The organism is Halomonas sp. ISL-56 (genome assembly GCF_018612805.1).
In the GTDB taxonomy this organism is placed as follows: domain Bacteria; phylum Pseudomonadota; class Gammaproteobacteria; order Pseudomonadales; family Halomonadaceae; genus Vreelandella.
Genome location: NZ_JAGGRO010000022.1, coordinates 57,672 through 146,133, shown reverse-complemented (window position 1 = coordinate 146,133; position 88,462 = coordinate 57,672). Strand labels below are relative to the sequence as shown.

Below are 88,462 nucleotides of genomic sequence, written 5' to 3'. Positions count from 1 at the left end.
GCCGCCCCTTGGCTGGCCGGTAATTGCTGTGGAGGCCGCAATAACGACCCCACCGCAGGAGGTCTTACTGCCGTGAATAGCTGCAGCGGCACCTTCAATGGGGTACCAGTCATGGCCGGTGACGATAGTGGCACCACAGGAGCTGCGGTCACCAACACGGGCGACGGGCAGGCCGTCAACAAAGGTGGTGGAGGCCGCACTAACGATGCGGTGAGGGCCTCCGTTACAGGGGCAGGCAACCTGGTCGCCCAGTTTTGCTTGTTCCATGGCGGTATAATCGTCCTAATTAAACCCATTGAAGGAAGCTGGCTTAACTGCTTGCCAGCTTCAATAGACTCAGTCCGTCTAAATTGGACTGATTGTCATTCAAAATATCAGGATGGGCTTGTGCAGTAAATATTGATGTTAATAAAACTGAGGCTGCGTAAATGCGAGTGATTGTGAAGAGACGGATATAAAGTTACATCGCTTACTGCGCTGGCATTGGGTAACGCCGGGACGATTTCCCGGCTTTGACTACCTGCCCCGGTACCTCGTGCCCGATAAGGTCGGGGAGGGTGGCGGCAATCTCAAGCAGGGCGTCCAAGTCGACGCCGGTATCCACGCCCATGGCGTCAAACATATGTACTAAGTCCTCGGTACACACATTGCCGCTCGCGCCGGGAGCGAAAGGGCAGCCGCCTAGCCCGCCTAGCGAAGCATCGAAGCGGGTAATGCCCGCCTGCCACGCCGCTAGTGCATTTGCCAAGCCCATCCCGCGGGTGTTGTGGAAGTGCAGCGTGAACGGCGTTTCAGGCCAGCGCTCAAGCACTGCCTCACACAGCTGTTTAACCTGGACGGGGTTGGCCATGCCAGTGGTGTCGCAGAGCGTGATGCCCTGAATGCCAAGGCCGATAAGTTGATCAACCAGTTCCAGCACGCGCGCCTCGGGGACGTCGCCTTCAAAGGGGCAACCAAAGGCCGTCGACAGAGAGGCGTTGATAAACACGCCGCTTCCCTGGGTTACTGCCAAGATCGCCGCGAACTGCTCAAGGGATTGCTCTGGCGTCATGCGCAGATTGGCCAGCCCATGGCTATTGCTGGCGGACATCACCAGGTTGATTTCATCCACCTGGCAGGCAAGCGCCCGTTCGGTGCCTTTTACGTTGGGCACTAGCACCGTGATATCGACGCCTTCCCGACGCTGAATGCCGGTCACCACGTCAGCGGCATCGCGCAGATTGGGGATCGCCTTGGGTGAGGTGAACGAGGTCGCCTCGATGCGGCGTAGGCCTGTGATGGAGAGTGCGTCTATCCAGCGAATTTTCTCTTCCGTAGGCACAAAGCGTGCCTCGATCTGCAGGCCGTCCCGCGGGGCGACTTCGTTGAGCTCGATCTTAGTGGGGCATGGGCCTGGCTGGTTCATGATGCGTTCCTTAAATAATGCCCGCTTGGCGGAGCTTGGCGCGGGTTTCGTGGTCAATGCCCAGCTCATCAAGCACTTCGTCGGTGTGCTGACCTAGCGTTGGGCCGCCGTCGCCGAGTCGCCCAGGGGTAGCGCTAAGCTTAGGCAGTACGCCGGGTACTTTGAGCGGTTTACCGTTGGGGCGAGTGAATGTTTGAATCATTTCCCTCGCCAGGTAGTGAGGGTCAAAGGCAATATCTTCAGCGGTATAGGGATAGCCTGCGGGTACGCGAGCGTCGTCGAGCGCTTGCAAGATAGCATCGCGCGGGCGCTCTTCCGTCCAGGCCTGAATGGCTGCATCAATCATCTCGGCTTGCTGGCTGCGCCCATCGTTATGGGCTAGTGCCGGGTCGTTGGCTAAATCTTCACGACCAATAACGCCCATTAAGCGCTTGAAGATGCTGTCGCCGTTACCGGCAATCAGCACGTAATCGCCGCCCTGACAGCGGTAGGCGTTGGAAGGGGTAATGCCGGGCAGGGCGCTGCCGCTGGGTTCGCGAACCTGGCCGCTGGCATCGAACTCTGGCAGCAGGCTCTCCATCATCGCAAACACCGATTCATACAGCGCGACGTCGATCTCTTGGCCCAGGCCGCTGCGGTTACGTTCCTGAAGCGCTAGTAGTGTGCCAATCACCGCGTAGAGCGCGGAAAGCGAGTCGCCAATGCTCACGCCCACCCGCACCGACGGCTCACCCGGCTGGCCGGTGAGGTAACGCAGCCCACCCATAGCTTCGCCAATCACCCCAAAACCGGGCTTGTCGCGGTAAGGCCCAGTTTGCCCGTAGCCGGAAATATGCACCATGATCAACCGTGGGTTAAGGCTGGAGAGCGCCTCCCAACCCAGCCCCCAGTTGTCTAAGGTGCCGGGACGGAAGTTTTCCACCACCACATCGGCCTCGGCAGCGAGTTGGCGCACCAGGTCTTGACCTTCTTCGCTGCGCAAATCCAGCGCCACCGAGCGCTTGTTACGGGTCTGGACGTGCCACCACAGCGAGGTGCCGTCTTCAATCATTCGCCATTTACGAAGTGGATCACCGGTGCCGGGCGGTTCGATTTTAATCACGTCGGCACCGAATTCGCCCAGTAACTTGGTGGCGAAAGGCCCCGCAATCAGTTGGCCCAGCTCTAGAACTTTTAAGCCCTGTAGCGGAAGCTGGCGTGCTTCGGAAGCATTCATTAAGGCGCTCTCTTATCATTGGTGTATCACTGTTTCCCAGCATGCGTGAGCTAACCTGGGGCGACAATTAGGCAATCGGTAACAAAGGGTTCGTCGGTGACGAAGGTGTGCGCTAGCATAAACAGGTTGCCTTCAAGGAGTCCGTTGTATGCGCCGCTTCGATTTTGTCACTCTTAAACTGTTTATCTCCGTGGCAGATGAGGGCCGTTTGACGGCGGCGGCCGAGCGCGAACACTTAGCGCTTGCCGCGGTGAGCAAACGTATAAGCGACCTGGAAGCGCTGGTGGGCACTACACTGCTTTATCGTCGCCCGCGAGGGGTGGAGCTGACGCCTGCAGGCCAGGCGTTTTTGCATCATGCCCGGCGTATTATGGATAATATTGAACGCCTTAACGCAGAGCTTAGCGAATATGGTGAGGGCGTGCGGGGCCATGTGCGCATTCACTCCAACACCTCGGCAATTATTGCCTTTCTACCCCAGGATCTCAGCGCTTTTTCGCGCCTTTACCCGGAGATTAAGATCGATCTCCAGGAGCGAGTGAGCAGTGAAATCATCACCGCGGTGCGCGATGGGCTGACCGATATCGGTATTTTTGCCGGGCATGTCGCGGCACCGGAGCTCCAGCAGCTCTCCTACCGGCATGATCGACTGGTATTGATGACGCCCATCGACCACCCCTTAGCCGGGCGTGAAAGCATCGCCTTTAACGAAGCACTGGCGTTTGATTTTATCGGCTTGCAACAGGATGCTTCGCTGCAATCGCTATTGAATGAACAAGCTAACTTAGCCGGTAAAGCGCTGCGTATGCGTATTCAGGTACGCAGCTTTGATGCCATTTGCCGGATGATTCACCACGGTATGGGCGTGGGCGTACTGCCGGAGCAAACCATCTACCGTGATCTGGGCGATTTACAGTTGAAAAGCATTCCGCTCAGCGACCCATGGGCCCAGCGGGAATTGGTGATTGGTATGCGCCGCTACGCCACACTTCCGGCCACTGCCCGGCATTTAGTCGACCACCTCACCCAGCATCATCAGAATGAAGACACACTCTATAGGCTAGAGGCGAGCCATCGTATTTGACGAAGCCAGCCTTCTTGAACGTCGATTTGAGACCCTTGGCGGCTTGTTTCAAGATCGAAGCAGCACCACACCCAATAACGACAACCGTAGAGAGTCCTCCCATGCGGAAACAACTACTTGCCACGCTGGCTACCCTAGGCATGCTAACGGCGGCGCCGTTCGTCTTGGCTAACCCAATCGAAATTCAAGTCAACAACACTATGAGCGAAGGCGGTTCGGAAAGCGCTGCGGTGGAGCGCTTTGCGGAGTATTTAGAAGAACAGGCGCCTGGCCGCTTCGAAGTGCGTCCTTTTTTAGCCGGTTCTCTGGGCGGTGAGAACGCCGTGCTGGAACTGCTCAACCTGGGCCAAACCCAGCTCTCCATTACCGGTGGCAACTGGCGCCAACAGTACGCGCCTGAATATGATGCCATTACGGTTCCCTTTGTGTTCACCACCTGGGATGAAGTGGACGCCTACATGGAGAGCCCGTCCGGCCAGGCGCTGGTTGAGAAAGCAGAAAACCAGGGCGGCCTGAAGTATTTTGGTTTGCAGCATCGCGGGCCTCGCCACATGACCGCTAACAAGGAAATACACTCGCCGGCTGATCTGGAGGGTTTCCGTCTGCGCCTGCCTTCGCTGCCGGTCTGGCTGGAAGTGTGGGGAGAGATCGGCGCCCAGGTAGTCAACGTGCCTGCGCCAGAGATTTATCTCGCCATGCAGACCGGCCAAGTCGACGGCCACGAGAACTCGCTCTCCTCACCCTATACCCGTCGCCTATGGGAAGTGCAGGACTACCTGATTATGACCAGCCACGTGCAGTTCCCGTGGAGCTGGGTGGCCAGTTCGCGATGGTGGGATGGCTTAGAAGAGGAAGATCAAGCGCTGATCGAAGAAGCCATTGAGGTGGCCCGTCAGTACGGGTCAGAGCGCGAGCGCGAACTTGACGAATTCTATCTGGAAGCCCTTCAGGAAGAAGGCATGACCGTTATTGAGCCGGATGTTGCTCCTTTCCGCGAAGCGGCGTTACCGGCGATTGATCGTGTAATGGCCGACATGGCCGAGGGTGTTCGTGAAGATGCGCTGGGTAACCAGAGCGAGTAACACCCCTTGGGCAGAAACCGCGGCGTGCCCCAGGGCAGTCGCGGTTTTTCATGACAAGTTAATTTTCAAGACAAGTAAGTTTTCATAACCGATAAAAAAAGACGTCAGGGTAAGGAGTTCTGCTGTGGAAGACGCGGTAGCGCCCAATAACGGGCCGGATCGAATTGCTTTCTATGCGCTGCGCGGCGTCACCCGCCTGTGCGATGGGATTGGCGTTGCGTTAATGGCGGCCATTCTGTTCCTGATCGTGGCGGCGGTTATTGCCCGCGACCTGTTGGGGCTGGGGATGCCCTGGACGGAAGAGGTGGCGTCCATGCTGGCAATTTACGCGATTGGCTTTGGCTCGTTGTCGGCGTGGGTACGCAGCGAGCACTTGGTGGTGGATCTGTTCAGCCACAAGCTGTCAGGGCTGGGTAAAAATATCCAGTATCGGCTCACTGCGCTGATTTCCTGCGGTTTTTTCCTGCTCGCTGCCTGGGGCTCGTGGATAATGTCGGATATGAGTGCCAACAATAAAACCGTCTCGTTAAGTATCAGTTTTAGCTATCTCTACTATGGTGTTTTCTTCAGTTTCGCGGGCATGGCACTGATTGCCCTGTGGCAAACCCTGCGCGGCCCGGTGGTGTGGTTGGAAACCTCCCATGAACAGGAGGCCTCGCAGCCATGACCGAACTACTGATTTTTGTCGGCGGCCTGTTAGTGCTAATGGCGATTGGCTTGCCGGTGGTCGTCGCTATTGGCGTCACCTCGTTTATCGCCTTGGTATTTACCGGGACTGGCGGCTTGCCTGTCGAGCTTTTGCCGCTACGTATGGTGCAAACGCTCAATAACTTTACCCTGTTGGCGATTCCGCTGTTTATTCTGGCCGCCAATATTATGAATATCGGCTCGACGACCACGCGGATTTTTGACTTTGCCACCGCCTTGGTGGGCTTTACCAAGGGCGGTCTTGGTCACGCTAACGTAGTGGCCAGCTCCATCTTTGCCACCATGTCGGGCACTGCGGTGGCCGATGCGGCGGGGCTGGGTAGCATTGAAATCAAGGCCATGAAAGAGCGTGGTTACGCGCTGGATTACTCTACCGGCATTACCGCTGCTTCCAGCGTTATCGGGCCGATTCTGCCGCCCAGCATCGCCTTGGTCGTTTACGGCTGGCTGGCCAATGTGAGTATTGGCGGGCTGTTTATGGCGGGGCTGCTGCCGGGTATTTTGATGGCGCTGCTGCTAATGGGTATGACCGTACTGCTGGCCACCACTGGCAGGGTGGTGATGCCCAAACCCACGCCCTTTGATGCCTGTGAAGTCGCCCGTACCGGTAAGCGCGCCATCCTGCCGTTGATGATGCCTGCGATTATTGTTGGCGGTATTTGGGGCGGCTTTTTCACGCCGACTGAAGCCGGTGCGATTGCCTCGCTCTACGCGGTCATTCTGGGTGGGCTGATCTATCGGGATTTGAACTGGCGAGATCTCTACAGCGCCTTCCGCCGCACCCTGATGTTCAGTGCGGTGATCCTGCTGATTATTGCGGTCTCCAGCTTTTACGGCTGGATTCTGGTGCGCATGGGCATTCCCCAAGCGTTGGCGGGCCAGGTGGCTAGCATCGATATGCCCATGTTTGCACTGCTGCTCTGCTTTGCGCTGTTCTTCCTGTTAATCGGCTGCTTTATGTCGGTGATCGAAAGCATCCTGATTTTCACCCCGATTGTGGTGCCTGCTGCGCTAAGTGCCGGATTAGACCCCGTTCACTTTGGCATCGTGATGGTGATCACGCTCTCGGTGGGGGTGATTACGCCGCCCTTTGGCACCGTGCTGTTTTTGATGGTAGGCATTACCCGGCTGCGCTACGGCCAGGTCGTGACGGCGATCATGCCGTTCCTGATGCCAATTATTGCTACCATTTTGTTGCTGATCGCCGTGCCGGGGCTGGCCACTTGGCTGCCAGACGTGATGGGTTATTAGTGGAGAAGGGAGCCGCTGGATGAAAATGCCGCAAAACACTTTTAAAAAGCAGCTGCTGGCGGGCCATCCGCAAACGGGGATTTGGCTTGGGTTGGCGAGTGCTTATTCGGCTGAGATCGCGGCGACCGCTGGCTTTGACTGGCTGCTGCTTGACGCCGAACATGCCCCCAATGACGTGTCTAGTCTGCTCACTCAGCTGCAGGCGTTGGCTCCCTATGCAAGTCACCCGGTAGTGCGGCCGCCCACCGGCGATGCGGTGATGATCAAACGCTACCTGGATATTGGTGTGCAGAACCTGCTAATACCGATGGTGGAAACCGCCGAACAAGCCGCCGAGCTGGTGGCGGCCACGCGCTACCCGCCCCGGGGCACCCGCGGGGTGGGACATGTGCTGGCGCGGGCCTCGCGCTGGGGGCAGGTAGACGATTACCTCTCCCGTGCCGATGACGAGATTTGCCTCATGCTGCAGGTGGAAAGCCCCCAGGCACTTGCCAATCTGGAGGTGATTGCGGCGGTAGAAGGTGTCGATGGGGTATTTATTGGCCCGGCGGATTTGTCGGCATCGATGGGGCACCTTGGCAACGCCAGCCACCCGGAAGTAACCGCGGCAATTAGCGATGCTATCACCAAAATTCGTGCCGCAGGCAAGGCGGCGGGTATCGTCACGGTGGATGAGCAGGCAGCCCGCGGCTATTTAGCAGCGGGCTGTACCTTCGTGGGTGTAGGGATTGATGCGCTGCTTTATGCTAATGCGTTGCGCGGGCTGGCAGAGCGTTTTAAAAACACGCTTTAACCAAAATAGTGACTAACCAAGCAGGGGATTACTCCCCAGCAGGCAAAATCCTTCCTGGATTCATCAGCCCTTTAGGGTCAAACAGTGCTTTAACGCCGCTGATCAATTCCCGCTCAAGTGGCGATAACCGCGCTAAGTAAGCCGCTTGCTTGGTGCGGCCAATACCGTGTTCAGCGCTGATGCTACCGTGAAAATCATCAAGCACCCCAAACAGCTGTTCCTCCAAGCCATGCAGATGGGCTTTCTTATCTGCGTTAGCCATTGCTGATGGCGGTAGAATATTGAAGTGCAGGTTGCCGTCGCCTACATGGCCGTAGGCAATGATTTCGCACTCGGGGGAGGCGGCCATCACAACCTCGCTGGCACGGGTGACGAAGTCGGGAATTGCTGAGATAGGCACCGAGATATCAGTACGCAGATGCTCGCCGCGCCGCCGCTGGCCTTCCAGCATACTTTCGCGGAACTGCCACAGCTGGGCGGATTGGGTGTCGCTGGAGGCCAGCGCGCCATCCAGCACCAGCTCGCGCTCCATGCCAGTTTCCAACAGTTGCTCCAGCATCGAACCTAGATCTACCGGCCCGGTGGCCGCGACTTCCATTAGCACATACCAGGGGTAAGCACTCTCCATCGGGTCGCGTAGCTCAGGCGTTGCTTCAATGGCCAGCTCAATACAGCGGCGGGGGATCAGCTCGAAAGCGGTCAACAGATCGCAGCAGTCGCGTCGCGCCAAACCGTACAGATCAATCACTGCCTGAACAGAGGGCAGGCCAAGCAGCGCGGTACGGTTTTGGGTTGGGCGCGGTGAAAGTTTGAGTACCGCGCCGGTCACAATGCCCAGAGTACCTTCACTGCCTAGTAACAGTTGCTGAAGGTCGTAGCCGCGGTTGTCCTTATGCAGCGCGTTCAGGCTCTCCCAGACTCGCCCGTCGGGAAGTACCACCTCAAGCCCCAGCACCAGCTCGCGCATCATGCCGTAGCGCAGCACGTTAAGCCCGCCTGCGTTGGTGGCGATATTGCCGCCAATCTGACAACTGCCTTGGGCACCTAGTGATAGCGGGAAGTCGCAGTCATGCTCAGCCGCCGCTAGCTTAACGTTCTCAAGAATGCAGCCCGCGTCTACCGTGATGGTGAAGTTAACCGGGTCTATGGCGCGCACGCTGTTTAAGCGCTCCAGACTGATCACCAGCTCCTGACCGTTGGCAGCAGGCAAGGCGCCTGCCACCAAACCGCTATGGCCACCTTGGGGCGTCATAACGACGCCCTTCTCATAGCAGCGCTTCACTACTTCGGCGACTTCCAAAGTATTGGCTGGGCGCGCCACGGCTAGCGGCATGCCCAGGGTATCGCCCGCCCAGTCGCTGACATAACGGGCCATGGCGTCCGGCTCACGCAGCAGACCCCGCTCGCCAAGCAGGCGGGTTAGGTCATCTAAAAAGGGTGTGGTGTCCGTCATTAACGCTCTTCCTGCCAGGCCGCCCCTTCCGGAAAGCGGTGCTGTGCTTGGGACTCTGCATACATGGCAACACTGTAACCCGGCGCTTCGGGTACTTGGTAGCGGCCCCGGTTGATGACCACCGGGTCGATAAAGTGCTCGTGGAGATGGTCCACGTACTCAAGCACGCGGCCCTCTAGGCTGCCGGACACCGCGATGTAGTCGAACAGTGAGATATGTTGGGTATATTCGCAAAGCCCAACGCCACCGCCGTGAGGGCAAATCGGTACGCCGAATTTAGCGGCCATTAACACTACTAGAATGACTTCGTTGAGCCCACCCAGGCGCGCCGCATCAAGCTGGCAGTAGTCGATGGCGTCGGCCTGGAAGAACTGCTTAAACATCACTTTGTTATGGCAGTGTTCGCCGGTGGCAACACCAATTGGCGCGACGCGATGGCGGATCTCGGCATGGCCGAGAATATCGTCAGGGCTGGTGGGCTCTTCGATCCACAGCGGGTCAAACTCGGCCAGGCGGCGCATTTTGGTGACCGTTTCGTCGACTTCCCACACCTGGTTGGCGTCCATCATTAGCACGTTGTCCCAGCCGATCTCCTCGCGCAGCAGCGCTGCGCGGCGGGCATCCTCTTCGGTATCACCGCCAATCTTCTGCTTAAAGTGGGTCCAGCCTTCCGCCAGCGCTTCCCGTGCCAAGCCGCGTACTTTATCGTCGCTGTAGCCCAGCCAGCCCGCCGAGGTGGTGTAGGCGGGGTAGCCATCGCCGCGCATTTCGGCTTCACGGGCCGCTTTTCCAGGGGCCTGGCGGCGCAGCAAGCAGATGGCTTCTTCGGGCGTTAGCGCATCGGTGACAAAGCGGAAGTCGAGACAGCGCACCAGCTGTTCGGGCGTCATATCCACCAGCAGTTTCCACACCGGCTTGCCCTCATTTTTCGCCCACATATCCCACACGGCGTTGACGATGGCGGCAGTGGCGAGATGAATCGCACCTTTATCGGGGCCAATCCAGCGTAGTTGGCTGTCGCCAGTGATCTCCCGCCAAAACGTACCCATGTTGTCGGTAATCGACGCAAGTGTTCGCCCTTCAATCAGCGGTGACAGTGACTGCAAGGCGGTCACCACGATCTCGTTGCCGCGGCCAATGGTGAAGGTTAACCCGTGCCCCTCGGGGCTGCCGTCATCGGTATGCAGGATGACGTAAGCGGCGGAGTAGTCCGGCGCGGCGTTCATGGCATCGGAGCCATCCAGCGAGCGTGAAGTGGGAAAGCGGATATCCTGAATCTCGACGCGGGTAATGGTTGTCATTGTGCTCTCCTTGGCGTTGAGGTGGGTGGTGTATTGATTGAAAGGAGCAGTATTAACGGCGTGCTAAGTGGCGCATCAGCTCGCGAATGCCGTAGGTCCAGGGCGGTAGTTGGTCGCTTCTGCCGACTTTGTTGACCAAGGCGCCTAAAGCCGGGGTGGCAATGGTGACTCGGTCATTCATATGATGCGTGAAGCCCTGACCTTTACCGTCGCGGTCTTGAATCGGCGAGAACATGGTGCCGAGAAACAGCATAAAGCCATCCGGGTATTGATGGTGAGCACCGATGGTTTGGCTGACCAGATCCAGCGGGTCGCGGCTGATTTCGCGCATATCGCTCTCACCCTGGAGCAGGAAGTCGTCGTCTTCGCCCTCAATGCGCAGCGATACCTGGCAGTTGCGCACGCTGTCGATATCAAAGTGGTCATCGAATAGACGAATGAAGGGGCCAATGGAGCAGGAGGCGTTGTTGTCTTTCGCCTTACCGAGCAGCAGCGCACTACGGCCCTCAACGTCTCGCAGATTGACGTCGTTGCCCAGAGTTGCGCCGCGCACCTGGCCGCGGCTGTCCACCGCCAGGACAATTTCCGGCTCGGGGTTATTCCATTGCGATGAAGGGTGCAGCCCCACCGGGGTGCCAAAACCCACCGAGGAGAGCGGCTGCGCTTTGGTAAACACTTCGGCATCGGGGCCGATGCCGACTTCCATATATTGCGACCAGCCTCCGCGGGCTTGAAGCGCTTTTTTAAGTGCCATCGCCTCTTCAGAGCCCGGCTTAATCTTGGAAAGGTCGCTGCCGATCAGCGCCTGTAAGTCGTCACGCAACTCGTCAGCACGGGTGGGATCGCCGCCCGCCTGCTCTTCAATCACTCGCTCCATCAGGCTGACCGCAAAAGTGACACCGCACGCTTTAACCGCCTGCACATCGCAAGGTGCGAGCAGGTAGGGTGCTTGCGCCGGCGATGCCTGGGAGTTCGCTAGTAGCGTCTCCAAACTGCCTAACGATTGACCTTTTGCACGCTTTACTACCTCCAGCAGGTCGTCGCGTTCAAGCAGGTCGGCCATGGTCGGGCCAAATTCGGTGATATCGATGACTTGACCATCTTGCACGGTCACCAGTGTCGGGCCATCCAGACATACGCGGCCAACCAGCAGCGCTTTGTCCAGGTCATTGGGAACGGCGTCGGTCACGGAAAGTGGGTTCATGCGTGCCTCCTGTAGTAATAGTGGAACAGTAATAATGGAACAGTCATAAATGCGTCTTTAAAAATGCTGTGCGACTGGCGGTTGGTGCGCCATCGCCTATCCTGTTATGGATGTCGTGTTGTATGACAGGTATGCCAGTTCATGCCCTACTCTAGCGCACCGCTCCATTTCGGGTCGATAGGTAAATCTGTCTAGATGAATACAATTTCGCTAAGCACGGCATTCAACAATAAAAGTAAAAAGCGTTAAGGAGAATTTCATGTTAGACGAGTGGAAGGGCAAGCGAGTATTAATCACGGGTGCCAGCCGAGGAATCGGCGCCGCGGTTGCTAAACAGTTTGGGGCGTTAGGGGCTCACGTGGCGGTGCACTATCACAGTAGTGAAGGGCCCGCCGAAGCGGTGGCCCAGGCTATTCGCGATGCCGGTGGAGATGCCTTTACCCTTAAAGCGGATGTTAGCCACAGCAGTGAAACCCAAAAACTCGTCGACGAGGCCGCCGAGCGTCTGGGCGGTTTAGACCTACTGATTAACAACGCTGGCGATATGCTGGGCCGTGTTGGCTTGGAAGAGATGGACGATGACCAGTATGAACGAGTCATGGATCTCAACGTGCGCTCGGTGCTGATGGCCAGCCGTGCGGCACTGCCACATTTTCGCCGCGCTGGGGGCGGGAATATTATTCATACCACCTCGATTGCCGCGCGCAACGGCGGTGGGAGTGGCGGGGGACTATATGCTTCAGCAAAAGGCTTTGTGAGTACCATTACGCGCAATATGGCCAAAGAGCTGGCCGGGGATAATATCCGCGTTAACGCTGTCGCTCCTGGCACCATCGCAACCGATTTTCATGAGCGCCACTCCAGCGAAGGGCATTTGTCCGCAGCCCGGGCCTCAATACCCATGGGGCGTTTGGGAACCGCGGAAGAGTGCGTGGGCGCCTATCTATTTTTGGGAACCGACACATTAAGCGGCTATGTCACAGGCCAGATTATTGAGGTCAACGGCGGGCAGCTAATGCCATGAAGACTACAGCGACCGATTATGCATCTAAGCAGCGTTATGAAATCGCTATCACCATGGGCGACCCTGCAGGGATCGGCCCGGAGATCATTTGTCGTGCGTTGAGCGCGATGTCCTCCGCCGAACGCGCCACGGCCATGGTGATCGGTGACCCGGTTATTTTTCGTCGTGCGGCAGCCAGCGTCGGGGTTGAACTCGACTTTGTGCCGCTGGAGCAGATAGAGAGCGGTCAGGACAGTGTGGCCGTTGGGGGGGTCGAGGTGCCTGAAGGAGCAGAGATTCCCGATGGCCAAATCAGTGCCGGTGCTGGCGATATGGCGTTTCGCTGTGTCCAGAAAGCGGTTGAGCTGGTGCAGGCGGGTCGAGTGCAGGTGATCGTGACAGCACCACTGAACAAGGCAGCGCTGCACGAAGCGGGGCACTTTTACGATGGCCACACTGGCATGTTGGCCTCGCTAACCGGTGCGCCTTCGTCATTTATGCTGCTGGCATCAGAGTCGCTCTCGACGCTGCATGTCTCCACTCATGTGTCGCTGCGGGACGCGATTGACCGTGTCACCCCCGAGCGCATCATCGCCACCGTCGAGGCGGGGCAGGCGCACTTGGTAGCGCTGGGCATGCGTGCTCCACGTATCGCCGTGGCCGGACTCAACCCCCACTGCGGCGAAGGGGGTATCTTCGGCGATGAAGACAGCCGCTGTATTGCCCCTGCGGTGGCGCGCTTGCGCGAGCGCGGCTTTGATGTGAGCGGGCCGATCTCCGCGGATACGGTGTTTTATCGTGCCTCTAAAGGCGAGTTCGACCTGGTCATTGCCCAGTATCACGACCAAGGGCATATCCCCGTCAAGCTGATCGCTTTTGATACCACGGTGAACGTCAGCCTAGGTTTGCCGCTTCAGCGCACCTCGGTAGATCACGGCACCGCCTTCGACATTGCTTGGCAGGGAAAAGCTGATGCCACCAATATGGGCTCGGCGATTGCCTATGCCCGGCGGCTAGCCAGTGGCGCTAAAGCATGAGCGGCTGCCGATTGGCGATCATTGCCGACGATCTATCCGGGGCGCTGGACACCGCGGCACCGTTTGCCGCTCGGGGTGCGGACTCTCGCGTGGTAATCAGCCTGGAGGCGTTAGCGGCGACGCTGGAAGCGTGGCAAGATCAATGGCCAGACGTTATCGCTGTGAACACCGAATCCCGTCACTTACCAGCTGAGCAAGCAGCGTTGCGGGTGAGTGAGGCGGTTCGATTATTAACGCGTGCTACCCCAGAACAGTGGTTTAAAAAGGTCGACTCGACCATGCGGGGGCAGGTGGTTGCAGAGTGTTCAGCAGTGAGAGAAGCGCTTGGAATTCCTTTGCTGCTGGCGCCTGCCGTTCCAGCGCAGGGGCGAACAGTACGCGATGCCCAGGTGTGGGTAGAGGGGATTCCTCTTGCCGACACGGCCTATCAGCAGGATGCGCGCTCGGCGCCGCTGGTTGGCCCGCTTGATCAAGCGTTTGCCGCCAGCGGCCTGCCGCTTCAGCGCTATCGGCCTGGACAAGAAACGCCTTTTCCCAGTGCGGACGGCATCGCTGATAGCGAGAGCGACGAAGACCTCTCAGTCCTTTACAGCCTAATAATGGCCGCTGACGACAAGCGGGCCCTGGCAGGCGCTGCAGGATTGGCAACGGCGCTAGCCCAATACTGTTTTGGGCCTACAAAAACGCATTTTAGCGCTCTGCATCAGGTTGTTTCGGTGCTATATGCTGTGGGGTCTAGAAGCCCTCGTGCAGGCGAACAGCTCGACCAACTGTGCAAACAGTGGCCCGATTTAGCCGTTATAAACGCGTGCCAAGAACCCGGTGATGCTTCCTATACAGCCCAAGCTCTTCACTCGTGTGTGGTAGTGCCAGGTTGCAAGGAGGGTGTTCTCACGGCGAGCGAGGTAGCCAAAGCGATGGCTGTCCAGGTAGCGAGTATTGCCTCAAAGCAGGACGCAGTTGATAGCCTGCTGTTTTTAACCGGCGGTGATGTCGCCATGGCCGTGCTCACTCAGTTGGGTGCGAGTTATATCTCCGTTGAGACGGAGTGGTCGCCGGGCGTGGCGTTGGGTTACATGGATGGAAATCTCGCTCGTAGAGTGATGACCAAGGCAGGCGGCTTTGGTGAACAGCAGCTGCTGGTACGCTTACACCGGCAACTCAGTCAGCGGCTGGCGTCACCACCGGTATGACTAAAATTGTTATCTGGATAGTTGCGCGATTGCAGGCGACCAACTAGGTTTGAAGCTGGTGGTATGATACGTATACAGCACTATGGTCAGTTACGTTGATTGTCGCCGATTAAATAATAACCAATAAATCACAATAAACAGCAGCACATCACAATAACCAACAACAAATCTAATGGTTGTGAGGAGTAGACGATGAGTCACAAAAGCCAGCAGCATCTCCGTATGTCCCGCCTGCTAACCGCCACGCTGATCGCCGCGGGCATTGGCTTTACCGGTGCCGTTCAAGCCGCTGAAAATCTCCGTTTTGCCCATGTTTATGAAACATCTGAACCGTTCCATAAATGGGCGCTATGGGCCGCCGATGAGATCGAAGAGCGTACCGAAGGGCGCTATACCATGCAGGTGCATCCCGCCTCTTCGTTAGGCAAAGAGGAAGATATTAACGAAGGGCTTGAACTCGGCACGGTGGACGTTATTTATACCGGCTCTCAGTTTGCTGGCCGAGCGTACGGCCCCATCGGCATTGCCGGCGCTGCCTATATGTTCCGAGACTTTGATCACTGGCAGGCATACGCCGATAGTGACCTGTTCCAAGAGATCGCTCAGGGGTACCAGGATCAAACCGGCAATGTGCCGCTGGCGCTCAACTATTACGGCGAGCGTCATGTGACCTCGAATATTCCCATCAATGAACCAGCGGATATGCAGGGCCTGAAAATACGGGTACCCAACGCCCCGATGTACATGATGATGCCCCGTGCCGTGGACGCTAACCCCACTCCCATCGCCTTTGACGAGGTCTATCTGGCGCTTCAGCAAGGCGTAGTGGACGCCCAGGAAAACCCGCTACCGACCATTCGTGCCAAGGCATTCCATGAGGTGCAGGACTACATCAACCTGACCGGCCACATTACCGATTCGTTAATCACTATTGTGGGTGGGCCACGCTGGAACCAACTTTCTGAAGAGGATCGTGAAATATTCCGCGAGGTTTTCCAAGAGGCTGCCGAGAACAACACTAAGGATATCCAGCAGGCTGAAGAGGAGCTGGTGGCCTGGTTTGAGGAGCAGGGCAATACCATTAACGAAGTGGATCGCGCCGCCTTTCGTGAAGCCGTAGTGCCCGCCCATAACGGCGATGCAGCCACCTGGGATGAGGAAACCTACGAACGTCTCCAGGCTATCGGCCAATAATCCAACCCTTTGATAACACTCCGCTCCTTTGAGCGGAGTGTTTGGAGTGTTGTGCCATGAATGACACACGAGAAGACGCCCCGCCTGCCGTCGATCCAAGGGTCGATTTTGAATCCGCCTTTGACGATACCCCGTTCAGGCTGAGTGATTACCGGATTGAAGATTTGGCGACTCTGATACTGTTCTGGGCGCTGATTTTAGTGGTATTTGCCCAGTTCTTTAGTCGCTATGTAATGGGTGACTCGATCGGCTGGACGGAAGAGATCGCCCGCTACCTGCTGATTGGGGTGGGGTTTATGGGCAGTGTCATGGCCGCCCGCAACGGTAGCCATATTATGGTGGAGTTCTTCTACCACTACATGCCTGCGTGGCAAGCGCTTTTGCTGGAACGTTTAGTAAACCTCATAAGCCTTACCTTCTATATAGCGATGGCATGGGTGACCTATCAACTGGCATCGCGTACTAGCAGTTTGATGGTGTCTATTGATCTGCCCAAAAGCATTATCTATTTCACGGTATGCGCGGCGTTTGTATTGATGGCGATGCGAACCGTTCAACGGCTCTATCTCAAGTATCAACACCGCAACGATGATGTTTAAAGAGTGCTTTTCACCCCGCCATTTTTATTAAGAGGCCTGCTATGTCTCGATTAACTGTGATGCGCTGGCAAACGCCGCTCGTGTCGCCGCTGTTGGCGGCCCTTGCGGTGCTTGGCTGCGTGATCTTGCCGCTGATGGGCTACCATCTCGCTTTTCTGTTTTTCGCGCTGTTTACCATGCTAGTCCTCGGCGTGCCCATCGCTATTAGTCTGGCGGGCTCCTGTTTAATGTTTGTGCTGATCACCGGACAAGTGCCCAATATTGTCGTGGCTCACCGTATGATTAATGGCATCGACAGCTTTCCGCTGCTGGCGATTCCCTTTTTTATCTTTGCCGGGAGTTTGATGAACAACGGCGGGATTACCGAGCGGATATTCAATTTCGCCAAGGCCTTAATGGGCTGGATGCGCGGCGGGCTAGGGCACGTTAACGTCGGGGCCAGCATCGTATTTTCCGGGATGTCCGGGGCGGCGGTGGCGGATGCCGGTGGCCTTGGCATGATCGAAGTCAAAGCCATGAAAGACGCCGGTTATGATGAGGAGTTCGCGGTGGGCATTACCGCTGCTTCCTCGACAATCGGGCCGATTATACCGCCGAGCCTGCCGATGGTGATTTACGGCGTGATGGCCTCTGCCTCGGTGGGCCAGCTGTTTGCTGCGGGATTGATTCCCGGGCTGCTGATGGGCGCCATGCTGATGCTGATGATCTTTGTTATCTCCCGTCGGCGGGGCTATCAGCGCGATGCGGTGTTCTCGATGCGGGTGCTCGGTCATACCTTTAAGCGGGCGTTCTTATCGCTACTAACCCCGGTCATTATCGTTGGCGGTATTATTAGCGGTGCCTTTACACCCACCGAGGCGGCAGTGGCTGCGGTGTTCTATGCGCTGCTACTGGGTGTGGTGGTTTATCGGACGCTAACCTGGCGCAAGCTGCTCAAAGTCAGCATGGATACCATTGAGACCACTGCGGTTATTCTGTTTATTGTGTCTTCCGCGTCGATTTTCGCCTGGATCCTCACCAGTAATCAGGTCACCCAGAACGTGATAGCCTTAATGGGCCCCTTTGCCGACAGCAAGCTCGCCGTGCTGATGATGGCGAACATTGTGCTGATTATCGTCGGCTGCTTTATGGAAACCATTGCCGCGATCACTATTTTAGTCCCGGTTCTGCTGCCCATGGCGGTTGCAGTGGGCGTAGACCCGGTTCATTTCGGGGTGATTATGGTGCTCAACCTGATGATTGGCTTGCTGACTCCGCCGGTGGGCATGGTGCTCTACGTGCTTTCCAGGGTGTCCAACGTCAGCTTTGAGCGCTGCATGCGCGGCACCATGCCGTTTCTTATCCCCTTGGTGATCTGCCTACTCTTGGTCACCTTTATTCCGGCAATCTCTATGTGGCTACCCACGCTGATTTATCGTTAAGCACTGTCTTTAAGCACTGTCTTTAAGCACTGTCTTTAAGGACTGTCTTTAAGAACTGTCTCGTTAAGAACTGTCGGTAACGGGTTAATATTAAGATCAGGAGTATGTGAGTCATGACTGATGCGTCGCCAGGTATGTCGCCAGAATTTCGCGTTGCCCGTGAAGACCTTAGCCGTTTTATGCAAGCCGCGCTTGCGGCTGCGGGCGCTGACAACGCATCTGCAGAGGCAGTAACCTGCGCTCTGGTGACGGCCTCGCGAATGGGCACCGACAGCCACGGCTTACGCCTGCTGCCCCACTATTTACAGGCGCTTAAAGGCGGGCGCATTAACGGTGCGCCTAACATGCAGTTTCACCAGCGTTTGGCCGCCACGGGGTTCTTGGATGCGGACGATGGGTTAGGGCACTTGGCGGGCTATACCGCGATGAAGCGCGCCATGGATATGGCGGAAAAGGTTGGAATGGGCGCTGTCGCGGTGGGTAACTCTTCGCACTTTGGGGCGGCGGGCTGTTATGCCTTAGCGGCGGCTGAGCGCGGTTATCTGGGAATGGCGCTCTGCAACTCAGACCCCTTCGTGCTATTGCATGAGGGCGCCAAGCCTTTTCACGGTACTAACCCTATCGCCTTTGCAGCGCCGGTGACGGGAGAGCTGCCGTATCTGCTGGATATGGCGACCAGCTCGGTGCCCTGGAACCGGGTACAGCAGTACGGCGCGATTGGCCGTGAGCTGCCGGATCAGGTCGCTGCCGATGCCACTGGAAAGGTAAGCCGCGACCCAAGCGAAATTGCCGCGCTGTTGCCATTAGGCGGCAATGGGTTTGGTTTTAAGGGCGCCGGGCTGGGCGGTATGGTGGAGATACTTAGTTCAGCCTTATCGGGTATGCAGCACGGCTTTAAACTTCTCCCCATGGGCGGGCCGGATATGTCGACCCCGCGTGGCGTTGGGCATTTTTTCCTGGCCATGAACCCCGTTGCGTTTGTAGATGAAGGCACTTTCGCACGCGGACTAGCCGAGTACTTGGCTGACCTGCGTACCCAGCCTGCCGCCGAGGGTGCAGAAGTGCTAGCCCCGGGCGATCGCGAATGGCGCTGCCGAGCGCAGCGTGATGCGCTTGGCATTCCTCTCGATTCTGCTAATCAATTGGCCTATGCCGAGATTGCTGAACAGTACCGAATAGCGCCGCTCATTCAACTCGATTGAAGGCTGGTTTAAGAACAGGTTTGAGGACAAGCTTGAATGACGGGTTTAAAAGACAGGTTTAAAAGACAGCGACGAGAAATGCAGTAAAATAGCGCAAAATTCCAGGTTAACCAGGGGTGACTGCCTATGAGCAGATACCGGATCGAGCGAAAAACGCTGTCCGAACAGGTCGCTGAGCAGCTCGAGGCGGAGATCCTTGAAGGGCGGCTAAGTGAAAATGATCAACTGCCTTCAGAGCGGGAGTTGATGGAGCAGTTTGGGGTTGGCAGGCCAGCGGTGCGCGAAGCGCTGTTCCATCTCCAGCAGCTTGGTTTAATTGCTATCAATAGTGGCACGCGCGCCAGGGTGATTCGGCCCACCGCAGAGGCGGTGATGGCCAGGCTTTCCGGGGTGACCCGGCAACTGCTTTCCAAGCCCGATGGCCAGCAATATTTTCAAGAAGCGCGGGCCATGTTTGAAATTTCATTGGCTCGCTATGCGGCGCGTAACGCCAGCGAAGAAGATTTGGCGCGGCTACGCGAGGCGTTGGCCGATAATCGAGATGCGATAGGCGATGAAGCACGCTTTAAGCGCTCTGATAACGACTTTCATGGTGTATTGGCCAGCATCGGCCGTAACCCGATCTTTGATGCTATCCATGTGGCGCTCTCTGAGTGGCTAGATGATCGCCGGGCGCTGGTGCTGCAGAAAAAAGACGAAGATAAAGCCGCCACTGCGGCCCATACCGAAATCATCGAAGCCATTGAGTCCCGCGATCCGGATAAGGCCGAGGCAGCTATGCGGCGCCACCTTGACCGTCACTACGGCACCTATATGCAGCTTAAAAAGCGTCTTTCGGATGCCCCATAGCGCAGGCGATCGAATAAATCCTGCCGCCGGATTCGTTCGGCGGCAGGAGTGACATTACTCAGTCATAGACGATTCAGCAATGCGTTGGAATTCCGCCACTAGATCTTCACCAATGCGCGGTGCCCACTCTTCGTAAACCGGCTGTACGGCTTCCTGGAAAGCGGCAATCTGCTCGTCATCAAGGCGGGTGATTTGCATACCGCGCTCTTCAAGCTGATCCCGCGCCCAGTCATCGTACTCGCTGGAAAGCTGGATTTCGTAATCGGCTGCCTGCAGCGCGGCTTCCTGAATTAGCTCCTGATACTCGGGGTCGAGGCGATCCCAGGTACGCTGAGAGATCATCTTGATGAAGGGGGTGTAGACGTGGCGGGTTTCGGAGCCATAGTCCTGCACTTCATGGAAGTTGGAAGTCAGGATGGTGCTCCAGGGGTTTTCCTGGCCATCGACAACGCCTTGTTCCATGGCGGAAAACAGCTCACCAAAGGCCATGGGAGTCGGGTTAGCGCCCAACGCTTGCCAAATAGCCAGGTGCACCGGGTTTTCCATGGTGCGAATTGAAAGGCCACGAACGTCAAGGCCTGCTACGTCCTCAGGTGAAGCGACTTCTCGGGCGCTATTGGAGAGCTGGCGGAAGCCGTTTTCAGAGAACGCCAGGGCTTTCAGGCCGGTACCATCGAAGGCGTCGAGCATCTCCTGCGCGGCATCACTTCGCATCGCCTTAATCGCTGCTTCCCGGGTGGGAAGCAAGAAGGGGAGGTCAAAGACCGCCAGCTCTTCAACATAGCCGGTGGCGGGGGAAGATGATGGGTAAGTCATATCCAGCGTACCGGTCTGCAGCATTTCCATCATCTGCACGTCGTCGCCAAGCTGACTGTTGGGGAAGATATTGACGCTGATGCGTCCTTCACTGCGCTGGTCAAGAATATCTGCGAAATACTGGCTGGAGATGTACTGAGGCGAGCTTTCCGCCAGGCCAAGCCCCATGCGCAGGGTGACGTTGCCGTGGTCACCCACGGTGGCGCCATCAATTTCGGGCGGGTCGGAAAGATCGGGCGTTTGCGCGTAAGCCATACCTGAGCTGAGTAGCGTGGCGCCGGTCAATAATAGGGTACGTTTCCAAAGATGGTGCATAGTCGTCACTCTCCTGGCGTGCTGCAGGCCGCTCCGCTAAGGGCGTCTTCTAAGCGAGCTGCAGCGTGGTTAATTGTTGTTGTGTGTCAGCGGTACTCACGTATAGCGATGTAAGCGCCGCAACCCTTAGGTGAATGTCTAACGTTTTTCCTATATGTTCAACATATACTTTTGTATGTATCGACGCCGAGAGGAAGAAAGCGTACCTTCATGGCGACTCTCCCCTATAGTTAAGGGAGCTTACTTAATCGATTATGTTGGTGGGGCGGTTGAGTGCCTAAAGCGCGACGACTGACTTTTTATATTTACTTTAGGCGTGGAGAGACACCATGGCCAATTTTCAACGTATAACGCCTGAACAATTGCGTTCACGCTACTGGTTCGATAACCCCGAGCACCCCGGTACTACGGCGCTGTGCATCGAGCGTTATCTGAATTACGGGATTACTCTGGATGAGCTGACCAGCGGTAAGCCGATTATTGGTATTTGTCAGTCAGGTTCTGACTTAACCCCGTGTAACCGTCATCACATTGACTTGGTCAAACGGGTAAAAGACGGTATTCGCGCGGCGGGCGGGGTGCCGTTCGAGTTCCCCATGCACCCTATTCACGAAAATGTGCGGCGGCCCACCGCTGCGCTGGATCGTAATCTTGCTTACTTAGGCATCGTGGAAGTGCTGCATGGCTACCCGTTAGACGGCGTGGTGCTGACCACCGGCTGCGATAAAACCACGCCCGCGGCGCTAATGGCGGCGGCAACGGTGAATATTCCAGCTATTGTGCTTTCTGGCGGGCCGATGCTCAACGGCTGGCGCGGTGCCGAGCGGGTAGGTTCAGGGACGATCATCTGGGAGCTTCGCAAGCGCCTTGCGGCAGGGGATATCGACTACGCGGAGTTTCTCTCACGCGCTAGCGACTCGGCCCCCTCGATTGGCCACTGCAACACCATGGGTACTGCCTCCACCATGAACTCCATGGCCGAAGTGTTGGGCATGAGCCTGCCGGGCTCGGCGGTCATACCCGCGCCCTATAAAGAGCGCGCGATGGTGGCCTACGACACCGGCACGCGGATTGTCGATATGGTCTGGGAAGATCTACGCCCGCTGGATATTCTGACCCGTGAAGCGTTTGAAAACGCCATCGTGGCGTGTTCGGCGTTGGGCGGTTCTTCAAACGCGCCGGTGCATATCAATGCCATCGCTCGTCATGCAGGTATTGAGGTAAATAATGATGATTGGCAACGCCTGGGCCATGAAATTCCGCTGCTGGCTAACGTGATGCCCGCCGGTGCCTTCCTGTGTGAAGAGTTTTACCGCGCTGGGGGCGTTCCGGCGATCCTCCATGAGCTACACAGCGCAGGTAAGCTGCATGGCGATGCGCTGACGGTGAATGGTCGCTCCATTGGCGATAACCTGCACGGCCGCGAAACCCAGGATGCCGATGTGATTTGTCGCTATAACGACCCACTAGTGGATCATGCAGGTTTCCTCAATCTCAAGGGTAATCTATTCGACTCGGCGCTGATGAAAACCAGCGTGATCTCCCGGGACTTCCGTGAACGCTTCCTGAATGATCCTAACGACCCCGAGGCCTTCGAGGGCAAGGTGGTGGTATTCGATGGCTCCGAAGATTATCACGCCCGTATTGATGACCCGGCGCTCAACATCGACGCGCGCACTATTCTGGTCATGCGCGGCGCGGGCCCCGTCGGCCACCCTGGCGGTGCCGAGGTCGTCAATATGCAGCCGCCGGAGGCGCTGATCAAGCAAGGCATCGAATCACTGCCGTGCCTGGGCGATGGTCGCCAGTCGGGCACTTCTGGCTCGCCGTCGATTCTCAACGCCTCCCCAGAAGCCGCTACCGGCGGTGGTCTGGCGCTACTTGAAAGCGGCGACCGGCTGCGGGTCGATCTCAAATGCGGCGAAGTACAATTGCTGATTGACGACAGTGAACTGGCAGCGCGCCGCGCGCGTCTGGAACAGCAGGGCGGCTACCGCTACCCCGGCCACCAGACGCCTTGGCAGGAGATTCAGCGCAGCATGGTCGAGCCGCTGGATCGCGGGATGACCCTGGAGCCTGCTACCAAATATCGCGATGTCGCTCGCCAGCATCCGCCCAGGGATAATCACTGAGGGGGCGAGCACTTAGATGAGTCTATTGAGTAACTTGTCCCATCGTCAGCAGGGTCTGCTACTGACGGGCGGTGGAGCGCTGATCATGGCGCCAGATGCCCTGCTAATCAAGGTCGCCGACCTGCCCGATGCCGAGATACTGATGTGGCGTGGCTTTCTTTCTGGCTTAGGCTTTCTACTGATCGCCCTGCTGCGCTATGGGCGTGGCACCCTGGCGGCCTACCGTCGCTGTGGCTGGACAGGGATCGCCGTGGCGCTGCTGTTCAGCCTCACCACCTGTGGCTTCGTGCTGGGCAACCAGTACACCAAGGCGGGCAACGTACTGATGATACTGGCCAGCTCGCCGCTTATCGCTGCCGTGCTCTCCTGGATCATCCTCAAGGAGCGTCTGCCCAGGCGCACCTGGCTGGCGATAGTGCTGTGTATGGCGGGTGTCGCCATGATTGCCCTCGATGATGCGGGCGCAGGTTCTTGGATCGGTAACGCTTTTGCCTTGATGGCGGCAACCACCCTGGCGATTAACTTCACTCTTTGTCGCACACGACCCGGGGTGGATATGAGCCCCATGCTGGTATTCAACGGCCTTGTTGTGGGTAGCACTGCGGGGCTGTTTTGGCTTGCAGGGAGCGAACCGAGCCTGCCTGCAGCTAACCAACTTGCCGTGGTGATCCTGCTCTGCCTGATTATTGTGCCCTGCGGCGTGACGCTGCTGCAGCGTGGGCCTCTGTATCTGCCCTCCGCCGAAGTGGGCCTGCTGATACTGCTGGAAGTGGTCATAGGCACGCTGTTGGCCTGGTGGATTCTGGCCGAACAACCCGCGCCAATGGCTATGGTCGGCGGCGTCCTGGTGCTGGGCACGCTGGGTGCTAAAGGCCTCTATGAGCGGCGGTTAGAGCTGAAACAGCGGGCAAGGCTGGATGCTACGCTGTCGATAACAGTCGACCGGTCAAGTACGGTATGATTGACAGGAATTGAAATAGGGTCTTATCGCAGTGACGTCATCTCTCAGTAAGCCAGCAGCTCGCCCTAGTATTGCCGAACATCTCGCCGAGGAGATCTTTGGTGGGCGCTATCACCCCGGTGACTTAGTGCCCCGGGAAATGGATCTATGCGAACGCTTTGCGATCAATCGCTCAGCGGTGCGCAGCGATCTTCGCCAACTGGTCGATGCGGGGATTATTGAGCGGATTTCCGGTCATGGTTCCAAGGTGCGGGAATACTCCGAGTGGCATATTCTCGATGCCCAGGTGACCGACTGGTTAACCCGCTACGCAGCGCCCAACCCAGACATTCAGCGTGAAATCCTCGCCTTCCGGCTGGACGTTGAACCCTATGTGGCGATGACCGCCGCCAAGCGCGCCAAAGCGCGTGATTTGGTTGCTATAGAAGAGGCCTTTGAAGGGCTGGGACAGAATCTGCGCAATGCCACCTGTGAAGAGGAACGACGGCTGCACAGCGAGTGCGATGTCGCCTTTCATGAAGCCATTTTTAAGGCGACCCACAATATCGTCTGGGCGCAGCTATCGCATATCCTGCGACCTTCCATCTACATGCTGATCTCCATGTCCAATGAGAATGCCGTGGATCCTGAAGAGAGCCTGGAGCGCCACCGTCAACTGATGGAAAGCATCCGGCTGCGCCGCCCCCGGGAGGCCTTTCTAGCGTCCCAAGCGGTGTTGGCAGGCACTGCCGCGGCGTTGGGGCTTGAGCACAGCTTTAGCTCATTAGGGCGCAGCGTTGAGCTACCCCACACCGCTCCCTAAGTTCTTTTTTCAATGGCAAAAACAAAGGCAAACATATGTCTGATTCCAACTCTGGCTTTACACTTGGCCTGGTGGGCGTGGGCAAAATTGTCCGCGACCAGCACCTCCCGGCGATCGCCGCCACCCCGAACTGCCAGCTTATTGCCACGGCGGATCCTTATGCGTCGCTACCTGATGTGCCGGGTTACCAAGGTCTGGAAGCAATGCTCGATGCTCATCCAGATATCGACACCGTCTCGATCTGCACGCCAACCCACCTGCGCTACTCCCAGGCGCGGGCAGCGCTTCTGAGCGGCAAGCACGTGCTGCTGGAAAAGCCCCCGGGGGCGACGCTAAGCGAAGTAGAGGATTTGATTGCCACCGCTTCCAGGCAGGGCTTTAGCCTGTTTGCCGCTTGGCACTCGCGGTTTGCCCCCGGCGTGGCTCACGCACAGCAGTGGTTGAGTGAGCGTCAAGTGCAGCGGGTGGAGATCGTGTGGAAGGAGGACGTGCGGGTATGGCATCCAGGTCAGGCGTGGATCTGGCAGCCCGGTGGCATGGGCGTATTTGATCCGGGTATTAACGCGCTGTCGATTGCCACCGCTATTTTACCGCAGCCATTTTTCCTGCAAAAAGCACGGCTGCAGGTACCCAGTAACGCGCAAACCCCCATTGCAGCGGAACTCTCCTTCACCGACCCAGAAGGCGCGACCATTGAGGCTGATTTTGACTTTCGTCAACCCGGCCCGCCTACCTGGGATATGCACATTGACAGCGACGGAAGCCGCCTGAGCCTTACCCAGGGCGGCTGTCGTTTAGTGATTGACGATGCCGTTGTCATCGACGCTGAAGAGCGCGAATATCAAGGTCTCTACGCGCGTTTTGGCGAGTTGATCGCAAACAAACGCAGCGAGGTGGATGTTGCCCCGCTGCGCCAGGTCGCCGATGCGTTTCTATACGGTCATCGTGAAACCACCGACGCCTTTATCGAGTAACGTCTCAAGTGACGCTCGTTTATTCACGCTTGCCATCGACCAAACGGGATACCCCATAGGGGTTACCGTCGCGAATCGCTTCGGGCAGTAACCCTTCCGGCAGCGCCTGGTAGCACACCGGGCGCAGGAAGCGGAAAATCGCCGCGCTGCCCACGGAGGTCGTGCGGGAGTCCGACGTCGCCGGATAAGGCCCGCCATGCACCATGGCGTGGCACACTTCTACACCGGTTGGCCAGCCGTTAGCCAGGATCCGCCCCGCCTTGCGCTCCAGGGTGGGCAGCAGTTGCTTGGCGGTCGCCAGGTCGCCGTCATCCATCTGTAGCGTAATGGTGAGCTGACCTTCGAGCTGGGCGGCGACCTTCGCCACTTCCTGGGTGTCAGCACAGGCAATCACCAATGAAGTCGAACCAAACACCTCTTCCTGGAGGGCGGGTTCGTTGAGGAAGGCCTCGGCCTGGGTAACGAACAGTCCCGCTTGGCAGGGGTTCGCCGTCTCGCCTGCCTGGCCACGAGCCACTTCGGTGACCTTGGCGTGGTTGGCGAGTCGATCAACGCCCTGCTGGTAGGCGTCGTGAATGCCCGGTGTGAGCATGGTTTGGGCGGCGCTGCCTTTGACCCCTTCACCGGCCGCTTCAACAAAGGCGTCCAGCTCTGGGCCCTGAACCGCAATCACCAGCCCTGGGTTGGTGCAGAACTGCCCGGCGCCCATATTGAGCGAGCCAACAAACCCTTCGGCAATCGCTTTGCCGCGCGCTTTGAGCGCTTCCGGCAGCAGAAATACCGGGTTGATGGAGCTCATCTCGGCGTAAACCGGGATCGGCTGCGGCCGCGCTTGGGCGGTGGCCATTAGCGCCGTGCCGCCGCCGCGTGAACCGGTAAAGCCCACTGCCTGGATGCGCGGATCGGCGACCAGCGCCTGGCCGATCTCTTTGCCCGAACCAAACAGCAGTGAGAAAACGCCTTCAGGCAGATTGCACTTGGCAACGGCGCGCTGAATGGCGCGTCCCACCAGCTCGGAAGTGCCGGGGTGGGCAGAGTGACCCTTGACCACGACCGGGCAACCCGCGGCCAGCGCCGAAGCGGTATCGCCACCGGCCACGCTAAAGGCCAGCGGGAAGTTGCTGGCGCCAAATACCGCTACCGGGCCCAGGCCGATATGCCGCTGGCGTAGATCGACACGCGGCATCGGTTCACGATCGGGTAGGGCGGGATCGATGCGCACATCGAGCCACTCGCCGGCCCGAACCACATTGGCGAACAAGCGTAGCTGACCGCAGGTGCGGCCACGTTCGCCCTGCAGGCGCGCTTCGGGGAGGCCGGTTTCGGCGACCCCACGCTCAGTCAGTTCTTCGCCGATCGCCTCGATCTCGCTGGCGATGGTTTCCAGGAACACGGCCCGCTCTTCAAGCGAGGTTTCGCGGTAAGTGGCGTACGCCGCTTCGGCAAGTTCACACGCCTGCTCGACTTCCGCTTTGCCGCCGCCGGGGTAGACGGGTGCCAAGGTTTCGCCAGTGGCGGGATTGACGGCTTGAATATCCGCCTGTTGGCCGCTGATGGCCTGCTGGCCAATAAGTAGTTTGCCTTCCAGAGTCATACAACCTCCTGTGGGTGGTAAAAGTTCAGGTGTAAAAATTAAGGTGTTAAAGCGCTTTCACGCTGATGGCCGGTGCGTCTGCTTCCACCTGTAGCGGGTTGCGCAGAGCGCGGCCAAATTCATGGATATTGATCTCAAAGCGATCGCCTTCGCGCACCTTAATGCCGTCGGCGAAGCTGAGTGTTGCGGTACCGAAAAAGTGCACATGCACATCGCCGGGACGGCGGAAGCCTGGGTATTTAAAGTGGTGATATTCCAGATTAGCCAGGCTATGGGCCATATTGGCCTCGCCGGTTAAAAAGGGTTTTTCCCAGACTGTTTCGCCACCGCGCTGTATACGGCTGGTGCCTTCCAAATGAGCTGGCAGTTCGCCGATAAACAGTTCGGGCCCAAAGCTGCAGGCGCGTAGCTTGGAGTGGGCCAGCCACAGGTAGTTGAAGCGCTCGGTGACGTGGTCAGAGAACTCGTTACCCAACGCGTAGCCGACCCGCCAGGGTTGGCCATCGTTGCCAATCACATAAAGACCAGCCAGCTCGGGCTCCTCGCCCGCATCTTCAGCAAAGGCGGGGGAGGGGATTGCGGCTTCCGGCGCTACCACGCACTGGCCATCGCCCTTGTAGAACCACTCCGGCTGCGCGCCTAGTTGGCCTGCTTCGGGCTTGCCGCCTTCCACCCCTAGCTTGAACATGCGCATGGAGTCGGTCATGTCTTCTTCCGCAGCTTGAGCTTTCGCGTGCATCGCCGAGCGGGTATCGGCACTGCCCAAGTGGGTAAGGCCAGTGCCGGTCACCAGGCAGTGGGCCGGGTCGGTATGTGTCAGCGGGGGTAACAGACGTTTGGCATCGACCAGCGCTTGGTAATCCAGGCGGGTGTCGGTCAGCGCTTCTGTCACTATCTCGCTAAGTGGCTTACCGGCGCTAATCGCCCGGTTGGCCAACGTGTAGGTGTCGCAGTCGAGCAGTTGAACCTGCTCTTCGCTCTCGACCAGGGCGGCGCGAACCTGGCCCTGGTGGTCACACTGAATCAGTCGCATGGCGACCTCCTTATGCAGAGTGTCAGTCAATAGTGTAGCGGTCATCATAGTGGCCAAATGGCCAGTTGCGGCCACATCAATAGCGCCGCAAGGACACACAGCTGAATGGCCATAAAGGGAAGCACGGAAAGATAGATATCCTTCAGGCTGATATCCGGCGGTGCCACGCTTTTAAGGTAGAAGGCGGCGGGCCCAAAGGGTGGTGACAGAAACGATACCTGCATGTTCACGGCGAACAGAATACCGAACCAGATCGGGTCGAAGCCGAGCTGAATAACGATGGGCAAAAAGATCGGCAGGGCCAGCATCGCGATCCCGATCCAATCTAGGAATAGCCCCAGCACCAGCATGATCGCCATCATAACCAGAATGATCACAATCGGCGCGACGTCGAGTCCGAGAATCAAGCTCGACACAAAGCGGTTGCCGCCCATCAGGTTATAGACGCCCACCAGGGCGGCGGCGCCAATGCCGATCCAGATGATCATGCCGCAGGTATTTAAGGTCTGGCCCAGGCTATGGTGCAGCATGCCGGGGGTGAATTCGCCGCGCACAATGGTGGCGAGCAGTACGCCGAAGACGCCCATGGCCGCTGCTTCGGTGACCGAGGCGACACCGCCGTAGATAGTACCCAAGACTAAAAAGGCAATCAGTCCCGGCAGCAAAATGGCTTTGACCGCATCTAGCTTGGTGGCAAAGGGGTTATCTTGCGCATTTTTATCCAGCGGTGGCCCTAGTGCGGGGTTCCTCAGGCAGCGTACCAGCACATATGCAATGTAGGAGCCCATCAAAATTACCGCTGGGGTAACGGCCGCGGCGAACAGGTCGGCAATCGATACGCTGGCGATCAGGCCGTAGATAATCAGCACGATAGAGGGCGGCATCATGGTGCCCAGGGCGCCACCGGCGCACACCACCCCAATGGAGAGGTATTTATCGTAGCCGAGGCGGAGCATTTGCGGCAGTGCCAGAATCCCTAGCAGGACGATCTCCCCGCCAATGATGCCTGAGAGGGCGGCCAGGAAGAACGCTACTACGATGGTCTGCACCGCTACACCACCTGGCAAGCGGCCAGCGAAAACGCGCATGGCGTTGAATAGATCCTTGGCGATGCCGGATCGATCCAACAGAGATGCCATCAACACAAACATCGGCACCGCCACCAGCGAATACTCGGTGATAAACCCATAGACACGGCTGGTGACCAGCGGCAGTGCCGCCTCACCGAACCAGCCGAAGGTGAAGGCCATGGCCACCAAGCCGGTGATAAACGCCAGCGGCAGACCGGTGACCAGCAGCGCGAAAATCGCCCCTACCATGAGGATCGTTGCGGTTGAAATATCCATCAGCGCGTCTCCTCGGTGCCGTTACGGGGCTTCGCCTTAAGCGACTGCCATAAATGCAGTAAGGCCTGCAGTGTCATCAGCGCCAAAGCAAACAGAATCATGCCCTTGACCATGGCGGGAAAGGGCGGATTCCAAGAGGTACCGGAGCGCTCCAGCGACCACTCGCCAAGCGGGTTATGCGACGCTCCCCAGAACATATGGAAAGCGGCATAACTCATCGACAAGCAAAAAATCAGCGTGAGCAGGTCGTTGAAGCGATCCATCCAGCACTTCAGTGTTGGCCCGGCGCTGTCGTAAAGCACCTTGACGCGAATATGGCTATTGCGTGCCATGGCCGCTGGGCCGCCAAGCACAAAGATAACCGCGATCAGAAACACCACAGTTTCGTGTACCCAGGAGGTCGGGTTATTGAAACCGTAGCGCATAAAGACCTCAACGACACTGATACCCATTGCCACCAGCACCAACCAGGAAACGGCCCGGCCGCCCCGGGCAATCAAGCGGTCTAAGGCATTGCGTTCAGGCGCTATCTCCTCAACCGTTTCGAGAATCTCGGGAAGGTCATGGGTGGGAGGAGAGCGGTATTGCTTGTCAGGAGTTTTCTGAGACATGGCGCGACTCTACGCGCATCGCTCGGGGAGTCCCGAGCGATGCGTTGGTTAGGTTAATGAAGCCGAGTTGAGAGCAGAGAGCAAACAGTTAGAGCAGATTGCGCGAGCGCAAAAAGGCGGTCGCCGAGTCATAGATCTTCTGGGTCATCTCGTTTTCACCGGCCCACTCTTGCCACTCTTGCTCAGCTGCGGCGCGGAACTTACGGCGTTCCTCTGCAGGAAGGTCGAAGGGGTGAACGTCAGGGTCTTCCTGAAGCCGCTGCAGGGTCTCAATATCCTGCTCTTTGAGACGGGCAATCAGGTCATAGGCCATGCCGTCGAAGGCGATGTTTAGCGTCGACTGTAGCTCTTCGGGTAGGCCATCCCAGATGTCCTTATTGATCGATACGGCGATCATGGGCATGGAGTGGAAGCCTGGGTAGAGCGGATAAGGAGCGAAGGCGTGTAGGCCCATGGCGTCGTTATTCGAGAGCACCGTGGAGTCCGCGGCGTCAATCACGCCTTTTTCCAGCCCGGTATACACCTCAGAACCCGGCAGGTTAACCGGCGTGGCGCCGATGCGCTCGAAGATGTTGTACACCATGCCTTGAGGAGCACGGATTTTTAGCCCTTCAAAGTCGGCGATGGATTCGATGGGCACCGTGGAGGGGACTGACTCCAACGGAAAGGTCGCTGCGCTGATCAAATGCGCGCCATAAGGTTCGACCAGTTCGTTGTAGAGCTCTTCACCGCCGCCGTACTTCATGTACTCAAGGAAGTCGTAGGGGTTCTGCCAAGCGCCGACAAGGTTGCCGAGCATGCCGAAAGCGGGATCCTGGCCGGAGAAGTAGCTGGGGTCGGTCATATGTCCCTGCAAAATCCCTGCACTAACCGCGGTCAGCGTTTCGGTGGGGCCAACCACGGAGTTGATCGGCATTACCTCAATCTCGACGCGGCCATCGGTCATTGCCGTGATCTTCTCTGCCCACTCTTGTTTGATCTTAAAGCTGGGTTCGCCCGAGGTTTCTGACGCCTGAAATTTCCATTCGTATTCGGCCGCCTGAGCCGTCGAAAGGCCTAGCAGCAGTGCTGAGCCAGTGAGTAGCAAGCTGTATTTCGATTTGAGCATGGCACTATTCCTCAAGGTTCTTGTTGTCAAAATCGTTGTGGAGAACACGGTGGTTAACGCTGTGATGCAACGGGTAAATGACCCATGCGGGAGGGTAATGTTGAACATTAAGAGCAATTGTTCAACATATACTTTTGTATGGTCGACTAGATGGGCGGGGTAGTTTAGTGTCTTGCGCATTCGACGCAGACATCACGCCTACCGCCAGATCGTCAGCAGTCTTCGACCTAAAACAAGGAGTTAACTTCATGGGCCAACGTCAACGTCCGTTGCGTAGTGCTGAATGGTTCGGCACCGCCGATAAGAACGGTTTTATGTACCGCAGCTGGATGAAAAATCAGGGGATCCCCGACCATGAGTTCCAGGGCAAGCCGATTATCGGTATCTGCAATACCTGGTCGGAGCTGACCCCCTGCAATGCCCACTTCCGCAAGCTGGCGGAGCACGTGAAGCAGGGCGTGCTGGAAGCAGGCGGCTACCCGGTCGAGTTTCCGGTGTTCTCCAACGGTGAATCCAACCTGCGCCCCACCGCCATGTTCACCCGTAACCTGGCCAGCATGGATGTGGAAGAAGCCATTCGCGGCAACCCTATCGACGCGGTGGTGCTGCTGGTGGGCTGTGACAAAACCACCCCGGCACTGCTGATGGGCGCGGCAAGCTGTGATATTCCCACTATCGTGGTTACCGGTGGGCCGATGCTCAACGGCAAGCACAAGGGCAAGGACATTGGTTCCGGCACCGTGGTGTGGAAACTCTCCGAACAGGTCAAGGCGGGGGAAATATCCCTCCACGACTTTATGGCCGCCGAGGCGGGTATGTCTCGTTCGGCGGGTACCTGCAACACCATGGGCACCGCCTCCACCATGGCCTGTATGGCTGAATCCTTAGGCACCTCGCTGCCCCACAACGCCGCGATTCCTGCGGTGGATTCCCGCCGCTACGTACTGGCGCATCTTTCCGGCAACCGCATCGTTGAGATGGTCGACGAAGATCTGCGGCTCTCCAAAATCCTCACCAAGGAAGCCTTCGACAACGCCATTCGCACCAATGCGGCGATTGGCGGCTCCACTAACGCGGTGATTCACCTCAAGGCGATTGCCGGTCGCATTGGCGTTGATCTCACTTTGGATGACTGGAGTCGGGTAGGGCGCGGTACCCCCACAGTGGTGGATCTGCAGCCCTCTGGGCGCTTTCTGATGGAAGAGTTCTACTACGCTGGTGGTCTACCTGCGGTGCTTAAACGCCTGGGCGAAGCCGACCGGCTGCCCTTCAAGGATGCCTTAACCGTCAACGGCAAAACACTTTGGGAGAACGTCAAGGACGCGCCGCTGTATAACGACGAGGTGATCCGGCCCCTGGATAATCCGCTCACCGCGGATGGTGGCATTTGCGTGGTGCGTGGCAACCTGGCCCCCAACGGCGCGGTGCTCAAGCCCTCGGCGGCGACCGCCGAGCTGATGCAGCACCGCGGCCGCGCGGTAGTGTTCGAAGATTTTGACGACTACAAGGCGCGTATCAACGACCCGGATTTGGACGTTGAAGCCAACGACATCCTGGTCATGAAACACTGCGGCCCGCGGGGCTATCACGGCATGGCGGAAGTCGGCAATATGGGCCTGCCGCCCAAGATCCTCGCCCAGGGGATTACCGATATGGTGCGCATCTCTGATGCCCGCATGAGCGGCACTGCGTATGGCACGGTGGTGCTGCACGTGGCCCCGGAAGCCGCCGCGGGTGGCCCACTGGCCGCCGTTCGCAACGGTGACTGGATTGAACTCGACTGCGAAAGTGGTCGACTGCACCTGGAGATCAGCGACGAAGAGCTGGCCTCGCGGCTAGCCGAGAGCGACCCCACTGCCGCATCGACGCTGATCGCCAGCCAGGGCGGCTACCGCCAGCTGTATATCGAGCGCGTGCTGCAAGCCGATGAGGGCTGTGATTTTGACTTTCTGGTTGGCTGTCGGGGCTCTGATGTGCCGCGCCACTCGCATTAATTGGATTGACCAATAATCTCCCGCAGGGTGCTCATTAACGCGGCGGCACCCGGGGAGAGCCGCTGGTGGCGTAAGCTCACCAGCCCGTAGGGCTGAACGCTGAGCGTCTCGCTGAAGGGCAGCAGGTGAAAACGTTGCGGTGGGCAGAGCAGGTCAGCGGCTTCCCGGGTAGTTACCGTGATGGTATCGGATTTATCCACCAGCGCCAGTGAGAGCAGTAGATCGGCGGTATCGACGATCTGTCGCGGTGGCGTGACCTGATGGTGCAGAAACAGACTATCCACCCGCTGACGCATCAACGCGCCTGGGGGCTGTAGGGACCAAGGATAGCCCGCCATATCAGCCAGACTCAGCGGTTGTTTACCGGCTAACGGATGACCCTGGCGGCATACGAAGCAGAGCTCTTCCTCACCAATTTCCTCAAATACGAAGCGCTCGGCATCGACGCCTGCAGGAATACGGGTTATCGCGAAATCCAGCTCGCCTTCGAGCAGGCGCGGTACCAACACCTTGCTGACATCCACATCCACGCTGATCTTGAGCCCTGGCCGGTCACGGTGCACCCGCTCAATGGCACTGGTCAGTAGCGTGACCGCCGGAGCCATGACGGTGCCTACCGCTACCGTGCCTGCGCTGCCTTCGCCAAGGGCATTCAACTCCTCGCCGGTATGGCGTAGCGCGGAGAGCATGCTGTGGGCGTGACGAATCATAATCTCGCCATACCAGTTCGGCGTTAGCCCGCGGGGGTGGCGATCAAACAGTCGAATACCCAGGTTGGCCTCGAGGTCACTGAGTAGCTTTGAGGCGGCGGGTTGGCTCATGTTGAGCTGATCCGCTGCACGGTGCAGATTGCGCTGCTCATCCAGCGCTAAAAAAAGCTGAAAATGGCGCAACTTTAGTCGCACGTCCAGAAACCAGTTCTCGCCGAGAACGCCCATGGAATAAGCCTTGAGTTATTATTGATACTTAGAAGTATATCGATAATAAGGTGTTTGTATATTGGTTGGTTATGCAAGACGTGGCTACTGTAGTGACTGAATCGGCCTTCCAATAACAACAACGATCTTCCATAGGAGGAAAATCATGCCACTCATCACTGCTCAGGCTAGCAATGCTCAGGTAAGCGCTCAGAGACATAGCGTTGGATCAACGCTGCTGTTCAGCGCCGGTATCGCCCTGCTAATGACTAGCGCGGCTCAAGCACAAAGCGAGACGCAAATGGAAGCTGGAAATGGCGCCGGAAATGGCGTTGAGAAATCGGTGTTTGGTCACTTGCCAGGCGGCCGCCAGGTCGATGTTTATCAATTTACCAACGCCAACGGTATCGAGCTGCGGGTGACCAACTATGGCGGCATCATCCTGTCGCTGAAAACACCCAATGTGGATGGCGAATTCGACGATATCGCGCTGGGCTTCGACTCCCTGGAAGCGTACCTTTCCGATGAGTACCGCCAGGCCAACCCCTATTTCGGTGCCCTCATCGGGCGTTACGGCAACCGCATCGCGGACGGCCAATTTTCCCTTGATGGAGAAAGCTATTCATTAGCCACCAACGATGGCAATAATCATCTGCACGGCGGTGATCAGGGCTTCGACAAAGTGCTCTGGCAGGCTGAACCGTTTGAAAGCGAAGCAGGCACGGGTTTGGTGTTGCGCTATACCAGCGAAGATGGCGAAGAGGGCTACCCCGGTAGGTTGGAGAGCGAAGTTACCTACACGCTGACCGATGACGACGAACTGATGGTGGATTATCGAGCGGTGACTGACAAAGCCACCCCGATCAACCTCACCCAGCACAGCTACTTCAACTTAAAAGGCGAGGGTAGCGACAGCATTCTCGATCATCAGCTAATGATCAACGCCTCTGAGTTTACCCCGGTCGACGACACCCTGATCCCCACTGGCGAGCTCCGCTCGGTAGACGGTACGCCGTTTGATTTTACCCAGTTGACCCCCATCGGCGAACGCATTGAGCAGGAGAATGAACAGCTCGCCTTCGGCGGCGGCTATGACCACAACTTTGTGCTGGATCGCGATAATGCGGCAGCGGATGAGCTGGTGCTGGCTGCCAAGGTGTGGGAGCCCGAGAGCGGCCGCATGGTGGAGATTACCACCACCGAACCCGCGATCCAATTCTACTCAGGTAACTTTCTTAACGGTGACCTGACCGGTAAACAGGGCCAAGCCTACGGGCATCGCTCCGGCTTTGCGCTGGAAACCCAGCACTACCCTGACTCCCCCAATCAGGAGGCATTTCCCAGCACAATCTTAGAGCCCGGCGATACTTACCGCTCACGTACGGTATACCGCTTTTCGGCCCAGCCGAATATTGATTCATAGCCGCCAATGGTTTGCTAATAAAAAGATGGAAACATCAACAAAAACAACGCTTAAAATCGCAGGAGTATGACAATGAAATTGACGACAACGTTTGCCCGGTTAGCCCTCGGTAGCGCGATTATGCTGGCTTCGCTGGGATCAGTGCAGGCCCAGGAAGACGAGGTGAAGATTGGCTTTATCGTTAAAAAACCCGAGCAGGCATGGTTTATTAACGAACAGAAGGCCGCCACCGAAGTTGGCGAAGAGTTCGGCTTCGACGTGGTACGCCTGGGCGGGGAGGATGGCCAGGAGGTGCTCAGCGCGATTGATAACCTCTATGCCCAGGGCGCACAAGGGTTTGTGATCTGCCCGCCGGACGTGCGTTTGGGGCCAGCCATCATGAACCGTGCTAATCAATACGGCATGAAAGTAGTCACCGTCGACGATCAGTTTGTTAATACCAGCGGTGAGCCGATGGAAGGCGTGCCGCATTTGGGTATGTCAGGCACCAAAATTGGTCGGCAGGTGGGTGAAGCGATTACCGCCGAGATGGAAGCCCGCGGCTGGAACCCCGAAGAGGTGGCCGCGCTGCGCATCACCAATAACGAGCTTCCCACGGCGGTAGAACGTACCGATGGCGCCACCGAGGCGCTGCTTGCCGCGGGCTTCCCGGAAGCCAATATTTTCGATGCGCCCCAGCAGAATAGCGATACCGCCAGTGCCTTCTCCGCGGCCTCGCCGGTACTTTCTCAGTATGGCGATTATGAACATTGGATTATCTACGCCCTTAATGAAGAGAGTGTGCTTGGCGGGGTCAGGGCCACCGAGCAATACGGTATGGCAGCAGAAGACGTGATCGGGGTAGGCATTAACGGCTCAGGCGCTGCGTTTGCGGAGTTTTCCCGCGATAACCCCACTGGCTTTCACGGTACCGTGGCGGTGAGCTCCACCATGCATGGCCGTCAGACCGCAGAAGACCTCTACCGCTGGATTAGCGAGGATCAAGAGCCACCGGCCAATACCGAAACCTCTGGCACGTTAATGACCCGTGACAACTGGCAGGAAGTGCGTGCAGCGCTGGGTCTGTAAAGAACAGAACCGGTAACAAGCGATTAGCAGGAGTGCTCACGTATGTCTGATGCTTATCTACGTTTCGATGCGATCAGCGTTGTCTTCCCCGGCGTGCGTGCGTTGGATGGGGTGAGCTTTTCCGCTCACGCTGGGGAAGTGCATGCCCTAATGGGCGAGAACGGTGCAGGTAAATCCACCCTGCTCAAGGTGCTGAGCGGCGTTAATCGCGTGGAGGAAGGCGCGCTATGGCTCGATGGTCAGCGCCATGTGTTCAGTAATGCCAGGGAGGCGCTGCGCGAAGGGATCGCGATTATCTACCAGGAGTTAACGCTCTCACCCAATATGTCGGTGGCCGAAAACCTGCTGCTAGGTCAGCTACCGTCGCGGCGAGGCTTTATTAACCGTCGCCAGTTGAAAGAAAAAGCCATGGCGATTCTGGCCGATCTCGGTGAGGGCGACATCCATCCCTCGACCAAGGTGCGCGAGCTCTCCATCGGCCAGCAGCAGATGATTGAAATTGGTCGGGCGCTGCTGAGGGACGCCAAGGTGATCGCCTTTGATGAACCTACCAGTAGCCTTTCGATTCAGGAGACCCGCCAACTCAAGCGCATCGTTCAACGGCTGCGCGATGAAGGGCGAGTCGTGCTCTACGTGACCCATCGCATGGAGGAGGTGTTTGAGATGTGCGATGCGGTCACCATCTTCCGCGATGGCAAGCATATTCGCACCCACGAGGATATGTCGACGCTGAATAACGACCTGTTGGTGAGTGAAATGGTAGGCCGCGATATCAACGACGTATACGGCTATCGCGCTCGGGAACATGGCGAGGTGGTGTTGAACGTGGAAGGCATCGAGGGACGTGGCTTAAAGGCGCCGGTGAGTTTTTCCGTCAAGCGTGGCGAAGTATTTGGGCTGTTTGGTTTGGTGGGTGCCGGGCGCAGCGAGCTGCTGCGGCTGGTGTGCGGGGTCGAGTCGCCCAAAGCGGGCAGCGTGACGTTTAACGGTGAGTCGCGGCGTTTCAAAAGCCCCGGCGAGGCAATTCGTGCCGGGATTGCCATGTGCCCGGAGGATCGCAAGTCCCAGGGCATCTTCCCGGTGGCCAGCGTCGCCGACAACCTTAATATCAGCTGTCGGCGCTTTTTTAAACGCTGGGGGCTTTTCCGTCACCCCGGCCGTGAACGGCGCAACGCCGAATCCTATATCCAGCAGCTCAGCATCAAAACCCCGGGCCCGCGATCACCCATCGGCAAACTCTCGGGGGGCAATCAGCAGAAGGTGATTCTGGCCCGCTGGCTTGCCGAAGAGATTGATCTGTTCGTTATGGACGAACCGACCCGAGGGATCGATGTGGGCGCGCGGCGGGATATTTACTCGCTGCTTTACGACCTGGCCGATCAGGGCAAAAGCGTGGTGGTGATCTCCAGCGATATTGCCGAAGTCAGCTCCATTTGCGACCGCATCGCCGTGATGCGCGACGGCGAGCTGGTGGATGTGGTGCCGCGGGAGTCGGCCACCCCGGAACGCCTGCTGGGGCTGGCGCTGCCTGCCTAATTTTTTTGCTGCGATAAGTTCTTTAGAACACACGTTCAGGACACATGTTCAGGAAAAACATCATGACAACTAACAATGTAACCCAAGGGGATGCACCTGCACGCCCCAAGGGGCGCCAGGGGCTTGCCAAACCGCTGCGTACCCTACTCGATACGTCAGGCATGATTGCAATTTTTTTGCTGCTGTTTATCGCCCTGGCGATATTTATTCCCGGGTTTCTGACCGGGCGCAATATGGTCGGGCTACTGCTCTCGATCACCCTGATTGGCAGTCTCGCCGCCACCATGATGCTGGTATTGGCGCTGGGCGAGGTGGATCTCTCAGTGGCCTCTACGGTGGCTTTTGCGGGTGTGGTCGCCGCGGTGGTGACCTCCAGCACGGGTAGCGTGTTTATCGGCGTAATCGGTGGGATTGTTGCCGGGGGCGCTGTAGGTGTTTTCAATGGAATAGTGATTGCTAGGTTCGGGATTAACGCGCTAATCGCGACCCTGGCGGCCATGGAGTTTGTTCGCGGGTTGGCCTATATCACCTCCGGCGGCGATGCGGTGATGATTACCGTGCCGGGCTTCTTTGAGCTGGGCAGCGCCTCCTTTCTGGGCTTGACGCTGCCGGTATGGACCATGCTGGCCTGCTTTGTGATCTTTGGCGTAATCCTCAACATGACCGCCTTTGGCCGCAATGTGCTGGCCACCGGCGGTAACGCCGAAGCCGCCGCGCTGGCGGGGGTTAACGTCCGCCGCCTGAAAATTATTGTCTTCGGCCTCCAGGGCGTCGTCGCGGGTGTGGTCGGTGTGTTGCTGGCATCGCGCATGGGGCTGGGCGATCCCAATACTTCCATGGGCCTGGAGCTGGCGGTTATTTCCGCCTGTGTGCTGGGCGGCGTGGCGCTTTCCGGCGGTGTCGCCACGATTACCGGCGTCGTGGTCGGCGTGTTGATTATGGGCTGTGTGCAGAACGCCATGGGGCTGCTTAACGTGCCTACCTTCTATCAGTACCTGGTGCGCGGCGCGATTCTGCTATTGGCGGTGATGTTTGACCGCTGGAAGCATACCCGCCGTCAGCGGGCCTGACGCCTAAACCGTTACTCCCTTTATTGGTTTGTTACTTCTTCCCGGTTTGTACGGAGGCTTTGTTATGTCCGATCGTCAGCGCTCATTACGCTCTGCCCAGTGGTTCGGCACCGCCGATAAGAACGGTTTTATGTACCGCAGCTGGATGAAAAACCAAGGCATCCCCGACCATGAGTTCCAGGGCAAGCCGATTATCGGTATCTGCAATACCTGGTCGGAGCTGACCCCCTGTAATGCCCACTTTCGTAAGCTGGCGGAGCACGTGAAGCAGGGCGTACTGGAAGCAGGGGGCTACCCGGTGGAGTTTCCGGTGTTCTCCAACGGCGAATCCAACCTGCGCCCCACGGCGATGTTTACCCGCAATCTGGCGAGCATGGACGTGGAAGAAGCCATTCGTGGCAACCCGATTGATGCGGTAGTGCTGCTGGTAGGCTGCGACAAAACCACCCCGGCGCTGCTGATGGGCGCGGCGAGCTGCGATATTCCCACCATCGTGGTCACCGGCGGGCCAATGCTCAACGGCAAGCACAAGGGCAAGGATATAGGTTCCGGCACCGTAGTGTGGAAACTCTCCGAACAGGTCAAAGCCGGTGAGATATCCCTCCACGACTTTATGGCCGCGGAAGCCGGCATGTCCCGCTCGGCGGGTACCTGCAACACAATGGGCACCGCCTCCACCATGGCCTGCATGGCCGAATCCCTGGGCACCTCTCTGCCGCATAACGCCGCGATTCCGGCGGTGGATTCCCGCCGCTACGTACTGGCGCATCTTTCTGGCAACCGGATTGTCGAGATGGTCGACGAAGACCTGCGGCTCTCCAAAATCCTCACCAAGGAAGCCTTTGACAACGCCATCCGCACCAACGCCGCCATTGGCGGCTCCACCAACGCGGTGATTCACCTCAAGGCGATTGCCGGTCGCATCGGTGTGGATCTCACCCTGGACGACTGGAGCAGGGTCGGGCGCGGCACCCCCACGGTGGTCGACCTGCAGCCTTCCGGGCGCTTTCTGATGGAGGAGTTCTACTACGCCGGGGGATTGCCTGCAGTGCTTAAGCGTCTGGGTGAGGCGGATCGTCTGCCATTCAAAAATGCCTTAACCGTCAACGGCAAAACCCTGTGGGAGAACGTTAAAGACGCCCCGCTGTATAACGACGAGGTCATTCGCCCGCTGGACAACCCGCTCACCGCGGATGGCGGTATCTGCGTGGTGCGCGGCAACCTGGCCCCCAACGGCGCGGTGCTCAAGCCCTCGGCGGCGACCGCCGAACTGATGCAGCACCGCGGCCGCGCGGTGGTGTTTGAAGACTTTGACGACTATAAAGCGCGTATCAACGACCCGGATCTGGACGTGGAAGCCAACGATATTCTTGTCATGAAACACTGCGGCCCGCGGGGTTATCACGGCATGGCGGAAGTCGGCAATATGGGCCTACCGCCCAAGATCCTCGCCCAGGGGATTACCGATATGGTGCGTATTTCTGACGCCCGCATGAGCGGCACCGCCTACGGCACCGTGGTGCTGCACGTGGCCCCGGAAGCCGCTGCGGGCGGCCCGCTTGCCGCGGTACGCAACGGCGACTGGATCGAACTCGACTGCGAAAGTGGTCGACTGCATCTGGAGATCAGCGATGAAGAGCTGGCCTCACGCCTGGCCGAAAGCGACCCCACCGCCGCCTCGACGCTGATCGCCAGCCAGGGCGGCTACCGTCAGCTGTATATCGAGCGCGTGCTGCAAGCCGATGAGGGCTGTGATTTTGACTTTCTGGTTGGCTGTCGAGGCGCTGATGTGCCGCGTCATTCGCACTGATTAAGTGTAAAGGAGGCGCGATGACCGCCAGACTGGCTGACAAGCATATCCTGGTGACCGGCGCCGCCACCGGTATTGGCCGTGCCATTGCCGAAGCCTGCGTTCGTGAGGGTGCCAAGGTTGCCTTGCTGGATAGAGAAGGCGATAGCGTTGAACAGCTGGCGGCACAGCTACGTGGAGAGGGTCATCAGGCGCAAGCGGTAGTGGCTGACATTGCTGACCGATATGCGGTGGAAGCCGCCGTAGCAAGGGCTCGTAAGCTCTCCGGGCCCTTAACTACCCTGATCAATAACGCCGGGATGAATGTTTTCTATGAGCCACTTGCCATGCCGGATGAGGCTTGGCAGCGTTGCCTATCTGTGGATTTGGAAGGCGCCTGGTACTGCAGCCGGGCGGTAATGCCTGATTTGCTGGAGCAGGGCGGTGGTGCCATTGTTAATATTGCCTCCACCCACAGCTTCTCAATTATTCCCGGCTGTTTTCCCTACCCGGTCGCTAAGCACGGCTTGATCGGTTTGACCCGGGCACTCGGTATCGAATATGCCTCTCGCGGCGTGCGGGTTAATGCCATCGCGCCAGGCTATATTTCCACCCCGGCGGTAGAGGCGCATTGGCAGACCTTCGATGACCCCACAGCGGCAAAGGCCCGCATCGAAGCACTGCTGCCGCCTGGTCGGTTAGGCAAACCCGAGGAAGTGGCCATGACCGCCGTCTTTCTTGCTTCAGATGAGGCGCCCTTTATCAACGCCAGCTGCATAACGATTGATGGGGGGCGCAGCGTGGTTTATCACGATTGACGATGCGATGCTTAACTGCTTGAACACCCTGCCAGGCCTCCGCTGCTATTAATCGGCTGGCCTAGGCTTCTTGGACGGTTTGGCTATTTAACAGTGTCTCGCCATCGGTAGCATTCAGCGCCATGGCGATACCGCCCATGCAGGTCATGTCGCGATCCCAGGCACAGCTTTCGATGCGGGTGGTGCCCTTCAGTTCAGCCACCAAAGCTTCATCAAGGGTGCTGTACATGGCACCCCGTATGGCGTCAAAGCCGCGCACGCCGGAGCCGGTAATCAGCACCAGGTCGGGGTTGAACAACGCCAGCACATTGGCGATACCGACGCCCAAGGCGCGACCCGCCTCGGCGTAGATTCCCTGAGCTACCGGGTCGCCTTGTAACGCCAGCTGGGTTAGCGCTTGCATCTGCTGCTCGGAGGGGTGTGCGCTGTCGCCGGAGGGGAGCTCTAGATGGTTGGCGGCGGCGCGATAGAGTGCGTAGTCGCTGGCGTAGGCTTCGATACAACCCCGCCGCCCGCAGGCGCAAAGGGCGCCATCGGGCTGATATTTGCTATGCCCAAACTCGGCCGCGGAGCCATTGGCGCCGAGATAAGGCACGCCGTTAATCAACACCGACATGCCGATGCCGTAGCCCAACATAATGACCACCAGATTGGGGCAGTCAGCGTAGGCGGGCTGTGCTGCGAGTACGCTGGCAATACAGTTGGCATCGTTCTCGAGCAGCACGCTGCAGTGAAATCGTTCCGCTAATCGCGCCGATATCGGTGCGTTACGAAAGCTCAACGCGGGAGACCAGATAATCGTACCGCTTTGCGACGACACCACCCCCTGCACCGCCAAACAGATCCCCGCCAGGCGTTGAAACCCCGTCAACTGTTGAGTGCAAATAGCGCTGATCTTCTCTTCCAGCAGTATTTCCAGGTCGTTGGCACTCAACGCCAAGGTGGGCACCGTATGGTGCTCGCTGTGGCGTACCTGCCCCGAAAAATCGCCCACCACCAGCTGGATCTCATTGATCGACAGCTTGATGCACACCACACAGGCGGCGTTGGGGTCGAGTTCGATCAAGGTTTTTGGTCGACCACGTCCGGTAGGGCGGGGCGCTTCGGGTGGTCGTTCACTGATTAACCCCTGCTGGAGTAGCTCGGCGCTGATCGAGGTGACGGTGGCAGAGCTAATGCCGTTGAGTGTGCCTAAATCGATGCGAGCAACCGGCCCTTGGTCACGCAGGGTGCGGATCACCGCCAAGGTATTGTCGAGGCGGCTGGTATCAGTCGACGGAAGGGCCATAGGGTCGCCGTTAAGGTTGGTGGAGAAAATTGCAGTGATTCAAACTATCTCGCTAGCGCCCTCATCGTGGGGCGTTAGCGAGATTGTCAAAATACGACCTAAGTTGCATATGCAAGTATTTATTTTAGCGCCTAAAGTAAATCAAGCATCATGCTAACGCAATCGATGCTGATAAGCCCCCAACACAATAACAACAGACATTATCAGGTGGCCCCATGCTGTTATCAGCGCGCAAGCTGTGCCGCTCGTTTGGCGAAAACCAAGTGCTATTCGACGTTGATCTCGACCTGCAGGCGGGGGAAGTACACGCTCTGCTGGGTGAGAACGGCGCCGGTAAATCGACCCTGGTTAAAATCCTTGCTGGTTATCTTCGTCCTACCTCTGGCGAGGTGTTACTCGACGGTAAGCAACAGCGCTACCGCTCCAGCGGCGAGGCAGAGGCCGACGGTGTGGTCATGATTCACCAGGAACTGGCGTTGGCAGAACAACTGAGTGCGGAAGAGAACATCTTCTTGGGCCGCGAACTGCGCCGTGGGCCGTTTTTGGATCGACGCGCCATGCGGGAACAAAGCCGGGCGGCGCTGGAGGAGCTTGAAACCCACGTTGACCCACGCGCAAGAGTGAAGGACTTAAGCACCTCTGATCAGCAGATGGTGGAAATTGCCAAGGCGATTACCCGCGATGTGCGCGTGCTGATCATGGATGAGCCCACCGCCACCCTGACCGAAAACGAAGTAAAGGTACTGTTCGAGCTGATTGCCCGCCTGCGTCAGCGGGGCGTGGCGATTCTGTATATCTCCCACAAGCTGCGCGAAATTGAGCAGATCGCCGACCGCGTGACGGTACTGCGCGACGGCCACTTGGTAGACAGCGGCCCAATGGCCGGGCGTAGCAAAGAGGAGCTGGCACGGCTGATGGTGGGCCGGGAAATTCACGAGATGTACCCGCCGCGTACGCATTTGGCGGCCAATGCGCCGGTGGTGCTGGAAGCGCGGGACATGGTGGTGCCTGGCGCGGTCAAGCAGGCCAGCTTTACCCTGCGCCGGGGCGAAGTATTGGGGTTTGGCGGCATCGTGGGCGCCGGTCGCACTGCGCTGATCGAAGCAGTGCTGGGTCTCCGGGGTAAAAGTGCAGGTCAAGTGCTACGCAACGGCCAGCCGGTGGTGTTGAAAAATTTGCGCGATGCGGTGCACCAGCGGATTGCCTACTTAACGGAAGACCGTAAAGGCAAAGGTCTGGTGCTCAATATGGATCTGCGCTCCAACGTTACCCTGCTCAATTTACGCGCTCACTGTCACCCGCTGATCGACCGCCGCCGCGAAGAGCAAGCCTACCAGCAGGCCATTCAGCGTTTTGATATCCGCCTGCGTACGGCGGTGCGCACTGCCGCCGAGCTCTCCGGCGGCAACCAGCAGAAGCTGCTGCTCGCTAAGGTGATGTCCATCGACCCTGAAGTCGTGATTATCAACGAACCGACCCGGGGCATCGATGTGGGAACCAAGCACCAGATATATCACTTTATTCATGAATTAACCGAAACGGGCTGCTCGGTCATCTTGATCTCTTCAGAGATGGGCGAGCTGATTGGGCTTTCCCACCGGGTAGCGGTGATGTGCGCGGGGGTACTCACTGGGATGCTTGAAGGCGAGCAGATTAATGAGCACGAAATTATGCAGTACGCATCCGGCATTAAGGGAGTAGGGGTCGATGAGCAGCGTTATGGCTAATAACAAAACGACTAACAAAGCAGCTAACACAACCACCCGGCAAAAGGGCTTCACCATAGACCTCAAAACCTGGGGGCCTTTCATCGCATTGCTGGTTCTGGCGCTACTGGGGGTGCTAATCAACCCGGCCTTTTTGGGGCTGGATAACCTCTCGAATATGCTCACCCGCAGTGCCTTCATCGGCATTATCGCCATCGGCGCTACCTTTGTGATTACCGCCGGTGGGTTGGATCTTTCGGTAGGGGCAATGGCGGCCTTTATTGCTGGGGTGATGATTATTCTGATGAACAGTCTTGTCGAGCAGTTTGGCGCGGGGCTGACCACCGTGCTGTTCGGCGTGGGCGCCTCACTGCTGCTCGGGCTGTGCGCTGGCTTTATCAACGGCATGGTCACCACCAAAGGCAAAATCGAAGCCTTTATTGTCACCCTGGGCACCATGGGGATTTACCGCTCTCTGGTCACTTATCTGGCCGATGGCGGCACCTTGACCCTGGATTGGGCGGTGCGCGATATCTATCGCCCGGTCTATTACGGCAGCTTTCTGGGCATCACCATTCCGGTCTGGGTGTTTCTGGCGGTCGCCGTTATTGGCTACATCCTGCTTAACTACACCCGCTTCGGACGCTACTGCTTTGCCATCGGCTCCAATGAAAAAGTCGCCGAATACAGCGCCATTCACGTGGATCGTATCAAGACCATGACCTACATGCTGCAAGGCGTATGCGTGGCCCTGGCGACGATAATCTATGTGCCCCGGCTGGGCTCTGCATCAGGGGCTACCGGGGTGCTCTGGGAGTTGGAGGCGATTGCCGCGGTGATCATCGGCGGCACCATGCTCAAGGGCGGCCATGGGCGCATCTGGGGCACGGTGGTGGGCGCCATCATGCTCACCATGATCGGCAATATTCTCAATTTGACCGATGCCATTTCTAATTATCTCAACGGAACGGTGCAGGGGATCATCATCATTGTGGCGGTCTACTTGCAGCGCGCCTCGTGGAGGAAAACAGCGCCATAGGGGCAAAGGAGGCCAGTGCAGTAATCAACCCATACAAGCGACGGCAACATAACAAATACAAACACGAAAGGAGCATTAACATGCCAACCATCAAAATAGCAGTGGCGACTTTTGCCGCCACGGCAGCACTCACGACAGCAGTAGGGTTTTCAAGCGCCGCTGTTGCCCAGGAGTTCACTATTGGGGTTTCGATCCCCGCCGCCACCCATGGCTGGACGGGCGGGGTTAACTACCACGCCGAAGAGGCCAAAAAACGACTTGAAGCGCTCTATCCCGATATCGAAATCACCATCTCCACCGCGGGTACAGCCGGTGAGCAGGCCAATGATCTGGAAGACCTGGTATCGCTGCGCAATATCGATGCGCTGGTGGTGTTGCCGTTTGAATCCGGCCCACTGACGGATCCTGTGCGCCGTGTGAAAGACTCGGGTGTATTTGTCACCGTGGTGGATCGTGGTCTGACAGAAGAGGGCATTCAGGATCTCTACGTGGCGGGCAACAACCATGAGTTAGGCCGCGTGTCCGGTGAGTACATTCGTGAACGCCTGGAGGGTGAAGGCGACATTGTGGTGCTGCGCGGTATTCCCACCGTGATTGACGACGAGCGGGTGCAAGGCTTCCAGGAAGCCATCGAAGGCTCCGACGTCAATATCCTCGATATGCAGCACGCCAACTGGAATCGCGACGATGGCTTTGAAGTGATGCAGGACTACCTATCGCGCTTCGACAAGATCGACGCCGTATGGGCCCAGGATGACGACATCGCCCTCGGTGTCATCGAGGCGGTGCGCCAGGCGGATCGTGAAGATGAGCTGTTTATCGTCGGCGGCGCAGGCATGAAGGACATCATCAAGCGAGTAATGGACGGCGACGAGCTGGTGCCGGTAGACGTGTTATATCCGCCCGCCATGATCGCCACCGCCATGGATCTGACCGTGCAGCACTTTGTCTCCAATGGCCCGGTGCTGGGCGAGTACATTCTGGGCTCGCCGCTGATCACCCAAGAGAACGCCGAGCAGTACTACTTCCCCGACTCGCCGTTCTAAACACGGTCTGATCGCGTACTGATAACAAGTACTAATAAATAGACGCGGGTAAAAAGCAATCCTCCCACCCGCGCCTATCTACGCAATTAATCAATGCTTTAGTGAGAGAGTCCTATGAACACAATCAAAGGGCCAGCGCTCTTTCTCGCCCAATTCGCCGGTGACGAAGCCCCTTTTAATAGCCTCGACAGCATTGCTGCCTGGGCAGCGGGGCTTGGCTATCAGGGTGTACAGATCCCCAGTTGGGATACGCGCATGATCGATTTAAAACGTGCCGCCGAGAGCGCCACGTATTGCGATGAGATTAAGGGCACCCTGGCCGAACACGGCTTGGCGCTTACCGAACTCTCCACCCACCTGCAGGGCCAGTTAGTCGCGGTGCATCCGGTTTACGACGAGATGTTCGATGGCTTCGCGGTTTCTGAGGTACGCGGTAACCCCAAGGCACGCCAGGAGTGGGCGGTGGATCAGCTCAAACTGGCGGCCAAGGCGTCACAAAACCTGGGCCTTACCGACCACGGCACCTTTTCCGGGTCGCTGGCGTGGCCGTTTATCTACCCCTGGCCCCAGCGCCCGGCGGGCTTGATCGACACCGCGTTTGACGAACTGGCCAAACGCTGGCGGCCGATTCTGGATGCCTTTGACGAAGCGGGGGTAAATCTCTGCTACGAGATTCATCCTGGCGAAGACCTCCACGACGGCATCACCTTCGAGATGTTTCTTGAGCGGGTTGGCCACCACCCCCGCTGCCACATCCTCTACGACCCCAGCCATCTGATTCTGCAGCAGCTCGACTACCGCGGCTTTCTGGACGTCTATCGCGACCACATTCAGATGTTCCACGTTAAAGACGCCGAGTTTAATCCCAGCCCCAAGCAGGGCGTTTACTCGGGCTATCAGTCGTGGACGGAGCGCGCCGGACGCTTCCGCTCGCTTGGCGATGGCCAGATCGACTTCAAGTCGATCTTCTCGTGGATGGCGGCCAACGACTACCACGGCTGGGCGGTGCTGGAGTGGGAGTGCTGCCTAAAGCACCCGGAAGTCGGCGCCCGCGAAGGGGTGTCCTTTATCCGCGACCACATTATTGAGGTAACCGAGCGGGCGTTTGATGACTTTGCCGACGGTGGCTCTGACGAGGCAGCCAATCGACGCATCCTGGGTCTTTAACGATTTAAGACGCTACTAATTTCACGCAAGGGGAGGGCAATACGCTATGAGCACTCAACACGACACCCCGCGTCGGCTCCGCCTGGGCATGGTCGGCGGCGGCCAGGGGGCCTTTATCGGTGGGGTACACCGCATCGCCGCCCGGCTGGATGACCACTACGAGCTGGTCGCCGGGGCCTTTGCCTCTGACCCCGAACGCAGCCGGGCCGCCGCGGCGGAACTACACGTCGCCGAAGATCGCGCCTACCCCGACTACCAAACCATGGCTGAGGCGGAGCGCAAGCGGCCGGATGCCATCGATGTGGCCGCTATTGTGACCCCCAATCATGTGCATTTCGATGCGGCACGCACCTTTCTTGAAGCGGGCTTTCACGTGATCTGCGATAAGCCTATGACGATCACCCTGGAAGAGGCGCAAACCCTTGCCGAACTGGTGGAACGCAGCGGGCTGTTCTTCGGCTTAACCCACAACTACTCCGGCTATTCGCTGATCCGTCAGGCGCGAGAAATGGTGGCCAACGGCGAGCTTGGAGAACTGCGCGTGGTGCAGGTGGAGTACCCGCAGGACTGGCTCTCCACTCGCCTGGAAGAGAGCGGCGTAAAGCAGGCCGAGTGGCGCACCGACCCCAAACGCAGTGGCCCCGCCGGCTGTTTAGGCGATATCGGCACCCACGCCTATCACCTGGCGCGCTATGTGACCGGGTTGGAGCTTGAATCACTCGCCGCCGATATGCACACCTTTGTGGACGGCCGTGTGCTGGATGACAACGTGCATATGCTGCTGCGCTTCAAAGGCGGTGCACGGGGCATGCTGTGGTCGAGTCAAGTTGCACCGGGTAACGAAAACGGCCTGCAGCTTCGCGTATATGGCAGCAAAGGTGGCCTTTCCTGGCGCCAGGAATCCCCCAACCAATTGGTGCACTCACCGCTGGGCGAGCCGTCGCGGATTTTAACCCGTAATGGCCAGGGTCTAGGTGAAGCTGCGATGGCCACAGCGCGCATTCCCGCGGGGCATCCAGAAGGCTATCTCGAAGCCTTTGCCCAGCTATACCGCGATTTCGCAGTGCAAATCCGCGCCCATCAAAACGCTGGAAACGTTGATGCGCTCGCCGTGCCAACGCCGGGGGTGGCCGACGGCGTTGATGGCCTGAGGTTTATTACCCGCGCGCTGGCTTCGTCCGCTGCCGGCGGGCAGTGGGTGGATGTCTAGGAGCCTGTCCGACTTAACACTGATCTACTGCGAAACCCGGTATTTTGGCCAACTTTATTCGATCGATTTCGTTAAATAGCGCGCTATTCGCCTCAATCGATCGATAAATTTGGCTCAAAATCCGTGCTTCTCGCGACGATCGGCCAAGCCGGACAGGCTCCTAGAACACCGTTCAAACACGCAAAAGAGAGAGGTGGGAAACCTTATGAATCAGCATTCAGCGCGCTATGTAAGCCTTGAGCAGCGTGTGGTCTTTATTACCGGCGGTGGCAGCGGCATTGGCGCCGCGCTTACCCGTGCCTTTCATCATCAGGGCGCGCGGGTGGTGTTTGTCGATATCAACGACGCCGCCAGCGAGGCGCTGGTCGCTGAACTGAGCAGCGAGACCGGCAAGGCGCCGCTGTATCACCACTGCGATATTCGCGATGTGGCCAGCCTGCAGCGGGTTATCGCCGAGACCGGCCAAAACGTCGGGCCTATTCATACGCTGGTCAACAACGCCGCCAGCGACGACCGACACGACTGGCGGGAGGTGGATGTGGCCTATTGGGACGAACGTATGTCGCTCAATCTGCGGCCGATGTTCTTTGCCGCCCAGGCGGCGGCTGAACAGATGATCGAGGCAGGCGGGGGATCGATTATCAATTTTGGCTCGGTCAGCGTGCAGATGGCGCTGGGTGGGTTACCCGCTTATGTTACCGCCAAAGCGGCGGCCCACGGCCTGACCCGCAGCCTGGCCCGGGAGCTGGGTGAGTACAACATCCGCGTAAATACTCTGGTACCTGGTTCGGTGATGACCGAACGCCAGCTCGAAAAATGGATTAGTCCCGAGGACGAAGTCGCCATTCAACAACGCCAGTGCCTAAAAATGCGCTTGGAAGCCCAGCATATTGCCCCCGCCGTGCTGTTTTTAGCCAGCGCCGAAAGCCAGGCCATCACCGGCCAGGAGTTGGCGGTGGACGCCGGCTGGGCGTGAGTCCGCTTACTTTTAAATAATATTAGGAGAATATCATGCAGGTAGCTAACAACTACAACGCGCCCTGTTCACGCCCACGTCATTTAGCACTCGCCGTTGCGGTTGCTGCTGCCTTGGGTTCAGTCGCCGCGGCGGCTGACACCACGGTGACTGTGTTAAGAATTGAGAGCAGCAGCGCTGAAAAGGACTACTACAACGAAGTGGTTGCCGAGTTTGAGGCGCAAAACCCCGAGATTAATGTCGAGTTTGAATACCTTGCCAACGAGGCTTACAAAACGCGCCTGCCCACTATGCTGCAGTCCAGCCAGCGCCCGGATATCTATTACACCTGGGGTGGCGAAGGGCTGCGCGATCAGGTGGATGCCGGGTTTGTCCGCGACTTGACCGAGCCGATGCGCGATGGCTGGCAGGATATCTACCCCGCGTCAGCGGTGCGCGCCTTCACCCTGGATGATCGGGTCTATGGCGCGCCGCTCTACGCCACGGTGGTGGGTATCTGGGCGAACACCGCGCTGACGGAGCAGGCGGGGGTCGATGTGCAAGCGATCAAGACCTGGGAGGATTTTGAAAGCGCCGTGGTGGCGCTGCAGGAAGAGGGCATAACCCCACTGGTAGTCGGTGGTCAGGATGGCTGGCCGCTGCACTTCTATTGGGGCTCTTTAGTCACCCGCCTAGCCGGTGGTGAGGGCATCGAAGCGGCCAAAAGCGGTGACAACGGTGGCTTTAACGGCGAGCCCTTTGTACGCGCTGGCGAGATGCTGCAGTCGCTGGTTGAGCTTGACCCTTTCCAGCCAGGCTTTATGGCTACTTCCTACGAGCGCGCCAGCGGCATGTTTGGCGATGGGGAAGCTGCCTTCCACGTGATGGGTGACTGGGACTACCTCCCTTCCAAGCAGCGCTCGGTGAGCGGTGATGGTGTTCCGGATGACGACTTGCGGTTTATTCCTTTCCCCGAAGTCGCGGGTGGTGAGGGCAACGCGCAAAGTTTTGGCGGCATGAACGGTTTTGCGGTCACCCGCGACGCGCCCGATGAAGCGGTAGAGTTCCTGCGCTTTCTACTCAATGCGGAGAATCAGCGTAAGGCGGCGGCGACTGGCATCTTTGTGCCGGTCGCCGAGGGCTCCGCTGAAGCGCTTGAAACCCCCTATGCCCGCCGCGTTGCCGAGATTCTTGATGAATCCGAGTTCCATCAGGTGTTTCTGGATCAAGCGCTGGGCACATCCGTTGGCGCGACGATTAACGATATCAGCGGTGACTTGGCGCAAGGCGTCATTACCCCGGAAGAGGCCGCCGAGCGGGTCGAAGAAGCCTGGCAATTTAGATGATCCGCACTTAGGCGAGCACGAACGAGGCGTTCGTGCTCTTTCTGCTCTGCCTCGGAGTTTGCTATGACCACGCTTGACCGAACGACCGTGCCGCGAAGAGGAAATGCCGACCGGGTGAAGAAAGGCTTGGTGAGCGGAAAATTCACCGCGCTGCTGATCCTGCTGCCGCCGGCGTTAATTCTGTTTTCGCTGTTTGTCATTCTGCCGCTCGCGGATGCTGTTCATTACAGTGGCTTTTCCTGGAATGGCTATGGCGCGCCCAGTGACTTTGTCGGCGCGCAAAATTATCAGCGCCTGCTGGATCACTCGGTATTTCATACCGCGCTGTGGAATACCGCCAAACTGATCCTGGTGTCGCTACTGATTCAGATGCCCTTGGCGTTGGGGCTGGCGCTAATGGTGTACCGTAAAACGCCCACCAATACCCTGTTTCGGCTGGTATTTTTCCTGCCCTATATCCTGGCCGAAGTGGCTGCAGGGCTTATCTGGAGCTTCGTTTTTGACGGTGACTACGGCATTACCAGCTCGTTGTTGCATGCCATGGGGCAGGAGTCGGTGTATGTGCTGGCCGATCACCAGTGGGCGTTCCCCGCGATTATGACGGTGATCGTTTGGAAGTACTTTGGCTTCCATATGATGATCTATATTGCCGCCCTGCAGGGCGTGCCCAAGGATCTTGTCGAGGCTGCCAAGCTGGAAGGGGCAAAACCCAGGCAAGTCGCTCTCTTTGTGCAAATTCCACTGATTAAGCACGCCCTCGTCGTCAGTGGTTTCTTTGCCATTATCGGCTCGCTGCAGATCTTCGACATTATTATCCCCATGACCAACGGTGGCCCGTCCAACTCGACCCATACCATCGTCACCTACCTCTACAGCTTCGGCCTCTCACGGCTCAATATTGGCTTCGGTAGCGCCGCTGCGGTGGTGCTGTTCGTGCTCGCTATCGGGATCGCCTTCTTCTACCAACGCACCACGTCCAAGGGGAGTAAGGCATGAAAAGTATCACTACCCGAAACACGCTGCGGGTGATCGTCCTGATTGTGGTGGCCAGTATTGTGATCGGCCCGCTACTGGCGGCGTTCTTCGGTGGCTTTAAGGGCAATGCCGAGCTGCGTACCAATCCGCTGTGGCTGCCCGACAGTTGGGCTGCCGACAATTACATCGGTATCCTGCTGGATGGCAATTTCTGGCGCTACTTGGGGAACTCGTTTTTCATCTCGCTAATGACGGTGTTCTTAACCCTGGTGGTGGGGGCCGCTGCGGCTTACGTGTTTTCGCAGATACGTTTTTTCGGCGCCAAGATGATCCTCTCCTACCTACTGCTAGGGCTGATGTTTCCCTTCGCGGCGGCCATTCTGCCGCTGTTTATCAAGGTGCGCGATTTGGGCCTGCTGGATACCTATTGGGCGGTGATCCTGCCCCAGACGGCGTTTGGTTTGTCGCTGGCGATCCTGCTGTTCAAGGCCTTCTTCGACCAGTTGCCCAAAGAGCTGTTTGAAGCGGCCTACGTGGATGGGTGCAGCTATCTGCGCTTCTTCTGGTCGTTCACGCTGCCCCTCTCGACCCCCATTCTGGCCACCGTGGGCGTGTTTGTGTTTGTGCAGAGCTGGAATAACTTTCTGCTGCCGCTGGTGGTGCTCAACGACCGCTCTATCTACACCTGGCCGCTGGGCATGATGCAGTTCCAAGGCGAGTACCTAACCCAATGGAACATGATTCTGGCCTTCGTGACCTTGACCATTATTCCGGCGGTTATCTTCTTTCTCGCCGCCCAGAAATACATTGTGGCTGGCCTGACCGGTGGCTCTGTTAAAGGATAAAGGAGGATCCCTAATGAACGATGTTATCCACAACCCGATTCTGGCCGGGTTCAACCCCGATCCCTCGATTTGCCGGATAGGCGACGACTACTACCTGGCGACGTCAACCTTTGAGTGGTACCCCGGCGTTCAGATCCACCACTCCCGCGACCTGGCTAACTGGGAGCTGGTGACACGGCCATTGAGCCGGGCCAGCCAGCTGGATATGCGCGGCAACCCGGACTCATGCGGCATCTGGGCGCCCTGTTTAAGCTACGCTGACGGCCTGTTTTGGCTGGTCTACACCGATATGAAGCGTTATGAGGGCAACTTTAAGGATGGCCATAACTACCTGGTCACTGCCCCGCATATCGAGGGCCCCTGGAGCGACCCGGTCTATCTCAATTCGAGCGGCTTCGACCCTTCGCTGTTTCATGACAGCGATGGCCGCAAGTGGCTGATTAACCTGCAGTGGGATTATCGCCAGCGGGAAGGGCGGGATCGCTTCGGCGGCATTGTGCTGCAAGAGTATGATCCTGAGCAGCGCCGCTTAGTGGGGGCTATTACCACTATCTTCACGGGTACCGAACTGAAGCTGACGGAAGGGCCGCATCTCTATCGTCGCGATGGCTGGTACTACCTAATAGTCGCCGAGGGCGGCACGGGCTACCAGCATGCGGTGACCATGGCGCGTTCAAAAACGCTGTCAGGCCCTTACCAGCTACATCCTCAAACCCCGCTTTTGACGGCTAGCCATGACCCCGATAACCCACTCCAGCGGGCGGGCCATGCGGATTTGGTCGATAGCCCTGAAGGGTATAGCTATCTGGTGCATTTATGTGGCCGCCCCTTACCGGGAACCCGGCTGTCACCGCTGGGGCGCGAGACCGCTATTCAGCGGATGGAGTGGGGCGCAGATGGCTGGCCACGACTCGCCGATGGAGGTAATACCCCGGCGTTAACGGTCGCCGTGAGCGGGGTAACGCAAAGGCCCCCGGTGCAGGAGGAGCACTACGAATTCGAAACAGACACCTTGCCCGCCGCGTTTCAATGGCTGCGTACCCCCTATCCTGAACGGCTTTTTTCGCTTACCGAGCGGCCCGGCTTCCTGCGCCTGTTTGGCCGTGAGTCGGTCGGTTCCTGGTTTGAGCAGGCGTTAGTGGCCCGGCGCCAGGACAGCATCTACTGCAGCGCCGAAACGACGCTTGAATTTGAACCTGAAGATATTCAGCAGTTTGCCGGGCTGATTGCCTACTACAACCGCTTCAAATTCCATTACCTGGCGGTGACCCTGAATGACACCGGCGACAAGGTGTTGAGCGTTATCAGTTGCCTGGATGATTGGCCTAACGGGAATCTGGACATCGCGGATGCGAGCGTGCGCCTTGTCCCTGGCGCCACGATTCGGCTCGGGCTGGATATTCACGCCCGGGAGCTGCGCTTTCGCTATGCCCAGGGTGGTGAGGAGTGGCAGTCGATTGGGCCCACGTTAGACGCTGGCCTGCTCTCCGACGAAGGCAGTGGCCGCGCCCACGGCTACTTTACCGGCACTTTCCTGGGCATGGCCGCCCACGACATTAGCGGACGCGGCACTCCCGCCGACTTCCAGGCGTTTTGCTATCGCCGCGCCCCTCTTTCAGAGACGAGATAAGCTCATGGCTGAAGTAACCCTACGCGACATCGAAAAGACGTTTCATGGCAAAGAAACGGTCATCCCTAATCTAAATCTGCATATCGACGATGGCTCCTTTACCGTGCTGGTCGGGCCTTCTGGCTGCGGCAAGTCCACTTTGCTGCGCATGATTGCGGGCCTTGAAACCGTGACCCAGGGAACCATTACTATCGGCGGGGAGGATGTCACCACCGCCGAGCCGAGCGACCGGGATATTGCCATGGTCTTTCAGTCCTACGCGCTCTATCCGCACATGACGGTCGCCCGCAATATCGACTTCGGTATGCGCCTGGCAAAGGTGCCCGTCAAGGAGCGCGAGGCCAAAGTCGCCGAGGCGGCACGCCTGCTCAATTTAGAGGATCTGTTGGAGCGTAAGCCCGCAGAGTTATCCGGCGGGCAGCGCCAGCGGGTGGCCATCGGCCGTGCGATTGTGCGCAGCCCCGGCGTATTTCTGTTCGACGAGCCGCTGTCTAATCTGGATGCCTCGTTACGCAACCGCATGCGGGTCGAGCTGGCCGAACTCCATCAACGGCTCGAAACCACCATGGTGTATGTCACCCACGACCAGGTTGAAGCGATGACCCTGGCCGACTGCATTGTGGTGATGAATGCCGGGCAGATAGAGCAGATGGGCAAGCCCATGGCGCTTTACCAGCGCCCTGAAACGCTGTTTGTCGCGGGCTTTATTGGCTCGCCGAAAATGAACTTGATCGAAGGGCCGCTAGCAGCGGCCTATGGCGCCACCACTCTTGGTATTCGGCCCGAGCATCTAGAGGTAAGCCGCGAGCAGGGCGAGTGGAAAGGACGTGTGCGGTTCATTGAGAAGCTCGGCGCTGACGCCTTTGCCTATGTGGACAGCGAGCAGGCCGGCCCGCTCACCGTGCGTCTCTCTGGTGATGTCGAATTGAGTCATGGCGACACGCTTTTTATGTCGCCGCAACAGGCCCAGCTCCACGCGTTCGATGCCGAAGGGCAACGGCTGCCTGACGGCGCTGTCCACCAGGCTTCAAGTCGTCGCGAGAGCACGTTACACCACTAATGATCGTCAATTTCCCACTCTTCAATAGATACAAAAACGCTTAATAGACACAAAAACGCTCAATAACAAATCCAAGGAGCTCGACAATGACACAACAAAGAACGCTAAGCCGCTCATCGTATATTCTGGTGATCTGCTGTATTGCCGCCATCGGCGGTTTCCTGTTCGGCTTCGACAGTGGCGTGATCAATGGTACCGTCGATGGCCTGCAGACCACTTTTAACTCGGATAGCGCGGGCACGGGGTTCAATGTCGCCTCCATGCTGCTGGGCTGCGCGATTGGGGCCTTCTTTGCTGGTCGCTTGGCGGATCGCTTTGGCCGCCGCACGCTGCTGATCGTGGCCGCGGTGTTTTTTCTGATTAGTGCCTGGGGGTCAGGCGTTGCCGGTAGTTCGATGGAGTTTGTGGTCTACCGTATTCTCGGTGGCCTTGCCGTCGGCGCCGCCAGCGTGATGACCCCGGCTTATATCAGTGAAGTTGCGCCATCGGCCTATCGTGGGCGTTTGGCGACTATCCAGCAGGTAGCGATCATCTCGGGTTTGTTTTTTGCCTTTCTGAGCAACTATGTATTGGCGTATGTCGCGGGTTCGGCAACCACCGAGCTATGGTTTGGTTTCGCAACCTGGCGCTGGATGTTCTGGATTGAGCTGATACCGGCTGCCGTTTTCCTGGTGGCATTGCTGTTTATTCCGGAAAGCCCGCGTTACCTGATCAGCACCGGTAAGCAGGGCGAAGCCCGCCGGGTGCTGGGGTTAGTGATGCCTGAACGGGATGTCAGCACTAAAATTGATGAAATTAATAGCACTCTGGATCAAGATCACAAGCCACGGTTGAGCGATGTGATGAACCGCACCACCGGCAAGATGCACGCTATCGTCTGGGTGGGGATTGGTTTGGCGGTTTTCCAGCAGTTGGTGGGTATTAACGTCGTTTTCTACTACGGCGCGGTGCTATGGCAGTCGGTAGGTTTCTCCGAAGGCGATGCGCTGTTGATCAATGTGATCTCTGGCGCCGTGAGTATCGGCGCCTGCCTGCTGGCCATTGCGCTGATCGACAAAATTGGCCGCAAACCGCTGCTTTGGGGTGGTTCTGTGGGCATGGCAGCGACCCTGGCGTGTCTCTCCTATGCGTTCTCTACGGCCTCGATGGTGAATGGCAGCCTACAGCTATCCAGTGACATGGGCGTATTTGCGCTGCTGTGCGCCAATCTCTATGTGCTGTTCTTCAACGCCTCCTGGGGGCCGGTGATGTGGGTCATGCTGGGCGAGATGTTCCCCAATCAGATGCGCGGTTCGGGGCTGGCGATAGCAGGGCTTTTCCAATGGCTGGCCAACTTCGGTATTACCATGACGTTTCCTATCATGCTGGGCTCTATCGGGCTGTTCGGTGCCTACGGCTTCTATGCGATCAGTGCCGTTGCCTCGGTCTTCTTCGTTATTTACTTCGTCAAAGAGACACGCGGTAAAGAGCTGGAAGAGATGACCTACGAGTAATCCTTCTAGATTGCCCCGATTGTCTGATCAATCGGGGATCATGTGCCTATTTTAAACAGGATGATCCTATTTTTTATTAATAAAATCAAAAGGTTGTTTTCATCCTCAGGTATATAAGAAGTTGTTTAATAATGGTTTTTATTTGCTTCTGGCACAAGGTGGCATGGAGGCTGCAATGGATAGGTTAAGAGCGTAACAGGTAGGACGACCTGGCGTTCTTACCCTTTAAACCGACGTGCAATGTTCGCACCGACGTTTAATTTAAGCAGTAAAGCCATACAGGAGCAGTATCATGATGAAGATGGATTATCTCAAGAAGCTTGGCATCCTAGGCGTATCATTTGGTCTGATGGCCAGCCCACTTGCTTTTGCTCAAGTGGATAGCACCGACGAGTACGAACCGACTCCGCAAGAAGAAACGACGCAGGATGAACAAGGCACCTACAACAGCTACGACACTGAGCAAGATAAAGGTTCGGATGTAGGTACTGAGTATGAAGAGGAAGAGCAAGAATTCACTTACGAAGAAGAGGAAGAGGAGCAAGAAGTCCCCGCCACTGATGAAGAGGAGGATGACTCAGGGTGGTAATTGCAACCTTTAAGGAATGACTTTTCTTGGGCTCAAGGATGAGCCACAGGATGCCCCGCCCACTGCGGGGCATCTTTGTGTGTGGCCGTTAACACTGTCAACCCAAGCGGACGATATAATTTCACGCTAAAGTGTTAAGCACCTTACGCTTAACCATTGACTACGGTGCCCACAAGGATGTCTTGATGCCCCTAAAATGGATGCCCTTAAAATGGACAGAAAAGCCCCAACTGCCCAAGGCCGAAGGCCGCATAGAGGCGATTGACTTAGCTCGTGGCCTAGCCATTGGCTTGATGATCATAAGCCATGCGGTCAGTGGGTTAGTGGGTATTCGCAATGTGCCTGATTGGGGCATGGTGCCGATCCATTTTTTGACCAAATTCTCCTCGTCGCTGTTTATTATGGTGTTTGGCATTGCGCTAGCGGTGGCGTTTCTTTCCCATACCCAAAGCGATGACTGGCCGAAACGCCGTTTAAAGCTCTGGCTGCGCGCCTTAGAAGTGTGGTTCTGGTACAAAGCGCTGCTCATTGTTGAAATGCTGCCGTTCTATCCGCCCAACGAAATCGTCGATGCGCTGCTCTATGGCCGTTTCGCAATTTGGGTAGAAATCTTAGGCTTCTACGCCATCGCGCTGCTATGGGTGCCGCTGATTTTGCCGCTGTGGGCGCGGGCACCGCTATGGAGTCGGCTAACCACGATTGGCGTGTTAATCGCGCTGACCGTCTGGCTGCAGAGCCTCACCTTCGGCGGCAACGATATCCTGAAGGCGCTACTGGTGGATCACGAAGACCACTACACCTGGGGGCAGATAAGCCGCGCACCCATGATTCTAGTGGGCCTTTTGATCGGCGAAGCCTTGCTGCGTTGCTACTTTGATACCGCCATGCGGCGGCGTTTAGTGTTGACCCTACTAGGGCTGGGTGCACTTATGGTCGCCGGATTTTATGGCTTAGCGTTTGCCAGTGGTGATGTGCATGCGGCGATGCTGGCGGTGGCGAAAAATGTTGGCAAACACCCGCCAGGGCTAGAATTTATGCTGTTTAGCCTGGGCGGTGCGCTGGTGCTATTGGCCGCCGCGCTTGCTGGTGGCGCCAAAGCCTCAAAGGCGTTAATGCCGCTGACGATGGTTGGCTCTAACGCCCTCATGGCATTTATTTTCCATATTGTGATGATCTTCTTAGTGCTGCGCTTTCTATGGGAAGGCGAGGGAATGTACACCTATCCACAGGCACTTGGCGTGGGCGGGCTGTTGATACTGGGTGCCGCGGCGTGGATTTGGTTAACACGTTGGATAGCCCAGCACCGTTAAACACGATCCATCATTTAGGGAGTTTACGATTTGCGACACTGGATACATTACGGACTGGTAGCCGTAGCACTTCTCATGGCGCTACCCGCACATGCAGATGAGTACGAAACCAATTGGTACTATGAGGTAGATAAACAGAGCGCTTGGCAGGGCGATTTAACCGCTCGCTTACAGGCCATCGAAGAGGTGTTTGCGGGTCGGCTGGGGGTTTATGTGCAAAACCTCGCCAGTGGCGAAGCCTACTCCTGGCGTGCCGACGATCCTTGGTACTTAGCCTCGCTAATCAAAATACCGGTGGCGGCCCAGGTGCTCGCCGAGCGTCAGGCAGGCACGCTCTCTCTGGATGAGCGGTTAACGCTTGCGCGGAGTGACTTTGTCGATGGTGCAGGGCCTACCAACTGGCACGACCCCGGCACGCCTATCTCTATTCGCTATTTAATGGAGCAGATGCTTACCGTCAGCGATAACACCGCCACCGATATGCTGATTGACCGCGTGGGGCTTGAAGCGGTTAATCAACGTGCCCGTACGATGATCGCCACAAGCGGCGGCAACCCCGATGAGATCGGCCCCATCTCAAAGCTGGTCGGTGTACGCCAAGGGGTTTACGGCGAACTCCACCCTGATGCACGCGCGCTTGGCGGAATGGATTTTATCGCCCTGCGACAGCACTCGGTGAGTCAGCGCGGACAGGCGTTAGCCCGGGTGCTGGGTGTCAGCACGGCGTCTTTCACTCAGCCGGATTACGACCACGCTTTTGATGCTTACCAAGCCACTGGTGAGAACGTTGGCACCTTAAGCGCTTTTGGCGACCTATTGGCTAGCTTGCATACTGTTCAACAACGACCCGGTATGGATGATGTAAATGCCGAGCAGCGGCAAATGTTGCTGGACGTAATGCGGCGAACCCGTTCCGGCAAACAGCGTCTTAAGGCGGGCATGGGCGAGGGAATAAGTTTCGCCCATAAAACCGGCACTCAGCAGCGGCGTAGTTGCGATGCAGGCATTGCCGAGCGCACCAGCGCTGATACTGTAACAGCAGGGCCGTGGGTGATTGTTACCTGCACTCGCGGGCCTGTGGCGGTAAGCGCCCACGAACGAGCCTTGACCAGCGTGGGCGAAGCCTTGCGTTATAGCGGAGCACTAGGTAAGCCGTGGTAAACTACCGCCCCGAATGACCTCTCAGAACTTCATTAATTAGGAGCAACCTATGACACGCGCCAGCGCCCGCCACATTTTGGTCAGCAGTGAAGAGCAGTGCCTAGCACTGAAAGAAGAGATCCAAAACGGCCGCGATTTTGCGGAAGTTGCCAAAGAGCACTCCAGCTGCCCCTCCAGCCGCCAAGGCGGCGACCTGGGTAGCTTTGGCCCCGGTCAAATGGTGCCCGAGTTCGACAAAGTCGTCTTCAATGACGAAGTAGGCCAAGTCCACGGCCCGGTAAAAACCCAGTTTGGTTACCACCTGCTAGAAGTTACCGAACGCTCTTAACTTTTCCACCAACCGTGTTCTAACCAACCGCTCTTAATGCTGCCTAAAAGGCCGTCAAGCGCCGCGACCATAGTACTGTCAATAGTATTGCGACAATAGTATTGAAACTATCCCGTCGCGGCGTGAGGAGTACGCCTTGAACGACCCGATTATTACCATTAACGGCCTGAATAAAACCTACGAAGGTGGCTTTCAGGCGTTAACCCACGTTGATTTAACGATTCAGCGCGGCGAGATATTTGCTCTGCTTGGCCCCAACGGGGCGGGCAAAACCACGCTCATTAGTGTGGTGTGCGGTTTGGTCAATCCCACCGCTGGTCATGTGCTGGTAGATGGTTTCGACAATATTACCCACTACCGTCAGGCCCGGGAGCTTATTGGGTTAGTCCCCCAAGAACTCACCAACGAAGCGTTTGAAACCGTCTGGAACACCGTTAGTTTCAGCCGTGGCCTGTTTGGCAAAGCCCCTAACCCAGCGCATATCGAAAAAGTGCTCAAGTCGCTGACGCTTTGGGATAAGCGCAACAACCGCTTGATGACGCTCTCTGGCGGCATGAAGCGTCGCGTGCTAATCGCCAAAGCGCTCTCCCACGAACCGCGCATTCTGTTTCTTGATGAGCCCACCGCTGGGGTTGATGTAGAACTGCGCCGCGAGATGTGGGAGGTAGTGCGTCAACTGCGCGATAACGGCGTCACCATTATCTTGACCACCCACTACATCGAAGAAGCCGAGGAGATGGCTGACCGTATCGGCGTGATCAATGGTGGTGAGCTGGTGCTGGTGGAAGAGAAAGCCGCCTTAATGAGCAAGCTGGGCAGTAAACAGCTGACGCTTAATCTGCACAGCCCGTTAACCGAGATGCCCGCCACACTGCAGCGCTTTGAGCTTAGTCTTGCGGCTGAGGGGTATGAATTGATTTATACCTACGACGGCAGCCAGGAGGAAGACGGCCACGCGATTTCAGAACTGTTAACCGCCCTAGAGCGAGAAGACATCACCTTTAAAGACCTGAATACCCGGCAGAGTTCGCTTGAAGATATTTTTGTCGACCTGGTTAACCCAAAGGAGCGTGCATGAACCTTCACCCTGTTCGCGCTATCTACATGGCGGAAATGGCCCGCACGCGCCGCACGTTGCTGCAAAGCATAGTCTCGCCGGTGATCTCCACATCGCTCTACTTTGTGGTGTTTGGTGCCGCGATCGGCTCACGCATTAGTGAGGTCAACGGGGTCAGCTACGGTGCCTTTATCGTGCCTGGGCTAATTATGTTGATGCTGTTGACCCAAAGCGTCTCGAACGCTTCCTTCGGCATCTTTTTTCCCAAGTTCTCCGGCAGTATTTACGAGCTGCTTTCGGCGCCCATCTCGCATTTAGAGATTGTCATTGGCTATGTAGGCGCAGCGGCCTCGAAATCGATCCTGCTGGGGCTGATTATTTTGGCGACCTCGGGCTTGTTTGTTCCGCTGGAAATCGCCCACCCGTTTTGGATGTTGTTCTTTCTGGTGCTAACGGCCGTTACCTTTAGCCTACTCGGCTTTATTATCGGCATTTGGGCCGATGGCTTTGACCGCCTACAGCTGGTGCCGCTGTTAGTGATTACCCCGCTGACCTTTTTGGGTGGCAGCTTCTACTCTATTGATATGCTGCCGCCGTTTTGGCAAACCATCACTCTGGCAAACCCGGTGGTGTACTTGGTCAGCGGCTTTCGCTGGAGCTTTTACGGCATCAGCGATGTTAGCCTTGCTGCTAGCGTGGGCATGATTGCACTATTTCTCGTTGCTTGCCTGGGTACTATTGGCTGGATTTTCCGCACCGGCTATCGCCTCAAGCCATGACCGCCACATAACTCGCTATTCACCATTCACCACTGGACGCTAGTAAACCCTTATGCCGCTACTGCAAAGTATTGTGCACCGCCTAGACCCGACGCTTGACGGTGAGCGCTTAACCCTAACCGCCGCCCCCCAGTCAGAACAGGCTAATGCCAGCGACGACTCGGTAATGGCGAGCTTGGTGGGTGCGCTAAACGACACCTACAATACCAAGCCCAAAGGCTGGGGACGTTTCGCTGAAGAGGGCGAGCAGGCCGGGCCGTTGGCTGTATGGCTACGTGACTATCTTGCCGGTGAGCAGAGCTTTGCTGAGCTTTCGGTTGCGCTGGCCGAACGGCTCGCCAAACAGCTTCAAGAGCAGCTGTCAGTGAGCGGTTACTTAGTGATCAGCCACCAGCGCCAGGGCGATACCGAAACGCTGTTGATGGCATTGGTGCACCAGCGTGAAGGGATCGGTATTAACGATGAGCACCACGCCGTGCCCGCTGCCCAACTTAATACCAGCCAGCTTACGCTGGCGGCGCGTATCAACCTCACCCAGTGGCAGAGCGATGCGCCGAATGCACAATATGTCTCGTTTCTAAAAGATCGCGGCGGTAAAAAACTCGCCGAGGGCTTGGTGGCGCTGTTGGGAATGGAGGAGGGCGTTGACGCTCCGGCGGAAACCCGCACGCTGCTCAAGGCATTTAGCGACTACGTCGAAAAAGAGGATTATGACGACGAGGTGAGTCGTGAAAAAACCGACACCCTTGTGGATTACGCTAACGAACAGCTGCGACGTGGCGAGCCCATGACCCTGGAAGAGCTATCCGGGTTGGTAGATGAGCAGCAGCCGAAAGCCTTTTACGAGCATATACGCAACGCCGATTACGGGCTCTCGCCGGAGATTCCTCCGGATAAACGCACCTTAAGCCAGTTCCGCCGTTTTACCGGGCGCGCCGGTGGCGTTTCCATCAGTTTTGACTCCCACCTGCTGGGCTCCAGCATCGAGTACGATGCCGCCCAGGATCGTCTGATTATCAAGCAGGTACCCAAGCAGTTAAGAGAGCAGCTCACAAAGAAGGATTGAGTTTACGACAAGGCTCTCTCTAGCCAGGAGAATTCTATGCTGAACGCCATTAGTGATTTTTTTCAGCGCGCGCTGGCGCAACCCGAGCAGCGTGAAAATCAAACGTTGACCCTGGAGCTGGCCACCGCGGCGTTGCTGTGTGAAATCGTTCGCGCCGACTACGACACCAGCGACGAAGAGCTTGCCGCCCTGCGTATTATGCTCACCGAGCGCTACCGGCTAAGTGCAAGCGATGTGGAAGAGTTGATGACACTGGCCCAAGCGGAGGTGGACGAGGCGGTCGACCACTACCAGTTCGTAAGCCTGATTAAAGAGCACTATGATTACGACCAGCGCTGTGAGCTGGTCGTGCAGATGTGGCAGTTGGCCTGGGTCGACGGCAATGTCGACCCCCTAGAGGAGCATCGTATTCGCCGCCTGGCAGACTTGCTATATGTAAGCCATAGCGATTTTATCCGCACCAAGCTGCAAGTAGAGGAGCGTAATAACCACGATGTATAACCACAACGAAGACGCGAATTTAACGGATTTAATTAGCTCGATAGAGCACATGAAGCAGGACGCTTCACGGGTTAGCGTTGATAATGTTGTGCAGGCTGTGGGGCGACGCTCGTTTGGGCCACTGCTACTGGTCGCTGGGTTAATTACGCTGGCACCGATCATCGGCGATATACCTGGCATGCCGACGCTGATGGCCGTGCTGGTGCTGCTTGTTTCAGTACAGTTACTGACGGGACGTGAGTCGTTCTGGTTGCCTGGATGGTTACTCAAGCGCTCTCTTTCCCGGCAGAAATTCGACAAGGGCATCAAGTGGATGAAAAAGCCCGCCCGCTGGATAGATGGTTTGCTGCAGGTACGCTTACCGTGGCTAACCGGCTATATCGGTATTCGTGTCACTGCGGTTGTTTGCCTGTTAATCGCCCTCGCCATGCCACCGATGGAGTTTATTCCCTTTTCGGCCAACGGCGCAGGCCTAGCGCTTGCCCTATTAGGCCTAGGCTTAGTAGCTCGAGATGGGATCGCGCTGCTGCTAGGCTTTGCGCTGTTTGCCGCCACGTGCGTTTTAATCGTGATGAACCTGATCTGAAAAGGAACCTTGCTATGCCAGATGCCTCACCGCCCACGCCACCTAAATCGCCGCAGCAGCAGGGGGCTTGGGAACGGCATATTGAAACAGCGCTGTGGAACTCGCGTTTTTTGGTCATGCTTGCGGTGGTGCCAAGCCTGCTGGGTTCATTGATACTGTTTATTGTTGGCACCGTGGATATTTTAACCGTCGTAGCCGACGTGTTGCGTTACTACCTGATCGGAGACACCCCGAATATCCACGACAGTTTAGTGCCCGACATTATTATTGCGGTGGATATCTATCTAATTGCGATCGTACTGCTGATTTTCGGCCTTGGCATCTACCGGCTGTTTGTGTCGAGGATTGATCAAGCCGAAGCGCGTTTCCCGCATCACCCCTTTAACGTTGCTTCGCTTGACCAGCTAAAAGACAAAATCGCCCGAGTAGTGATTTTGGCGGTGATTATTGAGTTCTTCCGCGCGGTGGTGGATATTCGCTTTGCGACACCGCTGGAGGCGATCTATTTAGCCATTTCAGTGTTGGCGCTCGCGGCCGCGCTCTATTTGATGAGCCTTGGCCACAAAGGCGAGTAAGGCACGATACTATTTACAACTCACAACTCACAACTCACAACTCACAACTCACAACTCACAACTCACAACTCACAACTCACCATCTTCAGCTAACAAACCTTCCACTAGCCTATTCAATTGCTGCTGGAACTGCCCGCCAGGCGAGGGTGGGTTCGGGTCTGAGGTGATCACCACGGTCATCTCTCGCTCGGGAATAACGAACAGTGCCTGGCCGCCGTAGCCGCGCCCGTAGTAAGCATCTTCCCCTGCTAGTTGAGTAATAAACCACCCGTAGCCGTATCCATCACCCGTCCAGCGCGATGTGCCACGCGGTTGCCATGATTTTTCCACCCAACCTTCCGGCAGAACCCGCTCTCCACTGCCTGCTTCATCAAATACGATGCCGTCATTACGATACAGCTCGCCCACTTCAATCAGCGCTCGAGGTGAAAGCTGCATATCATTGCCGCCAAAATAGATGCCTTGCGGGTCGCGCAACCAAGGTCGAATAGTGATATTGAGCGGATCTCCTAATAAGCGCTGGGCAAGTGCGTGTGTCGTCTCGCCGCTGGCGTAGGTGAGCGCAGCAGAAAGCAGGTGGCTGGTGCCGGTGGAGTAGAGCATTCGACCGCCGGGTTCATCCACAAAAGGCCGCGTAATAGCATCGTTCACCCAGTTGGCGCTGGCCACCCAGCCGCCGTAATTGCCGCCAGATGTGCGCTCTAGCCCAGCCTGTAAGGCAAGTAGATGCGCCAGGGTAATGTCATTAACGCGCGGGTCGGTGCCGCTCGGCAGGTGATCGCCAAATAGCTCCACCATGGGCTGCTCAGCAGACTCGACAATCCTCGCTTCAATCGCCGCGCCGGTAACGGCAGCCAGCACGGTTTTAGACAGCGATTTAATGTTCGCAGGTGATGCCACCCCCGGCCCACCCTGGTGCAGCTCGTGGATAATCTCACCATCGTAGGCCACTACCACGCTGTGTACGCGGTTTAGTTGGCGAGTTTGCTGGTCAAGCGTCTGGAGTGCATTTGCAGAAGGTTCATTCGCTGCGGCATAGGCGGTGGGTAACAACGAAATAACAGCAAACGAAACAAGCAAAGCCGTAGCGCGCATCGTAACACCTCAAGGTAAGTGGCAAGGGTTCGAGGCTTAGAAGTAGCAGAGGTTCCCCAACACAAGTATCGCCACGTGCTAACAGAGAATTGCCACGACATTACGCAAAAACTGAAAAAGCCTGCTAGGATGGGAGTGTTGATTCATAAGGCAAGCAAGCCTTTGATTTCCCTAAAACGCAATAAGCAAGGAGCGCCCTATGCGTAATATTATCTACATTATCGGTCTTATCGTGGTTGTGCTGTTCATTCTTTCGATGCTCGGCCTGCGCTAACATCTAGGCACTGGCTTCAAAAAAACGCCAAGAAAAACCGCCCGAAGCGCTTGCTTGCGGGCGGTTTTTTTATGAGCTTGCTTTGATCAGCTGTTTTGACTGGCTCTTTTGAATAGCAATGCTTGGCAACTGGAGATATTAGGCGCAGTCAGCAGCCCCCTGGCCGAACATATCAAACATTATTTCGCGGCCAAGACGAGTCAACACAAAGCGGCCATACTCATTGAAGGTGGCGGCTTCACTGGCTTCCATTACCTTCTGGCAGGTTGCCCAGGTCGGTGATGCTGCACTCAGTGTGAGCAATTCACGGCGGGCTAAACCGCGCTGGGGCAAGGTAATGGTTTCAAGCACATGGCCGTTATCGTAGAGCAGCTCAGCGGCAATTGATAAACATTGGCGAAGGCTGCGCTGAACGTTCGCGGCCGTTGATAGCCCATTCGCTGCTTGTGATGAGGGCTCTTTCGTTAGTTCTGAAGTCATAAGTCCCGGAGTCATAGCATGTTCTCCTGCGGTCAGCACCAAATCGGGCTTGTTGCAGCGCATTATAAACCAAGGTCGATGTTAGACCAAGGTCTATCATTCAGAGTAAATCTCCCACTATCAAGCTCATCAACGTTAAGCCAATGTGCTACGCTCGCTATCAAGTATTTTTGTGAGTTAATCACGCATTTTTGTGAGTTACTAAGTTATGCATATCAGTGTATTCGGAACCGGTTATGTCGGCCTTGTCGCAGGCGCTTGTTTAGCCGATGTCGGCCATCAAGTCACCTGTATGGATGTTAACGCTGAGCGGATTGAACAGCTTAATGGCGGAGAAGTGCCGATTTTTGAGCCAGGGCTAAGCACCATTGTTGCCCATAATGTAGCGGCGGGCCGGTTACGCTTTACCACCGATGCCGCCCAAGCGGTAGCGGAGGGCGAGCTGCTGTTTATCGCCGTGGGAACGCCGCCCGATGAAGATGGCAGTGCCGACCTTCGCTATGTGCTAGAAGTGGCGCGCACGATTGGTCAGCATATGGATAGCTACAAGCTGGTGATTGATAAATCTACCGTGCCGGTGGGCACCGCCGAAAAAGTCCACGCCGTTATCAGCGATGCACTCAAACAGCGCGGCGCCTCATTCGAGTTTGACGTCTGTTCGAATCCAGAGTTTATGAAAGAAGGCGCCGCGATTGAAGACTTTACCCGCGGCGCGCGGATTATCGTCGGCACTGAAAGCGAACGCGTGAAAGTGCATATGCAAGAGTGCTACGCCCCCTACAACCGCAACCACGAAAAACTGATGTTTATGAGCGTGCGGGCCGCCGAACTGACCAAATACGCCGCCAATGCCATGCTCGCCACCAAAATCAGCTTTATGAACGAGATCGCCAATCTTGCTGAACGGCTTGAAGTGGACGTAGAGGACGTGCGCCGCGGGATTGGCAGCGACCCACGCATCGGCTACCACTTTATCTACCCTGGCTGTGGCTACGGTGGCTCCTGTTTTCCCAAAGACGTTCAGGCACTAGAGCGCGCCGCGCGCCAGTTAGGCTATACCCCAGAGCTGCTCAGCGCCGTTGAGGCAGTTAATTTACGCCAAAAACAAACGCTGTTCACAAAACTGCAAGATAACCTAGGCAATCTAAGTGGCAAGACCATTGCCGTGTGGGGCCTGGCCTTTAAACCCAACACCGACGATATGCGTGAAGCCCCAAGCCGGACGTTGATGGAAGCGCTTTGGCAAGCGGGTGCTAAGGTGCAAGCCTTCGACCCCGAAGCCATGGCGGAATGCCGCCGCATCTATGGCGATCGGAATGACTTAATGCTGACCGGTGATCGTATCCAAGCGGTAAAAGGTGCCGATGCGCTGGTGATTTGCACCGAGTGGAAAGAGTTCCGCAGTGTCGATTTCGCCTGGCTAGCCGACCAGTTGGCTGAAAAAGTCGTCATCGATGGGCGTAATTTGTACACACCCAGCGCTGTTGAAGAGGTGGGTTTGCGTTACATAGGTGTGGGGCGAAAGGGCAATCTTTAGGTAGATTTATTACCGTCGTTTTTTCTAAATATTTATATGGGTATTACGAACGGTTACTTGGTATTACGTCTTAATACGAAAAAAATAACCAAATATTCAAGTTATAGTTCACCCAGCCGCTATATTAAGGTAAATGTATTAAAACAGTGCTACGTATCGCTTTATGAAGGAACGCTAATTGAAGACAGTAAGCGTAGCAACATGTATTCAAAAAAGGTATTGGTTCTATGGCTGCTATTACATCACTAGGTATTGGCTCTGGTTTGGATCTGAATGGCTTGCTGGAGCAATTAAAAACGGCAGAACAAGCAAAGCTTGAGCCCATTGCGAAGCAGATTCAGTCTGAAGATACCAAAATATCTGCTTATGGTAAGTTGCAAAATGCGCTTGAGCAGTTTCAAAGCTCTGCAGAGGCCCTCAATGATGGGTCGACATTCGAGAGCCTAACAACCAATGTCGAAGGCAGCGCCGTTGGTGCTGTCAGCAGCAATGAGGCCCAGCCAGGTCAGTACGAAGTGCAGGTTGAACGTTTAGCAACGGCCAGCAGTCTGGTGACGGAGCGTCTGGAAACAGCAGATGAAAGCATAGTGACTGGGGAGCAGTCATTAACCTTTACTCTTGCTGAGGGAGCCATGGATCCCATTACCATTGCAGATGGCAGCACGCTTGAAGACATGCGCGATGCCATTAATCAACAGAGCGATGGTCGCTTAAGCGCTTCTATTATCAATGATGGCGAAGGTTATCGGCTTTCTGTTAATGCCACCGATACCGGTGCGGACGCCAGTATTGAAAGCACCAATTTTTCAAACATCCTTGCTGGTGACGTTACCACTGCTGATGTACAGGTAGTTCAGGCAGGCCAGGATGCGGCGTTTAACGTCAATGGAATAGATATCGTTAGTCCTACCAATCAAGTGGAAGGCGCTATTCAAGGTGTTACCTTGAATCTTGCTGAGGCTGGCGCGACGAGCACGGTAAGTGTAGAGCAGGATAGCGAAGCTATCCGCGAGCAAGTCACCGCTTTTGTTGATGACTTCAATACGCTCAAAGATACCATTACTAGCTTGACAGCCTTTGACGAAGAGACGGGCCAAGCGGCGGGGCTGAATGCTGATGCAGCTACTCGCGCGGTTGAAAGAGAACTGCGTCAAACAATTAGCGGTGTTGTTGGCGGCGATGGCTTTAGCGTCTTATCGGATATAGGTATTTCGCTTCAAGTAGACGGCAAACTGGAGATTGATGAGAATCGATTAGACAGTATTGTGGCCAATCAACCTGATCAGCTCGCTAGCTTTTTTGCAGGCAATAGCGCAGAGGGTGGCATGGCAGGGCAAATAGCGTCGGCTCTTGAGAATATAGTAGGTACGGGTGGGCGCCTGGAAAGCGCTGTTAGCTCATCTGAAGGGCGTGTTGATTCGTTAAAAGAGCGTTATGCGACAACGGAAAGCCGAATTGAGCAAACCGTTGAGCGTTATCGTACGCAGTTCCAAGCAATGGACAGTATGGTCGCGCAAATGAACCAAACCAGCGCCTATTTGACCCAGCAGTTCGCAGTGCTAGGGCAGCAAAACCAGAGTTAAGTAGATAAGTTAGCTAAATGAATGGCTTACCAAATGCCTGGCACTATGTGTCGGGCATTTTTCTTTGCAATGCCTTAAAAAAAGCTAAAAAGAGGCGCTACCTCTAAAGTTTGTTTCTCCGCGGCCGATAAAATATTCAGATACTTCTCTCTACTTCTTATAAGGAATGAGCCACATGGCATCGATTACAGCACTCGGTGTAGGTTCTGGACTGGATCTGAATGGTTTGGTTGAACAGCTAAAAGCCGCCGAAAAACAAAAGCTTGTACCCATCTTACAACAGAAAAGTGCTCAGCAAACCAAGATTTCTGCTTATGGGCGCCTTGAGTCAGCGATGGATAGGGTGCAAACCTCAATTGCTGCATTGAATGAGGCCTCTACGTTTAAGCAGCAAAAAAGCACCGTGACGGGCGATGGTGTGTTGGCGACCGCAGGTGAAACCGCTAATGCGGGTCGCTATGAAGTCACCGTTACTCAACTGGCCCGCGCAGGTAGCGCTGCTTCCAACAGCGTAGCGCTAGACCAAGAGCTAACAGCAGCTGATGCGACGCTTACGCTTGAATTTGGTGCTGGTGGTACACAAACAAGTTACGACGTTAATATTTCAGCAGGCAGTACGCTTGCAGATGTTCGTGACCAAATCAATGCGGATAAAGAGTCAGGTGTAACCGCTTCTATCGTTAATGATGGCACGGGGTATCGCTTAGCGTTGAGCTCAAAAGAGACGGGCGAAGAGGCATCACTCATTGGTTTCTCAGGCCTGGCTTCATTAACCGTGGATGCAGCTACACTTCGAGCGGGCCAGGATGCAAAACTGAACGTGAATGGTATCGCCATCACCAGTAAAACCAACCGGGTTGAAGAGGCGATTCAAGGCGTAACGCTTGACCTCACGGCAGTTTCAGGTAACCCCGTTACGCTGGTCATCAAGCGTGATGAAGAATCGCTGAGAGGAGCCATTGACGAGTTCGTTAAAAACTACAATGAAATGAAATCCACCGTTGGCAGAATGACGGCCTACAACGGAGAAGGCGAAACATCAGGCGAGCTAGTGGGCGACCGCACCGTGCGCACCATTGAAGACCGCCTACGCCGGGATATCACAGACAACCTCGGAACAGGCGATATTTCACGCCTTTCTCAACTGGGTATTGCCATTGATGAGAAGGGGCGGCTGAAAGTCGATGAAGATAAATTAGCTGATGCGGTAACGAATAACCCTGAAGGGCTGTCTGCTTTTTTTGCGGGTGAGAATGAAGAAGGTGGTTTTGCAGGACGATTAAACGCCACGCTTGAAGGCATCACTGCAGAAAACGGTATTATTCAAAGCTCTGTGACTAGCGCCCAGCAGCGAGTTGAAAGCCTTGATGAGCGCAAGCTGCGCATGGAGGCTAGTATCGAGCGCAGCACAGAGCGTTACCGCAAGCAGTTTGGGCAACTGGATGGCTTGATCGCCCAAATGAACTCAATGAGCAGCTACCTCGCTCAGCAGTTCGACATGCTGGGTAGCATGCAGAAAAGCAATTAAGCAATCAGTTGTGCCTGTAGTTGAGATGTTAGTTGGAAGAGTTACAGTAAATTACACAAAAAACAGCAATTTTTTCTAAAGAAGTCGGCGGGGCTGCCGTTAATTATAATAACGGCGACGCAAGCGCCGCTAAGCAGGCCATAAGGCCAGTTAAATTTCGAGGAGCACTCACATGTCTGTAATCAACACTAACATTACCGCCCTGATCGGCCAGAACAACCTGTCCAACTCTCAGTCTATGCTGGCCAAAGCGCAAGAGCGTCTGTCTTCAGGCCTGCGCATTAACAGCGCTTCCGACGACGCCGCTGGTCAAGCCATTGCCAACAAAATGACCGCTCAGATTCGCGGCATGGATCAAGCTAGCCGTAACGCTAGCGACGGTATCTCCCTGGTACAGACCATGGAAGGCGGCCTTGACCAAGTAAACGACAACCTGCAGCGTATTCGTGAGCTAGCGGTACAGGGTGCCAACGACACCAACGCCCAAGCAGATCGTGATGCCATTGTTACTGAGATCAATGAGCGTTTAGCTGAAATTGATCGTGTAGCGGGCAGCAACAACTTTAACGGTACAAACCTGCTGAACGTTGCAAGTGGTGCTGGCGCGGTTCTTAATATTCAGGTTGGCTCCAATACCGAGGCTGAAGACGTCATCACCGTTAATCGGCTTGACGCCACTGTTGAAGGTCTGGGCTTAAACTCAGGTTCTGCGGCAGTTACTGCTGGTGAGTTTGCAATTACGTCCGGTGGGGCTGCAGGTGTTGTTAACGGTGAATTCAAAGGCCTGATTGACGCTGTTGATGCTGCAACCGCAACACTAGATACCAGTCGTGCAACACTAGGTGCGACGCTTAACCGTTTTGACTCGGTAATCGATAACTTGGCGACTACCTCCACTAACCTATCTGAAGCCCGTTCGCGGATAGAAGATGCCGATTATGCAGTGGAAGTTTCGAACATGACACGCGCTAACATTCTTCAGCAGGCTGGTACTTCTATGCTGGCACAGGCTAACCAAACGCCGCAGTCTGTACTGTCTCTGTTGGGCTAATCTTTTAGCCAGTAATGGTCAAAAGAAAGTAACGACGGGGCCGATAGGCCCCGTTTTTGCGTGTGAACCTGATAATCTCGGCTTTGCTGCGCTTCTGGCGCCTTATTTAGAGTTAGTAGTCGAAAGCTCTTTATACGTAAAATCTCAATATGTGGCTTACTTCAACCTCAGCGTGGCGCTGATCGTGAGAACACATACTCAAATACGGGCGCATTCGTGCCTTTGCTGACTGCGCTAGCAGGGTAAACTGCATAAATTGCCATTTTTCTCTGTGAGCCGCTTCATGGTCAAGACCTCCTCTGCCCCTGCTACTCAAAAACGCAAACCTCGCCTGCTTTGGGCTAATCCTTCCTGCTTATTGGACACCTCCAGCGGTGCGAGCATGACCGTTCGCCAAATGTTGTTGCAGCTTGCGGCGCGTGGCTATGAGATTCAGGTGCTGGGGGCAACTATTTTTGATAATCCCAAGGGAATGGGGCGGCTCAGGGAGCAGTTCCCAGACCTGAATGCCCAGTTGCATCAATTAGTAGAGGCAAACGATGGCCCGCTGAACCATCAATTGGTGGTTAGCTATAGTCACAACCGCAACCATTTTACAGCACATGAAGAGGGGCTTTGGTATAGCCAGTATCTTTATATGCTGGATTCATTTAAGCCTGATGTTGTTTGGTTCTACGGCGGCCAAACCTTGGATATGTTAATTGCCGCGGAAGCGCGGGATCGAGGTATTCCTGTAGCCTTCTATCTAGCCAATGGCAACTATAAAGCATCAAACTGGTGCCGTGATATCGATTTGATCCTCACCGATAGCCAGGCCACTGCAGATATGTACCGAAAAACAGTGGGTTATGCCGCAAAGCCGGTGGGCAAATTCATCTCCCCAGAGAATTTTATCGCCGAACACCATGAGCGAAAACGGCTGCTGTTTGTTAACCCTAGTTGGCAAAAGGGTGCCAGCATCTTTGTACAGTTGGCGGAAAAGCTGGAGCGTGAAAGACCTGATATTGTGCTTGAAGTGGTAGAAGCCCGGGCCGACTGGCCAGCTGTATTGCGGGAGACTACACGCCGAGTGGGCGGACAGCGTAGTTCTTTAAGCAATGTCATTGTGACACCAAACACCAGCGATATGCGTGGCCCCTACAGCCGAGCCCGTATGGTCGTTGCACCTAGCCTATGGTGGGAAAGCTCTGGGCGTATGCTGGCTGAAGCTATGCTTAACGGGATTCCAGCACTGATTACTAACCGTGGTGGTATGCCCGAAATGATCGGTGACGCGGGTATCGCCTTTGATTTTCCGGATGCTTGTTATGAAGAACCCTACCAACATCTTCTCAGTGACGAAGAGCTACAACCTTTAACGGATGCAGTCATCAGCTTTTTCGATGACGAAGACCTTTATCAGGACTATGTCGATCGTGCCTGGCAGGTAGGCAAAGAGAGGCACCAACTTGACCGCGCTACTGATAGGCTGATTAGCGCTTTAACGCCTCTAGTAGGGCTACGTGCTGGCAACAAAGATTTCGCTATTACTCAGAAGAAACGCCACCGTCAACGGTTAGCCAGTCGAGCAACCAAGCCAACGTTTAAAGTCGATAACTCGTTTCAACAGTTGGTTGGCACTGGAACGAACGCCAAACCTGGTGAAGAGTCGCAGTCGCAACATCTCTGCTTGGCGAATGATTTTACTTGGCAGTTCAAAGGCAAAGTGATGGTGCTCGACAATCGTGCCAGCTTAATTAAAAGTGGCCTTGCCGAACAGATGGCAGCTACGAAAGCCTTCGGTATTGTCGCATTTGACCCTGCCAGTGAAGTAAAAGATGCCAAGCAATATGATGGCAGTGAGTATATTCAGTTATTCCAGCACGCCCTGCTAGGCGATGGAACAGCGGCCACGCTGCATGCCTGTGTAGCCCCCGAAATGACCAGTACGCTGACACCGCTACCGGCAGACAAACTACCCAAACGTCATCAATTGGGCGCCAAGCCTTTAGCGGAATTGCCGATTAGCTCGATAGCCATAGATAGCATTGAAGGCTTGGGAAATCTCGATTGGCTAATTCTAGATGAACTAAGCGACGCTATGGCCGTGCTGGAAAATGGAAAAAAGGCACTGATCGACACACTGCTGATTCAGGTGCGAGTGCCTTTCCAGCTCACTCATGAAAAACAGCCTAGCTTTGCTGAACTACAGCACTGGGCCAGCCGTAATGACTTTCGTTTCTACCGCTTCCATAACATTAGCCACTATAGCCATTTGCCAGATGAGCTAAACGCCCGCGCACCTTGCGCTACTGAGCAGGAAAGCGCCGATGTGCTATTTCTTCCCTCCTATGAGCGCATGGCGGCTCTGAGTGATGAAAACAAGACAAAACTGGCGTTTATTCTGAGTGCAGTGTTTGCTGCGCATGATGTGGCGTTTGATCTGATGGCTGACGTTAGCAAGGAAAAGGCGCTAGAGTTTCTTGAAGCGCAGGAGCTTTTGCCTAAAGCGCCAGAGCTAAAATCACAGGTGCCACCACCAGCAGGGCCACTGATCCCTCAAAGTGAGCATGTCAAAGGCGAACCGGTAGTGACGGTTTTGTGCCCTACCTATAATCATGGCCCTTATATTGAGGATGCTCTGAAAGGTTTTGTGTCGCAAAAAACTAATTTTCCGTTTGAAGTGATTGTAATTGATGACGCGTCAACTGACGATACCCAGAAGATTGTCAGTAAGTATGCAAACGAATACCCTAGTTTAATATTTCCAGTTTTTAACGAGACTAACTTAAGGTCTCAAAATAAAAATATTTCAAATAAATTGAAAGAAATGGTGCGCGGCAAATATATTGCTATGTGTGAGGGAGATGACTACTGGGTTGATGAAAGTCAACTTCAGCAACAGTATGATTTTATGGAGAATAATCCAGACTATTCGGTCTGCTATCATAATGCGTTTGTTTTTAAGGATAAAGAGGTTGTTAGTTGGTCTAAGCTTCCCGATAAAGAGAAAAGAGATTTTTCTGAGAAAGACCTTTTGTTGAATAACTGTTTTCTACTAACATTGACAAGATTTTTTAGAAAAGAAGTCCAATATGCAAATGCTATTCCTGAAGGTTCTAGAATAGGAAATGGAGATAATTTGACAATTACTAGGCTCGGATTGTCTGGTAAAGGGAAATATTTGGCCAACATCAAACCAGCTGCCTATAGGCTTCATGGGCAGTCGATATGGTCGAGTAAAAGCGAGCTGGATAAATCGCTTATGTTAAGTAATTCCCTGAACTGGATAGGTGCTTTTCACGAGCGTGAAGGTAGAAGAAAAGTTGCTGATTTTTATTATAAGAGTGCTAAAGCTACCGCCGGTGTCAATTATATAAAAAATAAAAAAATGGCTGGTGATTTTTTAAAAAAGCTCAATGATATAGGTGTGGAGAAACCTTGCGATATCCTAGAGTTTGCTACGCTCGGTAATCTTCTTTTTAGAGGTAGTAATAACGCAGTTAAAAGCGCGAATGGTGATAAAAACACCTTCATAGTAGACATAGATGGTGCTGAATTTAATGCTCCGAATAAGCATTATAAAACCACAATTATAAGCAATTTTTCGGGGTTTTCCGAGAACTCTGAAAAGCTTGCACGAGAAATAGTAAGAATATCATCGTCTGTCGTTGTAACTACGGCTGAAGAAGATAAGTTTGTTTGTGAAAGAATTAAAAAAACATTTGCACGCCATGCCAAAAAAACAGATTTACTAGATAGTGGTTCAATGGTTTTCTACGCATTTGAAAAAGGTGCATATGTTTAACGATAAATCAGTTTTGATTACCGGCGGAACCGGCTCCTTTGGTCACACCTTTGTTCCTATGCTGCTCGATCGCTACAACCCTCGCCGGGTCATCATCTTCTCTCGTGACGAGATGAAACAGTGGGAGATGGCCAGGTTGTTTCAAGGCGATGATCGTCTAAGATTTTTTATTGGCGATGTACGTGATCGGGAGCGTGTGTATCGAGCTTTGGATGGCGTCGATTACGTAGTACATGCTGCCGCAACCAAAATTGTACCCACTGCCGAGTACAATCCCTTTGAGTGCATCAAAACAAATATCAACGGTGCCATGAACGTGATCGATGCGTGTATCGACAAAGGGGTCAAAGGGGTTGTTGCGTTGTCCACTGATAAAGCCAGTAGCCCCATTAATTTGTACGGTGCTACCAAACTAGCGTCTGATAAAGTTTTTGTAGCGGGTAACTCCTACGCTGGTGGTCATGAAACCAAATTTTCCGTGGTTAGGTATGGCAATGTGATGGGCTCACGCGGTTCCGTAATACCGTTCTTTATGTCGATTAAGGATAAGGGTGTACTGCCTATTACCGATCCACGCATGACTCGCTTTATGATTAGTCTGGAGCAGGGCGTGCAACTGGTATGGCATGCCTTTGAAGACATGGTGGGTGGCGAGATTTATGTAAAGAAAATTCCGTCAATGAAGGTCACAGATTTGGCGCGGGTTATTGCACCAGAGGCCAAGCAAGAAATAGTCGGCATTCGTCCTGGCGAAAAACTGCACGAACAAATGATTGGTTCAGAAGACTCCCACTTTACCTACGAGTACGCGGAGCACTTCAAGATATTGCCGAGTATTAATAACTGGGGTAACTCCGTAGAACGTATCAAGGATGGCAAAAAAGTGTCTGAAGGTTTTGTTTACTCAAGCGATAACAACACCGAATGGATGACCGACGACGAGCTAAAAACCTGGATTGATAACCATTATAACAAAATCGGCAAGATTTGATCATGATTCCATATGGCAAACAGGATATCACTCAATCTGATATTGATGCTGTAGTTAAGGTATTGACGTCAGACTTCCTGACACAAGGCCCGAAAGTGCCTGCTTTCGAGCAGAAAGTGGCTGAACATGTGGGTGCCAAACACGCGCTTGCTGTAAACAGCGCGACTTCAGCCTTACACATTGCCTGCAAAGCGCTGGGATTGGGATCGGGTGATTGGTTGTGGACGACGCCCATTACCTTCGTGGCTTCTGCCAATTGTGGATTGTATTGCGGTGCCCGGATCGATTTCGTGGATATCGACCCGAAAACCTACAACCTATGTCCAAAGGCTCTTGAAGCCAAGTTGCAAGAAGCCAAGCGGAATAACCGCCTACCGAAAGTGTTGATGGCCGTTCATTTGTGTGGCCAGCCATGCGATATGGAAGCGCTCTATAATCTGGGCCAGCGCTTTGGTTTCCGTATCGTTGAAGATGCTTCCCACGGCATTGGCGGCAAGTATAAGGGCGAATTTATAGGTAGTGGGCGCTACAGTGACATTACTGTCTTCAGCTTCCACCCGGTAAAGATTATTACCACCGCTGAAGGCGGCATGGCGCTGACCAATGATGAGAAACTGGCTAGCCGCATGAACTTATTGCGCAGCCACGGCATTACCCGTGATCAGAACCTCATGACGCATGAGCCGGATGGCCCCTGGTATTACCAGCAGGTGGAGCTGGGTTATAACTATCGCATGACCGAGCTGCAGGCTGCGTTGGGCATCAGTCAGATGGATAGGCTGGATGCTTTTATATCCCGTCGTCATGAGCTGGCCAAACGTTACGATAAACTCTTAAAAGATCTGCCCGTAATGACGCCCTGGCAGCACCCTGACAGTTATACCGGCTTGCACTTATATGTGATTCGCCTGCAACTGGGTGCAATCAACAAAACTCACCGACAAGTGTTTGAGTCTTTGAGAGAGCAAGGCATAGGAGTGAATCTGCACTATATCCCTGTACATACCCAGCCCTATTACCAAGACATGGGTTTTAAACCAGAAGCCTTCCCGAAAGCGATGCAGTATTATCGGGAAGCGATCAGTTTACCGATGTTCCAGGGGCTGACGGATGAGCAGCAGGATGCCGTGGTGCAGGTGCTGAAAACAGCTTTGAAAGTTGGAAGCTATTTATGAGCCGAGTTGCGATCATCCCCGCTCGTGGCGGCAGCAAACGTATCCCTCGCAAAAATGTTACAAAATTCTGTGGCAAACCGATGATTGCCTGGTCAATTGAAGCTGCAAAAGCCAGCGGTTGTTTTGACAAAATTATTGTGTCCACAGACGATCCTGAAATCGCCGACGTAGCCGAACAATGGGGTGCAGAAGTTCCATTTCTTCGCCCAAGCGATCTGGCTGATGACTATACGGGCACACTTCCGGTAATTCGCCATGCAGTTCAGTGGCTCAGTAATCATGAAGTGAAGGTTGACTATGCCTGTTGCGTCTACGCCACGGCACCTTTCGTCACCTCAGAAGCCCTCCTGTGTGGCTGGAAACTAATTCAACAAAGCGGTGCGAGCTTTGTATTTTCGGTAACCAGTTACGCTTTTCCGATTCAGCGGGCTATTCGGATCACTGAGAATGGCCGGGTTGCTATGTTTAACCCAGAGCATTTCCAGACGCGATCCCAAGACCTGGAAGAAGCCTGGCACGATGCGGGTCAGTTTTACTGGGGGACAGCTGATGCCTGGTTGGAAGAAAAGCCGATCTTTGGCGAAGACTCGTTGCCGGTAAAACTACCACGCCACCGCGTACAGGATATCGATACCCCTGAAGACTGGATCCGTGCTGAGTGGCTTTTTAAAGCAATGCAGGCAGAAACGGAGACTCAATGAAGGTTGCCTTCCGCGCCGATGCCTCAATCCAAATCGGCACCGGCCATGTGATGCGTTGCCTAACTCTGGCTGAAGAGCTGCGTCGGCAGGGCCATCAGTGCCTGTTTATTTGTAGAAACCATGAAGGCCATCTGGCAGGTTTGATTACTGAAAAGGGTTTTGATCTTCATCTGCTGCAGTCTCCAGCCCAATTAGAAACGTTAGCAAAAGATGAACCGACGCTTGCACATTCCGGTTGGCTGGGCGTTCCATGGGAAACCGATGCTAAGCAAACGCTTGAAGTGCTCGCCCGGAACAACATTGACTGGCTGATTGCCGACCATTACGCACTCGACAGCCAATGGGAGTGCCAACTGGCCGAAGCCGTTGGCCAGATTATGGTGATTGATGACTTGGCTGACCGGGAGCATGAGTGTGCGGTGTTATTGGATCAAAATCTGGGGCGCGAATCTGCAGATTACGAAGCGCTGATCCCTTCGACCTGTACCAAACTGATCGGTCCGCAGTTTGCGCTACTTCGTCCAGAATTTGCAGAGCTGAGGCCGACCAGCCTTGAACGCAGGCGCGCACCGGAGTTCAAGCGAATCCTGATCTCTTTGGGCGGCGTTGACCGCACCAATGTTACGGGCGAGGTGCTAGAAGTCCTTTCAAACAGCACTCTTCCAACAGAGACCGAGTTGGACATTGTGATGGGCAGGTCTGCTCCTCATCTTGAATATGTAAAAAAACAGGCTTTGGAGCTTCCTTTTCAGTCAACGGTGAGTGTAAGTGTCAATGATATCGCCGCGCGGATGTGTGCCGCTGATTTTTCAATTGGCGGGGCTGGTAGCACCTCTTGGGAGCGATGTTGCCTGGGCTTGCCGTCAATAGTGGTTGTACTGGCAAACAACCAAAGGTTGATTGCAGCTGCGCTTGAGAAAGCGGGCTGTGCTGAAAAGTCATCTATAAGTGGCGTTGACGGACGGGTTAGAAGTGTAATCCAAAAACTGAATGCTCAGCATTCAATACTGATGCATATGTCGGATAATGCTGAGAAAGTCTGCGATGGAAAAGGATGTCTACGCGTAGTAAGCACTCTGTGCCCTGGGGACAACGTATGAAGATCACCATCTTATGCAGCGACGTCGCCCACCCTGTTAACGTTTACTTGAAGCGTTGGGTGCAGCAGCACGAAGGAGTACATCAGATTGAGCTTGCTCGCTCCCGGTCAGAACTGAGAGGTGGGGATTTTCTATTTTTGGTTTCCTGTTCAGACATTATCAAGCAGGAGCATCGGGCTAGATACCGACACATACTTGTTCTACACGCCAGCGATCTACCACAAGGCCGTGGTTGGAGTCCCCATGTCTGGGAAATAGTACATGGTGCCAAAGAAATTACCCTAAGCCTCTTGGAAGCCGAAGATCAAGTAGATACCGGTCGAATCTGGCGCAAGCGGATCATCCCGATCGAGAAAACCGCTCTCTGGTATGAAGTAAATCACTCGCTCTTCGAGGCTGAGATTGAGTTAATGTCAGAAGCCATTGAGCCATTAAGCAAAATTAATCCGAAACCTCAAAGTGGCATTGCAGAGCCTAGCTATTATCGTCGCCGGGGCCCAGAAGACAGTGAAATCAATCCTGAGAAATCAATCTCAGAACAGTTTGATCTGCTAAGGATGTGCGACCCGGATCGCTACCCTGCTTGGTGTGAGATACATGGGCAAAAATACAAGATCGTTTTGGAGAAGCTGAATGATGAATAATGTAGTGATAGCCGGAAGGAAGATCGGTTCTGATCAGCCCCCTTACATCATCGCCGAGATGTCAGCCAATCATAATGGCAATATCGAAACAGCTTTTCGAATTATTGACGAAGCCAAAAAAGCGGGTGCGGATGCTCTAAAAATTCAGACGTATACACCGGATACTATTACGCTGGATTCCGACTTACCAGATTTTCAGATTAAAGGCGGCCTATGGGATGGCAAAACGTTGTACGAGCTTTATGAGTGGGCTCATACTCCTTGGGATTGGCACAAACCTCTCTTCGAACACTCTAGAAAGATAGGTATTCCAATTTTCAGCTCTCCCTTCGATTCCACCGCTGTGGATCTGCTGGAAGAGCTGAATGCACCAGCCTATAAAATTGCTTCATTTGAATCGGTCGACTTGCAACTCATTCGCTATGTCGCTGCTACCGGTAAGCCCATGATCATATCCACCGGCATGGCCAATGCTGAGGAAATAGAGGAAGCAATTACGGCAGCAAGAGAAGGTGGCTGCAAGCAGCTGGCCATTCTGCATTGTGTTAGCGGTTATCCTGCTCCCGCAGAAGACTACAACCTGAGAACGATTGCAGACATGATTGAGCGTTTCGGGTTGGTCACTGGTTTGTCGGACCATACTCTGGATAACACCACTGCAATTGCTAGCATTGTGATGGGAGCGTCCCTGATTGAAAAACACTTTACACTGGATCGGAACGGCGGTGGCCCTGACGATAGCTTCTCACTGGAGCCTGCCGATCTGGCTGCGCTCTGCAGGGACAGTAAAACGGCCTGGAAGGCAATAGGTGAGGTTGACTACGGGCGAAAATCAAGTGAGCACGGAAATGTAAAGTTCAGGCGTTCTTTGTATTTCGTTAATGATTTAAAAGCAGGTGCAATTCTTTCTGACGCTGATATTAGAAGCGTTAGGCCTGGATATGGTATAGAGCCGAAATATATGGAAGAATTAATTGGTAAGAAGTTGAAAACAGATATTTTTAAAAACACCCCAGTCTGCTGGGAAAGTTTGGAATCTTAAACGTTGAAATACTGTAAAACATGTCTAACAACAGATCTTCGACCCAATGCTCAATTTTCAGGCGGTATATGCATCGCGTGTAGATACGCGACTACGAGTAGCAATGGGTCTAGTTCATTAAAGCTACGTCAGTTAGAAGAGCTAATCGCAGCAGCAAAAAAGAAACAAAGATCTAAAGGATCTTATGATTGTATCGTCGGCGTAAGTGGTGGAAAGGATAGTACGAGACAAGCACATTGGGTGAGAGATCGTTTAGGGCTACGTCCATTGCTAGTGTGTGCAGCTTATCCTCCTAAACAAATGAGCGATATTGGCGCAGAGAATCTAAGTAATTTGATTTCTATGGGGTTTGACTTGATGGCAGTTACACCGGCTCCCAAGACCGCTGCTTCGTTAGCCCTAGAGTCATTCGAAAAGTTTGGCAACGTTTGTAAATCGACCGAAATGTCACTGTTTTCTACAGTACCTCGGCTTGCCATTGAACATGGCGTAAACATGATCTTTTGGGGCGAAAATCCAGCACTACAAGTCGGAGACTCGGCGGTTGAAGGTGTAGATGAGTTTGATGGAAATAATCTGCGAAAATTAAATACACTAACTGAAGGCGGTAATGACTGGATCACAAGCTTTGTGACTGAATCTTACAAGGCAAAGCACTACTTTTATCCAGGTGAGATACAATTCAAAAGAAAAAAAATAAAAATATTCTACCTAGGTGCTGCTTGGGACGATTGGAGTAACGAGCAAAACTCTACATACGCTGCTCTTCAAGGCCTAACATTGCGTCCAGGTGATGAGGTAGAGACTGGTGATATATCTAACGCATCAATGTTGGATGAGGAGTTTACGAACATTAATATGATGTTGAAATATTATAAGTTCGGCTTCGGTAGAGCTACAGATTTAGTCAACGAAAAAATACGAGGTGGAGAGTTATCGCGTGAAGAAGGAGTCGAAATAGTCAAAAAATATGATGGTGTATGCTCGGATCGAATCATTAATGGCTTTTGCGATTATGTAGGGATCGACAATAATAGATTTTGGACTATTGCCAACAAGTGGGTTAATGTCGACTTGTTTGACGTTTCAGGTATCGGACGGCCACAACCTAAATTTGTAGTAGGGGTTGATAGTGAAAGCTGATTTAATAGATTTAGGGATAGGTAATACCCGTTCAGTCACTAACTGGCTTGCCAAAGTTAATTGCGATGTTAACGTGATTAATCGAGTTGAGGATATTAATAGCGAGTTACTAGTGATGCCGGGCGTTGGTGCAGCAGGGAAGTTTATGCATAAACTGAGAAAAACAGGTTTCGATAACGCTGTCCAGAATCATGTCAGTGCAGGTGGTCGCTTATTGGGCATTTGCTTGGGTTTTCAAGTAATGTTTGAGTATTCAGAGGAAGATGGGGGAGTCCAAACGCTTGGGATTCTCGGAGGGAAGGTTGAACGTCTTAGGGGAGTCGGCACCCACAATGGTTGGGAGCAGACAAACTTTGATTTTCGACAAGTAGACATATCGGAGCATTGGCGGAAGGCAAAATTAACTAGGGCTAAGGTCTTATGTGGGCGATTTTTTTACAATCATGAGTACGCTGCTGTAAACGGTGATAGAGATCAACGTAGTTTTCCAATATCTAACTCGCTTAAAAATTACAGTGGGGTAGTTATTAGTCGCAATGTAATAGGTGTTCAGTATCATCCCGAAAAAAGCCAGCAGTCTGGTATAGAATTCCTTCGACACATCTTGTAGGAGGATGTAGTTTGAGAATCGGCGCTTCAATTATTATGAAAAATAGGGTAGCAGTCCAGTCATATGGCTGGAATTTACTGCGCCCGCTTGGTAATCTACAATTCATTTTAGACTCTTTGGATGAATATGAGTGTGATGAAATAACCGTATTACGATATGCGAGATCGGAAGACGACGCGCAAGCATACAATGCCGACATAGATGTATTGGAGAGTTGTAATACATTAAGCCCTTTAAGTTTTGGTGGTGGAATTAGATCCTTAAAAGATCTTGAGAAAATTCGTCGTCTCCCTGTAGAGAGGCTTGTCTTCTCTTCTGCGGTATTCGAAGGAAATTATTCCTTAATAGAGGAAGCGGCAACACTCTTTGGTCATCAAGCTATACAGTGTTTGATTCCAATTTCTTATAATAACGATAAAGTCAGGGTGTTTATACCAAGCCAGAATAGATTTATTGGAGTAGAAGAAATTGATTTTGAAAGCTTGCATAACCTGTGTAATGAGTTGATCGTTTATGATACTGATGCCGATGGTTTCGATAACCTTTTTTCCTTTAATGCACTCCAAGATATTAAATTTCCATTGCCTCGAACTATTTTAATGGGGGGGATAGGGTTAGATGTGATCAAGAGGGCTAAGTCAGAAGGGGTGGCTGCTGTCTCAATAGATAATAGAGTCCTTCATAAAGAATATTCAATCTTGGAGGCTAAAAAATATGCTGGCCTGTAAGAAGTGTTTATATCCAATAAATCATCCGTTTGGGTTAGAGTTATATAACGGGGTTTGTAGCGGTTGCATTACCCATCAAGAAAAAGATTCAATAAATTGGGAGGAAAGGCGTAAAGCTTTAATTGAAATTTTAGATGTCTCTACAAAGAGAAATAAGTCATATGACTGTGTAGTTCCAGTTGTAGGTGACGCCGAGGATTATTACGTATTGTCCCTCGTGCTAGATTTAGGCCTTTCCCCTTTAGTCGTGGGTGTGAATGATTATTTTAAAAATGATATCGGATGGCATAATCTTCATAATCTAATTACGTATTTTGACGTTGACTCCGTCTTTTTTAATCCAGATTTCCATGTTTACCAAGAGTTAATTAAGACTAGTCTAAGAAAGTACGATAGTATTCTTTTGCCCTTTCATAATCTTCATACTGCATTTCCAGTTCATGTGGCCCATGATCGGAATATACCGTTAGTAATATGGGGGCAAAATCAAAGTGTTGAACAAGTTGGTAAGTTCAGTCATCTTGATTCTGTTGAGATGTCTAGGTGGAGTCGTAGGGAACATGACTTATTTAATGTGGAAGTTGATACCCTGATAGGTAATGGTGCGCAGATTGATACACGCAAACTGAATTACTATAGATACCCTGCTATAAAAAAAATAGCACGTCGGAATATTCAGGGTTTATATTTGAGTAATTTTTTTCGGTGGGACCCGTTGAGTCAAAATTCAAGTTCATGCCAGTTTGGATTTTGGCCTGAGCCTAATTCGACGACATTTGATCCATATGAGCGCGCTGGAAGTTCAGTTTATTACAATATTCACGATCTCCTAAAGTTAAAAAGAACTGGGTATAGAAAGTTTGATGACCACTTGGCGCGCGAAATTCGGCATGGTCGCGTAGATGCTAATACGTTAATAGAGTTAAAGTCAGAATATGCTGGTGCCTCAGTTGAAATCAAGCCTTTCTTTAAATGGTTAGGGGTTAGTGAGAGTGGTTACCAGTGGTACGTGGAACACCGCCTTTCATCATTTACTAAGCTAATAAAAACCGGGGATGGTAATAGATCTGCAGTTCTTAGCAAGCATTTTTCTTTGGTTCAAGAATCTAGCAGCTTTGCGAGGACTCCAAACAAGCAATTTATCTTATTTGGCAAAGGTATTTAAATAGATGCGTAAAAATATCCGTGGTTTGGTGTTTTTTGGTAGTGGTGTTGTAGCTGAAAAATCACTAAAAAATAAACCTGCATTTATTGTAGACAATAATCCTGATTTGGTCGGTGGGTTTTTTCATGGAATTGAAATTAAGTCACCTGAGGTTCTACGCAATAGGTCTGATGAGTTTGAAGTCGTAATATGCACCACGTCAGTTTCTGAAGTGAAAGCACAACTTGAAAGATTAGGTTTTGCCTGGGGTAAGGATGCTAGGGTTTCGGATTACCTAGAAGAGCGCCTAGAAATTGCAGAGCTTGAAGATGAGCGTTTTGAATTCCTCATATCAAGTGGTTTACCTTCGAATGCAACCGATGATTCAGGTGGCGGCGTCTATAAAATACAAGAAGGTGACTCTGATTATCCAGATATTGAAAAGCTTTATCCAGGTAATATCCATGGGATGATCAGATACAACGATGGAATTGCGATATCCTCACAAGGTGAGGGGATTGTCGTGCTTGATGCTGAGTATAACGTGTCATCAGTTATTTCACTTCCCAAGTCGTCCAGACCTCATGGGTTAAGGTCGTTTAAAGACGGATGGGTTTTTATTTCAAGCTATAATGATTCCATTGTTGGGATCAGCTCGCAGGGCGAAACTTTATTCGAGTATCCCTTTAGTGATAAAAAGACAGAATACTCGTCCGCGCAACATCATTGTAATGACCTTATTGTTGTAGGCAGTTTTGCATACGTTTCTATGTTCTCTGTTACCGGAAACTGGAAGAGAGGAGTATATGATGGCGGTTTAGTAGAGGTCAATCTTGAAACTGGTGAAATGAAGGTAGTAGTGAACAACCTTACTATGCCGCACAGTGTTGATTTTATCGATGGCTCGCTTAGGATATTGAACTCTTTCAAAGGAGAAGTGTTAACCAATAATTTTGAGAGTCAGTTTGTATTGTCAGGTTTTGTTCGAGGCTACGAGGAAAATGATAAGTATTGCTTTGTGGGCGAAAGCAAGAACAGAAACTTTTCGCGGTTAAATGTTGGTCGTAGTCCTGTTTCTGTAGATTCTAAAGTTACTGTAATACATAAGAAAAGAGGTTTTTGCCGCTCGATTCCTCTCCCTAAACGAATATCGGAGGTTCATAGCCTTATATTATTATGATTCTGGTTTGAGCCCATCAGTGGCCTGTCGCCGATACACTCACGGGCTTTACCGACCTAAGTTAAACATTCATTATCCGAATTTATGACGATAGCAGCTTCAACCACTTTTTGTTACTCCGCGTAAGATATCCGGGCTAGTAATTCGGAGGCTTTCTAAATAGTTGAAGCGAAAAGAACGAATATGCTAACGCTCAAAGAAATTAAGCTTTTGTGGAAATGATTTGGTTCCACATGCTGGCATGCTGAAAGGCGCACTTACTGAAGGAGTTAAGAAAAATGAATTATAAGTTGTTTTTGGAATGTAGAGACGCGTATAAAAACGGGCAGAATGTAATGGATCTCGTCCAAAAATCGGTACCAAATAGTAGATCGTTAGCAATTGAGATAGCTTATGATCTACAGGCAGGAACATACATCAGAGATTTCTACAATAATGAAGAAAAGAAAAGAATGTATACGGACGAAGGTGGAGACATTCTTGAGCGACATATTAACAAAGATAGCGTGATTTTAAACGTTGGCGCAGGTGAGTTATGGACAATAGCTTTAATGGTAGACCGCATTTCAGTAAAACCAAAAATGGTTTATAACCTAGAGATAAGTTGGTCTAGGATTTATAAAGGTTGTTCATTTTGGAACGATATTCATGGTGC

General features: G+C 54.8%; 79 protein-coding genes (1 of these 79 running past the window's edge). 63 read left to right on the top strand and 16 right to left on the bottom strand.

The features are described 5' to 3' along the window. From J7J49_RS19165 to J7J49_RS19155, 3 genes are all read right to left on the bottom strand, one after another. A partial coding sequence (locus J7J49_RS19165) for a PAAR domain-containing protein (protein WP_215094932.1) occupies positions 1-267 on the bottom strand: 267 nt, incomplete at its 3' end. 202 nt (positions 268-469) lie between these two features. Next, positions 470-1,405 (bottom strand): hydroxymethylglutaryl-CoA lyase, encoded by a 936-nt coding sequence (locus J7J49_RS19160; RefSeq protein ID WP_215094930.1) that lies wholly within the window; start codon positions 1,403-1,405, stop codon positions 470-472. 10 nt (positions 1,406-1,415) lie between these two features. Continuing rightward, positions 1,416-2,621, bottom strand: coding sequence for a CaiB/BaiF CoA transferase family protein (locus tag J7J49_RS19155; protein WP_215094928.1), 1,206 nt, complete (start codon positions 2,619-2,621; stop codon positions 1,416-1,418). Between the two features lie 148 nt (positions 2,622-2,769). Between J7J49_RS19155 and J7J49_RS19150 the strand changes: the two genes are divergently transcribed. The 5 genes from J7J49_RS19150 to hpaI all read left to right on the top strand — a co-directional run bounded on the left by J7J49_RS19150 (position 2,770) and on the right by hpaI (position 7,539). Beyond that, complete coding sequence (locus tag J7J49_RS19150) at positions 2,770-3,705, top strand: LysR family transcriptional regulator (RefSeq protein WP_215094926.1); 936 nt, start codon at positions 2,770-2,772, stop codon at positions 3,703-3,705. A gap of 101 nt (positions 3,706-3,806) precedes the next feature. Next, complete coding sequence (locus tag J7J49_RS19145) at positions 3,807-4,787, top strand: TRAP transporter substrate-binding protein (protein ID WP_064235233.1); 981 nt, start codon at positions 3,807-3,809, stop codon at positions 4,785-4,787. A 124-nt stretch (positions 4,788-4,911) separates the two neighbouring features. Then, positions 4,912-5,454 carry a TRAP transporter small permease gene (locus J7J49_RS19140; protein ID WP_215094924.1) on the top strand — a complete coding sequence of 181 codons (543 nt, stop codon included), beginning with the start codon at positions 4,912-4,914 and terminating at the stop codon, positions 5,452-5,454. Then, positions 5,451-6,746: a TRAP transporter large permease gene (locus J7J49_RS19135; RefSeq protein ID WP_215094922.1), complete on the top strand. Its 1,296-nt coding sequence runs from the start codon at positions 5,451-5,453 to the stop codon at positions 6,744-6,746. The genes J7J49_RS19140 and J7J49_RS19135 overlap by 4 nt, the downstream gene beginning before the upstream one ends. A 19-nt stretch (positions 6,747-6,765) precedes the next feature. Further along, positions 6,766-7,539: a 4-hydroxy-2-oxoheptanedioate aldolase gene (gene hpaI / locus J7J49_RS19130; protein ID WP_215094920.1), complete on the top strand. Its 774-nt coding sequence runs from the start codon at positions 6,766-6,768 to the stop codon at positions 7,537-7,539. A gap of 28 nt (positions 7,540-7,567) precedes the next feature. Here hpaI and J7J49_RS19125 read toward each other — a convergent pair whose 3' ends face one another. From J7J49_RS19125 to J7J49_RS19115, 3 genes are read right to left on the bottom strand one after another with little or no spacing between them, the layout of a single operon-like run. Continuing rightward, positions 7,568-8,992: an FAD-binding oxidoreductase gene (locus J7J49_RS19125; protein WP_215094918.1), complete on the bottom strand. Its 1,425-nt coding sequence runs from the start codon at positions 8,990-8,992 to the stop codon at positions 7,568-7,570. Then, on the bottom strand, positions 8,992-10,293 hold the full coding sequence (locus tag J7J49_RS19120) for an L-fuconate dehydratase (RefSeq protein WP_215094916.1): 1,302 nt from the start codon (positions 10,291-10,293) through the stop codon (positions 8,992-8,994). The genes J7J49_RS19125 and J7J49_RS19120 overlap by 1 nt, the downstream gene beginning before the upstream one ends. A gap of 52 nt (positions 10,294-10,345) precedes the next feature. Further along, entirely contained in the window at positions 10,346-11,497 is a 1,152-nt protein-coding gene (locus J7J49_RS19115; protein ID WP_215094914.1) for a fumarylacetoacetate hydrolase family protein, read from the bottom strand. Positions 11,498-11,756: 259 nt separating this feature from the next. On the opposite strand from J7J49_RS19115, the gene J7J49_RS19110 reads away from it, so the two are divergent. The 8 genes from J7J49_RS19110 (at position 11,757) to nanR (ending at position 19,995) form a co-directional block, all read left to right on the top strand. Further along, positions 11,757-12,521, top strand: a complete 765-nt coding sequence (locus tag J7J49_RS19110) for an SDR family NAD(P)-dependent oxidoreductase (RefSeq protein WP_215094912.1) — start codon at positions 11,757-11,759, stop codon at positions 12,519-12,521. Continuing rightward, positions 12,518-13,537: a 4-hydroxythreonine-4-phosphate dehydrogenase PdxA gene (gene pdxA, locus J7J49_RS19105; RefSeq protein WP_251048405.1), complete on the top strand. Its 1,020-nt coding sequence runs from the start codon at positions 12,518-12,520 to the stop codon at positions 13,535-13,537. The genes J7J49_RS19110 and pdxA overlap by 4 nt, the downstream gene beginning before the upstream one ends. Beyond that, on the top strand, positions 13,534-14,730 hold the full coding sequence (locus J7J49_RS19100) for a four-carbon acid sugar kinase family protein (protein WP_215094910.1): 1,197 nt from the start codon (positions 13,534-13,536) through the stop codon (positions 14,728-14,730). The genes pdxA and J7J49_RS19100 overlap by 4 nt, the downstream gene beginning before the upstream one ends. Positions 14,731-14,922: 192 nt before the next feature. Next, a complete protein-coding gene (locus J7J49_RS19095) occupies positions 14,923-15,924 on the top strand; it encodes a sialic acid TRAP transporter substrate-binding protein SiaP (RefSeq protein ID WP_215094908.1) in 1,002 nt (333 codons plus the stop codon). Positions 15,925-15,980: 56 nt separating this feature from the next. After that, positions 15,981-16,523, top strand: coding sequence for a TRAP transporter small permease (locus J7J49_RS19090; RefSeq protein WP_064235222.1), 543 nt, complete (start codon positions 15,981-15,983; stop codon positions 16,521-16,523). Between the two features lie 41 nt (positions 16,524-16,564). Continuing rightward, the gene (locus J7J49_RS19085) at positions 16,565-17,944 is read left to right on the top strand and encodes a TRAP transporter large permease (RefSeq protein ID WP_251048404.1); all 1,380 of its coding nucleotides are present in this window, start codon (positions 16,565-16,567) and stop codon (positions 17,942-17,944) included. Positions 17,945-18,057: 113 nt separating this feature from the next. Next, a complete protein-coding gene (locus J7J49_RS19080) occupies positions 18,058-19,146 on the top strand; it encodes an Ldh family oxidoreductase (protein WP_215094906.1) in 1,089 nt (362 codons plus the stop codon). Positions 19,147-19,272: 126 nt separating this feature from the next. Beyond that, positions 19,273-19,995 (top strand): transcriptional regulator NanR, encoded by a 723-nt coding sequence (nanR, locus tag J7J49_RS19075; protein ID WP_064235219.1) that lies wholly within the window; start codon positions 19,273-19,275, stop codon positions 19,993-19,995. 54 nt (positions 19,996-20,049) lie between these two features. Here the strand turns inward: nanR and J7J49_RS19070 are convergent, their stop codons facing one another. Then, on the bottom strand, positions 20,050-21,126 hold the full coding sequence (locus J7J49_RS19070; protein ID WP_215094904.1) for a TRAP transporter substrate-binding protein: 1,077 nt from the start codon (positions 21,124-21,126) through the stop codon (positions 20,050-20,052). 329 nt (positions 21,127-21,455) lie between these two features. On the opposite strand from J7J49_RS19070, the gene J7J49_RS19065 reads away from it, so the two are divergent. From J7J49_RS19065 to J7J49_RS19050, 4 genes are read left to right on the top strand one after another with little or no spacing between them, the layout of a single operon-like run. After that, complete coding sequence (locus tag J7J49_RS19065) at positions 21,456-23,258, top strand: IlvD/Edd family dehydratase (RefSeq protein ID WP_215094902.1); 1,803 nt, start codon at positions 21,456-21,458, stop codon at positions 23,256-23,258. Between the two features lie 16 nt (positions 23,259-23,274). Then, a complete protein-coding gene (locus J7J49_RS19060; protein ID WP_215094900.1) occupies positions 23,275-24,219 on the top strand; it encodes a DMT family transporter in 945 nt (314 codons plus the stop codon). 31 nt (positions 24,220-24,250) lie between these two features. Continuing rightward, on the top strand, positions 24,251-25,021 hold the full coding sequence (locus tag J7J49_RS19055) for a FadR/GntR family transcriptional regulator (RefSeq protein WP_215094898.1): 771 nt from the start codon (positions 24,251-24,253) through the stop codon (positions 25,019-25,021). A 35-nt stretch (positions 25,022-25,056) separates the two neighbouring features. Further along, positions 25,057-25,995, top strand: a complete 939-nt coding sequence (locus J7J49_RS19050) for a Gfo/Idh/MocA family protein (protein WP_215094896.1) — start codon at positions 25,057-25,059, stop codon at positions 25,993-25,995. A 19-nt stretch (positions 25,996-26,014) separates the two neighbouring features. On the opposite strand, the gene J7J49_RS19045 is transcribed toward J7J49_RS19050, so the two are convergent. From J7J49_RS19045 to J7J49_RS19025, 5 genes are all read right to left on the bottom strand, one after another. After that, a complete protein-coding gene (locus J7J49_RS19045; RefSeq protein WP_215094894.1) occupies positions 26,015-27,589 on the bottom strand; it encodes an aldehyde dehydrogenase (NADP(+)) in 1,575 nt (524 codons plus the stop codon). A 46-nt stretch (positions 27,590-27,635) separates the two neighbouring features. Further along, complete coding sequence (gene araD1, locus J7J49_RS19040; RefSeq protein WP_215094893.1) at positions 27,636-28,622, bottom strand: AraD1 family protein; 987 nt, start codon at positions 28,620-28,622, stop codon at positions 27,636-27,638. Positions 28,623-28,666: 44 nt separating this feature from the next. Further along, positions 28,667-29,968 carry a TRAP transporter large permease gene (locus J7J49_RS19035; RefSeq protein ID WP_064235211.1) on the bottom strand — a complete coding sequence of 434 codons (1,302 nt, stop codon included), beginning with the start codon at positions 29,966-29,968 and terminating at the stop codon, positions 28,667-28,669. Further along, positions 29,968-30,579, bottom strand: a complete 612-nt coding sequence (locus J7J49_RS19030; protein WP_215094891.1) for a TRAP transporter small permease subunit — start codon at positions 30,577-30,579, stop codon at positions 29,968-29,970. The genes J7J49_RS19035 and J7J49_RS19030 overlap by 1 nt, the downstream gene beginning before the upstream one ends. 88 nt (positions 30,580-30,667) lie before the next feature. After that, positions 30,668-31,687 carry a TRAP transporter substrate-binding protein gene (locus tag J7J49_RS19025; protein WP_064235209.1) on the bottom strand — a complete coding sequence of 340 codons (1,020 nt, stop codon included), beginning with the start codon at positions 31,685-31,687 and terminating at the stop codon, positions 30,668-30,670. Between the two features lie 248 nt (positions 31,688-31,935). Between J7J49_RS19025 and J7J49_RS19020 the strand changes: the two genes are divergently transcribed. Further along, on the top strand, positions 31,936-33,681 hold the full coding sequence (locus J7J49_RS19020) for an IlvD/Edd family dehydratase (protein ID WP_215094889.1): 1,746 nt from the start codon (positions 31,936-31,938) through the stop codon (positions 33,679-33,681). Here J7J49_RS19020 and J7J49_RS19015 read toward each other — a convergent pair. Then, complete coding sequence (locus J7J49_RS19015) at positions 33,678-34,619, bottom strand: LysR substrate-binding domain-containing protein (RefSeq protein WP_064235207.1); 942 nt, start codon at positions 34,617-34,619, stop codon at positions 33,678-33,680. The genes J7J49_RS19020 and J7J49_RS19015 overlap by 4 nt on opposite strands. 145 nt (positions 34,620-34,764) lie before the next feature. Between J7J49_RS19015 and J7J49_RS19010 the strand changes: the two genes are divergently transcribed. The 6 genes from J7J49_RS19010 to J7J49_RS18985 all read left to right on the top strand — a co-directional run bounded on the left by J7J49_RS19010 (position 34,765) and on the right by J7J49_RS18985 (position 42,302). Beyond that, positions 34,765-36,021: an aldose epimerase family protein gene (locus tag J7J49_RS19010; RefSeq protein ID WP_215094887.1), complete on the top strand. Its 1,257-nt coding sequence runs from the start codon at positions 34,765-34,767 to the stop codon at positions 36,019-36,021. 72 nt (positions 36,022-36,093) lie between these two features. Then, entirely contained in the window at positions 36,094-37,089 is a 996-nt protein-coding gene (locus tag J7J49_RS19005; protein WP_064235205.1) for an arabinose ABC transporter substrate-binding protein, read from the top strand. Positions 37,090-37,131: 42 nt separating this feature from the next. Further along, complete coding sequence (gene araG, locus J7J49_RS19000; RefSeq protein ID WP_064235204.1) at positions 37,132-38,625, top strand: L-arabinose ABC transporter ATP-binding protein AraG; 1,494 nt, start codon at positions 37,132-37,134, stop codon at positions 38,623-38,625. Between the two features lie 62 nt (positions 38,626-38,687). Next, entirely contained in the window at positions 38,688-39,695 is a 1,008-nt protein-coding gene (gene araH, locus J7J49_RS18995) for an L-arabinose ABC transporter permease AraH (RefSeq protein ID WP_040480005.1), read from the top strand. 64 nt (positions 39,696-39,759) lie between these two features. Then, positions 39,760-41,505, top strand: a complete 1,746-nt coding sequence (locus tag J7J49_RS18990; RefSeq protein WP_215094885.1) for an IlvD/Edd family dehydratase — start codon at positions 39,760-39,762, stop codon at positions 41,503-41,505. 20 nt (positions 41,506-41,525) lie between these two features. Continuing rightward, on the top strand, positions 41,526-42,302 hold the full coding sequence (locus J7J49_RS18985; RefSeq protein WP_064235202.1) for an SDR family oxidoreductase: 777 nt from the start codon (positions 41,526-41,528) through the stop codon (positions 42,300-42,302). Positions 42,303-42,363: 61 nt separating this feature from the next. Here the strand turns inward: J7J49_RS18985 and J7J49_RS18980 are convergent, their stop codons facing one another. Then, positions 42,364-43,590 (bottom strand): ROK family transcriptional regulator, encoded by a 1,227-nt coding sequence (locus J7J49_RS18980; protein ID WP_215094883.1) that lies wholly within the window; start codon positions 43,588-43,590, stop codon positions 42,364-42,366. Positions 43,591-43,805: 215 nt separating this feature from the next. On the opposite strand from J7J49_RS18980, the gene J7J49_RS18975 reads away from it, so the two are divergent. The 22 genes from J7J49_RS18975 (at position 43,806) to J7J49_RS18870 (ending at position 66,014) form a co-directional block, all read left to right on the top strand. Next, positions 43,806-45,317 carry a sugar ABC transporter ATP-binding protein gene (locus J7J49_RS18975; RefSeq protein WP_215094881.1) on the top strand — a complete coding sequence of 504 codons (1,512 nt, stop codon included), beginning with the start codon at positions 43,806-43,808 and terminating at the stop codon, positions 45,315-45,317. Next, positions 45,310-46,335, top strand: coding sequence for an ABC transporter permease (locus J7J49_RS18970; protein ID WP_251048403.1), 1,026 nt, complete (start codon positions 45,310-45,312; stop codon positions 46,333-46,335). The genes J7J49_RS18975 and J7J49_RS18970 overlap by 8 nt, the downstream gene beginning before the upstream one ends. 80 nt (positions 46,336-46,415) lie before the next feature. Then, positions 46,416-47,381, top strand: coding sequence for an ABC transporter substrate-binding protein (locus tag J7J49_RS18965; RefSeq protein WP_215094877.1), 966 nt, complete (start codon positions 46,416-46,418; stop codon positions 47,379-47,381). 114 nt (positions 47,382-47,495) lie between these two features. Then, positions 47,496-48,548 carry a sugar phosphate isomerase/epimerase family protein gene (locus J7J49_RS18960; protein WP_215094875.1) on the top strand — a complete coding sequence of 351 codons (1,053 nt, stop codon included), beginning with the start codon at positions 47,496-47,498 and terminating at the stop codon, positions 48,546-48,548. A gap of 46 nt (positions 48,549-48,594) precedes the next feature. Next, positions 48,595-49,758, top strand: a complete 1,164-nt coding sequence (locus tag J7J49_RS18955; protein WP_215094873.1) for a Gfo/Idh/MocA family protein — start codon at positions 48,595-48,597, stop codon at positions 49,756-49,758. Between the two features lie 205 nt (positions 49,759-49,963). Continuing rightward, positions 49,964-50,734, top strand: a complete 771-nt coding sequence (locus J7J49_RS18950; protein ID WP_215094871.1) for an SDR family NAD(P)-dependent oxidoreductase — start codon at positions 49,964-49,966, stop codon at positions 50,732-50,734. A gap of 35 nt (positions 50,735-50,769) precedes the next feature. Further along, a complete protein-coding gene (locus tag J7J49_RS18945) occupies positions 50,770-52,059 on the top strand; it encodes an ABC transporter substrate-binding protein (RefSeq protein ID WP_215094869.1) in 1,290 nt (429 codons plus the stop codon). 63 nt (positions 52,060-52,122) lie between these two features. Next, positions 52,123-53,055 (top strand): carbohydrate ABC transporter permease, encoded by a 933-nt coding sequence (locus J7J49_RS18940; protein WP_064235194.1) that lies wholly within the window; start codon positions 52,123-52,125, stop codon positions 53,053-53,055. Further along, positions 53,052-53,879: a carbohydrate ABC transporter permease gene (locus tag J7J49_RS18935; RefSeq protein WP_064235193.1), complete on the top strand. Its 828-nt coding sequence runs from the start codon at positions 53,052-53,054 to the stop codon at positions 53,877-53,879. Before J7J49_RS18940 ends, J7J49_RS18935 begins: the two co-directional genes overlap by 4 nt. A 13-nt stretch (positions 53,880-53,892) precedes the next feature. After that, complete coding sequence (locus tag J7J49_RS18930) at positions 53,893-55,509, top strand: glycoside hydrolase family 43 protein (RefSeq protein ID WP_215094867.1); 1,617 nt, start codon at positions 53,893-53,895, stop codon at positions 55,507-55,509. Between the two features lie 4 nt (positions 55,510-55,513). Further along, positions 55,514-56,569: an ABC transporter ATP-binding protein gene (locus tag J7J49_RS18925; protein ID WP_215094865.1), complete on the top strand. Its 1,056-nt coding sequence runs from the start codon at positions 55,514-55,516 to the stop codon at positions 56,567-56,569. 86 nt (positions 56,570-56,655) lie between these two features. Beyond that, entirely contained in the window at positions 56,656-58,062 is a 1,407-nt protein-coding gene (locus tag J7J49_RS18920; RefSeq protein WP_215094863.1) for a sugar porter family MFS transporter, read from the top strand. 292 nt (positions 58,063-58,354) lie between these two features. Next, the gene (locus tag J7J49_RS18915) at positions 58,355-58,651 is read left to right on the top strand and encodes a hypothetical protein (RefSeq protein WP_502793522.1); all 297 of its coding nucleotides are present in this window, start codon (positions 58,355-58,357) and stop codon (positions 58,649-58,651) included. Positions 58,652-58,836: 185 nt separating this feature from the next. Beyond that, a complete protein-coding gene (locus J7J49_RS18910) occupies positions 58,837-59,961 on the top strand; it encodes an acyltransferase family protein (protein WP_215094861.1) in 1,125 nt (374 codons plus the stop codon). Positions 59,962-60,036: 75 nt separating this feature from the next. Beyond that, entirely contained in the window at positions 60,037-61,122 is a 1,086-nt protein-coding gene (locus tag J7J49_RS18905; RefSeq protein WP_215094948.1) for a serine hydrolase, read from the top strand. A gap of 49 nt (positions 61,123-61,171) precedes the next feature. After that, the gene (locus tag J7J49_RS18900; RefSeq protein ID WP_027956943.1) at positions 61,172-61,450 is read left to right on the top strand and encodes a peptidylprolyl isomerase; all 279 of its coding nucleotides are present in this window, start codon (positions 61,172-61,174) and stop codon (positions 61,448-61,450) included. A 136-nt stretch (positions 61,451-61,586) separates the two neighbouring features. Further along, positions 61,587-62,528, top strand: a complete 942-nt coding sequence (locus J7J49_RS18895; protein ID WP_215094859.1) for an ABC transporter ATP-binding protein — start codon at positions 61,587-61,589, stop codon at positions 62,526-62,528. Next, complete coding sequence (locus tag J7J49_RS18890; RefSeq protein WP_215094857.1) at positions 62,525-63,286, top strand: ABC transporter permease; 762 nt, start codon at positions 62,525-62,527, stop codon at positions 63,284-63,286. The genes J7J49_RS18895 and J7J49_RS18890 overlap by 4 nt, the downstream gene beginning before the upstream one ends. A gap of 52 nt (positions 63,287-63,338) precedes the next feature. After that, positions 63,339-64,352 carry a nucleoid-associated protein gene (locus tag J7J49_RS18885; RefSeq protein ID WP_215094855.1) on the top strand — a complete coding sequence of 338 codons (1,014 nt, stop codon included), beginning with the start codon at positions 63,339-63,341 and terminating at the stop codon, positions 64,350-64,352. Between the two features lie 36 nt (positions 64,353-64,388). After that, positions 64,389-64,853: a tellurite resistance TerB family protein gene (locus J7J49_RS18880; RefSeq protein WP_215094853.1), complete on the top strand. Its 465-nt coding sequence runs from the start codon at positions 64,389-64,391 to the stop codon at positions 64,851-64,853. Next, the gene (locus J7J49_RS18875) at positions 64,846-65,439 is read left to right on the top strand and encodes an exopolysaccharide biosynthesis protein (RefSeq protein ID WP_215094851.1); all 594 of its coding nucleotides are present in this window, start codon (positions 64,846-64,848) and stop codon (positions 65,437-65,439) included. The genes J7J49_RS18880 and J7J49_RS18875 overlap by 8 nt, the downstream gene beginning before the upstream one ends. A 14-nt stretch (positions 65,440-65,453) precedes the next feature. Further along, positions 65,454-66,014 (top strand): YqhA family protein, encoded by a 561-nt coding sequence (locus J7J49_RS18870; protein ID WP_215094849.1) that lies wholly within the window; start codon positions 65,454-65,456, stop codon positions 66,012-66,014. 69 nt (positions 66,015-66,083) lie between these two features. On the opposite strand, the gene J7J49_RS18865 is transcribed toward J7J49_RS18870, so the two are convergent. Beyond that, positions 66,084-67,109, bottom strand: coding sequence for a serine hydrolase domain-containing protein (locus J7J49_RS18865; protein WP_215094847.1), 1,026 nt, complete (start codon positions 67,107-67,109; stop codon positions 66,084-66,086). Positions 67,110-67,521: 412 nt separating this feature from the next. Continuing rightward, a complete protein-coding gene (locus J7J49_RS18860; RefSeq protein ID WP_215094946.1) occupies positions 67,522-67,863 on the bottom strand; it encodes a hypothetical protein in 342 nt (113 codons plus the stop codon). A 208-nt stretch (positions 67,864-68,071) separates the two neighbouring features. Between J7J49_RS18860 and J7J49_RS18855 the strand changes: the two genes are divergently transcribed. The 17 genes from J7J49_RS18855 to J7J49_RS18775 all read left to right on the top strand — a co-directional run. Continuing rightward, entirely contained in the window at positions 68,072-69,400 is a 1,329-nt protein-coding gene (locus J7J49_RS18855; protein ID WP_215094845.1) for a UDP-glucose dehydrogenase family protein, read from the top strand. A gap of 227 nt (positions 69,401-69,627) precedes the next feature. Beyond that, positions 69,628-70,983, top strand: coding sequence for a flagellar filament capping protein FliD (gene fliD, locus J7J49_RS18850; RefSeq protein ID WP_215094843.1), 1,356 nt, complete (start codon positions 69,628-69,630; stop codon positions 70,981-70,983). A gap of 175 nt (positions 70,984-71,158) precedes the next feature. Continuing rightward, positions 71,159-72,511: a flagellar filament capping protein FliD gene (gene fliD, locus J7J49_RS18845; RefSeq protein ID WP_215094841.1), complete on the top strand. Its 1,353-nt coding sequence runs from the start codon at positions 71,159-71,161 to the stop codon at positions 72,509-72,511. A gap of 172 nt (positions 72,512-72,683) precedes the next feature. Further along, positions 72,684-73,562: a flagellin N-terminal helical domain-containing protein gene (locus tag J7J49_RS18840; RefSeq protein ID WP_215094839.1), complete on the top strand. Its 879-nt coding sequence runs from the start codon at positions 72,684-72,686 to the stop codon at positions 73,560-73,562. A 382-nt stretch (positions 73,563-73,944) separates the two neighbouring features. Then, complete coding sequence (locus tag J7J49_RS18835) at positions 73,945-77,349, top strand: glycosyltransferase (protein ID WP_215094837.1); 3,405 nt, start codon at positions 73,945-73,947, stop codon at positions 77,347-77,349. Continuing rightward, positions 77,342-78,340 (top strand): UDP-N-acetylglucosamine 4,6-dehydratase (inverting), encoded by a 999-nt coding sequence (pseB, locus tag J7J49_RS18830; RefSeq protein ID WP_215094835.1) that lies wholly within the window; start codon positions 77,342-77,344, stop codon positions 78,338-78,340. The genes J7J49_RS18835 and pseB overlap by 8 nt, the downstream gene beginning before the upstream one ends. A 2-nt stretch (positions 78,341-78,342) precedes the next feature. Beyond that, positions 78,343-79,515 carry a UDP-4-amino-4,6-dideoxy-N-acetyl-beta-L-altrosamine transaminase gene (gene pseC, locus J7J49_RS18825; protein WP_215094833.1) on the top strand — a complete coding sequence of 391 codons (1,173 nt, stop codon included), beginning with the start codon at positions 78,343-78,345 and terminating at the stop codon, positions 79,513-79,515. Beyond that, positions 79,512-80,216: a pseudaminic acid cytidylyltransferase gene (gene pseF, locus J7J49_RS18820; RefSeq protein ID WP_215094831.1), complete on the top strand. Its 705-nt coding sequence runs from the start codon at positions 79,512-79,514 to the stop codon at positions 80,214-80,216. Before pseC ends, pseF begins: the two co-directional genes overlap by 4 nt. Continuing rightward, the gene (gene pseG, locus J7J49_RS18815; protein WP_215094829.1) at positions 80,213-81,316 is read left to right on the top strand and encodes a UDP-2,4-diacetamido-2,4,6-trideoxy-beta-L-altropyranose hydrolase; all 1,104 of its coding nucleotides are present in this window, start codon (positions 80,213-80,215) and stop codon (positions 81,314-81,316) included. The genes pseF and pseG overlap by 4 nt, the downstream gene beginning before the upstream one ends. Further along, complete coding sequence (locus J7J49_RS18810) at positions 81,313-81,960, top strand: formyltransferase family protein (protein WP_215094827.1); 648 nt, start codon at positions 81,313-81,315, stop codon at positions 81,958-81,960. Before pseG ends, J7J49_RS18810 begins: the two co-directional genes overlap by 4 nt. Beyond that, positions 81,950-83,002, top strand: a complete 1,053-nt coding sequence (gene pseI / locus J7J49_RS18805; RefSeq protein WP_251048402.1) for a pseudaminic acid synthase — start codon at positions 81,950-81,952, stop codon at positions 83,000-83,002. Before J7J49_RS18810 ends, pseI begins: the two co-directional genes overlap by 11 nt. Positions 83,003-83,005: 3 nt before the next feature. Continuing rightward, complete coding sequence (locus tag J7J49_RS18800) at positions 83,006-84,145, top strand: N-acetyl sugar amidotransferase (RefSeq protein ID WP_215094825.1); 1,140 nt, start codon at positions 83,006-83,008, stop codon at positions 84,143-84,145. After that, positions 84,135-84,755 carry an imidazole glycerol phosphate synthase subunit HisH gene (gene hisH, locus J7J49_RS18795; protein WP_215094824.1) on the top strand — a complete coding sequence of 207 codons (621 nt, stop codon included), beginning with the start codon at positions 84,135-84,137 and terminating at the stop codon, positions 84,753-84,755. The genes J7J49_RS18800 and hisH overlap by 11 nt, the downstream gene beginning before the upstream one ends. A gap of 11 nt (positions 84,756-84,766) precedes the next feature. Next, positions 84,767-85,483: a HisA/HisF-related TIM barrel protein gene (locus J7J49_RS18790; RefSeq protein ID WP_215094822.1), complete on the top strand. Its 717-nt coding sequence runs from the start codon at positions 84,767-84,769 to the stop codon at positions 85,481-85,483. Further along, positions 85,470-86,648: an N-acetyl sugar amidotransferase gene (locus J7J49_RS18785; protein ID WP_215094820.1), complete on the top strand. Its 1,179-nt coding sequence runs from the start codon at positions 85,470-85,472 to the stop codon at positions 86,646-86,648. Before J7J49_RS18790 ends, J7J49_RS18785 begins: the two co-directional genes overlap by 14 nt. Positions 86,649-86,652: 4 nt before the next feature. Then, positions 86,653-87,807 carry a DUF4915 domain-containing protein gene (locus tag J7J49_RS18780; RefSeq protein WP_215094818.1) on the top strand — a complete coding sequence of 385 codons (1,155 nt, stop codon included), beginning with the start codon at positions 86,653-86,655 and terminating at the stop codon, positions 87,805-87,807. A gap of 278 nt (positions 87,808-88,085) precedes the next feature. Beyond that, positions 88,086-88,462, top strand: partial view of a methyltransferase domain-containing protein gene (locus J7J49_RS18775; protein WP_215094815.1) — the 5' portion only. 517 nt of this gene lie beyond the right edge of the window; only the first 377 of its 894 coding nucleotides appear in the window; its start codon is at positions 88,086-88,088; the stop codon falls past the right edge of the window.

Excerpts from the sequence above, each read along its gene's own strand:
- J7J49_RS19160 (WP_215094930.1), bottom strand. The coding sequence starts at position 1,405 with ATGAACCAGCCAGGCCCATGCCCCACTAAGATCGAGCTCAACGAAGTC.
- J7J49_RS19155 (WP_215094928.1), bottom strand. The coding sequence starts at position 2,621 with ATGAATGCTTCCGAAGCACGCCAGCTTCCGCTACAGGGCTTAAAAGTT.
- J7J49_RS19150 (WP_215094926.1), top strand. The coding sequence starts at position 2,770 with ATGCGCCGCTTCGATTTTGTCACTCTTAAACTGTTTATCTCCGTGGCA.
- J7J49_RS19145 (WP_064235233.1), top strand. The coding sequence starts at position 3,807 with ATGCGGAAACAACTACTTGCCACGCTGGCTACCCTAGGCATGCTAACG.
- J7J49_RS19135 (WP_215094922.1), top strand. The coding sequence starts at position 5,451 with ATGACCGAACTACTGATTTTTGTCGGCGGCCTGTTAGTGCTAATGGCG.
- hpaI (WP_215094920.1), top strand. The coding sequence starts at position 6,766 with ATGAAAATGCCGCAAAACACTTTTAAAAAGCAGCTGCTGGCGGGCCAT.
- J7J49_RS19125 (WP_215094918.1), bottom strand. The coding sequence starts at position 8,992 with ATGACGGACACCACACCCTTTTTAGATGACCTAACCCGCCTGCTTGGC.
- J7J49_RS19120 (WP_215094916.1), bottom strand. The coding sequence starts at position 10,293 with ATGACAACCATTACCCGCGTCGAGATTCAGGATATCCGCTTTCCCACT.
- J7J49_RS19115 (WP_215094914.1), bottom strand. The coding sequence starts at position 11,497 with ATGAACCCACTTTCCGTGACCGACGCCGTTCCCAATGACCTGGACAAA.
- J7J49_RS19110 (WP_215094912.1), top strand. The coding sequence starts at position 11,757 with ATGTTAGACGAGTGGAAGGGCAAGCGAGTATTAATCACGGGTGCCAGC.
- pdxA (WP_251048405.1), top strand. The coding sequence starts at position 12,518 with ATGAAGACTACAGCGACCGATTATGCATCTAAGCAGCGTTATGAAATC.
- J7J49_RS19100 (WP_215094910.1), top strand. The coding sequence starts at position 13,534 with ATGAGCGGCTGCCGATTGGCGATCATTGCCGACGATCTATCCGGGGCG.
- J7J49_RS19095 (WP_215094908.1), top strand. The coding sequence starts at position 14,923 with ATGAGTCACAAAAGCCAGCAGCATCTCCGTATGTCCCGCCTGCTAACC.
- J7J49_RS19090 (WP_064235222.1), top strand. The coding sequence starts at position 15,981 with ATGAATGACACACGAGAAGACGCCCCGCCTGCCGTCGATCCAAGGGTC.
- J7J49_RS19085 (WP_251048404.1), top strand. The coding sequence starts at position 16,565 with ATGTCTCGATTAACTGTGATGCGCTGGCAAACGCCGCTCGTGTCGCCG.
- J7J49_RS19080 (WP_215094906.1), top strand. The coding sequence starts at position 18,058 with ATGACTGATGCGTCGCCAGGTATGTCGCCAGAATTTCGCGTTGCCCGT.
- nanR (WP_064235219.1), top strand. The coding sequence starts at position 19,273 with ATGAGCAGATACCGGATCGAGCGAAAAACGCTGTCCGAACAGGTCGCT.
- J7J49_RS19070 (WP_215094904.1), bottom strand. The coding sequence starts at position 21,126 with ATGCACCATCTTTGGAAACGTACCCTATTATTGACCGGCGCCACGCTA.
- J7J49_RS19065 (WP_215094902.1), top strand. The coding sequence starts at position 21,456 with ATGGCCAATTTTCAACGTATAACGCCTGAACAATTGCGTTCACGCTAC.
- J7J49_RS19060 (WP_215094900.1), top strand. The coding sequence starts at position 23,275 with ATGAGTCTATTGAGTAACTTGTCCCATCGTCAGCAGGGTCTGCTACTG.
- J7J49_RS19050 (WP_215094896.1), top strand. The coding sequence starts at position 25,057 with ATGTCTGATTCCAACTCTGGCTTTACACTTGGCCTGGTGGGCGTGGGC.
- J7J49_RS19045 (WP_215094894.1), bottom strand. The coding sequence starts at position 27,589 with ATGACTCTGGAAGGCAAACTACTTATTGGCCAGCAGGCCATCAGCGGC.
- araD1 (WP_215094893.1), bottom strand. The coding sequence starts at position 28,622 with ATGCGACTGATTCAGTGTGACCACCAGGGCCAGGTTCGCGCCGCCCTG.
- J7J49_RS19035 (WP_064235211.1), bottom strand. The coding sequence starts at position 29,968 with ATGGATATTTCAACCGCAACGATCCTCATGGTAGGGGCGATTTTCGCG.
- J7J49_RS19030 (WP_215094891.1), bottom strand. The coding sequence starts at position 30,579 with ATGTCTCAGAAAACTCCTGACAAGCAATACCGCTCTCCTCCCACCCAT.
- J7J49_RS19025 (WP_064235209.1), bottom strand. The coding sequence starts at position 31,687 with ATGCTCAAATCGAAATACAGCTTGCTACTCACTGGCTCAGCACTGCTG.
- J7J49_RS19020 (WP_215094889.1), top strand. The coding sequence starts at position 31,936 with ATGGGCCAACGTCAACGTCCGTTGCGTAGTGCTGAATGGTTCGGCACC.
- J7J49_RS19015 (WP_064235207.1), bottom strand. The coding sequence starts at position 34,619 with ATGGGCGTTCTCGGCGAGAACTGGTTTCTGGACGTGCGACTAAAGTTG.
- J7J49_RS19010 (WP_215094887.1), top strand. The coding sequence starts at position 34,765 with ATGCCACTCATCACTGCTCAGGCTAGCAATGCTCAGGTAAGCGCTCAG.
- J7J49_RS19005 (WP_064235205.1), top strand. The coding sequence starts at position 36,094 with ATGAAATTGACGACAACGTTTGCCCGGTTAGCCCTCGGTAGCGCGATT.
- araG (WP_064235204.1), top strand. The coding sequence starts at position 37,132 with ATGTCTGATGCTTATCTACGTTTCGATGCGATCAGCGTTGTCTTCCCC.
- araH (WP_040480005.1), top strand. The coding sequence starts at position 38,688 with ATGACAACTAACAATGTAACCCAAGGGGATGCACCTGCACGCCCCAAG.
- J7J49_RS18990 (WP_215094885.1), top strand. The coding sequence starts at position 39,760 with ATGTCCGATCGTCAGCGCTCATTACGCTCTGCCCAGTGGTTCGGCACC.
- J7J49_RS18985 (WP_064235202.1), top strand. The coding sequence starts at position 41,526 with ATGACCGCCAGACTGGCTGACAAGCATATCCTGGTGACCGGCGCCGCC.
- J7J49_RS18980 (WP_215094883.1), bottom strand. The coding sequence starts at position 43,590 with ATGGCCCTTCCGTCGACTGATACCAGCCGCCTCGACAATACCTTGGCG.
- J7J49_RS18975 (WP_215094881.1), top strand. The coding sequence starts at position 43,806 with ATGCTGTTATCAGCGCGCAAGCTGTGCCGCTCGTTTGGCGAAAACCAA.
- J7J49_RS18970 (WP_251048403.1), top strand. The coding sequence starts at position 45,310 with ATGGCTAATAACAAAACGACTAACAAAGCAGCTAACACAACCACCCGG.
- J7J49_RS18965 (WP_215094877.1), top strand. The coding sequence starts at position 46,416 with ATGCCAACCATCAAAATAGCAGTGGCGACTTTTGCCGCCACGGCAGCA.
- J7J49_RS18960 (WP_215094875.1), top strand. The coding sequence starts at position 47,496 with ATGAACACAATCAAAGGGCCAGCGCTCTTTCTCGCCCAATTCGCCGGT.
- J7J49_RS18955 (WP_215094873.1), top strand. The coding sequence starts at position 48,595 with ATGAGCACTCAACACGACACCCCGCGTCGGCTCCGCCTGGGCATGGTC.
- J7J49_RS18950 (WP_215094871.1), top strand. The coding sequence starts at position 49,964 with ATGAATCAGCATTCAGCGCGCTATGTAAGCCTTGAGCAGCGTGTGGTC.
- J7J49_RS18945 (WP_215094869.1), top strand. The coding sequence starts at position 50,770 with ATGCAGGTAGCTAACAACTACAACGCGCCCTGTTCACGCCCACGTCAT.
- J7J49_RS18940 (WP_064235194.1), top strand. The coding sequence starts at position 52,123 with ATGACCACGCTTGACCGAACGACCGTGCCGCGAAGAGGAAATGCCGAC.
- J7J49_RS18935 (WP_064235193.1), top strand. The coding sequence starts at position 53,052 with ATGAAAAGTATCACTACCCGAAACACGCTGCGGGTGATCGTCCTGATT.
- J7J49_RS18930 (WP_215094867.1), top strand. The coding sequence starts at position 53,893 with ATGAACGATGTTATCCACAACCCGATTCTGGCCGGGTTCAACCCCGAT.
- J7J49_RS18925 (WP_215094865.1), top strand. The coding sequence starts at position 55,514 with ATGGCTGAAGTAACCCTACGCGACATCGAAAAGACGTTTCATGGCAAA.
- J7J49_RS18920 (WP_215094863.1), top strand. The coding sequence starts at position 56,656 with ATGACACAACAAAGAACGCTAAGCCGCTCATCGTATATTCTGGTGATC.
- J7J49_RS18915 (WP_502793522.1), top strand. The coding sequence starts at position 58,355 with ATGATGAAGATGGATTATCTCAAGAAGCTTGGCATCCTAGGCGTATCA.
- J7J49_RS18910 (WP_215094861.1), top strand. The coding sequence starts at position 58,837 with ATGCCCCTAAAATGGATGCCCTTAAAATGGACAGAAAAGCCCCAACTG.
- J7J49_RS18905 (WP_215094948.1), top strand. The coding sequence starts at position 60,037 with ATGGCGCTACCCGCACATGCAGATGAGTACGAAACCAATTGGTACTAT.
- J7J49_RS18900 (WP_027956943.1), top strand. The coding sequence starts at position 61,172 with ATGACACGCGCCAGCGCCCGCCACATTTTGGTCAGCAGTGAAGAGCAG.
- J7J49_RS18890 (WP_215094857.1), top strand. The coding sequence starts at position 62,525 with ATGAACCTTCACCCTGTTCGCGCTATCTACATGGCGGAAATGGCCCGC.
- J7J49_RS18885 (WP_215094855.1), top strand. The coding sequence starts at position 63,339 with ATGCCGCTACTGCAAAGTATTGTGCACCGCCTAGACCCGACGCTTGAC.
- J7J49_RS18880 (WP_215094853.1), top strand. The coding sequence starts at position 64,389 with ATGCTGAACGCCATTAGTGATTTTTTTCAGCGCGCGCTGGCGCAACCC.
- J7J49_RS18875 (WP_215094851.1), top strand. The coding sequence starts at position 64,846 with ATGTATAACCACAACGAAGACGCGAATTTAACGGATTTAATTAGCTCG.
- J7J49_RS18870 (WP_215094849.1), top strand. The coding sequence starts at position 65,454 with ATGCCAGATGCCTCACCGCCCACGCCACCTAAATCGCCGCAGCAGCAG.
- J7J49_RS18865 (WP_215094847.1), bottom strand. The coding sequence starts at position 67,109 with ATGCGCGCTACGGCTTTGCTTGTTTCGTTTGCTGTTATTTCGTTGTTA.
- J7J49_RS18860 (WP_215094946.1), bottom strand. The coding sequence starts at position 67,863 with ATGACTTCAGAACTAACGAAAGAGCCCTCATCACAAGCAGCGAATGGG.
- J7J49_RS18855 (WP_215094845.1), top strand. The coding sequence starts at position 68,072 with ATGCATATCAGTGTATTCGGAACCGGTTATGTCGGCCTTGTCGCAGGC.
- fliD (WP_215094843.1), top strand. The coding sequence starts at position 69,628 with ATGGCTGCTATTACATCACTAGGTATTGGCTCTGGTTTGGATCTGAAT.
- fliD (WP_215094841.1), top strand. The coding sequence starts at position 71,159 with ATGGCATCGATTACAGCACTCGGTGTAGGTTCTGGACTGGATCTGAAT.
- J7J49_RS18840 (WP_215094839.1), top strand. The coding sequence starts at position 72,684 with ATGTCTGTAATCAACACTAACATTACCGCCCTGATCGGCCAGAACAAC.
- J7J49_RS18835 (WP_215094837.1), top strand. The coding sequence starts at position 73,945 with ATGACCGTTCGCCAAATGTTGTTGCAGCTTGCGGCGCGTGGCTATGAG.
- pseB (WP_215094835.1), top strand. The coding sequence starts at position 77,342 with ATGTTTAACGATAAATCAGTTTTGATTACCGGCGGAACCGGCTCCTTT.
- pseC (WP_215094833.1), top strand. The coding sequence starts at position 78,343 with ATGATTCCATATGGCAAACAGGATATCACTCAATCTGATATTGATGCT.
- pseF (WP_215094831.1), top strand. The coding sequence starts at position 79,512 with ATGAGCCGAGTTGCGATCATCCCCGCTCGTGGCGGCAGCAAACGTATC.
- pseG (WP_215094829.1), top strand. The coding sequence starts at position 80,213 with ATGAAGGTTGCCTTCCGCGCCGATGCCTCAATCCAAATCGGCACCGGC.
- J7J49_RS18810 (WP_215094827.1), top strand. The coding sequence starts at position 81,313 with ATGAAGATCACCATCTTATGCAGCGACGTCGCCCACCCTGTTAACGTT.
- pseI (WP_251048402.1), top strand. The coding sequence starts at position 81,950 with ATGATGAATAATGTAGTGATAGCCGGAAGGAAGATCGGTTCTGATCAG.
- J7J49_RS18785 (WP_215094820.1), top strand. The coding sequence starts at position 85,470 with ATGCTGGCCTGTAAGAAGTGTTTATATCCAATAAATCATCCGTTTGGG.
- J7J49_RS18780 (WP_215094818.1), top strand. The coding sequence starts at position 86,653 with ATGCGTAAAAATATCCGTGGTTTGGTGTTTTTTGGTAGTGGTGTTGTA.